This window comes from Achromobacter sp. MUI-25009338, assembly GCF_057359325.1.
The window spans coordinates 2,051,113-2,159,763 of sequence record NZ_CM170627.1 but is presented as its reverse complement, the minus strand read 5'-3'; the positions used below and the strand labels follow the sequence as shown (position 1 = coordinate 2,159,763).

Annotated in this window: 110 protein-coding genes and 2 riboswitches (1 of these 112 only partly in view); of the genes, 44 read left to right on the top strand and 66 right to left on the bottom strand. The window is 68.9% G+C overall.

Annotation, left to right across the window (positions count from 1 at the left end):
• From AC1IQ6_RS10300 to AC1IQ6_RS10245, 12 genes are all read right to left on the bottom strand, one after another.
• Positions 1–203, bottom strand: the 5' portion of a protein-coding gene (locus AC1IQ6_RS10300; protein ID WP_485866273.1) for a 2Fe-2S iron-sulfur cluster-binding protein. 136 nt of this gene lie to the left of the window's left edge; the window shows 203 of its 339 coding nt (coding positions 1–203); the start codon lies at positions 201–203; the stop codon falls past the left edge of the window.
• 12 nt (positions 204–215) lie between these two features.
• Positions 216–800 carry an NUDIX domain-containing protein gene (locus tag AC1IQ6_RS10295; RefSeq protein ID WP_485866272.1) on the bottom strand — a complete coding sequence of 195 codons (585 nt, stop codon included), beginning with the start codon at positions 798–800 and terminating at the stop codon, positions 216–218.
• Between the two features lie 80 nt (positions 801–880).
• Positions 881–2,134, bottom strand: coding sequence for an Hsp70 family protein (locus tag AC1IQ6_RS10290; RefSeq protein ID WP_485866271.1), 1,254 nt, complete (start codon positions 2,132–2,134; stop codon positions 881–883).
• A 50-nt stretch (positions 2,135–2,184) separates the two neighbouring features.
• Positions 2,185–3,390: a RhtX/FptX family siderophore transporter gene (locus AC1IQ6_RS10285; RefSeq protein ID WP_485866270.1), complete on the bottom strand. Its 1,206-nt coding sequence runs from the start codon at positions 3,388–3,390 to the stop codon at positions 2,185–2,187.
• Positions 3,391–3,392: 2 nt separating this feature from the next.
• Positions 3,393–3,812 carry a cupin domain-containing protein gene (locus tag AC1IQ6_RS10280; RefSeq protein WP_485866269.1) on the bottom strand — a complete coding sequence of 140 codons (420 nt, stop codon included), beginning with the start codon at positions 3,810–3,812 and terminating at the stop codon, positions 3,393–3,395.
• 35 nt (positions 3,813–3,847) lie between these two features.
• Entirely contained in the window at positions 3,848–5,995 is a 2,148-nt protein-coding gene (locus tag AC1IQ6_RS10275) for a TonB-dependent siderophore receptor (RefSeq protein WP_485866268.1), read from the bottom strand.
• Between the two features lie 74 nt (positions 5,996–6,069).
• Positions 6,070–6,933, bottom strand: a complete 864-nt coding sequence (locus tag AC1IQ6_RS10270; protein ID WP_258231366.1) for a helix-turn-helix transcriptional regulator — start codon at positions 6,931–6,933, stop codon at positions 6,070–6,072.
• Between the two features lie 107 nt (positions 6,934–7,040).
• Positions 7,041–7,373 carry a hypothetical protein gene (locus tag AC1IQ6_RS10265; protein WP_102772257.1) on the bottom strand — a complete coding sequence of 111 codons (333 nt, stop codon included), beginning with the start codon at positions 7,371–7,373 and terminating at the stop codon, positions 7,041–7,043.
• 139 nt (positions 7,374–7,512) lie between these two features.
• Positions 7,513–7,749: a DUF3820 family protein gene (locus AC1IQ6_RS10260; protein WP_102772258.1), complete on the bottom strand. Its 237-nt coding sequence runs from the start codon at positions 7,747–7,749 to the stop codon at positions 7,513–7,515.
• Between the two features lie 72 nt (positions 7,750–7,821).
• Positions 7,822–8,751 carry a sigma-70 family RNA polymerase sigma factor gene (locus AC1IQ6_RS10255; RefSeq protein ID WP_485866267.1) on the bottom strand — a complete coding sequence of 310 codons (930 nt, stop codon included), beginning with the start codon at positions 8,749–8,751 and terminating at the stop codon, positions 7,822–7,824.
• A 12-nt stretch (positions 8,752–8,763) separates the two neighbouring features.
• Positions 8,764–9,210: a carboxymuconolactone decarboxylase family protein gene (locus AC1IQ6_RS10250; protein WP_102772260.1), complete on the bottom strand. Its 447-nt coding sequence runs from the start codon at positions 9,208–9,210 to the stop codon at positions 8,764–8,766.
• 112 nt (positions 9,211–9,322) lie between these two features.
• Positions 9,323–9,796, bottom strand: a complete 474-nt coding sequence (locus AC1IQ6_RS10245; RefSeq protein WP_111824735.1) for an OsmC family protein — start codon at positions 9,794–9,796, stop codon at positions 9,323–9,325.
• A 165-nt stretch (positions 9,797–9,961) separates the two neighbouring features.
• On the opposite strand from AC1IQ6_RS10245, the gene AC1IQ6_RS10240 reads away from it, so the two are divergent.
• On the top strand, positions 9,962–10,387 hold the full coding sequence (locus AC1IQ6_RS10240) for a copper resistance protein NlpE (protein WP_209165266.1): 426 nt from the start codon (positions 9,962–9,964) through the stop codon (positions 10,385–10,387).
• Between the two features lie 84 nt (positions 10,388–10,471).
• Positions 10,472–11,221, top strand: a complete 750-nt coding sequence (locus AC1IQ6_RS10235) for an ABC transporter substrate-binding protein (RefSeq protein WP_111824733.1) — start codon at positions 10,472–10,474, stop codon at positions 11,219–11,221.
• A gap of 40 nt (positions 11,222–11,261) precedes the next feature.
• Here the strand turns inward: AC1IQ6_RS10235 and AC1IQ6_RS10230 are convergent, their stop codons facing one another.
• Both AC1IQ6_RS10230 and fmdA read right to left on the bottom strand, forming a co-directional pair.
• The gene (locus tag AC1IQ6_RS10230) at positions 11,262–11,591 is read right to left on the bottom strand and encodes a zinc ribbon domain-containing protein (protein ID WP_485866266.1); all 330 of its coding nucleotides are present in this window, start codon (positions 11,589–11,591) and stop codon (positions 11,262–11,264) included.
• Between the two features lie 9 nt (positions 11,592–11,600).
• Positions 11,601–12,830, bottom strand: coding sequence for a formamidase (gene fmdA, locus AC1IQ6_RS10225; protein ID WP_102772265.1), 1,230 nt, complete (start codon positions 12,828–12,830; stop codon positions 11,601–11,603).
• Between the two features lie 215 nt (positions 12,831–13,045).
• On the opposite strand from fmdA, the gene AC1IQ6_RS10220 reads away from it, so the two are divergent.
• The gene (locus AC1IQ6_RS10220) at positions 13,046–13,408 is read left to right on the top strand and encodes a hypothetical protein (protein ID WP_102772266.1); all 363 of its coding nucleotides are present in this window, start codon (positions 13,046–13,048) and stop codon (positions 13,406–13,408) included.
• A gap of 27 nt (positions 13,409–13,435) precedes the next feature.
• On the opposite strand, the gene AC1IQ6_RS10215 is transcribed toward AC1IQ6_RS10220, so the two are convergent.
• On the bottom strand, positions 13,436–14,920 hold the full coding sequence (locus AC1IQ6_RS10215) for an aminotransferase class V-fold PLP-dependent enzyme (RefSeq protein WP_485866265.1): 1,485 nt from the start codon (positions 14,918–14,920) through the stop codon (positions 13,436–13,438).
• 109 nt (positions 14,921–15,029) lie between these two features.
• Here AC1IQ6_RS10215 and AC1IQ6_RS10210 point away from each other — a divergent pair, with 109 nt between their 5' ends.
• The gene (locus AC1IQ6_RS10210) at positions 15,030–15,503 is read left to right on the top strand and encodes an Lrp/AsnC family transcriptional regulator (protein WP_102772268.1); all 474 of its coding nucleotides are present in this window, start codon (positions 15,030–15,032) and stop codon (positions 15,501–15,503) included.
• 9 nt (positions 15,504–15,512) lie between these two features.
• Here AC1IQ6_RS10210 and AC1IQ6_RS10205 read toward each other — a convergent pair whose 3' ends face one another.
• Entirely contained in the window at positions 15,513–16,142 is a 630-nt protein-coding gene (locus AC1IQ6_RS10205) for a class I SAM-dependent methyltransferase (protein WP_111824730.1), read from the bottom strand.
• 234 nt (positions 16,143–16,376) lie between these two features.
• On the opposite strand from AC1IQ6_RS10205, the gene AC1IQ6_RS10200 reads away from it, so the two are divergent.
• From AC1IQ6_RS10200 to AC1IQ6_RS10175, 6 genes are read left to right on the top strand one after another with little or no spacing between them, the layout of a single operon-like run.
• A complete protein-coding gene (locus AC1IQ6_RS10200) occupies positions 16,377–18,227 on the top strand; it encodes an ABC transporter ATP-binding protein (RefSeq protein ID WP_485866264.1) in 1,851 nt (616 codons plus the stop codon).
• 43 nt (positions 18,228–18,270) lie between these two features.
• The gene (locus tag AC1IQ6_RS10195; protein ID WP_485866263.1) at positions 18,271–19,779 is read left to right on the top strand and encodes an ABC transporter substrate-binding protein; all 1,509 of its coding nucleotides are present in this window, start codon (positions 18,271–18,273) and stop codon (positions 19,777–19,779) included.
• A gap of 4 nt (positions 19,780–19,783) precedes the next feature.
• Positions 19,784–20,707 (top strand): ABC transporter permease, encoded by a 924-nt coding sequence (locus AC1IQ6_RS10190; RefSeq protein WP_209165257.1) that lies wholly within the window; start codon positions 19,784–19,786, stop codon positions 20,705–20,707.
• A gap of 19 nt (positions 20,708–20,726) precedes the next feature.
• Positions 20,727–21,584, top strand: coding sequence for an ABC transporter permease (locus AC1IQ6_RS10185; RefSeq protein ID WP_102772272.1), 858 nt, complete (start codon positions 20,727–20,729; stop codon positions 21,582–21,584).
• A gap of 29 nt (positions 21,585–21,613) precedes the next feature.
• Entirely contained in the window at positions 21,614–23,353 is a 1,740-nt protein-coding gene (locus AC1IQ6_RS10180) for a M14 family metallopeptidase (RefSeq protein WP_485866262.1), read from the top strand.
• A gap of 60 nt (positions 23,354–23,413) precedes the next feature.
• Entirely contained in the window at positions 23,414–23,848 is a 435-nt protein-coding gene (locus AC1IQ6_RS10175) for an acetyltransferase (RefSeq protein ID WP_102772274.1), read from the top strand.
• A gap of 95 nt (positions 23,849–23,943) precedes the next feature.
• Here AC1IQ6_RS10175 and AC1IQ6_RS10170 read toward each other — a convergent pair whose 3' ends face one another.
• Positions 23,944–24,129 (bottom strand): oxidoreductase-like domain-containing protein, encoded by a 186-nt coding sequence (locus tag AC1IQ6_RS10170; RefSeq protein WP_485866261.1) that lies wholly within the window; start codon positions 24,127–24,129, stop codon positions 23,944–23,946.
• Between the two features lie 29 nt (positions 24,130–24,158).
• Positions 24,159–25,682 carry a lytic murein transglycosylase gene (locus AC1IQ6_RS10165; protein ID WP_485866260.1) on the bottom strand — a complete coding sequence of 508 codons (1,524 nt, stop codon included), beginning with the start codon at positions 25,680–25,682 and terminating at the stop codon, positions 24,159–24,161.
• Between the two features lie 127 nt (positions 25,683–25,809).
• On the opposite strand from AC1IQ6_RS10165, the gene AC1IQ6_RS10160 reads away from it, so the two are divergent.
• The 6 genes from AC1IQ6_RS10160 to AC1IQ6_RS10135 all read left to right on the top strand — a co-directional run bounded on the left by AC1IQ6_RS10160 (position 25,810) and on the right by AC1IQ6_RS10135 (position 33,210).
• Positions 25,810–26,745 carry a LysR family transcriptional regulator gene (locus AC1IQ6_RS10160; protein ID WP_111824723.1) on the top strand — a complete coding sequence of 312 codons (936 nt, stop codon included), beginning with the start codon at positions 25,810–25,812 and terminating at the stop codon, positions 26,743–26,745.
• A 19-nt stretch (positions 26,746–26,764) separates the two neighbouring features.
• Positions 26,765–27,715 carry an adenosine deaminase gene (locus tag AC1IQ6_RS10155; RefSeq protein WP_111824722.1) on the top strand — a complete coding sequence of 317 codons (951 nt, stop codon included), beginning with the start codon at positions 26,765–26,767 and terminating at the stop codon, positions 27,713–27,715.
• Between the two features lie 132 nt (positions 27,716–27,847).
• Positions 27,848–29,116: a carboxylesterase family protein gene (locus AC1IQ6_RS10150; RefSeq protein ID WP_485866259.1), complete on the top strand. Its 1,269-nt coding sequence runs from the start codon at positions 27,848–27,850 to the stop codon at positions 29,114–29,116.
• A 38-nt stretch (positions 29,117–29,154) separates the two neighbouring features.
• The gene (locus AC1IQ6_RS10145) at positions 29,155–30,105 is read left to right on the top strand and encodes a Bug family tripartite tricarboxylate transporter substrate binding protein (RefSeq protein WP_485866258.1); all 951 of its coding nucleotides are present in this window, start codon (positions 29,155–29,157) and stop codon (positions 30,103–30,105) included.
• 79 nt (positions 30,106–30,184) lie between these two features.
• On the top strand, positions 30,185–31,678 hold the full coding sequence (locus AC1IQ6_RS10140) for an MFS transporter (protein ID WP_102772280.1): 1,494 nt from the start codon (positions 30,185–30,187) through the stop codon (positions 31,676–31,678).
• A gap of 143 nt (positions 31,679–31,821) precedes the next feature.
• A complete protein-coding gene (locus tag AC1IQ6_RS10135; protein ID WP_111824720.1) occupies positions 31,822–33,210 on the top strand; it encodes an amidohydrolase in 1,389 nt (462 codons plus the stop codon).
• A 326-nt stretch (positions 33,211–33,536) separates the two neighbouring features.
• On the opposite strand, the gene AC1IQ6_RS10130 is transcribed toward AC1IQ6_RS10135, so the two are convergent.
• A complete protein-coding gene (locus AC1IQ6_RS10130; RefSeq protein WP_111824719.1) occupies positions 33,537–34,028 on the bottom strand; it encodes a GNAT family N-acetyltransferase in 492 nt (163 codons plus the stop codon).
• Positions 34,029–34,131: 103 nt separating this feature from the next.
• On the opposite strand from AC1IQ6_RS10130, the gene AC1IQ6_RS10125 reads away from it, so the two are divergent.
• Positions 34,132–34,935, top strand: a complete 804-nt coding sequence (locus tag AC1IQ6_RS10125) for an aspartate dehydrogenase (RefSeq protein ID WP_111824718.1) — start codon at positions 34,132–34,134, stop codon at positions 34,933–34,935.
• 10 nt (positions 34,936–34,945) lie between these two features.
• Here the strand turns inward: AC1IQ6_RS10125 and AC1IQ6_RS10120 are convergent, their stop codons facing one another.
• Together AC1IQ6_RS10120 and AC1IQ6_RS10115 are read right to left on the bottom strand one after the other, a co-directional pair.
• On the bottom strand, positions 34,946–36,781 hold the full coding sequence (locus AC1IQ6_RS10120) for an ABC transporter ATP-binding protein/permease (protein ID WP_485866257.1): 1,836 nt from the start codon (positions 36,779–36,781) through the stop codon (positions 34,946–34,948).
• 80 nt (positions 36,782–36,861) lie between these two features.
• On the bottom strand, positions 36,862–37,776 hold the full coding sequence (locus AC1IQ6_RS10115; RefSeq protein ID WP_111824716.1) for a LysR family transcriptional regulator: 915 nt from the start codon (positions 37,774–37,776) through the stop codon (positions 36,862–36,864).
• 71 nt (positions 37,777–37,847) lie between these two features.
• Between AC1IQ6_RS10115 and AC1IQ6_RS10110 the strand changes: the two genes are divergently transcribed.
• From AC1IQ6_RS10110 to AC1IQ6_RS10090, 5 genes are all read left to right on the top strand, one after another.
• Positions 37,848–38,684, top strand: coding sequence for an amidohydrolase family protein (locus AC1IQ6_RS10110; protein WP_485866256.1), 837 nt, complete (start codon positions 37,848–37,850; stop codon positions 38,682–38,684).
• Positions 38,681–39,670: a tripartite tricarboxylate transporter substrate binding protein gene (locus AC1IQ6_RS10105; RefSeq protein ID WP_111824714.1), complete on the top strand. Its 990-nt coding sequence runs from the start codon at positions 38,681–38,683 to the stop codon at positions 39,668–39,670. Before AC1IQ6_RS10110 ends, AC1IQ6_RS10105 begins: the two co-directional genes overlap by 4 nt.
• A 65-nt stretch (positions 39,671–39,735) precedes the next feature.
• Positions 39,736–40,116 carry an RNA-binding S4 domain-containing protein gene (locus tag AC1IQ6_RS10100; RefSeq protein WP_102772289.1) on the top strand — a complete coding sequence of 127 codons (381 nt, stop codon included), beginning with the start codon at positions 39,736–39,738 and terminating at the stop codon, positions 40,114–40,116.
• Between the two features lie 7 nt (positions 40,117–40,123).
• Positions 40,124–40,483: a translation initiation factor Sui1 gene (locus AC1IQ6_RS10095; RefSeq protein WP_102772290.1), complete on the top strand. Its 360-nt coding sequence runs from the start codon at positions 40,124–40,126 to the stop codon at positions 40,481–40,483.
• Positions 40,484–40,493: 10 nt separating this feature from the next.
• Positions 40,494–40,844 (top strand): DOPA 4,5-dioxygenase family protein, encoded by a 351-nt coding sequence (locus AC1IQ6_RS10090; RefSeq protein WP_485866255.1) that lies wholly within the window; start codon positions 40,494–40,496, stop codon positions 40,842–40,844.
• A gap of 18 nt (positions 40,845–40,862) precedes the next feature.
• Here the strand turns inward: AC1IQ6_RS10090 and ppk2 (AC1IQ6_RS10085) are convergent, their stop codons facing one another.
• On the bottom strand, positions 40,863–41,885 hold the full coding sequence (gene ppk2, locus AC1IQ6_RS10085; protein WP_485866561.1) for a polyphosphate kinase 2: 1,023 nt from the start codon (positions 41,883–41,885) through the stop codon (positions 40,863–40,865).
• 149 nt (positions 41,886–42,034) lie between these two features.
• Here ppk2 (AC1IQ6_RS10085) and AC1IQ6_RS10080 point away from each other — a divergent pair, with 149 nt between their 5' ends.
• Positions 42,035–42,502 (top strand): hypothetical protein, encoded by a 468-nt coding sequence (locus AC1IQ6_RS10080; protein WP_102772293.1) that lies wholly within the window; start codon positions 42,035–42,037, stop codon positions 42,500–42,502.
• Here the strand turns inward: AC1IQ6_RS10080 and AC1IQ6_RS10075 are convergent.
• From AC1IQ6_RS10075 to AC1IQ6_RS10050, 6 genes are all read right to left on the bottom strand, one after another.
• The gene (locus tag AC1IQ6_RS10075; RefSeq protein WP_485866254.1) at positions 42,477–43,667 is read right to left on the bottom strand and encodes a trans-sulfuration enzyme family protein; all 1,191 of its coding nucleotides are present in this window, start codon (positions 43,665–43,667) and stop codon (positions 42,477–42,479) included. The genes AC1IQ6_RS10080 and AC1IQ6_RS10075 overlap by 26 nt on opposite strands.
• A 21-nt stretch (positions 43,668–43,688) precedes the next feature.
• Positions 43,689–44,345, bottom strand: a complete 657-nt coding sequence (locus AC1IQ6_RS10070; protein ID WP_111824710.1) for a methionine ABC transporter permease — start codon at positions 44,343–44,345, stop codon at positions 43,689–43,691.
• The gene (locus AC1IQ6_RS10065) at positions 44,323–45,429 is read right to left on the bottom strand and encodes a methionine ABC transporter ATP-binding protein (protein WP_485866253.1); all 1,107 of its coding nucleotides are present in this window, start codon (positions 45,427–45,429) and stop codon (positions 44,323–44,325) included. Before AC1IQ6_RS10065 ends, AC1IQ6_RS10070 begins: the two co-directional genes overlap by 23 nt.
• A gap of 3 nt (positions 45,430–45,432) precedes the next feature.
• On the bottom strand, positions 45,433–46,248 hold the full coding sequence (locus AC1IQ6_RS10060; RefSeq protein WP_102772297.1) for a MetQ/NlpA family ABC transporter substrate-binding protein: 816 nt from the start codon (positions 46,246–46,248) through the stop codon (positions 45,433–45,435).
• 149 nt (positions 46,249–46,397) lie between these two features.
• Positions 46,398–46,823, bottom strand: coding sequence for a CopD family protein (locus tag AC1IQ6_RS10055; protein WP_485866252.1), 426 nt, complete (start codon positions 46,821–46,823; stop codon positions 46,398–46,400).
• 89 nt (positions 46,824–46,912) lie between these two features.
• The gene (locus AC1IQ6_RS10050; protein WP_485866251.1) at positions 46,913–47,662 is read right to left on the bottom strand and encodes a DUF2242 domain-containing protein; all 750 of its coding nucleotides are present in this window, start codon (positions 47,660–47,662) and stop codon (positions 46,913–46,915) included.
• Positions 47,663–47,867: 205 nt separating this feature from the next.
• A riboswitch (glycine riboswitch) is annotated at positions 47,868–47,960 on the top strand.
• A gap of 1 nt (position 47,961) precedes the next feature.
• Positions 47,962–48,053: riboswitch (glycine riboswitch) on the top strand.
• A gap of 46 nt (positions 48,054–48,099) precedes the next feature.
• Between AC1IQ6_RS10050 and AC1IQ6_RS10045 the strand changes: the two genes are divergently transcribed.
• Positions 48,100–49,326: a D-amino acid dehydrogenase gene (locus AC1IQ6_RS10045; RefSeq protein ID WP_102772300.1), complete on the top strand. Its 1,227-nt coding sequence runs from the start codon at positions 48,100–48,102 to the stop codon at positions 49,324–49,326.
• A gap of 12 nt (positions 49,327–49,338) precedes the next feature.
• Here AC1IQ6_RS10045 and AC1IQ6_RS10040 read toward each other — a convergent pair whose 3' ends face one another.
• The 3 genes from AC1IQ6_RS10040 to AC1IQ6_RS10030 all read right to left on the bottom strand — a co-directional run bounded on the left by AC1IQ6_RS10040 (position 49,339) and on the right by AC1IQ6_RS10030 (position 52,379).
• Positions 49,339–50,655, bottom strand: coding sequence for a metal-dependent hydrolase family protein (locus tag AC1IQ6_RS10040; protein ID WP_102772301.1), 1,317 nt, complete (start codon positions 50,653–50,655; stop codon positions 49,339–49,341).
• Between the two features lie 66 nt (positions 50,656–50,721).
• Complete coding sequence (locus AC1IQ6_RS10035) at positions 50,722–51,504, bottom strand: alpha/beta fold hydrolase (RefSeq protein WP_102772302.1); 783 nt, start codon at positions 51,502–51,504, stop codon at positions 50,722–50,724.
• Positions 51,501–52,379, bottom strand: coding sequence for a fumarylacetoacetate hydrolase family protein (locus tag AC1IQ6_RS10030; protein ID WP_111824705.1), 879 nt, complete (start codon positions 52,377–52,379; stop codon positions 51,501–51,503). The genes AC1IQ6_RS10035 and AC1IQ6_RS10030 overlap by 4 nt, the downstream gene beginning before the upstream one ends.
• Positions 52,380–52,640: 261 nt before the next feature.
• On the opposite strand from AC1IQ6_RS10030, the gene AC1IQ6_RS10025 reads away from it, so the two are divergent.
• Entirely contained in the window at positions 52,641–53,495 is an 855-nt protein-coding gene (locus AC1IQ6_RS10025) for a helix-turn-helix domain-containing protein (protein WP_102772304.1), read from the top strand.
• A gap of 8 nt (positions 53,496–53,503) precedes the next feature.
• Here AC1IQ6_RS10025 and dmpG read toward each other — a convergent pair whose 3' ends face one another.
• The 5 genes from dmpG to AC1IQ6_RS10000 all read right to left on the bottom strand — a co-directional run bounded on the left by dmpG (position 53,504) and on the right by AC1IQ6_RS10000 (position 58,411).
• Positions 53,504–54,538: a 4-hydroxy-2-oxovalerate aldolase gene (dmpG, locus tag AC1IQ6_RS10020; protein WP_485866250.1), complete on the bottom strand. Its 1,035-nt coding sequence runs from the start codon at positions 54,536–54,538 to the stop codon at positions 53,504–53,506.
• A gap of 12 nt (positions 54,539–54,550) precedes the next feature.
• Positions 54,551–55,459: an acetaldehyde dehydrogenase (acetylating) gene (locus tag AC1IQ6_RS10015; RefSeq protein WP_102772306.1), complete on the bottom strand. Its 909-nt coding sequence runs from the start codon at positions 55,457–55,459 to the stop codon at positions 54,551–54,553.
• Between the two features lie 43 nt (positions 55,460–55,502).
• Positions 55,503–56,786: a TRAP transporter large permease gene (locus tag AC1IQ6_RS10010; RefSeq protein ID WP_102772307.1), complete on the bottom strand. Its 1,284-nt coding sequence runs from the start codon at positions 56,784–56,786 to the stop codon at positions 55,503–55,505.
• Positions 56,783–57,265, bottom strand: a complete 483-nt coding sequence (locus AC1IQ6_RS10005) for a TRAP transporter small permease (protein ID WP_102772308.1) — start codon at positions 57,263–57,265, stop codon at positions 56,783–56,785. Before AC1IQ6_RS10005 ends, AC1IQ6_RS10010 begins: the two co-directional genes overlap by 4 nt.
• Positions 57,266–57,388: 123 nt before the next feature.
• Positions 57,389–58,411, bottom strand: a complete 1,023-nt coding sequence (locus tag AC1IQ6_RS10000; protein ID WP_102772309.1) for a TRAP transporter substrate-binding protein — start codon at positions 58,409–58,411, stop codon at positions 57,389–57,391.
• Positions 58,412–58,603: 192 nt separating this feature from the next.
• On the opposite strand from AC1IQ6_RS10000, the gene AC1IQ6_RS09995 reads away from it, so the two are divergent.
• Positions 58,604–60,034 (top strand): FAD-binding oxidoreductase, encoded by a 1,431-nt coding sequence (locus AC1IQ6_RS09995; RefSeq protein ID WP_485866249.1) that lies wholly within the window; start codon positions 58,604–58,606, stop codon positions 60,032–60,034.
• 184 nt (positions 60,035–60,218) lie between these two features.
• Here the strand turns inward: AC1IQ6_RS09995 and AC1IQ6_RS09990 are convergent, their stop codons facing one another.
• The 7 genes from AC1IQ6_RS09990 to AC1IQ6_RS09960 all read right to left on the bottom strand — a co-directional run bounded on the left by AC1IQ6_RS09990 (position 60,219) and on the right by AC1IQ6_RS09960 (position 68,097).
• Positions 60,219–61,049, bottom strand: coding sequence for an IclR family transcriptional regulator (locus AC1IQ6_RS09990; RefSeq protein ID WP_246842345.1), 831 nt, complete (start codon positions 61,047–61,049; stop codon positions 60,219–60,221).
• A 95-nt stretch (positions 61,050–61,144) separates the two neighbouring features.
• A complete protein-coding gene (gene nadB / locus AC1IQ6_RS09985; protein ID WP_485866248.1) occupies positions 61,145–62,704 on the bottom strand; it encodes an L-aspartate oxidase in 1,560 nt (519 codons plus the stop codon).
• A 22-nt stretch (positions 62,705–62,726) separates the two neighbouring features.
• Positions 62,727–63,779 carry a quinolinate synthase NadA gene (nadA, locus tag AC1IQ6_RS09980; RefSeq protein ID WP_485866247.1) on the bottom strand — a complete coding sequence of 351 codons (1,053 nt, stop codon included), beginning with the start codon at positions 63,777–63,779 and terminating at the stop codon, positions 62,727–62,729.
• A gap of 115 nt (positions 63,780–63,894) precedes the next feature.
• The gene (locus tag AC1IQ6_RS09975; protein ID WP_485866246.1) at positions 63,895–64,392 is read right to left on the bottom strand and encodes a transporter suffix domain-containing protein; all 498 of its coding nucleotides are present in this window, start codon (positions 64,390–64,392) and stop codon (positions 63,895–63,897) included.
• A 13-nt stretch (positions 64,393–64,405) separates the two neighbouring features.
• Complete coding sequence (locus tag AC1IQ6_RS09970) at positions 64,406–65,473, bottom strand: DUF2955 domain-containing protein (RefSeq protein ID WP_111824698.1); 1,068 nt, start codon at positions 65,471–65,473, stop codon at positions 64,406–64,408.
• Complete coding sequence (locus tag AC1IQ6_RS09965; RefSeq protein ID WP_102772316.1) at positions 65,463–66,569, bottom strand: HlyD family secretion protein; 1,107 nt, start codon at positions 66,567–66,569, stop codon at positions 65,463–65,465. Before AC1IQ6_RS09965 ends, AC1IQ6_RS09970 begins: the two co-directional genes overlap by 11 nt.
• Entirely contained in the window at positions 66,562–68,097 is a 1,536-nt protein-coding gene (locus AC1IQ6_RS09960; RefSeq protein WP_485866245.1) for an efflux transporter outer membrane subunit, read from the bottom strand. Before AC1IQ6_RS09960 ends, AC1IQ6_RS09965 begins: the two co-directional genes overlap by 8 nt.
• Positions 68,098–68,450: 353 nt before the next feature.
• Between AC1IQ6_RS09960 and ppk2 (AC1IQ6_RS09955) the strand changes: the two genes are divergently transcribed.
• The 5 genes from ppk2 (AC1IQ6_RS09955) to AC1IQ6_RS09935 all read left to right on the top strand — a co-directional run bounded on the left by ppk2 (AC1IQ6_RS09955) (position 68,451) and on the right by AC1IQ6_RS09935 (position 71,940).
• Entirely contained in the window at positions 68,451–69,269 is an 819-nt protein-coding gene (gene ppk2, locus AC1IQ6_RS09955) for a polyphosphate kinase 2 (protein ID WP_485866244.1), read from the top strand.
• A 136-nt stretch (positions 69,270–69,405) separates the two neighbouring features.
• The gene (locus AC1IQ6_RS09950) at positions 69,406–70,134 is read left to right on the top strand and encodes a TerC family protein (RefSeq protein WP_102772319.1); all 729 of its coding nucleotides are present in this window, start codon (positions 69,406–69,408) and stop codon (positions 70,132–70,134) included.
• Positions 70,135–70,237: 103 nt separating this feature from the next.
• Positions 70,238–70,690, top strand: a complete 453-nt coding sequence (locus AC1IQ6_RS09945) for an SRPBCC family protein (protein WP_102772320.1) — start codon at positions 70,238–70,240, stop codon at positions 70,688–70,690.
• 57 nt (positions 70,691–70,747) lie between these two features.
• Positions 70,748–71,194, top strand: coding sequence for a DUF1801 domain-containing protein (locus AC1IQ6_RS09940; RefSeq protein ID WP_168202098.1), 447 nt, complete (start codon positions 70,748–70,750; stop codon positions 71,192–71,194).
• 191 nt (positions 71,195–71,385) lie between these two features.
• The gene (locus AC1IQ6_RS09935) at positions 71,386–71,940 is read left to right on the top strand and encodes a hypothetical protein (RefSeq protein ID WP_102772322.1); all 555 of its coding nucleotides are present in this window, start codon (positions 71,386–71,388) and stop codon (positions 71,938–71,940) included.
• Positions 71,941–72,014: 74 nt separating this feature from the next.
• On the opposite strand, the gene AC1IQ6_RS09930 is transcribed toward AC1IQ6_RS09935, so the two are convergent.
• The gene (locus AC1IQ6_RS09930) at positions 72,015–72,995 is read right to left on the bottom strand and encodes a GlxA family transcriptional regulator (protein ID WP_102772323.1); all 981 of its coding nucleotides are present in this window, start codon (positions 72,993–72,995) and stop codon (positions 72,015–72,017) included.
• Between the two features lie 164 nt (positions 72,996–73,159).
• On the opposite strand from AC1IQ6_RS09930, the gene AC1IQ6_RS09925 reads away from it, so the two are divergent.
• Positions 73,160–73,516 (top strand): DUF1428 domain-containing protein, encoded by a 357-nt coding sequence (locus AC1IQ6_RS09925; RefSeq protein ID WP_102772324.1) that lies wholly within the window; start codon positions 73,160–73,162, stop codon positions 73,514–73,516.
• Between the two features lie 20 nt (positions 73,517–73,536).
• Entirely contained in the window at positions 73,537–74,043 is a 507-nt protein-coding gene (locus AC1IQ6_RS09920; protein WP_479731452.1) for a VOC family protein, read from the top strand.
• A 5-nt stretch (positions 74,044–74,048) separates the two neighbouring features.
• Here AC1IQ6_RS09920 and AC1IQ6_RS09915 read toward each other — a convergent pair whose 3' ends face one another.
• Positions 74,049–75,122 carry an extracellular catalytic domain type 1 short-chain-length polyhydroxyalkanoate depolymerase gene (locus tag AC1IQ6_RS09915; protein ID WP_479731451.1) on the bottom strand — a complete coding sequence of 358 codons (1,074 nt, stop codon included), beginning with the start codon at positions 75,120–75,122 and terminating at the stop codon, positions 74,049–74,051.
• A 186-nt stretch (positions 75,123–75,308) separates the two neighbouring features.
• On the opposite strand from AC1IQ6_RS09915, the gene trhA reads away from it, so the two are divergent.
• Together trhA and AC1IQ6_RS09905 are read left to right on the top strand one after the other, a co-directional pair.
• Complete coding sequence (trhA, locus tag AC1IQ6_RS09910) at positions 75,309–75,953, top strand: PAQR family membrane homeostasis protein TrhA (protein ID WP_102772327.1); 645 nt, start codon at positions 75,309–75,311, stop codon at positions 75,951–75,953.
• A 196-nt stretch (positions 75,954–76,149) separates the two neighbouring features.
• Entirely contained in the window at positions 76,150–76,605 is a 456-nt protein-coding gene (locus AC1IQ6_RS09905; RefSeq protein WP_485866243.1) for a DUF4168 domain-containing protein, read from the top strand.
• 111 nt (positions 76,606–76,716) lie between these two features.
• Here AC1IQ6_RS09905 and AC1IQ6_RS09900 read toward each other — a convergent pair whose 3' ends face one another.
• Entirely contained in the window at positions 76,717–77,223 is a 507-nt protein-coding gene (locus AC1IQ6_RS09900; protein WP_485866242.1) for an MFS transporter, read from the bottom strand.
• On the opposite strand from AC1IQ6_RS09900, the gene AC1IQ6_RS09895 reads away from it, so the two are divergent.
• Together AC1IQ6_RS09895 and AC1IQ6_RS09890 are read left to right on the top strand one after the other, a co-directional pair.
• Positions 77,222–77,656 (top strand): LysR substrate-binding domain-containing protein, encoded by a 435-nt coding sequence (locus AC1IQ6_RS09895; protein ID WP_485866241.1) that lies wholly within the window; start codon positions 77,222–77,224, stop codon positions 77,654–77,656. The genes AC1IQ6_RS09900 and AC1IQ6_RS09895 overlap by 2 nt on opposite strands.
• An 88-nt stretch (positions 77,657–77,744) precedes the next feature.
• Positions 77,745–78,443: a glutathione S-transferase family protein gene (locus tag AC1IQ6_RS09890; RefSeq protein ID WP_479731448.1), complete on the top strand. Its 699-nt coding sequence runs from the start codon at positions 77,745–77,747 to the stop codon at positions 78,441–78,443.
• Here AC1IQ6_RS09890 and AC1IQ6_RS09885 read toward each other — a convergent pair whose 3' ends face one another.
• The 6 genes from AC1IQ6_RS09885 to AC1IQ6_RS09860 all read right to left on the bottom strand — a co-directional run bounded on the left by AC1IQ6_RS09885 (position 78,444) and on the right by AC1IQ6_RS09860 (position 84,579).
• Positions 78,444–79,205: an ABC transporter permease gene (locus AC1IQ6_RS09885; protein WP_111824689.1), complete on the bottom strand. Its 762-nt coding sequence runs from the start codon at positions 79,203–79,205 to the stop codon at positions 78,444–78,446. It abuts the gene before it with no gap.
• Positions 79,202–80,125 carry an ABC transporter ATP-binding protein gene (locus AC1IQ6_RS09880; protein WP_102772333.1) on the bottom strand — a complete coding sequence of 308 codons (924 nt, stop codon included), beginning with the start codon at positions 80,123–80,125 and terminating at the stop codon, positions 79,202–79,204. The genes AC1IQ6_RS09885 and AC1IQ6_RS09880 overlap by 4 nt, the downstream gene beginning before the upstream one ends.
• Positions 80,126–80,407: 282 nt before the next feature.
• Positions 80,408–81,337: a dihydrodipicolinate synthase family protein gene (locus tag AC1IQ6_RS09875; RefSeq protein WP_102772334.1), complete on the bottom strand. Its 930-nt coding sequence runs from the start codon at positions 81,335–81,337 to the stop codon at positions 80,408–80,410.
• A gap of 6 nt (positions 81,338–81,343) precedes the next feature.
• Complete coding sequence (locus AC1IQ6_RS09870; protein WP_102772335.1) at positions 81,344–82,516, bottom strand: L-rhamnonate dehydratase; 1,173 nt, start codon at positions 82,514–82,516, stop codon at positions 81,344–81,346.
• A 40-nt stretch (positions 82,517–82,556) separates the two neighbouring features.
• On the bottom strand, positions 82,557–83,594 hold the full coding sequence (locus tag AC1IQ6_RS09865) for a 4-hydroxythreonine-4-phosphate dehydrogenase PdxA (protein WP_102772336.1): 1,038 nt from the start codon (positions 83,592–83,594) through the stop codon (positions 82,557–82,559).
• Positions 83,595–83,604: 10 nt separating this feature from the next.
• Positions 83,605–84,579, bottom strand: coding sequence for a Bug family tripartite tricarboxylate transporter substrate binding protein (locus tag AC1IQ6_RS09860; protein WP_102772337.1), 975 nt, complete (start codon positions 84,577–84,579; stop codon positions 83,605–83,607).
• Between the two features lie 129 nt (positions 84,580–84,708).
• Here AC1IQ6_RS09860 and AC1IQ6_RS09855 point away from each other — a divergent pair, with 129 nt between their 5' ends.
• On the top strand, positions 84,709–85,641 hold the full coding sequence (locus tag AC1IQ6_RS09855) for a LysR family transcriptional regulator (protein ID WP_485866240.1): 933 nt from the start codon (positions 84,709–84,711) through the stop codon (positions 85,639–85,641).
• Between the two features lie 61 nt (positions 85,642–85,702).
• Complete coding sequence (locus AC1IQ6_RS09850) at positions 85,703–86,041, top strand: zinc ribbon domain-containing protein YjdM (RefSeq protein ID WP_102772837.1); 339 nt, start codon at positions 85,703–85,705, stop codon at positions 86,039–86,041.
• 7 nt (positions 86,042–86,048) lie between these two features.
• On the opposite strand, the gene AC1IQ6_RS09845 is transcribed toward AC1IQ6_RS09850, so the two are convergent.
• The 10 genes from AC1IQ6_RS09845 to AC1IQ6_RS09800 all read right to left on the bottom strand — a co-directional run bounded on the left by AC1IQ6_RS09845 (position 86,049) and on the right by AC1IQ6_RS09800 (position 94,077).
• Positions 86,049–86,285 (bottom strand): hypothetical protein, encoded by a 237-nt coding sequence (locus AC1IQ6_RS09845; protein ID WP_102772339.1) that lies wholly within the window; start codon positions 86,283–86,285, stop codon positions 86,049–86,051.
• Positions 86,286–86,300: 15 nt separating this feature from the next.
• Entirely contained in the window at positions 86,301–86,510 is a 210-nt protein-coding gene (locus AC1IQ6_RS09840) for a FixH family protein (RefSeq protein WP_102772340.1), read from the bottom strand.
• 20 nt (positions 86,511–86,530) lie between these two features.
• Positions 86,531–88,024, bottom strand: a complete 1,494-nt coding sequence (gene ccoG, locus AC1IQ6_RS09835; protein WP_102772341.1) for a cytochrome c oxidase accessory protein CcoG — start codon at positions 88,022–88,024, stop codon at positions 86,531–86,533.
• Positions 88,025–88,082: 58 nt separating this feature from the next.
• Positions 88,083–89,030 carry a cytochrome-c oxidase, cbb3-type subunit III gene (gene ccoP, locus AC1IQ6_RS09830; protein ID WP_102772342.1) on the bottom strand — a complete coding sequence of 316 codons (948 nt, stop codon included), beginning with the start codon at positions 89,028–89,030 and terminating at the stop codon, positions 88,083–88,085.
• Positions 89,027–89,203, bottom strand: a complete 177-nt coding sequence (locus AC1IQ6_RS09825) for a cbb3-type cytochrome oxidase subunit 3 (protein WP_102772343.1) — start codon at positions 89,201–89,203, stop codon at positions 89,027–89,029. The genes ccoP and AC1IQ6_RS09825 overlap by 4 nt, the downstream gene beginning before the upstream one ends.
• Before the next feature lie 2 nt (positions 89,204–89,205).
• Complete coding sequence (gene ccoO / locus AC1IQ6_RS09820; RefSeq protein ID WP_102772344.1) at positions 89,206–89,934, bottom strand: cytochrome-c oxidase, cbb3-type subunit II; 729 nt, start codon at positions 89,932–89,934, stop codon at positions 89,206–89,208.
• Between the two features lie 10 nt (positions 89,935–89,944).
• Positions 89,945–91,432 (bottom strand): cytochrome-c oxidase, cbb3-type subunit I, encoded by a 1,488-nt coding sequence (gene ccoN / locus AC1IQ6_RS09815; RefSeq protein WP_102772345.1) that lies wholly within the window; start codon positions 91,430–91,432, stop codon positions 89,945–89,947.
• Positions 91,433–91,586: 154 nt separating this feature from the next.
• Positions 91,587–91,748, bottom strand: a complete 162-nt coding sequence (gene ccoS, locus AC1IQ6_RS09810; protein WP_102772346.1) for a cbb3-type cytochrome oxidase assembly protein CcoS — start codon at positions 91,746–91,748, stop codon at positions 91,587–91,589.
• A complete protein-coding gene (locus AC1IQ6_RS09805; RefSeq protein WP_102772347.1) occupies positions 91,745–92,716 on the bottom strand; it encodes a P-type ATPase actuator domain-containing protein in 972 nt (323 codons plus the stop codon). The genes ccoS and AC1IQ6_RS09805 overlap by 4 nt, the downstream gene beginning before the upstream one ends.
• Before the next feature lie 92 nt (positions 92,717–92,808).
• Positions 92,809–94,077 carry an adenosylmethionine--8-amino-7-oxononanoate transaminase gene (locus AC1IQ6_RS09800; RefSeq protein WP_485866239.1) on the bottom strand — a complete coding sequence of 423 codons (1,269 nt, stop codon included), beginning with the start codon at positions 94,075–94,077 and terminating at the stop codon, positions 92,809–92,811.
• A gap of 81 nt (positions 94,078–94,158) precedes the next feature.
• On the opposite strand from AC1IQ6_RS09800, the gene AC1IQ6_RS09795 reads away from it, so the two are divergent.
• The 3 genes from AC1IQ6_RS09795 to bioD are packed head-to-tail and all read left to right on the top strand — an operon-like array spanning position 94,159 to position 97,423.
• Entirely contained in the window at positions 94,159–95,346 is a 1,188-nt protein-coding gene (locus AC1IQ6_RS09795) for an aminotransferase class I/II-fold pyridoxal phosphate-dependent enzyme (RefSeq protein ID WP_111824684.1), read from the top strand.
• The gene (locus tag AC1IQ6_RS09790; protein WP_209165211.1) at positions 95,343–96,002 is read left to right on the top strand and encodes an alpha/beta hydrolase; all 660 of its coding nucleotides are present in this window, start codon (positions 95,343–95,345) and stop codon (positions 96,000–96,002) included. The genes AC1IQ6_RS09795 and AC1IQ6_RS09790 overlap by 4 nt, the downstream gene beginning before the upstream one ends.
• A complete protein-coding gene (bioD, locus tag AC1IQ6_RS09785) occupies positions 95,999–97,423 on the top strand; it encodes a dethiobiotin synthase (RefSeq protein ID WP_485866238.1) in 1,425 nt (474 codons plus the stop codon). Before AC1IQ6_RS09790 ends, bioD begins: the two co-directional genes overlap by 4 nt.
• Before the next feature lie 6 nt (positions 97,424–97,429).
• Here bioD and AC1IQ6_RS09780 read toward each other — a convergent pair whose 3' ends face one another.
• The gene (locus tag AC1IQ6_RS09780; protein WP_146747986.1) at positions 97,430–97,738 is read right to left on the bottom strand and encodes a hypothetical protein; all 309 of its coding nucleotides are present in this window, start codon (positions 97,736–97,738) and stop codon (positions 97,430–97,432) included.
• Here AC1IQ6_RS09780 and AC1IQ6_RS09775 point away from each other — a divergent pair.
• Together AC1IQ6_RS09775 and AC1IQ6_RS09770 are read left to right on the top strand one after the other, a co-directional pair.
• The gene (locus tag AC1IQ6_RS09775) at positions 97,737–101,852 is read left to right on the top strand and encodes a hypothetical protein (protein ID WP_485866237.1); all 4,116 of its coding nucleotides are present in this window, start codon (positions 97,737–97,739) and stop codon (positions 101,850–101,852) included. The genes AC1IQ6_RS09780 and AC1IQ6_RS09775 overlap by 2 nt on opposite strands.
• A gap of 10 nt (positions 101,853–101,862) precedes the next feature.
• Positions 101,863–106,488 (top strand): hypothetical protein, encoded by a 4,626-nt coding sequence (locus tag AC1IQ6_RS09770; protein WP_485866236.1) that lies wholly within the window; start codon positions 101,863–101,865, stop codon positions 106,486–106,488.
• Between the two features lie 24 nt (positions 106,489–106,512).
• Here the strand turns inward: AC1IQ6_RS09770 and AC1IQ6_RS09765 are convergent, their stop codons facing one another.
• From AC1IQ6_RS09765 to aceA, 3 genes are all read right to left on the bottom strand, one after another.
• Positions 106,513–106,845, bottom strand: a complete 333-nt coding sequence (locus AC1IQ6_RS09765) for a helix-turn-helix domain-containing protein (RefSeq protein ID WP_102772355.1) — start codon at positions 106,843–106,845, stop codon at positions 106,513–106,515.
• On the bottom strand, positions 106,842–107,054 hold the full coding sequence (locus AC1IQ6_RS09760) for a type II toxin-antitoxin system RelE/ParE family toxin (protein WP_102772356.1): 213 nt from the start codon (positions 107,052–107,054) through the stop codon (positions 106,842–106,844). The genes AC1IQ6_RS09765 and AC1IQ6_RS09760 overlap by 4 nt, the downstream gene beginning before the upstream one ends.
• A 248-nt stretch (positions 107,055–107,302) precedes the next feature.
• The gene (aceA, locus tag AC1IQ6_RS09755) at positions 107,303–108,622 is read right to left on the bottom strand and encodes an isocitrate lyase (RefSeq protein ID WP_102772357.1); all 1,320 of its coding nucleotides are present in this window, start codon (positions 108,620–108,622) and stop codon (positions 107,303–107,305) included.
• Positions 108,623–108,651: the final 29 nt, after the last annotated feature.

Below are 108,651 nucleotides of genomic sequence, written 5' to 3'. Positions count from 1 at the left end.
TCGCGCGACAGGCCCGGCCATTCGATGCCGTACGCCACCTCGCCTTCCAGCATCAGGCACATGCACGCGCGGCAGGTGCCGTTGCGGCACGAACTGGGCAGCTTGACGCCCGCCGCCTGCGCCGCCAGCAGCAGCGGCGTGCCGGCGGGCGCATCGAAACGCAGCCCCGCGGGCTGCACCAGAACCGGAAACGAAGCAGGCATGGCGGCCCGGGCTCAGCCGGTGTTGTCCTGCCAGTCCAGCTGCCAGGCGCCGGACAGCACGTTCTGCATCCACAGCACGCAGGTCAGGGTCTTGGCGTCCGTGACCTCGCCCTTGCGGCAGGCTTGCACCAGTTCCTCGGGGCGGGCGCTGACCACGTCCAGGAACTCGTCCTGGTCCAGTTGGCGGTCGCCGGCGCGCAGGCCGCGCGCGAAGAAAATGTGGATGATTTCCGTGGAATACGCGATGGCCAGGTGCAGGGCGCCGGCATGCGCCCACTGGCTGGCCGTGTAACCGGTTTCTTCCAGCAGCTCGCGCTTGCCGCAGACCAGCGGGTCTTCGCCCGGGTCGAGCTTGCCGGCCGGAAACTCGGTCATGACGCGCCCGATGGGATAGCGGTACTGGCGCTCCAGCAGCACGCGGCCGTCGTCGAGCAGCGGAATCACCACCACGGCGCCCGGGTGCACCACGTACTCGCGTATGCCGGTGTTGCCGTTGGGCAGGCTGACGGTGTCGCGGCGGATCTTCAGGAAGCTGCCCTCGTAGGGCGCTTCGCTTGCGACCAGGCTTTCGACGAGATGGGAATCGGGTTTGGTCATGACGGGTTCCTGGGCCGGCTGAGCGTGGGCGGTATCGGAGGAATGCAGCTTACCATCGCCGCCCCGACGCCCCGCTCCGCTCAGCCGAATTTGCGCCGCGCGTCCAGCGCCAGGCCGGCGCCGATACTGCCGAACAGGTCGCCCTCCACGCTGCGCGCCTGCGGCGCCAGCGCCGACACCGCCTCGCGCAGGCGCGGCACGCGGCTGGAGCCGCCGGTGAAGAACACCGTGTCCACGTCCGCCGTCGCCACGCCGGCATCGCGCAGCAGCGCGTCCACGGTGGTCTGGACCTTGCCGATCAGCCGCTCCACGCAGGCGTCGAACGAGGGCCGCGTGACCTCCACGCCCAGTTGCGGCGCGATGCGCGACAGGTCGATGCGCGCGGCCTCGGATTCGGACAGCGCGATCTTGGCCTCTTCCACCTGCACCGCCACCCAGTGGCCGGCGCGCTGCTTCACCAGCTCCAGCAGCAGGTCGATTTTTGCGCGGTCGCCGGCCTCGGCGCGGATGAACGCGAAGTGCTCGGCGGCCTTGCGCGTGTAGGCCTGGTTGATGGTGTGCCAGCACGCCAGGTTGCCGTATTGCGTGGACGGCACGTCCTTGCCGCTGCGCAGCTGGCTGCCCAGCCCCAGCAGCGGCATCACGTGCGCCAGGCTGAGCTGCTTGTCGAAATCGACGCCGCCGATGTGCACGCCGCCATAGGCCAGGATGTCCTCGCGCCGGTCGGCCTTGGCCGCGCGGCCCGGCCCCAGCCGGATCAACGAAAAATCCGAGGTGCCGCCGCCGATGTCGATCACCAGCACCAGCTCTTCGCGCGCGATCTGCGATTCATAGTCGAAGGCCGCGGCCAGCGGCTCGAACTGGAACTCGATCTCGGTAAAGCCCACGCTGCGCGCGATCTCGCCCAGCGTGTCCTCCGCCGTCTGGTCGGCGGCGCGGTTGTCGTCCACGAAGTACACCGGCCGGCCCAGCACCGCACGGGTGAAATCGCGCCCGGCCGCCGCTTCGGCGCGGCGCTTCAACTCGACGATGAAGCGCGTCAACAGCACGCGAAACGGAATCGAGCGGCCCTGGACCTCGGTGGAGCCCTCCATGAGCGAACTGCCCAGCAGGCTTTTCATGGAGCGCATCAGGCGTCCGTCGTAGCCCGCCAGGTAATCGGAGATGGCTGCGCGGCCATAGCTGACCTCGGCGTCCTCGTCGTGGAAGAAAATGGCCGAAGGCAAGGTGGTCTTGCCATCCTCGAGCGCGAGGAGTGCGGGCTGGCCGGCGCGGCTCCAGCCGACGGTGGAATTGGACGTGCCGAAGTCGACGCCGCATGCGGTGGAAATCATGGAAACTCGGGACCGAAAGCAAAACGGCGGGCTAGTGTACCCGCTGCACACTAGCCCGCCGGGCGCGCCAGCGCCCTGGCGGTGAAGACCAGGGTCGCGGCCGCCAGCGCCAGGCCGGCGGCGAAACCCGCGCCATAACCCGCATACGCGGCCAGTCCGGTCATCAGCGACGAAGTCAGGATCTCGCCCAGGTCGCGCGCGCTCTGCACCGCCGTCATGTCGGTGCCGGCCTGCGCGCCGGCGCGCGCGAAGCGCATGGCCAGCGTCATCAGCGCGACCGACGCGGCTCCCGCGCCGAACGAGCCCAGCGCCTGCGAGGCATAGGCCAGGCCCGGATGCGGCGCGGCCCAGCCCTGGGCCTGCGCCAGCCAGCCCACCGCCGCCGCGCCGCAGGCGGCCAGGCCCAGCCCCAGCGCCGCGCGCCCGCCCAGACGGCCGATCAGCCAGGCGCCCCCGCCGCAGCCCAGCAGCACGGTCACCACGCCGCCCGCCATGCCGAGGCGGCCGATCTCCTCCACGCGCCAGCCCGCGTCCACCAGGAACAGCTTGGACAGGCCGTAGCCGGCCGCGGCCGTCATCGCCGACAGGAACGCCGCAGCAGCCAGCGCCCAGGCCCCCGGCCGGCGCACGAAACCGGCAAGCGCGGCCCGCGGCCGCAGCGGCGCGCAATCCGCCTCGCCCTCGCGCCAGGTCGCGGCCAGGATCAGGCTGAACGCCGCCGCGCCCGCCAGCACGGCCAGCGCGCCGGCCTGGCCGATGTGGCCGGCCAGGATCAGGCAACCCGGCCCGCCGAAGAAAAAGCCCATCATCGTGCCGCCCACCTGCGCGGCGTTGGCGCGCGCCAGGGCCTGGCCCTCGAAGCGTTCCGCCGTCAGGCCGTCGGTGGCGATGTCCTGCGTGGCGCTGGCCAGCGAGGCCGCCGCCATCAGCCCCACCACCCACGCGGCGCTGGCCGACGACACGCCCAGCAGCGCCACGCCCGCCAGGCAGGCCAGCACCACCGCCTGCATCGGCACGATCCAGCTGCGCCGCCGCCCCAGCGCGACGCTCCAGCGGTTGTCCACCGCCGGCGCCCACAGGAATTTCAGCACCCACGGCAGGCCCACCAGCGGCAGCCACGCCAGCGCGCCCAGGTCCGCGCCGTCGCGGCGCAGCAGCGTGGGCAAGGCCTCCATCGCCACGCCCAGCGGAATGCCCTGCGAAAAATACAGGGCGGCCACCATCACGAACAGGCGTGCGTTGTTCTCGCGTCTCATCTTCAGATCTTTCCTTGCGCCAGGTCCGCCGCGCGGCGGTGTTCGCTGCCCCGGCCGGGCGTGACGAACAGGATTTTTCCCGGACAGGCGATGTGCAGCCGGTGCCATACGCCGCGCGGCACCACCGTGCAGCGCCGGGTGTCGAGCAGCACGTCGGTTTCGGCGCCGTCTTCCGCGGCCAGCGTCAACACCACGCGGCCTTCCAGCACGCACAGCATTTCATCGCCGCCGGGATGGCGTTCCCACACGTCGCCGTGCACGTCGGCGTCGTCGGCCACGGCCTTGACGCCGACCAGCCAGTCTTCGCCGTCCGCCAGCCGGCGGCGCGCGCCGATCTCGCGCAGCGCGCCGTCGCCGCCCAGCGCCATGAAGTGATCGAGCCAGTCGAAGACCGGCGGTGCGAAATCGGTTTCTGTCTTCATCGTGATGTCTCTCTGCAAAGCGGGCGGGATGGGAATCAATACTGGGCGCGCAGCGTCAGCATGACGTTGCGCGGTTCGCCATAGCGGTTGTTCCAGGCCGTGCCCGACAGGCTCTGGTAGTAGCGGCGGTCGAACAGGTTGTTGACGTTCAGCGCGGCGGTCAGGTGCTTGTCCAGCCGGTACGCCATGCGCAGGTCTACCAGCGTGTAGCCGCCCTGGCGCAGCGTGACCGGGCCGGACACCGTCGAAAAGCCCGACTGCATCTGCACGCCGCCGCCCACGCTCAGCCGGCGTTCCATGACCGGCAGCGCATAGTTGGTCCACAGCCGGAAAATGTGCTTGGGCGTGAAGCTGGCGTACGGCTGTCCGTTGGAGACGGAGTCGGAGACGTACTTGCTGGTGTTGAAGGTGTAGCCCGCGGCCACCGTCCAGTGCGGCGCGACCTGGCCGCTGGCCTCGGCCTCGAAGCCGCGGCTGCGGACCTCCCCGCCCGAGATGTAATAGCAGTTGTTGCCCACGCAGGGCCAGTCGGGGTCCTGCTGCGCGCGGTTCTTCTGCCGGATCTGGAACACGGCCAGCGACACGTTCAGGGCGCCGTCGGCCAGCGCGCCCTTCACGCCGGCTTCGTAGTTGGTGCCGGTGACCGGGTCCAGCGGCTTGCCGTCGCGCGTCAGCTGGCTTTGCGGCTGGAACACCTGCGCATAGCTGCCGTAGAGCGACCATTGCGAGTCCAGGTCGACGATCAGCCCGCCATAGGGCGTGAACTCGGGATCGATCCGCTGGCGCGCGGACGGCGCGCTCTGGTTCCACCAGCTCATGCGCCCGCCCAGCACCAGGGTCAGCGGATCGGCCAGCGAAAACCGGCCCATCGCATAAATGCCCTGCTGCTTCAGGCGCGTTTCGCCGGGCGAGGCGTACGGCCCCACGCCGGGTTCGGGCACGCCGCGCGGGTCCCAGTCGAACACGTCGACCGGCACGTCCAGCGCCGGGATCAGCATGCCCGTGTACTGCTCGGACGTGGTGCGCTGCGCATTGCCGCCCAGCAGCAGTTCGTGGCGCCGCCCGAACCACTGCACCGGCCCGCTCACGTAGGCGTCGATGCTGGCCTGCGTGTTGTCGAATTTGTAGGCGCCGCCCATCAGCCGTGAACCCAGGCCGGTTTCGCGGTCGATCGCGCCATAGGCGCCGGCGTACTTCAGATTGCTGTCGGCCGTCAGGTAGTTGGCGCTGATCTTGGCCGTCCAGCCCTGGCCGAAACCATGCTCCAGGTCGGCGAACACCCGGGTCGTATTCCAGTTGAAGCGGTCCCATGCCGCATCCAGATAGGTCGAACGCGGCAGCCCGATATCGCCGCCGTCCTTGTAGCGCGGCACGCCCGCCATATTGGTGGTGGACCGGATGCGCTGGTGCTGCAGGCCCGCCGACAGCACCGTGCGCGGCCCCAGGTCCACCTCGCCTATGCCGTAGAACAGCGCAGACTGCTGATCGGCGACGTCGTAGAAATAGCCGCGGTCCTCGTACGCGCCCACGATGCGCCCGCGCACGCTGCCGCTGTCGTTCAAGGGGCCGCCCAGGTCGGCTTCGGCGCGGTAGCGGTCCCAGCTGCCCGCGCTGGCCGTGCCGCTGAATTCGAACGCCCGCTGCGGCCGCTTGCGCACCAGGTTCACGGTGGCCGCCGGATTGCCGGCCCCATGCAGCAGGCCGTTGGCTCCGCGCAGGATCTCGACGCGCTCGTACACCGCCATGTCCTGCGGCGCGGCCGCCATATTGCCCATCAGCACCGGCACGCCGTCCTGCTCGAAAGAATCGACCTTGAAGCCGCGCGAGTAATACGCCGTGGTCAGCAGCTGATAAGGCTGCACCGTGATGCCGGTGGCGTGCTGCATGACCTCGTCCAGGCTTTGCAGGTTCTGCTCCTGCATGCGCTCCAGCCCGATCACCGTGACCGATTGCGGGATCTCGCGCAGCGCCAGCGGCAGCTTGCCCAGCCTCGCCGCGTCCGGCGCGACGCCTTCGCCGCTGACCGTCACCGCCGGCAGCGCCTGCGCATCCTGCGCCTGCGCCGGCCCGGCCGCCACCGCCAGCCACAATGGCCACTGCCACACCCGCGCCGTCCTGCCGCCCGCCCCCGCCTTCGATGCCTTGCGCACTGCCGTTCCTTTTGAGTTGCTATTGAGAACCATTCGCAACGAATTCTAGGGAGAACGGCGAGCGCCCGCTGGCGATCGCGGAAGTCTTGCTGGCGATTGCGGAAGTTTCAGCCGCGCGCCGCCACGCTGCTGGGCAGCACGCCGTAGCGGCGCAGGAAGGCCTTGGTGAAATGCGAGTCGGTATAGCCGCAGGCATAGGCGGCCTCCGACACCGAGAGCGCGCCGGCCGCCAGCAGCGCATGCGCCTGCTGCATGCGGCATTCGCGCACATAGGCGTAGACGCTCATGCCGAACAGCTTGCGAAAACCCGTGGTGAGCTTGTTGACGTTGATGCCGGCCTGGCGCGCCAGTTCCGGCAGCGAAGGCGGGTCCTGCAGGTTCGCCGCCGCCAGGTCGCGCGCATGATGCAGGCGCTCGACGTCGCCGCGCGCCAGGCCGTGGCCCGGCGTCTCGTGCAACGCGCCGAACGCCAGCGCCGCCAGCTCCAGCGCCTTGCCCGACAGGTACATGCGCTTAAGGGCCCCCTGCACCGGGCAGGCCAGCATCTGGTTGCCCAGCGCCTGGACCGCCGGCGCCACGCGCAGGTTGGCGTCGGCATAAGGCTGGCCGCCGGGCGCGCGCAGCCGCGCCGCCAGTTCGGCGGGCTCCATCGAAAACGCTTCCTGCAACTGCGAAAGGCCCGTGCGCAAGGACACGAAACGCAGCGCCTTGTGCGCGCCGAATTCGTGCTCCATCCCCATCTCGTCCTGGCACAGGCTCAGGTGCAGCAGCGGCCCGCTCACGCGCGTGGCCGGCGCGCCGCGCACGCTATAGCGCAGCTCGCCGTCGAGCACCAGCACCAGCTTCAGCCCCGGCTCCAGGCGTTCATGCACGCGCGCCTCGCGGCCGAAACGCAGCGTGCCGCCGGCCAGCGACATCGCCGGCATGGCGGCCGTAACGGTCCAATCGGGTTCGGGATGGATAAGGGTCACGGTAAAGGCCCCGCGCCGGGGCCGTCTCAGTTGATGAGATTGAATATTATTACCATCAACCCATATCGGAAAGCCGGACCGCCCTCGGCGGCCCGGCGGGCCTTGCGCTACTGCTGCTGGCGGCGCTGCTCCAGCTCTTTCAGGCATTGCGCCACGCCGGCCTGCATCTGCGAGTTCGACACCGCGGCGCGGTCCGACACCTCGCGGCAGCGCTCGTACTCGGCGCGGCTTGCCGGCGTATCGCTGACCGCCGCCGGCGTCGAGCCGGCTCCGGGCGTGACCGTCACCCGCAGCGTCGAAGGCGGCGAGAGGCTGCCGTCCTTGGAGCGCACGCTGGGGTACTGGTACTCCTGCGTGACCGGCGCGGCGTTCTGCGCCTGCGCCACGCCGGCCGCGCACAGGGCGGCGAGCAGGAACGCGGAAATTCGGAGTTTTTTCATGGCTACCTCTCTACGATGAACTGGCGCGCGGCGCACGGGCATTGCGATCCGCCGCGCCGCACTATCGTATCCTCGCGCGGCGCGCCGGGACGCTACACCGGACGCCGGAGTTGTTTCTTGTCGTTTCGCGCCGGACGGCTCAGGACCTGCCCGCCGGCTTGCCCGCAGACTGGCGCAGCGGCGCCAGCAGCGACGACAGGCCGTTGTGGTCCAGTTCATGCATCAAGGCCAGCAACCGGCCCAGCTCGCCGGGCGGAAAGCCCTTGCGCGCGAACCACGCCAGGTACGGCCCCGGCAGGTCGGCGATCAGCCGGCCCTGGTACTTGCCGAAAGGCATGGTCCGGGTGACCAGCAGGGAGAGGAGTTCGGGGTCCATGGGCAGTCAGCGTGCGGATGCGGTGTCGAAAATAAACATCATGGTTTCGTCGAAGCCAGCTCCTGCGGATCGTCAACGAGGTTCGGCATCATCCCTGGGAGCGCTCGGCGGCGGCGCCAGGGCCGCGACATGGCGCAGCTTATCAGGGTTGCGCACGATGTAGATGGCCGTGATCCTGCCGTCGCGCACCTCCAGCGTGGTGGAGCGCGGCAGGCCGTCGATTTCGGTCGCCAGCACGCCCGGCATGCCGTTCAACCGGGTCACCACCGCGTCCAGGAATTGGCCGCCGCGCTTGGACGACAGGCCGGCGAAGAAACGCGCGATCCGGTCGCTGCCCAGGATGGGCTTGAACACGGCCAGCTTCTTGCCGCCGCCGTCGGCGTGCAGCACCGCGTCCTGCGCCAGCAGCCCGCGCAGCGCGTCCACGTCGCCGGCGCGGCAGGCCTGCCAGAACGCGGCGGCGATGCGCTCGCCGTCCTGTTCGGTCACTGCGTACCGCGGCCGCGCCTCGCGCACGCGGCTGCGCGCACGCGCGGCCAGCTGCCGGCACGCGGCCTCATTGCGGTCCAGCGTGAGCGCGATCTCGGAAAACGGCATGTCGAACACGTCATGCAGCAGGAACGCGGCGCGCTCCGGCGCGGACAGGCGTTCCAGCGCCAGCATCAGCGCCACGGACAGGTCGTGCGCGATCTCGCCCGCCCCCGGCGCCTGGTAGCTGGCGGCATCGGGCAAGGGTTCCGGCAGCCAGGGGCCCACGTATTCCTCGCGCCGCGCGCGCGCCGACTTCAGGTGGTCCAGGCACAGCCGCGTGACGGTGCGCGACAGAAAGGCGCGCGGCGTCGCGACCTGGCTGCGGTCGACGTCGCGCCAGCGCAGCCAGGCGTCCTGCACCATGTCCTCGGCCTCCGCCCACGAGCCCAGCATCCGGTAGGCCAGGCCCTGCAGATAGCGGCGATGGGGCTCGAAGTCGGCGACGGCATCGGCCGCGGCGGAAGTGTCCATGGCGCCCGGACCTCAGCCCTTGGGATGCTGCGAGCGGAATCCGACGGCGATGCGGTTCCAGCTGTTGATCATATTGATGGCCACAGTCAGGTTCACCTGTTCTTCCGCGCTGAAATGCCGGGCCATGGCTTCGTAGTCGGCATCCGGCGCATGGGTTTCGGACAGCCTGGTCAAGGCTTCGGTCCAGGCCAGCGCGGCGCGTTCGCGTTCGCTGTAGAGCGACGATTCGCGCCAGGCGTCCAGCAGGTACAGGCGCATTTCGGTTTCGCCCTGCCTGCGCGCGTCGCTGGCGTGCATGTGCAGGCAATAGGCGCAGCCGTTGATCTGGGAGGCGCGCATCTTCACCAGCTCCAGCAGGCTGTGTTCCAGGCCGCAGCCCTCGACGAAATCGTTCAGGGCGACCATGGCCTTCATGGCCTGGGGTGCGGCGGTATAAGCATTGAGTCGGGCGGTGGCCATGGATAGCTCTCCGGCAGGTTCGCGCCGCGGGATGCGGCGCCGTCATCCACAAGACGAGGCAGCTCGGGGCGACGTGACATCGCCGACGGAAAAAATTGTAAGACCGGCGGACTCAGGCCGCGTGGACGATGCGGGGCTCGCAACGCACCGGGAACTTCACCGAATTGGCGATGAAGCAGAAATGGTGTGCGCGATCGTGCAGTTCCGCGGCCAGCGCCGCGTCGTCGCCGGCGCGGATGGTCACCTCGGGACGCAGCGTGACGCTGGCGAACGCCCCGCCGCGCTCGCGGTCCTCCACCATCACGCCCTCGGCCTCGTCGCGGTAGGCCAGCACGGTCACGCCTTCGACGGCGCAGAAATGCAGATACCAGAGCTTGTGACAGGCCGACAGCGAGGCCACCAGCATGTCCTCGGGATTCCAGCGCGCCGGATCGCCGCGGAACGCCGGATCGGACGAGCCCGGCACGTCGGGCTTGCCTTCGGCCCGGATCAGGTGATCGCGGGAATACGCGGTGTAGCTGGACGTGCCGGCGCCGGTATTGCCGGTCCAGTCCACGGTGACGCGGTAGCGGTGTTCGCCATTCATAGGGGCCGTCCTGTCGGCTGATTCGCGGGTCCGCCGCCGGGCGCGCCGGCGGCAAGGACATCAAGCGTAGCGCATGGGCGCGCGCCCACGCGTCCTTACATCCGGTTTCAGCACCGGCAGGTTACTGTCCTTATCGTGAACGCCTTTTCCACACAGGAGCTCGCCATGATGAAACTCACCCTGACCTGCGCCCTGACGCTTGCCCTGTTGGCCGGTTGCGCGCCTTCCCAGACCCAGTCCGGGCGCGGCGCGCCCCCAGACGGCCATACGGCCCGCAACTCCCTGGACTGGGCCGGCAGTTACGAAGGCACGCTGCCTTGCGCCGACTGCCCCGGCATCCGCACCCGGCTGATCCTGAGCCAGGACAACCGCTACGAAAGACAGACCCAGTACCTGGACCGCCAGCCGCAGCCCGAGGTCGTGACCGGCAGTTTCAGCTGGGAGTCCGACGGCAGCACCATCCGGCTCGACGCCGCCGGCGACAGCCAGCGCTACTTCGTGGGCGAAAACCAGGTGACCATGCTGTACCGCGACGGTACGCGCCCCACCGGCCCGCTGGCCCCGCACTACGTCCTGCGCCGCGCGCAATAAGCCCTCGCGCCGCATGCGCGCTTGCGGCTATGCTTGCCGCAACCCCGCGCCCGCGGCGCGCCCTCCTCTTCGCCCAAGGAAATCATGAAGACCGATCACGAGCTGCTCTCCGCCTTCGCGCCGACCGGCGTGCTGCGCGCCTCCATCAACCTGGGCAACCCCATCCTGGCCCACGCCGATCCGGCCACCGGCGAGCCCGGCGGCGTCTCGGTGGACCTGGCGACCGAGCTGGCCCGGCGCCTGCAGGTCGGGCTGGAGCTGGTGGTGTTCAAGTCCGCCGGCGAATCCGTCAACGCGGTGGCGGCCGACCAGGCGGACGTGGGCTTTTTCGCCATCGACCCGCTGCGCGGCGAGCAGATCGCCTTCACCGCCCCGTACGTGGTCATCGAGGGCGCCTACCTGGTGCGGCAGGACTCCCCCATCGCCGCCATGGACCAGGTCGACCGCAAGGGCCAGCGCGTCGTGGTCGGCAAGGGCAGCGCCTATGACCTCTACCTGACGCGCGAACTCAAGCAGGCGGAGATCTTCCGCGCGCCGACCTCGCCCGCCGTGGTCGACACCTTCCTGAGCGAGAACATGGAAGTCGCCGCCGGCGTCAGGCAACAGCTCCAGGCCGACGCCCAGCGCCTGGGCGGGCTGCGCCTGCTCGACGGCCATTTCATGCTGATCCGCCAGGCCATGGGCGTGCCCAAGCGCCGCGGCGAGCGGGCCAGCGCCTACCTGGGCGCCTTCGTCGAAGCGATGAAGAAATCGGGATTCGTGGCCGAGGCGCTGGCGCGCCACGGCATCCAGGGCGCGGCCGTGGCGCCGCTGGAAGCGGCTTCGGACGCGTAAAAAAAAGCGCGCCGGCAATCGCCGGCGCGCTCTGTGCCCTTCAGTGGCTGATCATCCAGGGCCTGGCGCCCGCGAAGGACTTGGCCCCGTCCGGCGTGGTGCGCGTTTTGCCTGCCTTGCCGCCGCCGCAGCATCCGCAGTTCATGCCGTGGCCGGACCGCGAGCTGCGCGGTTCGTGCGCGCTGCGCTCATTGGCCGCGCGCGCCCGGTTCACCGCCGAGGACAGCGCGGAAATCGCAGACGCCCCGCCCACGATGCGGCCTGAAGGCGTTCCGCATTGCGGGCACGCGGCAGGTTCCCGCCACCGCGCCAGGGGCACGAGCGCGGCGAATTCGCCACAGCGGCCGCAGGCATAGTCGTACATGGGCATGTCGGTCTCCTAGCGGTCGCGCGAAAGCGGCATGTCCACGCCGCCCTGGATATGCTTGACGGGCCCGCTGGCCGAGGGCTGGATGTCGAAATCGAAGATTTCCGTCGGCAGCCAAAGCGTGGCGCAGGAGTTGGGAATGTCGACCACCCCGCTGATATGCCCCTGCACCGGCGCGCAGCCCAGCAGCGAATAGGCCTGGGCGCCGGAATAACCGAACTTCTTCAGGTACTCGATGGCGTTCAGGCAGGCCTGGCGGTAGGCCACGTTCACGTCCAGGTAATGCTGCTTGCCGGACTCGTCCACCGAAATGCCCTCGAAAATCAGGAAGTCCTTGTAGGCCGGCGCGATCGGGCTGGGCTTGAAGATCGGGTTCCTGATCGCGTACTTGTCCATGCCGCCCTTGATCAGCGACACGCGCATATGCACCCAGCCGGCCATCTCGATGGCGCCGCAGAACGTGATCTCGCCGTCGCCCTGCGAGAAATGCAGGTCGCCGACCGACAGCCCGCCGCCCTTGACGTAGACCGGGAAGAACACGCGGGCCCCGCGCGACAGGTCCTTGATGTCGCAGTTGCCGCCGTGCTCGCGCGGCGGCACGGTGCGCGCGCCCTCGGCCGCGGCGCGGTCGCGGTCCGCCCCTTGCAGCGCGCCCATGTGCGCCGTCTTGGGCGCGGGCGGATTGGCCAGCGGCGGCACCCGCTTGGGATTGGTGTCGATCAGCGCCTGCTCGCGCCGGTTCCAGGTATCCAGCAGCTTCTTGTCCGGCAGGCAGCCGATCAGTCCGGGATGGATCAGGCCCGCGAAACTCACGCCGGGGATATGCCGCGACGACGTGAACATGCCGTGGAAATCCCAGATGGACTTCTGCGCGTGCGGGAAATGCTCGGTCAGAAAGCCGCCGCCGTTGTTGCGGCTGAAGAAACCGTTGAACCCCCACATGCTCTCGGGCTTGGCGCCGATGTCCAGCAGGTCCACCACCAGCAGGTCCCCGGGCTCGGCGCCTTCCACCCCGACCGGGCCGGACAGGAAATGCACCGTGGTCAGGTCCACGTCGCGGACGTCGTCGGCGCTGTCGTCGTTCTTGATCGCGCCGCCGGTCCAGTCATAGGTTTCCAGTATGAAATCATCCCCGGGCCTGACCCACACCGCCATCGGAATATCCGGATGCCAGCGATTATGGATCTGCGCGTTTTCGTAGGGGGATTGAGCCAGGTCGACTCTGATGAGGGTATCGGTCATTCTCTTTCATCTCCAGCGTAATGTGTTGATAAAACAGAACTTTCTATAACCAGCCGTCCGGTGACCGCGCGCGGGTCGGCAATCACGGGCCGCTGATATGACGACGAAGGTAGGCGAGTTTCGGACGTGCGTAAACTGGTTTTCCAGCCAGTACATGGACGGCGCGCAACAGTTATGATGCAACCCGTTTCCCTCCCCCCACCAAGGTTTCACGCATGGCCGCACTGCCCCGCCGACTTTTCGCCTTCCTGTTGATCTGCGCCGCCAGCGCCGGCGCGCACGCGGCCGGGGATTGCGTTGCCGAAGTCGAAGCCGAGAGCGCCCGCATCGCGCGCGCCCAGGACGTGCAGCGCACGCACGAGGCGGCCAACGACCTGCAGCTCGACCACAAGCTGTGCCAGGGCCGGCTGGATTTGCTGGACGCCCGCTTCGCGCTGGCCGACCAGTTCGAGGCCTGTCGGCGCGACGGCGTGGCGTTTCCGCAGAAGCTGGCCCGCGACATGGGCGAGGCCGCCGACGAGCTGCCGGACCTGAAGGCGAAGTGGATCAGGACCTGCGGTCCCTACATGAAGCCCTGAGTCGCGGCCCTGAACGGCTCGCGCCGCTCACGCGGCCTGCTGTTCGGCGCTTTGCGGGTAGAAGATGGCTCGGCTGGGATCGAAGCCGTAGCGGTGCTCGAACTCGGTGGCGTCGGCGGCCAGCGCCAGCACCGAGTCCAGGATGAAATCGGCCTTTTCGTCGGACAGCAGCACGCTGAAGTTCAGCCTGACGAAGCCGGGCTTTTCGATTTCCCGGCCGTCGAGGATGGCCTGGCGCATCTGGGCGGATTCGTCCTCGCCGATCTGCAGCAGCCGGTGCACGTAAGGGCCGGCGCAGGCGCAGCCGCCGCGGGCCTGGATGCCGTAGCGGTCGCTCAGCATGCGGGTCACGAGCTGCTGGTGGACGAAGCCGCCGCGGCCGTTGCGCACGCGGAAGGAAAAGATCGGCAGGCGCTGCGCGGTGAGCGAGCCCAGCAGTTCGAGCCGCGGCGCGTCGCCCCAGCGGGCCAGCGCGCGCCGCACGTAGTGGGCGTTGCGCTCGCGCATGAAATCAGCGCCCAGCGCCTCCTTGACCAGCAGCGCCAGCGCCGCGCGGATGTCGCCGACGACGTTGGGCGTGCCGGCCTCTTCGCGCGATTCCAGGCTGCCGCTGTAGTCGTGGCCGGCCGGCGATACGAACTTGACGGTGCCGCCGCCGGGCCAGGTGGGTTTGGTGTCGAGCACCGCGTCGCGGCGCACGACCAGCACGCCCGAGGCGCCCGGGCCGCCGATGAATTTGTGCGGCGAGAACACGATGGCGTCGATGCAGGCGTCGGCCGCGGGCGACATGCGCACCGGCAGATAAGGCGCGCCGCCGGCATAGTCCCACAGCATCCTCGCGCCGGCGCGCTTGACGCGCCGCGTGATGCCTTCCACGTCGGCGACGATGCCCGTCACGTTGGAGGCCGCAGACAGCGCGCAGATCACCAGCGCGTCATCCGCGCCGGCCAGCGCCGCGTCCAGCTGGACCAGGTCGGGGCCGCCCGCGGCGTCCTCGGCCAGCTCGACCAGCTCGGCGCCGCACTCGCGCCAGGGCAGGATGTTGGAATGGTGTTCGTAGGGGCCGATGATGACCCGGACCTTGCGGCCGGCCGCCAGCGCCGCCGGCACGCCGAACAGATGCACCAGCCGGTTGATGCCGGCCGTTGCGCCCGAGCCCGCGAAGATCACCGCGTGTTCGTCGCCCGCGCCGCAGCAGCGGGCGACCGCCGCGCGCGCCTCGCGGCGCAGGCGGGTGATGTAGCCGCCGCAATAAGAGGCTTCGGTGTGCGAGTTGGCGTAATACGGCAGCACCTGTTCCAGCACGAAGCGCTCGACCTGCATCAGCGCCCGGCCCGAGGCGACGTAATCCGCGTAGACCATGGGCTTGGCGCCGTAAGGGCCGTCGACGACCGCGTCCTTGCCGATCAGCCCGTCGGCCAGCGCCGCAACCACGTCGTCCGCGCGGAGACTGGCTTCGAACTGCTGCAAAGGCCGCTGCGCGGCGGAACTGGCTTGGGCGGGGGCGTTCATGGCGATGAGAATTCCGGTACGTTTCGAAATATCATACGATGGATGCAACGGTGAAACATCACCTATTTTTTGCCAAAAATCACCTAAAACGGGTCATTTGATCTAAATAATGGAAAAAATAGACAAACTTGATATCGGCATAATTTCGTGCCTGCTGAAAGACGGTTCGCTGTCGCAGCGCGAGCTTGCCGACCGGGTCGGCCTGTCGCAGAACGCGTGCTGGCGCAGGCTGCAGCGGCTGAACGCCTGCGGCATCATTCGCGGCACGCGGGCCGAGGTGAACCTGGTCGAACTCGGCCTGGACCTGACGGTGTTCGTGATGATCCGCACCAGCCATCACGCCAAGGATTGGGCCGACGGTTTCCGCCGCCACGTTGAACGCCTGCCCGAGGTCACCGAGTTCTACCGCATCGGCGGCGATTGGGACTATCTGATCAAGGTGGCCTGCCGCGGCATGGCCGGCTATGACCGCTTCTACCAGAAACTGATCACGGACTTCGAACTGTCCACCGTGACCGGTTTCTTCAGCATGGAAGCCATCATCGAGAACCGCCCGCCCGACCTGCGCCAACTGGAGGGCTGAAGCCGCGGCCTATGCCGGGACCAGCGGCCAGCGCTTGGTCAGGAACAGGAACACGTGACGGAACGGATCGTCCACGCGGTGCAGCGCGCCGCTGACTTCGGCGATGGGCGGGCGGAACGCGTCGAACAGGCGCAGCGCCGTGGGCAGCACCAGGTACGGCACGCGTTCGGTCAGGTCGTTGTAGCCCAGCACCAGCAGGCCGCCGGGCTTGAGCACCGCCTCGCAGTTTTCCAGCAGCTGTTCGAAATCCCGGATTTCATCTATGCCGAAACCCAGCAGCCCGTTGGCCACCACCACGTCGAACACGTTGCCGCCGTAATGCCCCGCCATGCGCGTGGCGCTGCCCGTCCAATGCCGGCCCGGCCGGCCGTACACCGCCTGGCGCGCCTCGATGTCGAGCGTGTAGAACTCGGTGTCCAGCAGCCGGCGGTAATGCCAGTTGTGCTTGTCCAGACCCACGAACAGCGTCTTCAGCGGACCGCCGGCGTCCACGGCCATCGTGTTGATGTAGCCGAACACCGCCTGTTCCAGGAAGCGCCGGTTTTCGGCCTGCAGCCTGAAATCGATGTTCAGCCGTTCGGCCGCGCGCGGAGACAGCTTGAACACCGCCCTCTTCAGCAAATAGCGCAGTTTGCGCATTCCGATTTCCTTTCCATGCCATTTCCAGGATAGAAAAGTTAGCGACGCGCACGGGCAGGGAATATGGGACCGGGCTGATTATTAAACCGGCCCGAATATATTCGCAGCCTTCCCCATCGCCGCACCGGCCGCGCCCGGAATCGTTTAAGACGGATTACGACTTTTGCCGGCTGTCGGAAGCCCGGAATAATCTCGGCAAAATGCAGCGCCCGATAAGCGCGAAGGAGGTGCGCCTTGGATAGCCATGCCGCAGCTTGCGCCGCGCTGCTGTCGGTGCGCGGCCTGTCGGTCGATTTCAATACCGCGGACGGCGTCGTGCATGCCGTCGAGAACCTGGACTTCGAACTGCATGGCGGCCGCACGCTGGCCATCGTGGGCGAGTCGGGCTCGGGCAAGTCGGTCACCTCGCTGGCCATCATGCGCCTCGTAGGCTACGCCGGCGGGCGCATCGCCGCCGGCCGCATCCTGTTCCGCGACGGCGCGGGCCACGAACTCGACCTCGCCGCCGCCAGCGACGAGACCATGCGCGCCATCCGCGGCAACGACATCGCCATGATCTTCCAGGAGCCGATGACCTCCTTGAATCCGGTCTTCACCATCGGCGACCAGATCGCCGAGGCCATCGTGCTGCACCAGCGGCTGCCGCGCGCGGCGGCGCGCCAGGCCGCCCGCGGCCTGCTGGAAAAAGTGCGCCTGCCCGATCCGGCGCAGATGCTGGACCGCTATCCCCACCAGCTTTCCGGCGGCATGCGCCAGCGCGCCATGATCGCGATGGCGCTGTCGTGCCAGCCGCGGCTGCTGATCGCCGACGAACCGACCACGGCGCTGGACGTCACCATCCAGGCGCAGATCCTGAATCTGATCCGCGCGTTGCAGCGCGACCTGGACACGGCCGTCATCTTCATCACGCACGACATGGGCGTGGTGGCCGAAATGGCCGACGACGTGGTGGTGATGCTGAGCGGGCGCAAGGTCGAGCAAGGCGCGGTGCGGGAAATCTTCCACGCGCCCAGGCACCCGTACACGCGGTCCCTGCTGGCGGCCGTGCCGCGCCTGGGTAGCCTGCGCGGCCGCGACCTGCCGCTGCGCAAAGCCCATGCGCATTTCGAAGGCGGCGTGCTGCGCCAGCATGGCCAGACGCGCGAGCAGGACACCGCCCGCTATGGCGAGCCGCTGCTGCAAGTGGAGCGGCTGACCACGCGCTTTGACGCAAGCCGCAATGTCTTCGGCCGGGTCACGCGGCGCGTGCATGCCGTGGAACAGGTCAGTTTCGACCTCTATCCCGGCGAGACGCTGGCGCTAGTCGGAGAATCGGGCAGCGGCAAGTCCACCATCGGCAAAACGCTGCAACAGCTGGTGGCGCCGACCTCGGGCGCCGTGCGCTATGGCGGCCGGAACATTTTCTCCCTGGCAGGCGCCGAACGCCGGCGCCTGCGCCAGGAAATCCAGTACATCTTCCAGGACCCCTACGCCTCGCTCGACCCGCGCAAGACGGTGGCCTTCAGCATCGCCGAACCCATCCGTACGCACCGGCTGCTCGCGGGCGAAGACGCCATCGCCCGCCGCGTGGCCGCGCTGCTGGAGCAGGTCGGGCTGGAGTCTCGCCACGCCGGGCGCTATCCGCACGAATTCTCGGGCGGCCAGCGCCAGCGGGTGTGCATCGCGCGCGCCCTGGCCAGCAATCCCCGGCTCATCATCGCCGACGAATCGGTGTCGGCGCTGGACGTGTCGATCCAGGCGCAGATCCTGAACCTGCTGATGGACCTGCAGCAAGACCGCGGCCTGTCCTATCTGTTCATCACGCACGACATGGCGGTGGTGGAACAGGTGAGCCACCGGGTGGCGGTGCTGTACCTGGGCCAGATCGTGGAACTCGGCACGCGCCGCCAGATCTTCGAGTCGCCGCAGCATGCCTACACCCGCAGGCTGCTGGCCGCGGTGCCGGTCGCCGAGCCGGGCCGGCGCCGCGACACCGCGTTGATCGAGGGCGAAATCCCCAGCCCGCTGCGCCGCGTCGGCGACGAGCCCGCCATCGTCCGCCTGGCCGAATTCGCGCCGGGCCATCTCGTCGCCGAGGCCGCCTGAGCAGGCCCCGGCGCCCATGAATTTCGCACCCCTGGAGGCAACCATGCGATTCCTACGCAAACCCTGCTTCGCCGCCGCGCTGGCCCTGGCGCTGGGCGGCGCGCAGGCCGCCGGCACGCTGAACGTCGCGATCAGCCTGGACCCGGGCAGCTGGGACCCCATCGACACCTTCCTGACGGCCTGGGGCTCGGTGGGCGGCAATCTGTATGACGGCCTGACGATGCGCGGCGCCGACCTGACGCTGCAGCCGGGCCTGGCCACCAGCTGGGAATTCCTGGACGACAACCAGCGCCTGCGCTTCAAGCTGCGCACCGGCGTCAAGTTCCATAACGGCGAACCCTTCGACGCCAAGGCCGTGAAGTTCAGCTTCGAACGCCTGCTGGGCGCCGAGGGCCTGAAAGGCCCGCAGAAATCCAACTACGACTCGATCGGCGAAGTCCGGGTCGTTGACGAGCACACCGTCGACTTCGTGCTGAAGCGGCCGGACCCCATCCTGCTGACCAAGCTGGCCGGCTATGGCGCCATGATCGTGCCGCCGCGCTACATCAAGGAAAAAGGCGAAGAGCACTTCAACGCCAACCCGGTGGGCACCGGCCCGTTCAAGTTCGCCGGCTACCGGCCCAAGGTCAGCATCACGCTCGCGCGCAACGATGACTACTGGGGCGGCAAGCCCAGGCTGGACCAGGTGATCTACCGGTTCATCGGCGAACCCGGCACCCAGGTGGCCGAACTGCAGGCCGGGCGCATCGACATCGCCACGCTCATTCCGCTGGGCCTGATCGACACCGTCAAGGGATCGAGCAAGGCTGACGTCATCTCCACGCCCGGCCCGGTGGTGCACGCGCTGCGCTTCAACACCAGAAACGGCATCACCCGCGACCGCGACGTGCGCCGCGCGCTGACCATGGCCGTGGACCGCGACGCCATCGTCAAGCTGCTGTTGCTGGGCCAGGCCCGGACCATCGCCAGTTTCCAGGGGCCCTTGTCGTTCGGCTACAACCCCGAGCAAAAGCCCCTGCCCTTCGATCCCGAGGGCGCCAGGAAGCTGCTGGCCGCGGCGGGCGTGAAGCCGGGCGCCGCCGTGCGGATCGACGTGCGCGGCAACACCTCGAACTTCCGCGAAGTGGCGCAGGCCGTCGCCGGCTACCTGCAGGCGGTGGGCGTGCGCGCCACGATCAAGCCGCACGAAGCCAGCGCGCTGCTCAACGACATCATTCCCAACGGCAAGGCCGGCGAAATGTGGCAAAGCCAGTGGGGCGGCTGGACCTACGACTACGACAACACCGCCTATCTGATGTATCACTCGGGCCAGAAATGGAACCCGTTCGACGACGATCCCAAGCTCAACGCCATGCTGGAGGCGCAACGCACCGTCTATGATCGCAAGCGCCGCGAAGCCATGCTGCAGGAGATCGCCGGCTACGTCGCCGACCAGGCGCTGGACCTGCCGCTGTACAGCCTGAACACCATCGTGGGCGTGAACAAGCGGGTCAGGAACCTGGAGCTGCCCGGCGACATCCGCTTCCGCTTCCTGGAAACCGCCGTGGACTGATCCCATGACCGGATTCATTGTCCAGCGGGTGTTGCAGGCGGTGTTCGTCATCATCGCGGTGACGCTGCTGGTCTCGTACGCGGTGCGCATGACTGGCGATCCAGCGCTGATGCTGAGCGAAGGCGCGGGCGGCGTCACCGAAGAGGACCTGGCCAACATCCGCCAGGCGCTGGGCCTGAACCGCCCGTTCCACGAGCAATACCTGTCCTACATGCAGGGGCTGCTGCGCGGCGACTTCGGGCGCAGCTTCCTGGGCGGTACGCCGGTGGCCAGGCTGATCGGCGAGGCGCTGCCGGCCACGCTGATGCTGGCCTGCGCCTCGCTCGCCGCATCCATCCTGATCTCGCTGCCGCTGGGCATCCAGGCCGCGGTCAGGCGCGGGCGGGCCGCCGACCAGGCCATCCGCATCCTGTCGCTGGTGGGCTTGTCCTTTCCCAATTTCTGGCTGGCGCTGATGCTGGTGCTGCTGCTTTCCATCACGTTTCCGCTGTTGCCGCCGTCCGGCTGGAGCGGCCCGGCCAGCCTGGTGATGCCCGCCCTGACCATGGCCATCATCCTCAGCGCTACCAATATCCGGCTGGTGCGCACCACCATGCTGGACACGCTGTCGGCCCAATACATCATGGTGGCGCGCAGCAAGGGGCTGAAGGAACGCGTGGTGCTGTACAAGCACGCGCTGCGCAACTGCGCGATTCCGCTCATCACCTATCTGGGCCTGCAGTTCGGCGGGCTGATCGGCGGCATCGTGGTCATCGAAATGGTCTTCAACTGGCCCGGCATGGGCACCCTGGCCTTCGACGCCGTGGCCGGCCGCGACTATCCGGTGCTGCAGGGCGCGGTCACGGTGCTGGCCGCCCTCATCGTGCTGGTCAACCTGGTCGTCGACATTGCCTACGGCCTGGTCGACCCTCGCATCCGCGCGCGCTGATCCCGCGCGTCCATCCCGCATGCAGACCCTGTCCACCCCCGCCGCCGCCGAGGGCGCCAGGCCGCGCCTGCGCCTTTCGCTGGAGCTGGCGCTGGGCGTGCTGCTGACCGGCGGGATGGCGGCGCTGGTGCTGGCCTCGGGCTGGCTGTTCCCGGACGGCGGCGCGGCCATGGACCTGACGGCCCGCCTGACCGCGCCGGCCGTCACCGCCGCGCATCCGCTGGGCACCGACCCGCTGGGCCGCGACGTGCTGGCGCGCGTCATCGTCGGCGGTAGAATCTCGCTGCTGGTGGGGTTCGCATCGGTGCTCGGCGGCGCGCTGCTGGGCAGCGTCATGGGCCTGGTCGCGGGCTTCTACCGCGGATTCTGGGACGTGATCGTGATGCGTTGCGCCGACGTGCAGCTGGCGCTGCCGTTCATCCTGGTGGCCATCACGTTCATCGCGATCCTGGGCGGCGGCCTGTCCAACGTCATCGTCTTCATGATCGCGTCGCAATGGGTGCAGTACGCGCGCGTGGTGCGGGCGCAGGTGCTGACGCTGCGGGAGCGGGAGTTCGTGCAGGCCGCGCGCGCCTTCGGCGTGCGCGACCCGGCCATGATGCGGCATCACATCGTGCCCAACGTGCTGGGCCCGCTGGTCATCCTGATGACGCTGAACGTGGCCAACAATATCCTGCTCGAAAGCAGCCTGACGTTTCTCGGGCTGGGGGTGGACCCCATGATTCCCAGCTGGGGCGGTATGCTTGCCGACGGCCGGACCTACATGCAGACGGCCTGGTGGGTCAGCGTGTTTCCCGGACTGGCCATCATGCTGACGGTGCTGGGCCTGAATCTGCTGGGCGACTGGCTGCGCGACCGCCTCGACCCGAAAGGGTGAACCGTCACAGGTTTTAAGGATTTTGAAAGATGCCTTTGCTGGAAAAAACATTCGACCGCACGCTGGACGCCTGGACCCACGCCTACATGGCGCCGGCCTGGCGCGGCGCGACGGTGGAAGGCTGGCTGTTCGAGGGGCCGCAGGCGCGGCTCGCGGCCCAGGCCCGCCTGGCGCAGGCCGGGGTCGCCGCCCGTTTTCGCAGCGCCTACAAACCGCTGCTGCATTTTTTCCTGGAAGAGGTCGAACGCGCCGGGCTGGTTTCGGCCCGCGTGTGCTATCCCGTGCACGAACACGCGCACGCCAGGCGCTTCGCGCTGGAGGCCTATCCGCTGGTCGGCCTGCTCGACGGGGTGCGCGTCACGCTGGAAGCGGGCGCGGATGACCTGCACTACGACGTGGCGCTGGGCTATGCCGACGGCAGCGTGATCGAACAGCGCGTCTACGCGCCGAACCAGCTCGGGCACGCCCCCGACGGCACGCCCGAACTGTCGCCCACGGGCTGGCTGCGGGTGCGCGACGCCGAAGGCGCGCTGCATACCGACGCCGCGCATCTCACCGAATACCAGCAGGTGTTCCGCAGCATCGTGGATACGGTCCGCGCCCGTTCCTGGGGCGCGCACGAACCCTTTTTCGAACGCCTGGAGATCCGCGTGGACCTGCCCGGCATCGAGTACGCGCTGCCGGTGGACGAAGAAATCGTCAGCACTTTCGAGGCGCTGCACGAAGACTTGTATTTTTCGCTGCTGGAATTCTTCCAGCGGCACTCCGGGCGCCCGGCCGGCGACCGCGGCCTGCAGCCCGGCCAGATCGTTCCCGACATCCGCCGCAACGACGGCGCGGCGCGCGTGCGCATGACGCTGGAACCTTTCGCCGCGCTCGCGCCGCTGGTTCCCGCCGCCCCCGCCATGCCGCTGGCGCAGATGCGCGAGCCGCTGTCGGCCGCGCAGATCGCCGGCTGCATGGCCGACCTGGGCGGCGACGCCTTCCAGGCCGTCTCGCGCGAAGGCCGCCCGGTGCTGGGAACCTATCTGCGCGGCCCGGGGCCGGCCGTCTTCATTTCGGGCGCGCAGCACGCCAACGAGACCTCGGGCGTCGTCGGCGCCCTGCGCGCCGCGCAGGCGCTGGCGGCCGCCGGCGACCCGCATTTCGCGCTGATCGCCGCCGAAAATCCCGATGGCTATGCGCTTTTCAACCGCCTGCGCGAACGGCATCCGCGCCACATGCTGCACGCCTCGCGCTACAGCGCGCTGGGCGACGACATCGCGCACCGCGAGAACGCCCCGTTCTTCGAGCGCGAGGGCCGGCACCTGGCGCTGGCCATCAGCGGCGCGCAGCTGCACATCAACCTGCACGGCTATCCGGCCCACGAATGGACCCGTCCGCTATCGGGCTACCTGCCGCGCCATTTCGAGCGCTGGACCATCCCCAAGGGATTTTTCCTGGTCATGCGCCACCATCCGGGCTGGGGCGACCGCGCCCGCCGCCTGGTCGCGGGCGTGACGGCGCGGCTCGCCCGCGACGTAGCCGGCCTGGTCGAGTTCAATGCCCGGCAGCTTGAACGTTTTCAGGCGCACGCGGTCGAAACCGGTTTCGACCTGCATCACGGCATCCCCGTGCAGATCGAGGAAAGCGACCGCGAAGCGGTCCCGCTGACCTTGATTTCGGAGTTTCCGGATGAAACCGTCTATGGCGAGCGCTATGTTTTCGCGCATACTGTACAAATGGAAACCGTCCTGGCGGCCACCGGCCTTTACCGCGCAGGACTTTAGCGGCTACGCGCCGCTCGCGGCCAAGGACCGCAACGGCACCCGACTCTCAATCAATAAGAAATGAATATCCGAGAACGCAATCACGGCGACGATCTGGCCCTGGTGGACATCTGGCTTCGTTCGGTGCGCGCCACGCATACGTTCCTGACGGAAAAAGAGATCCAGGCCATGTACCCGCAGGTGCTCAACACCTACCTGCCGTCCGTGCGGGTATGGGTTTGCGAGGACGACACCGGCGAGGTTGCCGGCTTCATGGGCCTGAACGGCAACAAGGTCGAAATGCTGTTCGTCGACGCCAACAAGCGTGGCAAGGGCGCCGGCCGCCGGCTGCTGAATTTCGCGCGTTCGCTGCACGGCACCCTGCTGGTGGACGTGAACGAACAGAACCCGCAGGCTCACGGCTTCTACAAGCACTACGGTTTCGAAGACGTCGGCCGTTCAGACCATGACGATTCGGGCCGGCCGTTTCCCATCATCCATATGAAACTGGCGTAGGATGGGTGCAGCGCGAGATTCCTTGAACCAGCACTCAATCATCGAACGCGCGAAACCCATCAGGCGGCGAAAGCCGCCGCATCCACCCTCCCCCCTCACCTCGCCGATTTTTCCTCATGCCTGGCGCGCCAGGCCTTGAGCGCTTCGCGGTAGTTGTCCATGGCTTCGTTGTAGACGTCATAGACACAGGGTATGCAGCCGCTGTTGCAGCATTCTTCGGGCGCGGGCGGCTCGGGCGGCACGGGCGGCGGATCGTCGTCGAAAACAGGTTTGGTGCTCATACAGAGATGTTAACGCCGCCGCCCGGACCTTACTGAGGACGCGTGCGGATCGCGACGGGCGGCCAGGTTTCCTTGATCGCGTCGTAAATGCGCTTGCCGACCCGGCCGTCCTGCGGCAGGTTGCGCCGGGCCTGTTCCTCGCGCACGGCGTCGCGCGTCTTGGCGCCCGGAATACCGTCGGCCACGCCCACTTCGTAGCCCAGGCCGTACAGCATTTCCTGCAGCTCCTTGATCTGCGCGCGCGACAGGCCCGGATCGTCGGTCGGCCAGGCCGCGGCCAGGGCCGGGCCGCCTTGCAGGCGGTTGAGCAGCAGCGACACCGCCAGGCCGTAGCGGCGCGACTGGTTGTAGTGCAGGATGGCGTCGAAATTCACGGTGGCCAGGAACACCGGGCCACGGGCGCCGGTGGGCGCGAACAAATAGGCCTGCTGGTCGTTGCCGGCGGCCAGCTTGAGCGCCGAGCCGTCGCTCTGCTTCACGCCGGCCTGCGCCCACTGCGCGATGCTGCGGCGGTCCTGCGACCCCACGTACTCGGCGTCGGGCTCGGGCGCAATGGCGGCCGCGACCTCGGCGGGCACGCGCACCTCGACCACGGCCGGCAGGCCGTGCGTCCATTTGGCGCGGCGCTTGCGCAAATGGTTGGCGGTGGAGGCCAGCGCGTCGGGCAGCGAGTTGTACAGATCGATCTTGCCGTCGCCGTCGCCGTCGGCGGCCAGTTCGTAGAACGAGGTCGGGATGAACTGCGTCATGCCGAAAGCGCCGCTCCAGGAGCCGACGAAGCTGTCGGGCTGCACGGTGCCGTCGCGCAGCAGCCGCACCGAGGCGTAGGCGTTCTTCTCCCACAGCGATTTGTTCTCGGTGCAGGCGCGCGTCAGCCAGGCGTTGAGCACGTCGGTCTTGCCGACCTGGCGGCCGTAGTTGGTCTCGATGCCGAAGATGGCGACCAGCGTGGCCGGGTCCACCTGGTACTGCTGGCCGATGGCGGCGAGCTGCGCGCCGTACTTGGACAGCACCGCCTGGCCGTCCTTGACGCGCTCGTCGTCCACCGTCTTGGCGATGTAGTCCCACCAGGCTTCGCGGCCTTCGGGCTGGCCCTTGGCCGAGGCCACGGTGGTGGGCAGCAGCTTGGCGTTGGCGGTGTACTTGTCCCAGTCCGCCACGGTCAGCCCGTTGGCGGCGGCCCCCTTGCGCAGTTTGGCGATGCAGGCCTTGGTGTCCAGTTCGGTCGGAACGATGACCTGCGGCGCGGCGGGCGCGGCGGCGGCGGGGTTCGCCACGGCGGTGGCGGGCGCGGCGGCGGCCGGCGTGGTTGCGGCCGGCGTGGTTGCGGCCGGCGCGGCTGCGGGCGCGGCCGGCGCGGGCGCGTCGTCGAAGCTGCGCTTGGGCGTCAGCGCGGGCAGCGGCTGGGCCGGCGCCGCCGGCTGCGCGCGCGAGCCGGTGGCCGAGGACGGCGACTGGGCGTGCGCGGCGCCGGCGGCCGCGGCCGCGAACGCCGCGGCGCTCAGCACACGGGCAAAGGTATCGATCCGAAAGCGAATGGAACGCTGGCGCATGGCAATCCTGAAAATTCGAAGTCAGCCCGGATCGTACCGCGATCCGGGCCTGTCCATCGAACGCCGGGCGCGTTGCCAAGCCTGCGGCGACGGAGAATAATCGCCCCATCGCCACCCTGTCCGCGCCATGACACCCTTCCGAGGCAAGCTACGCATCCGGCACCTGGAAATCGTGCTGACCGTCGCCGAATTGGGCAACCTGTCCAAGGCGGCCGCGCAATTGCACAGCACGCAATCGGCCCTGTCGCGCGCCATCGCCGAGATCGAGGAACTGGTGGGCGCGCGGCTGTTCGAGCGCACCGCCAAGGGCACCACCTGCACCGCGCTGGGCGTGGCCATGTGCCGCCACGCCCGCCAGCTGCTCACCGGCCTGCGCAAGGCCGAGACCGACCTCGCCGCCGTGTCGCGCGGCGACGAGGGCAGCCTGACCGTCGGCTGCTTTTCGATGTTCGCCAGCTGGCCCATGGCCGAGGCGGCGCGGGCGTTTCGCGTGGCCTGTCCGCGCATCACGCTCAGCATAGAAATCGGCACGCACGAGCGGCTGATCGAAGACCTGGACGCCGGCGCCATCGACGTGCTGATCAGCCGTTTCTCGTCGGCGGTCAATCCGCAGATCTACCGCTCCATCAACCTGCTCAACGACCCCATCGTGCTGGCCTGCGCCGCCGACCATCCGCTGGCCGGCGCGCCCGAGGCCACGCTGGCCGACTGCGTGGCCTATCCCTGGATCGCCGCCCTGCCCGGCAGCCGCATCCGCGGCGAACTGGAACTGTCGCTGCGCCAGGCTGGGCTGCCGATACCGGATATGATCGGCGTCCTGTCGCTGGAATTCGGCCGCGAGATGCTGCTGGAAGGCCAATATCTGTGGATGCTGCCCGGCAGCGTGGCGGCCGTGCGCCAGGCGCGCGGCGAACTGGTGGTGCTGCCGGCCCGCCCGGCGCTGCGCAAGTCGCCGCTGGCCGCCATCTGGCGCCGCGACCGGCCCAGCACGCGGCAGGCGCGCGCGTTCGCCGCGCAGCTCGAACTCGCCATCGCCGCCGACGGCATCGCGCTGGCGGCCTGAACCTCTGGACCCGGACATCATGCACGAATGGCTCAACGCACTGCCCAAGGCGGAACTGCACCTGCACCTGGAAGGCTCGCTCGAACCCGAGCTGCTGTTCCTTCTGGCCGCGCGCAACGGCGTGGCCCTGCCCTGGCCCGACGTCGAATCCCTGCGCGGCGCATACGACTACGGCAATCTCCAGGAATTCCTGGACCTCTATTACCTGGGCGCGGACGTGCTGCGCACCGCGCAGGACTTCTATGACCTGACCTGGGCCTATCTGCTGAAGTGCCGCGAGCAGAACGTGGTCCACACCGAACCTTTCTTCGATCCCCAGACCCACACCGACCGCGGCGTGCCGCTGGAAGCGGTGCTGGAAGGTATCGGGCAGGCGCTCGAAGACGGCCGCAGGCAGCTCGGCGTCAGCAGCGGGCTGATCCTGAGCTTTCTGCGCCACCTGCCCGAAGCGCAGGCCATGCAGACGCTGGAAGCCGCGCTGCCCTACCGCGACGCCTTCATCGCCGTGGGCCTGGACAGCAGCGAAAAAGGATTCCCGCCGCGCCTGTTCCAGCGCGTGTTCGACCGCGCGCGCGCCGAAGGCCTGCCCGCCGTGGCCCATGCCGGCGAGGAAGGCCCGCCCGAATACATCTGGGAGGCGCTGGACCTGCTCAAGGTGCGGCGCATCGACCACGGCGTGCGCGCCGCCGAAGACCCCAGGCTGATCGCCCGCCTGATCGACGAGCAGATCCCGCTGACCGTCTGCCCGCTGTCGAACATCCGCCTGCGCGTGTTCGAGCACATGCGCCATCACAACATCCTGTCGCTGCTGGACGCGGGCGTGAAGGTGACGGTGAATTCCGACGATCCCGCCTACTTCGGCGGCTACGTGAACGAGAACTTCCACGCCCTGTACGAACACCTGGGCATGACCCGCGGGCAGGCCCAGGCGCTGGCCGACAACAGCCTGGACGCGCGCATCGCCGGGTAGGCGCAGCCGGCCATTCCCGTTTCGCATGGCTTCTTTCAAAACCGGAATGTCCGGTCCGGCCCTTTCCTCCCTACCATAGTCCGGCGGCCCCGGCATCCGCCGCGGCCGATCGACGGACCAAGGAGGCAGGATATGAGTCAAACCGTTCAGGCGGCCCTGCGGGCGGGCACGCTGACCGGCGTACGCGCGGGCGGCGTTTGCCGCTATGGCGCCATTCCTTATGCGCACGCCCCGGTGGGTCCGCTGCGCTTCGCGCCGCCGCAGCCGCCGGCGTGGCGCGGCGATCTGGACGCCACCGGACGCGGCGCGGTCGCGCCGCAGCTGCCCTCGCGCCTGCGCGAGGCCATGGGCGACTTCGACGCCCCCCAATCGGAAGACTGCCTGCACCTCACCGTGTGGACCCCCGCGGCCGACGGCAAGCGGCGTCCCGTGGTGGTGTGGCTGCACGGCGGCGCCTGGCAAAGCGGCGGCGGCGCGCTCGACTGGTACGACGGGTCGCTGCTGGCGCAGCGCGGCGACGTGGTCGTGGTGGCGGTCAATTACCGGCTGGCCGCGCTGGGTTGGCTGTACGTGCCGGGCCAGACCGCCAACGTGGGCCTGCTGGACCAGGAAGCCGCCATTGACTGGGTGCTGGAGAATATCGAGGCCCTGGGCGGCGACCCGCAGCGGCTCACGCTCATGGGGCAGTCGGCCGGCGCTTCCTCGATCTGCGCCATGCTGACGCGCAAGCCTCGCTTCTCGCGCGCCATCCTGCAAAGCGCCGCGCTGGGCCGCGGTTTTCGCAGCGCGCAGCAGGCCGAGGTCCTGGGCCAGGCGTTTCTGCGCGCCGCCGGCGCCGACTCCCTGGAAGCGGCGCGCGCGCTGCCGGTGGCCGCGCTGCTGGCCGCGCAGCAGGCGCCCGAAGTGATGGCGGCCCTGCGCGCCGAAGACAGCAGCCGCAGCCTGTTCGGCCCGGTGGTCGACGGCGATACGCTGCCGCTGGAGATCGCGCCGGCGCTGCGGCGCGCCGCCGCCCGCGCCGACGTGCTGGTCAGCTACACGCGCGACGAAATGGCCGCCTTCCCCGGACACGCAACGGATGCGGCCGGCAAGAAACTGGGCGACGCGCTGTTCGGCGCGCCCTCGCGCCTATGGGCGCAGGACGCCGTCGCCCAGGGCCGCCAGGCCTGGCTGGCCCGCTTCGACGTGGCGCCCACGGCGCGCTTCGGCGCCTGCCACTGCATCGAACTGCCTTTCGTGTTCGACACCCGGCAGGCTTTCGCCGCCGCGCCCATGCTGGCCGGCCTGCCGCCGGCGCAGGCCGAGTCGCTGGCGCGCCGCACGCAGGCGGCCTGGATCGCCTTCATCCGCGGCGAAGCGCCCGACTGGCCGGCGGCCCCGCATCTGCAGGCGCTGGCCTGAGCCGCACGCAATCCACATCAATCAAACAAGGGGAATCCATGTTCAAGCAAACCATGCTGGCGCTGGCGCTCGCGCTGCCCGTGGCCGCCTCGGCCGCCTATCCGGACAAGCCGGTGAAGATCTTCGTGTCCAACCCGCCGGGCGGGCCGGTGGACGTCATGCTGCGCGTGCTGGCCGGCAAGCTGGGCGCCGCCTGGGGACAGCCCGTGGTGGTGGAAAACCGGCCGGGCGCCTCCGGCATCATCAGCACCAATGCGCTGGCCAAGTCCGCGCCCGACGGCTATACGCTGGGCATGGTGGTGGCCTCGTCGGTCACCATCGTGCCGTTCGCGGTCGACAGCCTGCCTTTCGATCCGCAGAAAGACCTGCAGCCGATCTCGCTGGTGGCGCGCACGCCGTTCATCTTCGTCGTGCCCACGGACAGCCCGCTCAAGACCTGGGAGGATTTCGTGCGCGCCAGCAAGGCCCGCAGCCTGAGCCTGGGCTCGTCTTCCATCGGCACGGCGTTCCACCTGGTCTGGGAGCAGACCGCGCGCCGCGCCGGCATCAAGGCCCTGTACGTGCCCTCTTCCTCGTTCGGCAAGACCCAGAACGACCTGATCGGCGGCCAGCTCGACGTGGCCCTGGACGCGCCTTCCAGCGCCAAGGGCCTGATCGACGGCGGCCGCCTGCGCGCGCTGGCCATCACCAGTCCGCAGCGCTTCGCCGGCCTGCCTGGCACGCCGACGCTGGAAGAGTCGGGCATGAAGGGCTACGCGCCGCAGCCGTGGATCGGCCTGATGGCGCCGGCCGGCACGCCCGCCGACCGCGTGGCGCTGATCCAGCGGGCGGTGTCCGGCGTCCTGCAGGAACCCGAGATGAAGGAGCAGATGGAAACGCTGGGCATGATCCCCATCGGCAGCACGCCGCAGGCGCTGGCCGCCACCATAGATTCGGACCGGGCCGAGATGGAGCCGCTCATCAAGGAGCTGGGCATCAAGCTGCAATAACCCGCGGCCGGGCGCGGGCATCACGGAGCGGGACGCGGGTGAAATATAGAATGGCCCGACTCCCACTCCCGCTTCCTCCATGCATCCCGCACGCCGCCGCGCGCTCGTCCTGGCCGTCAACCTGGGCAGCTTCATCACCATCCTCGACATCAGCATCGTCAACGTGGCGCTGCCCACCATGCAGGCCGCGCTGCGCATCGACATGGCCGGCCTGCAATGGGTGGTGGACGCCTACGCCCTGTTCCTGTCCGCCTTCATGCTGTCGGCCGGGCCGCTGGGCGACCGCTACGGCCGCAAGCGTTCGTGGCTGGCGGGCGTGCTGCTGTTCACGGCCGGCTCGGCGCTTTGCGGCATGGCGCAGAACCTCACGGCGCTGCTGATCGGCCGCGCCGTGCAGGGCGTGGCCGGGGCGCTTCTGATCCCGGGCGCGCTGTCGCTGCTGACGCAGGCGTTCCCCGACCCCAGGGAACGCGCGCAGGCCATCGGCGTCTGGGCCTCGTGCAACGCGGTGTCGCTCATCGTCGGCCCCATGCTGGGCGGCGTGCTGGTGGCGCACTTCGACTGGCAAAGCATCTTCCTCATCAATCTGCCGGTGGGCGCGCTGGCCGTCGCGCTGGGCGCCTGGAGCATCGCCGAAAGCGCCCATCCCGAACATGCCGCCTTCGATCCCGCCGGCCAGGCGCTGAGCGTGCTGTGGCTGGGCGCGCTGACCTACGGCCTGATCGCCGCCGGCGAACACGGCTGGGCCGCGCCGCAGGCCGCGGGCGCGCTGGCGCTGGCCGCAGCCGGGCTGCTGGCCTTTCTGTGGGTCGAGCACCGCGTCGCCCGGCCCATCCTGCCGCTGGGGCTGTTTCGCGACCCCGCCTTCGCCATCACCAATGTCGCGTCCTTCGTGCTGGGTTTCTCGGCCTACAGCAGCCTGTTCTTCTTCTCGCTGTATCTGCAGCACGTGCAGGGCCTGTCGCCGCTGGCGGCCGGCTGGCAGCTGGCGCCGCAGTTCGCCGCGGCGGGGCTGGTCTCCATCGTGTTCGGCCGGCTCAACCAGCGCTTCGGCCTGCCGCGGCTGATGGTCGCCGGCTACGTGTTCATCGGCGCGGCCATGCTGGGCATGACGCTGCTGCAGGCGGGCACGCCCTACGCCGTCACCGGGTCGCTGCTGGTGCTGCTGGGGCTGGGCACGGGGCTGGCCGTGCCCTCGACCAGCATGGCGGTGATGGCCAGCGTGCCGCGCGAACGTTCCGGCATGGCCTCGGCCACCATGAACGCGCTGCGCCAGACCGGCATGACCATAGGCATCGCGCTGCTGGGCGCGCTCATGAGCGCGCGCGCGATCGACGCGCTGGCGGCCGCGCTGGCGCGCCGTGGGGTGCCCGGGGCAGAGATCGCCGCGCACGCCGCCGTCACGCGCCACGTCATGCCGGCGCAGCCCGCGGATGCGGCCGCCCTGTTCGGCGACGCGCTGACCGGCGGCTTCCACGCCGCCATGTCCGCCGCCGGCGGCGCCGCGCTGCTGGCGGCGCTGTTGCTCGCGCTTCTGGCGCGCGGTTCGCGCCGCCTGCTGCGCGCCGCCTGAAGCGGGATTCCGGCGCCCGAAATTCCACTCGCCGGAATCAAAACGGCCTGTTTTTAAGCATCCGTAACCAGACGCGACGACGCTGCGGCGCTCCGGTAAGATCCTCGACCAATAACAGGTTAACAACCACGAGGAGAACAGACATGGCGTATTCCAAAGCCGTGTTCCGCCTGGCGCCGCTGGCGCTGGCCGCACAACTGCTCATGGCCGGCCCGGCAGCCGCGCAGAGCGCGCCCGGCACCCAGGGCCCGCCGGTCCCGGCGCCCGCGCCGGCGCTGGCCGCGCAGATCGACCAGCGCGCCAAGGCCATCGAAGACAAGCTCATCGCGTGGCGGCGCGACATCCACCAGCACCCCGAACTGGGCAACCAGGAACAGCGCACTTCCAAGCTGGTCGCCGACCATCTGCGCGCGCTCGGCATGGAAGTGAAGACGGGCGTCGCGGGCACCGGCGTGGTCGCCCTGCTCAAGGGCGGCAAGCCCGGCCCGGTGGTGGCGCTGCGCGCCGACATGGACGCGCTGCCGGTGAAGGAACAGGTGGATCTGCCGTTCGCATCCAAGGCCAAGGGCACGTTCCTGGGCAAGGAAGTGGACGTCATGCACGCCTGCGGCCACGACGCCCATACCGCCATCCTGATGGCCACCGCCGAAGTGCTGGCCGGCATGAAGGACGAGCTGCCCGGCAGCGTCAAGTTCATCTTCCAGCCGGCCGAGGAAAGCCCGGCCGAATTCGAGCCCGACGGCAAGAAGGTCTGGGGCGCCAAGATGATGGTGCAGGAAGGCGTGCTGGAAAATCCCAAGGTCGACGCCATCTTCGGGCTGCACGTGTCCAGCGCCTATCCGTCGGGCAAACTGTCGTGGCGCAGCGGCCCGGCCATGGCGGCGGCCGACCAGTTCTGGATCGACGTCACCGGCAAGCAGACGCACGGCGCGCGGCCGTGGTCGGGCATCGACCCCATCGTGGTCGGCTCGCAGATCATCCTGGGCCTGCAGACCATTCCCAGCCGCCAGATCAACAGCATGCTGGAGCCGGCCGTCATCACCGTGGGCGCGATCCACGGCGGCAACCGCATGAACATCGTGCCCGAAAGCCTCGCCATGACCGGCACCATCCGCACCTACGACGAGGGCATGAAGAAGGACATCCACCAGCGCATCGCGCGCACCGCCGACATGATCGCGCAAAGCGCGGGCGCCAAGGCGGACGTGCGCGTGGTCGAGCTGTACAACGCCACCGTGAACAATCCGGCGCTGACCGAGAAGATGGGCCCGACCCTGCGCCGCGTCGCGGGCGAAGGCAACTACGGCCTGCAACCCAAATCCACGGCGTCGGAGGACTTTTCGTTCTATCAGGAAAAGGTGCCGGGCATGTTCTTCTATCTGGGCGTGACGCCCAAGGGCACGGACGTGGACAAGGCCGCGCCCAACCACTCGCCGCGCTTCTACGTCGACGAGTCGGGCCTGCTCAACGGCGTGCGGGCGCTGTCGAACCTGGCGGTGGACTACATGGCCGAGGCGCAGAAAGGCGGCTGAATGTGGAACGCCGGGCGGCTTTCGCCGCCTGATGGGTTTCGCGCGTTCGATGATTGGGTCCTTGCTCAAGGAATCTCGCGCTGCACCCATCCTACGATGCGGTCACGAACGTAGGATGGGTGCAGCGCGGCACGTTCCGGGCAAGAACACGAACGCGTAACGCGCGAAACCCATCGGCCGGCGCGAGCCGGCTGCGCTTGCGACGAAAGGCGGCGGCTTTCGCCGCCTGATGGGTTTCGCGCGTTCGATGATTGCGTTCTTGCGCAAGGAATCTCGCGCTGCACCCATCCTACGCCCGGTAAACGGGCCATCTACGGGATACGGCGCTAGACGTAGAACGCCGCGTGGTAGGCGACTTCGCCTTGCGCGGGACGCGTGAAGGCCAGCGCCATGAAGTACTCGGGCGGCACGCCCGGATACGTCAGCCCCGGCGTCGCGACGAAGCCGAAGCGGCCGTAGTAGTCCGGCTCGCCCAGCACCACGCAGCCGGCCGCGCCCTGCGCCCGCAGCCTGGCCAGGCCTTCCTGCAGCAGCGCCGCGCCCACGCCGCGGCGCTGCCGGTCCGGCCGCACGGCCAGCGGCCCCAGGCCGTACCAGTCGCGCGAACCGTCGCTCACCGCCACCGGCGAGAACGCGACGTGGCCCACCATCTCGTCGCCGTCCCACGCCGCCAGCGACAGCGTCAGCGCGCCGGCCTCGCGCAGCGCGTCGATGATGCGGCCTTCGGTGTGCTGGCTGTGGGGATGGTCTTTGAACGCGTCCTGCGTCAGGGCGTAGATGGCCTCGCGGTCGCGGGGCGTCTCGGGAAGTATGCGCATGGCGATGCTCCTGCGGTTGTGGCGCCCAGTGTAGCCGCGGCCGCATTGACGCAGGCGCGGCCCGTCGATACAGTGGCCTCACCTCTTACCCTGCGACCATCCCATGAACCCTTACCGCGTCGGCATCGCCGGCTTCGGCGCCATCGGCCAGGCCGTGGCGCAATCCCTGGACGCCGGGCTGCCCGGCCTGGCCCTGGCCGCCGTCGCCGTGCGCGACCCGCAGGCCCCGCCGGCATACGCCTGGAGCGGCGGCGCTCCCGTCTTCACCACCATCGGCGCGCTGCACGAGCATTGCGACGTAGTGGTGGAATGCGCGCCCGCCGCCGTGTTCCGCGACATCGCCGAGCCGGTGCTGCGCGCCGGCAAGAAGCTGGTCGTGCTCAGCTCCGGCGCCCTGCTGCGCAACGACGATCTGATCGAACTGGCCCGCGCCCATCACGGCCAGATCGTGGTGCCGTCGGGCGCCATCCTGGGCCTGGACGCCATCACCGCCGCGGCCGAAGGCGTCATCCATTCCGTCACCATGATCACGCGCAAGCCGGTCCGCGGCCTGCTGGGCGCGCCTTACCTGACGGACAACAACATCGACATCGCGGACATCGCCGAACCGCGCCTGATTTTCCGCGGATCGCCGCGCGAAGCGGCTGTGGGCTTTCCCGCCAACCTGAACGTGGCGGTCAGCGTGTCGCTGGCCGGCATCGGTCCCGACAAGACCACCCTGGAAATCTGGGCCGATCCCTCGCTGGACCGCAACGTCCACCGCGTCGAGGTCGTATCCGACTCGGCCTCGTTCTCGATGGAAATCCAGAACATTCCCTCGGCCAATCCCAAGACCGGCCGCATCACCGCGCAAAGCGTGGTGGCCGCGCTGCGCAAGCTGACCGGTCCTCTGCGCGTGGGCACCTGACGCCCGCCGCTCAGGCCGCGGCGCGGTCCGGCTCCGGCTGCCGCGCCCGCGCCTCGATGCGTTCCATGCGCCAGCCGCCCGCGCCGTCCAGCGCCAGCCTGTGCGTATGGAAGGCGTCCAGCGTGCTGCGATGGCCCACGCTGACCAGCATGCAGTCCGGCAGCGCGCCGCGCAGAAGGCCGTACAGCGCGTGCTCCAGGCCTTCGTCGGTGGCCGACGTGGCCTCGTCCAGGAACACGATGGCGGGCTGGTTGAACAGCACGCGCGCGAACGCCACGCGCTGCTGCTCGCCGATGGACAGCGTGCGCGCCCAGTCCGCCACTTCGTCGAGCCGTCCGGCCAGATGCCCCAGGTTCACCTGGCGCAGCGCATCGGCCAGGCGCGCATCGTCCTCCGGCTGCGCCAGGCCGGGATAGGCCACCGCGCCGCGCAGGTCGCCCAGCGGCAGGTAAGGCCGCTGCGACAGGAACAGCGCGTTCGCGCCCTGCGGCCGTCTTACCGTGCCTTCGGCGTATGGCCACAGGCCCGCCAGCGCGCGCAGCAAGGTGGTCTTGCCGCTGCCCGACGGCCCCTTGATCAGCAGGGCCTGGCCCGGCCGCAGCCGCAGGTCCAGGTCGCGCAGCAGCGCGACCCCGTCGGGCCGGCGCAGCTGCAGGCGCTCGATATCCAGCCCGTCGGGCAGCGTCTCGGTCCGCACGGCGGGCAGCGCGCGGGCGGCCTGGTTGGCGTCCAGGAAGCCATTGAGGCGGTCCAGCGTGGCGCGGTATTGCGCGAAGGTGTCGTAGGAGGTGCGGAAGAACGACAGCGCATCCTGCACCTGCCCGAAGGCCTGCGAGGTCTGGATCACGTCGCCCAGCTTGATGGCGCCGCTGAAAAAACGCGGCGCCTGCAGAATGAAGGGAAACACCACGGCCACCTGGCTGACCGACAGGTTGAAGCCGTCGAACTTCAGGCCCCGGTACACCCGCGCCCACAGGTTGGCGACGTAGGCCGTGAACCGCGTCCAGAGCGTGGCGCGCTCCACTTCCTCGCCCTGGTAGAACGCGACGTTCTCGGCGTTCTCGCGCAGGCGCACCAGCGCATAGCGGAAATTCGCGGTGAGGCGTTCGGACAGGAAGTTCAGCCGGATCAGCGGCCGCCCGATCCTGAAGGCGAACAGCGTGGCCACGATCACGTAGAGATACACCATGAACACCATGGCGCGCGGGATCTCCACGCCGGCCACCGTGAGTGCGCCCGACAGGTTCCACAGGATGGCGGTGAACGCCACCAGCGACACCACCGCGCTCAGCGCGCCGATCGCCAGCGTGCGCGAGCCGGTGACGAACATGGCGATGTCCTGTTCGATGCGCTGGTCGGGGTTGTCCACCGGCGCATCCAGGAAATGGCCGCGGTAATACGCGCCGGCGCCCAGCCAGTCGCGCGTCAGGCGCTCGTTGAGCCAGACGCGCCAGCGGATGTCGAAGGCCTGGCCGGCGTAGCTGTCGACCAGCGTGCGCGCCACGTGCACGCAGGCCAGCACCGAGAATATGCCCAGAAAGCGCCAGAACGCCGACTGGTCCAGCGCCTGCAGCGCGCTGTAGAAGCCGTTGTACCAGAACGAAAACAGCACGGTCATGCGCACCGCGAACATGGCCAGCAACAGCAGCAGCGCCACGGTCAGCAAGGGCCGCAGGCTGCGGCGCGGATCGAGGTAAGGCCAGGCCAACCGCCAGAACTTGCGGCCCCAGTCCGTGGTGCGCGCCAGCGCCATCGCGGCCAGCGCCAGGGCGACGGCGCTGATGCCGAACGCCTGCGCGAGCCACAGCGCGCTTTCGGCAAGTTGCTGTTGCCAGTTCAGATCCATGGGCAAAGTCCTCCAACCGTTTCTGGTTAGACGGGAGCTTGCCGCCAGGTTCCGGGGATGGCGGCCGCTTTAAGCCTGGCTTAAGCGTTGCGGCCGGCGCGGCCTTCGATGCGGCCGCCCAGGTCCAGGCTGGCGAACAGATCGGCCAGCGTGGGCACGGAGCGGGCGGGCCAGATCGCGCTCAGGTCGAAGGCGGGCAGGCGCTGGCCGTCGCGCACCTCGCAAAAGCGCACCCCGGCGAAGTTCATCGAGCGTATCCAGCTGGGCAGCAGCGCCACGCCGCAGCCGCCGGCCACGCAGGCCAGCACGGTCAGCGTGCGGTTGGCCTCCTGCGCCACCTGCGCGTCGTGGCCGCCCTTGCGCATGGCGTCGAGAATGCCCGCGTAAAAGGCCGGCAATTGCGCCTGCGGGTACATGACCAGGCCGGCCCTGGCGATCTGCGCCATCGAGACCTTGCCGTCTTCGGCCACCTCCAGCTCGTCCGGCACCGCCGCCACCAGACGGTCGCGCAGCAGCAGCCGCTCGCGCATGCGCCCGCCCACGGCGACCGGCGTGTGCATCAGGCCCAGGTCGATTTCGCCGGTCTGCAAGGCTTCGGCCTGCTCGGCGTTGCTCATTTCGCGCAGGATCACGCGCACGCCCGGCGCCTGTCGGCGCAATTCGCGCAGCGCGCGCGGCAAGGTGTCGAACAGGGCCGAGGACACCAGGCCGATGGTCAGCTGCCCCGCGCTGCCGCGGCCGATCTCGCGCGCCCGTTGCGCCGCCGCGTCGATGCGCGCCACGCTGGTCCGCACGTCCTCCAGTATGGCCAGCGCCGCCGGCGTGGGCGCGGCGCCGCGGCGCGAGCGCTCGAACAGGCGCACGCCCAGGTCCTGCTCCATGCGGCCCAGCGCCTGGCTCAAGGCCGGCTGCGCGATGCCCAGCCACTCCGACGCGCGGCTGACGCTGCCGTGGTCCACCACGGCCAGGAAGTAACGCAAGTGCCTGGTTTCCATATCGATTCGATATATATAAAACCGTTTTACCAAATAGAAAACTATACAGCGCGTTCTTAGAATCCCGGCTTATGGACACACGCACCGAGCCGAAATCCGTCGACACCCACGCCCACGTATTCCACCGCGGGCTGGCGCTGGCCGCCACGCGCCGCCACAGCCCCGACCACGACGCCACGCCGGCCGACTACCTCGCCCTGCTGGACGCGCACGGGCTCGGCCACGGCGTGCTGGTGCAGCCCAGTTTCCTGGGGGCCGACAACAGCCACCTGGTCGAGGCCCTGCGCGCCGCGCCCGCGCGCCTGCGCGGCGTCGCGGTGGTGGCGCCCGGCGTCCCCGCCGAACATCTGCTGGCGCTGGCCGAGGCGGGCGTGGTCGGCATCCGGCTGAACCTGATCGGGCTGCCCGTGCCGGACCTGCGCCTGCCCGGCTGGCGCACGCTGCTGGCGCGCGTCAATGCGCTGGGCTGGCACGTCGAAGTGCATCTGCCGGCCGCGCGCCTGCCGGACATCCTGCCGGCGCTGCTGGCCGCGCAATGCCGCGTGGTGGTGGACCATTTCGGCCGCCCCGATCCCGCGCTGGGCGTCGCCGATCCCGGCTTCCAGTACTTGCTGCGCCAGGCCGACAGCGGCCGCGTCTGGGTCAAGCTGTCGGCCCCCTACCGCAACTGGCCGGAGTCCGCCTGTACGACGTCCGGGCGGATCGCCGCGCGGCAGCTGCTCGACGCCTACACGGCCGCCCGCCTCATGTGGGGCAGCGACTGGCCTCACACCGAACATCGCCATCTGGCGTCCTATTCCGCCGCAGTCCGGTGGCTGGACGCCTGGATCGACGATCCCGTGCAGCGGCGCATGGTGCTTGCCGACACGCCGCTGCGGCTGTTCAGATTCCAAGGAGACAAACCATGACCCACCTGTTCCAACGCCTGGCGCGCCGCGGCGCCCTGTACGCGGCCGCGGGCCTGCTCGCCGGCGCCGCCGGCGCCGCGAGCGCCGCCTATCCCGAACGCGCCGTCACGCTGGTCGTCACCTATCCGCCCGGCGGCACGGTGGACGTGGTCGCGCGCCTGATCGGCCCCAGGCTGGCCGCGGAACTGGGCCAGCCGGTCGTCATCGAAAACCGCGGCGGCGCCGGCGGCATGATAGGCGGCGCGGTCGTGGCCAAGGCCAAGCCGGACGGCTATACGCTGATGCTGGACGCCTCCAACCACGCGCAGAATCCCGCCCTGCATTCGAAGATGCAGTTCGACACGCTGACGGCGTTCGCGCCGGTGTCCCTGCTGCTGCGCGTGCCCAACGTGCTGGTGGTCACGCCCTCGTATGAAGTGCGCAGCGTGGCCGACCTGATCAGGCTGGGCCGTCCGGGCGCCAAGGAGCACGTGTACTACGCCTCGGCCGGCCCCGGCTCAGCGCAGCATCTGGCCGGCGAACTGTTCAACCTGCTGGCCAAGACCGAGCTGCAGCACGTGGCCTACAAGGGCGGCGGCCCGGCCATGATAGACGTCATGTCGGGCCAGGTCCCCGTGATGTTCGCCAGCATGGGCTCGTCCTGGCAGCACGTGAAGAACGGCAAGCTGCGCGCGATCGCCGTCGGCGGCCTGGAGCGCTCCAAGACCGCGCCCGAGCTGCCCACCATCGCCGAATCCGGCGTGCCCGGCTACGAGACCTACGAATGGAACGCCGTGTTCGCGCCGGCCGGCACGCCGCCCGCCATCGTCGACCAGGTGTCGCAGGCGCTGGCCAAGGTGCTGAAAGACCCCGCCATCGCCGAGCAGCTCGCCGGCATCGGCGCCGAACCCATCGGCTCCACGCCGGCCGAACTGGACAGCTTCCGCCGCGCCGAGATCGCCAAATGGCAGCGCGTGGTCAAGGAGGCCGGCCTCAGCCTGGATTGATTGGTGCCGGGCCGGCCGGCCCGGCTATCATCGTCCCTGACACAGCTTTACCGCAGGGACAGGAGATGGACAAGATCCGGCTCGACAAATGGCTTTGGGCGGCGCGTTTCTACAAGACGCGCAGCCTGGCCGTACAGGAAATCGGCAAGGGCCGCGTACAGGTGAACGACCAGCCGGCCAAGCCGGCGCGCGAGGTCGCGCCCGGCGACCTCGTCACCATCCGCAAGGAAGACCCCGCGCTGCGCGTGCGGGTCGTGGGCGTGAGCGGCGTGCGCGGCCCGGCGCCGGTGGCGCGCCAGCTCTACGAGGAAACGCCCGACAGCATCGCGGCGCGCGAGCGCGCGGCGGAAATGCGCCGGCTCGCGCCCGAACCGGCGCTGGGCATCGAGGCCGGACGGCCGACCAAGCGCGACCGGCGCCTGATCGACCAGATGCGCGGGAAGTGAGGCCGCCATGAAGAAAAATCCGATGGGCGGCCTGGTCTACTCCACCGATGGCGGACGCATGTGCCCGCAGTGCCGCCAGCCCGTGGCGCAATGCCGCTGCGACGCGGCGCGCGCCGCGCCGGCCGGCGACGGCGTGGCGCGCGTATCGCGCGAAACCAAGGGGCGCGGCGGCAAGAGCGTCACCGTGGTCAAGGGCCTGGCGCTGGACCCGGTTGCGCTGGGCGCGCTGGGCAAGCAGTTGCGCGCGGCCTGCGGCTCGGGCGGCACCGTGAAAGACGGCGTGATCGAGGTACAGGGCGACCATTGCGAGCGCGTCATGGAGGCCTTGCAGAAACAGGGCTACCGCGCCAAGCGCGCCGGCGGCTAGGAGAAAGCACATGAACGATTCATCGCTGGCCGACGTGGCCAGCTGGCATGCCCACGTGTATTTCGACGCGGCCAGCCGGGATACCGCGCAGGCGCTGCGCGAACGGATCGCCTCGCGCTTCGGCGGCCGGATGGAGCTGGGGCGCTTCCATGAGCGCCCCGTCGGCCCGCATCCGTGCTGGAGCTACCAGATCGCCTTCGCGCCCGGGGACTTCGCCGAGATCGCGACCTGGCTCACGCTGCACCACGGCGGGCTGGACGTGTTCCTGCACCCGAACACCGGCGACTCGCTGCGCGACCACCGCGACTGCGCCGTCTGGATCGGGCGCAGCCATGTGCTCGATCTGCAGGCGCTGGGCTGAACCTGCCGGCCCGTAGCGTCAGAGCGCGCGGCCCACGATCAGCGAATCCAGCGCCAGCGTGGCGTCGTCGCTCCTGCCCTCGTAGGGCAGGCGGTTGAGCACGTAGCGCATGGCGTTGAGCCGCGCGCGCTTCTTGCAGTCGGACTTGACCACCACCCACGGCGCGTCGGCGGTGTCGGTGTGCGCGAACATCGCTTCCTTGGCGCGGGTGTAGTCATCCCATTTGTCCAGCGAGGCCAGGTCCACCGGGCTCAGCTTCCACTGCTTGAGCGGATGGACCTTGCGCTGCTCGAAGCGGCGCAGCTGTTCCTCGCGGCTGACCGAGAACCAGAACTTGATCAGGTGGATGCCGCTGCTGACCAGGTGGCGCTCGAAGTCGGGCACCTGGCGCAGGAAGTCCAGGTACTCCCCATGCGTGCAAAAGCCCATCACGCGCTCCACGCCGGCGCGGTTGTACCAGGAGCGGTCGAACATCACGATTTCGCCGGCCGTGGGCAGGTGCTGCACATAGCGCTGGAAATACCATTGGCCGCGCTCGGTGTCGGACGGCTTTTCCAGCGCGACCACGCGCGCGCCGCGCGGGTTCAGGTGCTCCATCATGCGCTTGATGGTGCCGCCCTTGCCCGCCGCGTCGCGGCCTTCGAACAGGATCACGACACGCTGGCCGGTAGCCTTGACCCAGGCCTGCAGCTTGAGCAGTTCGACCTGCAAACGGTACTTCTGCTTTTCGTAATTGCGCCGCAGCATGCGGTGGCGGTACGGATAAATGCCTTCGCGCCAGTGCGCGACCAGTTCGTCGTCGGGATTGCGCGGCGCCGCCTCGGCCTGCTCGCCGGCTTCCAGCAGCGCGCGGAGCACGGCCTGCGCATCGTCGGGCGACAGCGCCTCGATGAGCGAGCGCAAGGCCTCGTGCGCCTGTTCGGGCGCGCCGGCGGGACGGCGGCGCGCGATGTCGGCCAGCAGCGCCACGGCCTCCTGGCGCGCGGCGTGCACACGGGCGCCGGCCCGCCTGCGGATCTGCTCCGCGGGCGCGGGCGCCATGTCCTGGTCGATGGCGTCTGGCATCTTGTCCGTCATGGGTGCTCTCCTTGTTATGTGCGTCGTCCGCCTCGCGACGCGGCGGATTGACGTGAATGAAAGGTTGTAGCATCTTTGCGGACTCCGGCTCCGCGCCGTCCGTTATCCGCGCCATGTGGTCATTCATCAAGCGCCTGCTCGCCGGCCCCGCGCCGGCCGAAGATCCGCTGCGCGAAACCCTGAGTTTCGACGACGCCGGTCTGACGCGCGCCAGCGAACTGCTGCGCGCGCTGCGCCAGCGCGAGTTCTGGCCCTGGGACGAGATCCACGAATTCGGCTTTCGCTACACGCAGGCGCTCTACCCCGATCCCTGGGCCGGCGACTACATGGAAGGCCTGTGGATCTTCCGCGTCTGCGGCGACGAGGGCGGACGGATGACGCTGGAATTCGACCAGGACATGCTGGACGCGGAACGCCTGCCCGACGCGCTGCTGCGCCACCTGCCCGGGCTGGACATGGGCGCACTGCGCGCCGGCCTGGCCGCCGCCGGCCGCGGCCCGCACAATTTCGAGGCCGAGGGCGACTGGATAGCCTGGCGGCGCGCCGACGCCGCGCCTACACCCGGTCCAGGCCCTGCCTGAGATCGGCCACGATATCCTCGGGCGTCTCCAGTCCCACCGACAGCCGCAGCAGCCCCTCGGACAGGCCGTAGCGCTCGCGGTCCTCGGCGGTGTAGCTGGCGTGCGTCATGGACGCGGGATGCTGGATCAGCGTCTCGGGGTCTCCCAGGCTGACCGCGATGCGGGCCAGTTTCAGGCTGTCGAGCAGCCGGCGCCCGCCCGCCAGCCCGGTCTTCAGTTCGAACGCCACCAGCCCGCCGCCGGCCGACTGCTGGCGCCGGGCGATCTCGGCGCCGGCCGTGTCCGCCAGGCCCGGATAGAACACCTCGGCCACCGCGGGATGGCCGCGCAGCAGCTCGGCCACCTTCCTGGCCGATTCGCTGTGGCGCTGCACGCGCAGTTCCAGCGTCTTCAGGCCGCGCAACACCAGGAAGGCCGTGAACGGCGACAGCGTCGCGCCGGTGAAGTAGCGCAGGCCCTGCAGCCGGATCGGGTCGATGTGCTGCTTGCGCCCCAGCACCGCGCCGGCCAGCAGATCGCCGTGGCCGCCCAGGTACTTGGTGGCCGAATGCAGCACGAGGTCGGCGCCGTGCTCCAGCGGACGCTGCAGCACCGGCGTGGCGAAGGTGTTGTCGACGATGGTCAGCAGGCCGCGGGCGCGGGCGATGGCCGACACGGCGGCGATGTCCACCAGGCGCAGGTTGGGATTGGCCGGCGTCTCGAAATACACCGCGCGCGTTTTGGGGCCGATGGCGTCGGCCACGGCCTGCGGGCGGGTGAAGTCGGCGAACACCGCGCGCACGCCGAAGCGGGCCAGGCCCTGCGTGAACAGCGTGAAGGCGGTGCCGTAGACGATCTGGTCCACCACGATCTCGTCGCCGCTTTGCAGCAGCGTGAACAGCGTGGCGGAGATCGCGGCCATGCCGGAGGCGGTCGCCACACCGGCCTCGGCGCCCTCCAGCGAGGCCAGGCGTTCTTCCAGCAGCGCCTGCGTGGGATTGCGGGTGCGGCCGTAGACGTAGCCCTGGGCCTCGCCCAGCCTGATCCGGTCGAAGGCTTCCAGGCTTTCCTGGGTGTAGGTGGAAGTCAGGTAGAGCGGCGGCGACAGCGCGCCCTGTTCGTCCAGCGGCTCGTAGCCGAGATGGATGGCGCGTGTGGCGAAGCCCTGTTGCGGAAAATCGGACATCTGGGATTCCTTGTTCGGATATCAGCGTTTGTGGTCGGCGCGGCGCGCCAGCCATTCGCCGGTGAATTGCACGATGGACACCAGCGCGATCAGGATCACGATCACCTCGAACATCACGCGGGTCTCGTAGCGTTCGTAGCCGTAGCGGATCGCCAGGTCGCCCAGGCCGCCGGCGCCCACCGCGCCGGCCATGGCCGAGGCATTGATCATGGCGATGACGCTTACCGTCATGCCGCCGACGATGCCGGGCAGCGCTTCGGGCAGCAGCACGTGGCGCACGATGTGCCAGCGCCGGCAGCCCATGGCGCGCGCGGCTTCCACCAGGCCGTGGTCCACCTCGTTGAGGCTGACCTGCGCGATGCGCGCGAAGAACGGCACCAGGTTGGCCGACAGCGGCACGATGGCGGCCCAGGTTCCCAGGGTGGTGCCCACCAGCATGCGCGTGAACGGCAGCATGGCCACCAGCAGGATGATGAAGGGAATGGCCCTGAAGGTATTCACCACGATGGACAGCGCCTTGTTCAGGCGCGGCAGCGGATAGAGATTGCCCGGCGCGGTGACCGTCAGGACCAGCGCCAGCGCCAGCCCGCAGACGATGGCGATGGCCGCCGCCACGCCCACCATGGTCAGGGTCTGCAGAAACGCCTGCAGGTATTTATCGAACATCGGCAGCGACATAGCCCAGCACCTTTATCTGATCGGCCACCAGCGCGGCGCGCGCGGCCTCTTCCCGTAGTGCGCCCGCCGGCACCGACACCAGCAGGCTGCCTTGCGCGTGACCGCGCAGGCGGTCCAGCCCGCCATGCAGCAGCGTCGCGCCCGGCCCCAGGGCGGCCAGCGCCTGCAGCGAAACGCCGCCCGGCCGCCCCTGCCCCGTGAAGCGCAGGCTCAGCACCGCCACGCCGTCGCGGCCCTGCAGGTCGGGCACCAGCCTGGCCTCCAGGTCGGCCGGCAATCCATGTTGCAGGGGCCGCAGCAAGGCGCGCGTGGCCTCGGCCTGGGGATTGCCGAAGACACGCCAGACCTCGCCGTGCTCGACCTTGCGCCCGCCGTCGAGCACCAGCACCTTGTGGCAGATCTCGCGGATCACCGCCATGTCGTGCGTGATCAGCACCACCGTCAGGCCCAGCTTGCGGTTGATGTCGCGCAGCAGGGTCAGGATGGACTGCGTGGTCTCGGGGTCCAGCGCCGAGGTGGCCTCGTCGCACAGCAGGATCTCGGGCTCGTGCACCAGCGCCCGGGCGATGCCGACGCGCTGCTTCTGGCCGCCGGACAGCCTGGCCGGATAGACGTCGGCCTTGTCGCCCAGCCCCACCAGCTCCAGCAGCGCGGCGACGCGGGCCCGCGCGGCCGCCGGCTTCACGCCGGCCACGCGCAGCGGCAGGGCCACGTTCTCGGCCACCGTCTTGGCCGACAGCAGATTGAAGTGCTGGAAAATCATGCCGATGCGCCGGCGCAGCGTCACCAGGGCATTCTCGTCCAGCCCGCCCGCGTCCACGCCATCGATCAGCACGCGTCCGGCGCTGGGCCGCTCCAGCATATTGATGGAGCGCAGCAGCGTGGACTTGCCGGCGCCGCTGCGCCCGATGATGCCGAACACCGTGCCGCGGGCAATCGAGAACGACACGTCGGACAGCGCCGCAACCGCGCCGCGCGCGCCCTCGTAGCGCTTTTGCAGCCCTTCGAACACGATGTGCTCGTCGCCCGCCGGCAGCGGCGGCGCGGCCGCCGGCTGGGCAATGGAAAACTCATGTTGCATCATGGCTCAGAACACCGGAATCACGGAGCCTTCGAACTTGCTGAGGATGAACTGGCGCACCTCTTCCGAGTGGTAGGCCTTGACCAGCTCGGGCACCCACGGCGCGTTCCTGTCCTGTTCGCGGACCGCGATGATGTTCACATAGGGATTGTTTTCCTTCTTCTCGACCGCGATGCCGTCGCGCGTGGCGATCAGGCCGGCCTGGTAGGCGAAGCTGTTGACGATGGCGGCGGCGTCCACGTCGGGCAGCGAGCGCGCCAGCACCACCGAGGCGCTCTCCACGAACTGGAGCTTCCTGGGGTTGGCGGTCACGTCGGCCAGGGTGGCCGTGCCGGTGGCCGGGTCGAAGCCGTTCCTGAGCGTGATCAGGCCCTGGTCGCGCAGCACCACCAGCGCGCGCGTCTGGTTGCTGGGATCGTTGGGTATGCCCACGCGCGCGCCTTCCGGCAGGTCCTTCAGCGACTTGTACTTGCGGGAATAGAACGCGATGGGCGAAATCAGCGTGTTGGCCACCGGCACCAGCTTGTAGCCGCGCTGGCGGATCTGGTCGTTCAGAAAGGGAATGTGCTGGAAGGCGTTGGCCTCCAGGTCGCCGTTGTTCAGGGCCTCGTTGGGGCTGGCGGTGCCGGTGATGACCACCGGCTCCACGGCCAGACCGTTCTTCCTGGCGACCTGGGCCACCACTTCCCAGATCTGTTCGTCGACGCCGCCGCGCACGCCGACCTTCAGGGGTTTGGCGTCGGCCGAAAAGGCCGGGCCGTGGAACATCGCCGCCGAGGCCAGCACCACGCCAAGCAGCTTCTTGAAAATACGGGGAGTCATTTTGGAATCGCCTCTCAGGCTAAACGGTTATGAGAGAAACGATTCTAGGGACGGGCACGCCCGGCGCGAACGAAGACTTCGTTCGGTGCTTATGGCCGGGGCGTTTGGTTATGGCCGCGCGGCATATGCGCGCGGCGCGCCGACGGCGTTCAGAACGGCTTGACGATCACCAGCGCGACGATCGCGGAAGCCGCGACCACGGTGAACGGCGCGTACCAATCGATCAGCGGCGGACGCTGCGCGCCGCCGCCGGCCATGCGGCGCAAGGCCTTGCTCTGGACGCCCAGCAGCGCCGACAGCGCCAGCGCGATGGCGATCTTCACCCAGATCCAGTTCATGACGAACCAGCCGAAGGTCACGGCCAGGTGCAGGCCGACCAGCCAGGCCAGCACCATGGCCGGCGTGGTCACGTACAGGGTCCAGCGGCGCAGCGCGCCGAGCATCCTGCTTTCTTTCGGGGCTTGGCCGCCTTCCTGGGGCTGCGAGGACAGCAGGAACAGCGACACGAACAGCGAGCCGCCCAGCCAGGCGACCACGGCCGCCACGTGGAGCATTTTCAGGAGTTGGTATGTCATGGCCGGCATTATCGCCGCAGGCGCGCGCCGCGGCGAACCGGCTTGCAACGGCAATTTGCGCTACGGCAAAGCGGCGGCCCGGCGCGGCCTTACTTGGCGGCGTCGGCGCCTGCCGGCGGCGGGCTGCCCGCCGGCGCCGCCTTGCTGTCCGCGGGCGCGGCCTTGCCATTGGCGGCCGGCGTATCGCTGGCGGCCGCCGGGTTCAAGGTGTCGGCCGGCGCGTCCGGCGACACCGCGGGGTCGGCCGGCGCCGGCTTGGGCGGCGTCTTGCCGCGTCCGGCCGGCGCCGGTTGCGGCGCCGAAGCGGCCTGCGCGTCCGGCAGAAAGCGCTGCAACAGCTGGAAAAATCCGTCGTAGAACTTGGGCCGCGCCACCGTCTGGCTGGCGGTCTTGACCAGCGAATCGTCGCTGGCGCCGAACGGCATGGACACCTGGCCCAGTACGCTCACGCCCACGCTGGCCGAATTGGCGGTGCGCTTGATCGAATAGCGGTCCTGCACCGCGGTGGCGAACACCGTCGAGCGCTCGTTCGACGCGCCATCGGCGGCGCATTCGATATTGAAGCTGATCTGCGTATGCTGGCCGTCCTCGGCCTGGAAATTCTTGTGCCCGGTCACGCGCGCCGACTCGAAGCGGTCGATCAGGTAGCCCTGGCTCAGCAAGGCGCGCCGGCCCGCGTCGCAGGCGGCCGCGCTGCTGGCCGCGACGCTGCGCGAGTAGGTGTCGTTCTGGGTGAAGTCCTCCTTCTCATACGCGGGCTTGGGGGAGGAGCATCCGGCCACGGCGCCCGTCAGGGCGGCGAGCAGGATCAGGGACGAACGGCGGGTGATACGAGGCATGTATGGGCGTCCGCGAGCCGGCGGCTTGCGGCAGTGTGATGCGTGAACGTCGGTTATAGCGCATCCCCCCGCCTCAAGCCTTTACCAGGAATGAACAGTTCAACAGAGAGGTAACAGGCGATATAACAGGGACAAAACGAACGGCTACTGGGACTAACCCCTGGTCCCACGCCGCCGGATTTTGGCTATTCTGCCCGCGTCGATCCAAAACCCCGCAGAAGAGACCTGCCCGCCGCGGCAGGCGCCGACGGAGCAACCGCCCCGGAAACTCTCAGGCAACCAGGACTGCGCGGTCTAGACAATCTGGAGAGCGGCGCCGCGCGCGCCCACCGAAGGGGAACCCGCCGCCATCCGCGCGGCGCGTGAAACTCTCAGGTACCAAGACAGATGGGGTGCTGCGGCCGGGTGGCCGCGGCCACCCTACCCTTGGAGCGACCATGCCCCGCATCGCCATCATCGGCGCCGGCATCACCGGCGTCACGTCCGCCCATGCCCTGAACAAGCTGGGATTCGACGTCACCGTCTACGACCGCCAGCGCTACCCCGCCATGGAGACTTCCTACGCCAACGGCGGCCAGCTGTCGGCCAGCAACGCCGAGGTCTGGAACAGCGTGTCCACCATCATGAAAGGCCTGCGCTGGCTGGGCCGCCACGACGCCCCGCTGCTGCTCAATCCGCGTCCGGGCTGGCACAAGTATTCCTGGCTGGCCCAGTTCATCGGGCAGATCCGCAACTATCGCCAGAACACCATCGAGACCACCCGCCTGGCCATCGAGGCGCGCCAGCACCTTTACGCCATGGCCGAAGAAGAAGGCATCGATTTCGACCTGGAGCGCCGCGGCATCCTGCATATCTACCACGACGCGGCCAGCTTCGACACCGCGCGCCGCGCCAACGCGCTGCTGCGGCAAGGCGGGCTGGAGCGCTACGAGGTGACCGCGGAAGAAGCGCGCCGCATCGAGCCGGCCCTGCAGACCGCCTGCCACGCCGGCTTCTACACGCCGTCGGACGCCACCGGCGACATCCACAAGTTCACCAGCGGCCTGGCCCGCGCCTGCCAGCGCCGCGGCGTGCGGTTCGTGCAGGACGCCGACATCACCGCCATCGCGCACGAGGGCGGCGCCTACCGTCTGGACCTGGCGGCAGGCGCGCTGCCGGCCCGGCAGGAATCGGCCGACGCCGTGGTGATCTGCGCCGGCGCGGCCAGCCGCCAGTTCGCGCGGCAGCTCGGAGACTCGCTCAACATCTATCCGGTCAAGGGCTATTCGATCAGCGTGCACCTGGACGACGAGGCCAGCCGCGCCGCCGCGCCCTGCGTGAGCCTGCTGGACGAGGCCGCCAAGATCGTCACCAGCCGCCTGGGCGACCGCTTCCGCGTGGCCGGCACGGCGGAATTCAACGGTTTCAACCTGGACATCCGCGCCGAACGCGTGCAGCCGCTGGTGGACTGGACCCGCCGCCACTTCCCCGGCGTGCGCACCGCGCGCGTGGTGCCGTGGTGCGGGCTGCGCCCGATGACGCCGAACATGATGCCCAGGGTCGGCCCCGGCAAGCGGCCGGGGGTGTTCTACAACACCGGCCACGGCCACCTGGGATGGACGCTGTCGGCCGCGACCGCCCAGATGCTGGCGGCCAGCGTCCAGGCGGGCATGGGCCGGGCCTGAGCCCTGCGGCGCTCAATGCGCCGCGACCGCTTCCCTGCTGTCCTGCTCGACGGCGCGCGGCGGCGCGCCTTCCGCGCCCGGCGGGCAGGCGTTCTTGCAGATCCGCCCGTCCTTCATCACCAGGCTGATGCGGTCCGGGTCGATCAGCAGCGACAGGTCCTCCAGCGGATTGCCGTCGACCATGACCACGTCCGCCAGATAGCCGGGACGCAGCATGCCCAGCTCGTGCGGCCGCTGCATGATCTCCCCGCCCAGCCGGGTGGCCGACACCAGCGCCTCGGTGGGCGTCATGCCGACATAATCCACGAAATACTGGAGATCGGAGGCGTTGGTTCCGTGCGGCATCCAGGCGAAGCCGTAGTCTCCGCCAGGCAGGATGCGTATGCCGCGCCGGTGCATCTTGCGCAGCGATTCGGCGGCGATCTCCAGTTCGCGCTTGTAGCCCATCTGCTCGGCGGCGGCGGGCGTGATGCCGTAGTCGGAAGCATGGAAGGCGGTGCGAACCAGCCAGCCGATGCCCGGCGCCACGAAGTGCCTGTCCTTGTTGGCTTCCAGCATGTCGAGCGCCTCTTCGTCGGCGAAGCTGGCGTGATAGATCATCTCGATGCCGTGCCGCACGCATTGCTTGACCGATTCGCTCGAACGCGCGTGCGCCGCCACGCGCTTGCCGAAACGCTTGGCCTCGGCCGCCAGCATGGCGATCTCCTCTTCCGAGAATGGCGACATTTCGGCCGGCAGCCCGGCGATGTACTCGCCCGACAGATTGATCTTCAGGTGGTCGACGCCGTACTTGATGAAGGTGCGCGCCGACCGCCGGATCTCTTCGGGGCCGCTGCAGACGCTGCCGAAGCTGAGTTCATCGAAAGGCATGTGCGGCAGCGTGTTGTCGCCCAGCGCGCCGATCGTGGTGATCTCCTGGCTGCCCGCCAGGTAGCGGGGGCCGGGGCATTCCCCCGCGTCGATCGCGTTGCGCAACACCACGTCCAGGCGCGGCTTGGCGGCCGCCGCGCCGACGGCCGAGGTCCAGCCCATCTCCAGATAGCGCTTGGCCACGCGCACGCACCAGAGTATGTGTTCCTCCGGCGGCATGAACTGGATGGCGGCGAGCGAGGGCTGGTCGTTCCACGAGAAATGCGTGTGCGCCTCGGTCATCCCGGGCATCAGGAAGCGGCCGCGGCCGTCGATGACGCGCGCGCCATCGCGGCTCACCTGCCGCGGCGCGCGCGCGACCTCGGCGATGCGCGCGCCGTCGATCAGCACCTCGCCCTTGAACACGGCTTCGCCGGTGCCATCGAAGATGGCGACATTGGTAATGGCAATTCTGGACATGACAAGTCTCCTCCGGCCCGCGCCGCGGGCCGGCTTTCTTATGTTGAAACGCCAGGAAAAGAGCGGCTAACGCTGCGCCGCGTAGAACTCCCGCAGGGCCTGCACGCAGGCCTGGGGCTGTTCATAGGTCGTCCAGTGTCCGCAATCGCCGAACACCACGTAACGGCTTGCCGCGATGCGGCCGGCCAGCGCCTCGACGTTGGCCGGCGGCGCCACGCCGTCCTGGTCGCCGGTCACCAGCAGCGCCGGCACGTCCAGCGATTCCACGGCGGCGGGCTGCGCGCCGGCCAGCGCCTCGCAGCTTTGCGCATAGCCTTCCGGCGGCTGGCGCATCACGCTTTCGCGCACCAGCGCCAGCACCGCGGGCTGATCCTGCCTGGTCCGGGCGCTGGTCGCGCCCTTGACGATGGCGTCCGCGATCTCCTGCATGGCCGCGTCGCCGCCGCGCGCCAGCTCGGCGCGCGCGCGGATGCCGGCGCGTCCGGCGTCGGGCGGCGCGGCCAGCGGCCCGAACAGGGCCAGCGACCTGACCCGGCCGGGGTGCGCCACGGCGAAATGCTGGGCCACGATGGTGCCCAGGGAATGCGCGGCGATGTGCAGCGTATCGATCTTCAGTTCCGCCAGCATGCCGGCCAGCGCGTCCACGTAGGTCTGGATGGACAAGGGCTGCGAACCCAGCGGCGAGCGCGCGCTGCCCGGCAGGTCCGGACGGATGACGCGCAAGCCCTCGAACGCGCCCATCACCGGCGTCCAGGTGTTGGAAGAGCCGCCCAGGCCGTGTATGCACAACAGCGCCGGCCCCTCGCCGTCGATTTCCACCGCCAGACCGTTGACGTAGTTCGTGCTCATGCTTGCTCCTCGACAAACGTGTTCTCGATGACGCCCAGACCCTCGACCTCCACGCGCACCACGTCGCCGGCGGCCAGATAGCGCGGCGGCTGCATGCCCATGCCCACGCCCGCGGGCGTGCCCGTCGCGATCACGTCGCCGGGATACAGCGTGATGCCGCGCGAAATCGTTTCGATCAGGAACGGAATGTCGAAGATCATGTTCTCCGTGGGTCCGTCCTGGCGCAGCTCGCCGTTGACCCAGCAGCGCACGCGCGTGCGCGTGCCGTCGAACTCGTCGGCGGTGGCGATCCACGGCCCCATGGGACAGAACGTGTCGAACGATTTCCCCATGTCCCACTGCTGGTGGCGCATCTGCACGTCGCGGGCGGTGACGTCGTTGACGACCGTATAGCCGAACACGTGCTCCAGCGCCCGGGCGCGCGGGATGTTCTTGCCGCCCTTGCCGATCACGACCGCCAGCTCGGCCTCGTAGTCGATCTGCGACGAGACGCCGGCCGGCAGCAGCACGTCGTCGCGCGGCCCCACCACGCACTCGGGCACCTTGGTGAAGACGATGGGCCAGGACTCGGGATTCGCGTCGTTGTCCTTGAAGACCGAGGCCGACAGCTCCTTGGCGTGGGCGTGGTAGTTGCGTCCCACGCACCACAGGTTGCGGCGCGGCCTGGGCAGCGGGGCCAGCAGCCTCGCCTCGGCCAGCGGCAGCGCCGCCCCCGTTGCGGGCAGTTCGCGGCCCGCGGCCAGCAGGTCGATCACGGCCTGGGCGCCCAGGCGCTTGCGTTCCGCGTCGAACGCCAGGGGCGCCACCGTCGCGCCATCGGCGGACACCAGTCCCACTTCCTGGCTGCCGTTCAATATAAAGCTAGCAATGCGCACTACCGTCTCCTTCTTCTACCTGAACAGTCCCGCGGCGGGCCCGTGGCGCGCCGGCAGGTTCGGAGGACTTTATAGGCGCCGGCCGCGGCGCGCTTATCGCCGGGTGCGCGGACTTATCGCAGAGTCAGATCTTGTGCTAGGTGAATACACCTACGCCGGATTCGCGCGCAAACGCCCATAAAATTCCCGCAGGCGCCGCCGCCGCGCAACGGACTCGCCCAGCTGGCTCGCAAGGCGAGGACGAAAAGACAGGAGACGGAGATGCAGGAGACTTATGCCTTGCACGAAGGCGCGTTCGGCCGCGCCGTCGTGCTGGAACTGCGCGATGACCTGATCGCGCACGCGCACGCCGAAGTGCAGCTCGCCCTGTGGCTGGGCGGCTCGCGGGCGCAAGGCCGCGTCGGCCAGACCGTGGTGCCCTACAGCGAAAACCTGGCGCTGGGCGCCAACCCCTACGAGTCGCACGACGCGCGGCTGCTCGAACGTTCGGGCCCGGCGATTTTCCTGGTCCTCTACATCGCCAAGCCCTGGCTGGACGAACGGCGCGCCGCCACCGGCCGCCCGTTCCATTTCGACGCGCCCGGCGTGCCCATCGACGCCGCCGTGCGGCAGAGCTGCTGGCGCCTGCTGGACAAGATCGTCGCGCCGCACCAGCACCCGGGCGCCGATATCGACGCCGAGGTCGAAGCCCTGCTGCTGGCCGCGATCGAATCGTCGGCCGGGCCGGACCGGGCGCCGCGTCCGGTCTCGCCGGCGCCCGCGCTGGACCGCCGGCTGCGCGCGGCCATCGCCTATATGCGCCAGCACGTCCACGAGCCGATGGCCGTGGAGGACGTCGCCAGCCGCGTCGGACTGTCGCGCGGGCACTTCTTCGCGCTGTTCCGCGACCAGCTCAACACCACGCCCCAGGTGTTCTGGAGCGCGGTGCGCGTGGAGGAAGCCGTGCGCCTGCTGGCGCACCAGAAGCAGCCCCTGACCTCGGTGGCGTTGGATCTGGGTTTCTCGACGCCCGGCAATTTTTCGCGCTTTTTCCGCGAGCACATGGGCGTGTCGCCGTCGCGCTTCCGGCGCGCGGCGACCGGGCCGGCGCAGCATCTGCTGACCGGCGTCGACTGAAGCCGCGCTCAGGCGGCCGCGGCCTGCCTCTGGCGCAGCAGCGACAGCGCCGTGTCCTCGATCATGTCCTCCTGGCCGCCGATCATGCCGCGCCGGCCCATTTCGACCAGGATCTCGCGCGCGGGCACGCCGTACTTCTGCTCGGCGCGCTTGGCGAACAGCAGGAACGAGCCGTACACGCCGGCATAGCCCAGCGTGAGCGCGTCGCGGTCGATGCGGATCGGGAAGTCCATGATGGGCACCACGCGGTCTTCGGCCACGTCCTGGATCTTGAACACGTCCACGCCGGTCTCCACGCCCATGAGGTCCAGCACCGACACCAGCACTTCCAGCGGCGTGTTGCCGGCGCCCGCGCCCAGGCCCGCGGCGGCCGCGTCGATGCGTACCGCGCCGGCCTCGATCGCGGCGATGCTGTTGGCCACGCCCATCGCAAGATTGTGGTGGCCGTGAAAGCCCAGCTCCGTCTCGGGGTGCAGCGCGGCGCGCACCGCCTCGATCCTGGCCTTGACGGTATGGGGCAGCAGATGGCCGGCCGAGTCGGTGATGTAGATGCAGTTGGCGCCGTAGCCTTCCATCAGCCTGGCCTGCCGCACCAGTCCCTCGGGGCTGTTCATGTGGCTCATCATCAGGAAGCCCACCGTGTCCATGCCCAGCTTGCGCGCCTCGCCGATGTGCTGCTCCGAGGTATCGGCCTCGGTGCAGTGCGTGGCCACGCGCAGCGTGTGCACGCCCAGCGCGTGGGCGCGGCGCAGGTCGTCGACCGTGCCGATGCCCGGCAGCAGCAGCGCCGACACCTTGGCCTGCTTCATCTGCGGCACCACCGCCGCGAGGTATTCCTCGTCGGTGTGCAGCGGGAAGCCGTAGTTGACCGACGCGCCGCCCAGGCCGTCGCCGTGCGTGACCTCCAGCATCGGCACGCCGGCCTCGTCCAGGCCGCGGGCGATGGACACCATCTGCTCCAGCGTGATCTGGTGGCGCTTGGGATGCATGCCGTCGCGCAGCGTCATGTCATGCAGTACGACTTTCTTGCCTTTCAGTTCCATGTTCCTGATCTCCTAGTTTGCGGCCGGGACGGCGGCGTCGGCCAGCATCTGTTCGGCGAACATTTCGGCGCTGCGCACCGCCGCCGCGGTCATGATGTCCAGGTTGCCCGAGTACTTGGGCAGGTAGTCGCCCAGGCCCTCGACCTCCAGGTAGACCGACACGCGCCTGCCGTCGAACACCGGCCCGTTGACCAGCCGGTAGCCCGGCACGTACTTCTGCACCTCGGCGATCATGGCGTGTACCGACTCGCGAATTCTGTCCTGGTCGGGCTCGGTCTCGGTCAGGCAATGGACCGTGTCGCGCATGATGAGCGGCGGCTCGGCCGGATTGAGGATGATGATGGCCTTGCCCTTTTTGGCGCCGCCGATGCGTTCCACGGCGCCGGCCGTGGTGCGGGTGAATTCGTCGATGTTCTTGCGGGTGCCGGGGCCGGCCGAGCGCGACGACACGGTGGCCACGATCTCGCCGTATTCCACCGGCTGCACGCGCGAGACGGCGTAGACCATGGGAATGGTGGCCTGGCCGCCGCAGGTGACCATGTTGACGTTGTTGTGCCCGCCGCCCAGCAGGTCCTTGAGGTTGACCGGCGGCACGCAGTACGGGCCGATGGCGGCCGGCGTCAGGTCGATGACCTTGACGCCGCGCGCGGTGAGCTTGTCCGAGTTCTCTTTGTGCACATAGGCGCTGGTGGCGTCGAAAGCGAAGTCGATGCCGTTCTCTTCCAGGTGCGGCAGCAGGCCGTCGACCCCGTCCGAGGTGACGCGCAGGCCCATTTCCCGCGCGCGCTTGAGCCCGTCGGATTGCGGGTCTATGCCCACCATCCAGACCGGCTCCAGCACCGGGCTGCGCTGGAGCTTGGCCAGCAGGTCGGTGCCGATGTTGCCCGAGCCGATGATGGCGGCCCGCAGTTTGCGTGACATGGTTTACTCCTTGATGATTGAACGAAAGAACCGCCGCGCCGCCTCAATTGCCCATCAGGCCGAGCGGCGCCAGGGACAGCCCGGGCACGTAGGTGATCGCCAGCAGGGTAGCGATCATGGCCACGATGAAGGCAATGGAGCCGGCCGCCGCCTTCTCCAGCGCAACGCCGCCGATGCGCGCGCCGACGAACAGGTTCACGCCCACCGGCGGGGTGACCATGCCGATCGCCAGGTTGACGATGATCACGATGCCGAAGTGCACCGGGTCCACGCCCACCGCCGTGACCACCGGCAGCAGAATCGGCGTCAGGATGATGATGGCGGCGATGGTCTCCATGAACATGCCCACGAACAGCAGCAGCGCGTTGATCAGCAACAGGATGACGATGGGGTTGTCGGTCAGGTGCACGATGTAGTCGGCGATCACGAACGGGATGCGCTCGATCGCCAGCACCCGGCCGAAGATGGTCGCGGTGCCGACGATGACGATCACGGTGGCCGAGGTCAGCGCCGATCCGGCGATCACCTGGTACAGCCCCTTGAAGCTCAATTCCTTGTGCACGAAGGCGCCCACCACGAAGCCGTACAGCACGCCCACGGCGGCGGCCTCGGTCGGCGTGAACACGCCGCCGTAGATGCCGCCCAGGATGATCACCGGCGCCAGCAGCGCCCACTTGGCGTCCCATACCGCGGCCGCGATCTCGGCGCCGCTGTAGCGCCGCTCCGAACCGCGGTAGCCGTGCTTGCGCGCGCTGAGGTAGGCCACCACGATCAGCGCCACGCCGATCAGCAGGCCGGGAATGATGCCGGCCAGGAACATCTTGGTGATCGACACGTTGGCCGACACCGCATAGATGATCATCGGGATGCTGGGCGGGATGATGATGCCGATGCTGCCGGCCGCGGCGATCAGGCCGACCGAATAGCCCTTGTCGTAGCCCTGCTGGGCCATGGCCGGCAGCATGATGCCGCCGATCGCGGCCACCGTGGCCGGCCCCGAGCCGGAGATCGCGGCGAAGAACATGCAGGTGACGATGGCGATGATGGCCAGCCCGCCCGTATAGCGCCCGAACAGCACGTTGCCCACGTTGAGCAGGCGGCGCGACAGCCCGCCCTGCCCCATCAGGTCGCCGGCCAGGATGAAGAACGGCACCGCCATGAGCGGGAAGGAATCGATGGAGGTCACCAGCCCCTGGGCGATGTAGCTGCTGCTGACCTTGCCGCTGTAGATCAGCGCGACGGCCGAGGCCAGGCCCAGCGAGATGGCGATGGGGACGCTCAGTATCAGGAGCGCCAGGAAGCTGCCGAACAGCAATAGCGAAATCATGCGCGGCCTCCGTGGCGCAGCGCGCCCAGTTCAACGAAGATGCTTTGCACCAGCCGGAAGATCACCAGCGCGAAGCCGACGGTGGGCGCCAGGTAGATGACGCCCATCGGCAGGCCCAGCGAGGACGAGGTCTGGCCGAACTTGAAGATCTTGAGCGTCAGCGCGTAGCCTTCCTTGACCACCATCGCCGCGAACACGATGAAGAGCGCGTGCGACAGGATCACGAAGCCCGCCTTCAGCCTGCCGGGCAGGCGCGACACCGCCGCCTCCACGCAGATGTGCGCATTGCGCTTGACGGCGTAGCTCACGCCCAGATAGGTGGCCCAGATGAAGCAATAGCGCGCCAGTTCCTCCGACCACGCCAGGGAGCTGTCCATGACGTAGCGCATGAACACCTGGGCGCAGATCAGCAGCGACATGGCCGCCAGGAGGAACACCGTGAGCACTTCTTCCAGGTGCTTGTCTAGAAATTTCCACATGATTGCGTCGTTCCGAAGACGGCCGGCGCGCGGCCGGCCGCGCCGCCGCGATGCGCGGCGGCGGCTTGGAGGCGCGCTTTGCGCGCGCGTTGGAAGGGTTCCGGCGCCCGGCGCCGGCCGGGCTCAGCCGCCGGTCTTGCCGGTTTCGGCCACGATGCGGTCGACGATGTCGCCGCCGACCTTCTTCTTCACCATCTCCTGGATGGGACCCATGCGGCTGGAGAACGCCGCCAGCTCTTCGGGCGTGAGGCTGGTGAAGGTGACCGTGGGCATGGCGGCCTCGGCCTTCTCATCGGCCTTTTGCGCCAGTTCGCGCTGGTAGGCGGTGGTGTCCTTGACGGCTTGCAGGAACGCCTTCTTGTCGGCGTCGCTGAAGCGCTCGTAGACCTCGGGATTGATCAACAGCGGCCATGGCGAATACACGTGGTTGGTCTTGGTGATGTACTTCTGCACTTCGTTGAACTTCATGTCGTAGAAGAGGTTGATCGGCCCCTCCTGCGCGTCGAACGTGCCCTGCTGCAGCGCCGTGAACAGTTCGCCGAAGGCCAGCGGCGCGGGGTTGGCGCCCTCGGCCTTCCAGGCCGCGATGTGCACCTCGTTCTCCATGGTGCGCATCTTCATGCCTTCCAGGTCGGCCGGCGACTTGATCACCTTCTTGCTGTTGGTCAGCTGGCGAAAGCCGTTTTCCCAGTAGGCCACGCCCTTGATGCCGACCTTGTCCAGGCTGGCCAGCAGGCCCTGCCCGATATCGCCGTCCAGCACCCGATAGACGCTGGCCCGGTCCTTGAACAGGAACGGGATATCCAGCGCGAAGAATTCCTTGTTGAAGTTGCCCAGCACCGCCGAGGACACGAAGGTCATGTCCACGTTGCCCAGCTGGATGCTTTCCACCAGTTCGCGTTCGCTGCCGAGCTGCGAATTGGGAAAGATCTCCATCGTGATGCGCCCGTCGGTCTTGGCCGCGAGTTCCTTGGCCAGGTGTTCCAGGGCCTGGTGGCCGGTGTTGCTGGTGGAGGCGGCGTGGCCCGCCTTGAGCACGATTTTTTCGGCCGCCTGCGCCCGGCCCGCAAGGCCGGCCGCGCACAGGGTCGTCGCCGCGGCGATGGCCGCAAGCCGGAACAGCTTCGTGGTGATGAGATTCGTCATTGGTTTGTCTCCAACGCTGCGCCGCTCCCGTGGGAGGCGGCATGTTCTTGTTCGGGTGAATCGGGCTGGGAATGCCGTAGGCGCATTCTAGATTGATGCTAGAATTTTTTCAAATAATGATAGATGCTCTCAACATATGAGAATAAAGGCCGGACACTCCGGCCATTCCACAACCGAAAGAGGAGTCCCTGCATGAACATTGCGGCATCGGAAACAGCGTCCGCACCCTGGAACCCTGAAAGCATGCTGGCCGCGCTGCGCGCCGACGCCGGCATCGGCGAAGTGCTGGCGGGCGCCGACATCGAGGCCCGGTTCCTGAACGACTGGAGCGGCGAGGAAGGCGGCAGGCCGCTGGCCCTGGTGCGTCCGCGCGACACCGCCGAGGTTGCGCGCGTGCTGGCGCTGTGCCACGCGGGACGCTGCCCGGTGGTGCCGCAAGGCGGGCTGACCGGCCTGGCCGGCGGCGCCACGCCGATCGAAGGCTGCGTGCTCGTCTCGCTGGAACGCATGTCCGGCGTGGTCGAACTGGACCCCGCCTCCGCCACCATGACCGTGCTGGCCGGCACGCCGCTGCAGGCCGTGCAGGAAGCCGCGCAGGCCGCCGGCTTTCTGTTCGCGCTGGACCTGGGCGCGCGGGGCTCCTGCCAGATCGGCGGCAACATCGCCACCAATGCCGGCGGCAACCGGGTGATCCGCTACGGCATGGCGCGCGACCTGGTGCTGGGGCTGGAAGCCGTGCTGCCCGACGGCACCGTGCTGTCCATGATGAACAAGATGGTCAAGAACAATGCCGGCCCCGACCTGAAGCATCTGTTCATCGGCACCGAGGGCACGCTGGGCATCGTCACCCAGGCCGTGCTGCGCCTGCATCCGGGCGTCTCGGGCGCCAATACCGCGCTGGTGGCCGCGCCCGATTTCGGCTCGGCCATCAAGCTGCTGCGCCATGCGCAGCACCGCCTGGGCGGCCGGGTCAGCGCGTTCGAGGTGATGTGGCAGGACTACTATGCCGCGGCCACCACCGCCGGCGGCATCGCCGCGCCGCTGCCGGCCACGTATCCGCTGTACGTGCTGCTGGATCTGCAGGCGGCCGCGCCCGAAGAGGACGCGGCGCGCTTCGAGGCGGTGCTGGAGCACGCGCTGGCCGAAGGCTGGATCGCCGACGCCGCCATCGCCCAGTCCCACGCGCAGGCCCAGGCCTTCTGGGAGCTGCGCGACGCCATCTCCGAGATGCTGCGCACTTTCGCGCCCACCATCAACTTCGACGTATCCGTGCCCATCTCGCGCATCGAGGAATGCGTGGCCCGGATGCGCCAGGCGCTGGCGCGCGATTTCCCCGACGTGCGCGCGATCTACTTCGGCCACGTGGGCGACGGCAATGTGCATATCGTGGTGGGGCCGCTGCCGGCCGACGGCCGCAAGACCGAAGCGCGCATCGAGGCCGCGTTTTACGACATCGTGCGCAGCCTGTCGGGATCGGTCTCGGCCGAGCACGGCATCGGGCTGCACAAGCGGCCGTGGCTGCACTACAGCCGCAATCCGGCGGAGCTGTCGTTGATCGCGGCGATGAAGCGGGCGCTGGACCCGCACGGGATCATGAATCCGGGGAAGATTCTGGCGGTTTGATAATGGGGCGGTTGGCGGCGGCTGATGGGTTTCGCGCGTTCGGCATTCGGGTTTTTCTTCAAAGAATCTCGCGCTACACCCATCCTACGGCCTGGGCATCGTAGGATGGGTGTAGCGCGAGATTCCGTAAGCAAGAACTCAAATGCCGAACGCGCGAAACCCATCACCCCGCAAAACCCACCGCCTACCCCTGGCTGCTGCCCAGCTCCGCGCTGATCCTGCGGGCCGTCTCGCATACCACCGGCGCCAGCGCCTTCATGCGCTTTTCATCCATGTATTCGAGCGTGCTGGACACGCTGATCGCGGCGACGGTCTTGCGGCTGCCGTCGCGGATCGGCGCGGCCACGCAACGGATGGACGGCTCGTCCTCGCCGGTGTCGTAGGCGTAGCCGGCCTGCGCGTAGCCGCGCATCAGCTTGATCCACGCGGACTTGGACACAGGCAGGCGCAGCAGATGGCGCTGCTGTTCGTAGATGGCTTCCCACTCTTGCTCGCCCGCGTCCAGCAGCAGCGCCTTGCCCACGCCGGTGGAGATCAGCGGCTTGCTGCCGCCGATGCGCGAACTGATCTCGATGGCGCGGCGGCTGGATATCTTGTCCAGGTAGATCACCAGGCCGTGGTCCACGGTGGCCAGGTGCACGGTGTCGGAGGTCTTGTCGGCCAGGGCCTGCAGCATGGGGCGCGCGATGCGCGTCAGCTCCACTTCGGAATACGCGTGAAAGCCGAGCTCCAGCAGCTTGCGGCCCAGCCGGTAGCCGCGCTGCGGGTCGCGCTTGAGGTAGTTGCGCCGCGCCAGCGCCAGCACGATGCGATGCACCGTGCTGTAGGTCATGCCGGTGTGCTGCGCGATTTCCCCCAGGTCGCCGATGCCGGCGGCGACCGATTCGATGATGTCCAGGCCGCGGATCAGCGTCTGGCTGGAACCCGGTTCCGGGCGCGCGGCCTGGTCGTCCGACTTGGCCGCGGACTTGGCCGCTGACTTGGCCGTGCTGGAGGAGGTCTTTGCTTGCTTCACCTGTTTCACCCTGACGCGGCATGCCATGCCCGCCGCGCATCCCGTTCGGCCAAGACGCCCTTGCTCGACGATGAGCGGGCTTGGCCGCCGGTATTCTACGGTATTGCAAGCGCCGCGGCGCAGTGCGCGTCGGCGGTTTCGGCCGGCGGGCGATCGCGGTTGAAGTGCGCGCCCCGGCTCTCGGCGCGGGCGCGCGCCGCGGCCACGATGAGGTCGGCCACCAGCGCCAGATTGCGCAGCTCCAGCATTTCCAGGCTGGCGCCCTCGCGCTCGAAGCGCGCCTGCATTTCGGCGCGCAGCGCGCCGGTGGTTGCGGCTGCGCGCCGCAGGCCCGCATCGCTGCGCACCACGCCCACGTCGCGGCTCATCACTGCGCGCAGCTCGTGCCGCAGCCGCGCCAGGTCCGCGGCCGGCGGCGCGACTGCCGCCGCGTCGCCGGCCAGTTCCAGTCCGCCCGCCGGGCCGGACGCCGCGCCATGCCGCAGGATGTCCCGCGCCGCCGCCCTGCCCGTCACCACGCACTCCAGCAAGGAATTGCTGGCCAGCCGGTTGGCCCCGTGCAGCCCGGTGCAGGCGGCCTCGCCGACCGCGTACAGCCCCGGCAGATCGCTGCGGCCGGACACGTCGGCGACCACGCCGCCGCAGGTGTAGTGCGCGGCCGGCGCGACGGGAATCGGCACGGCGGCCATGTCGATGCCCAGCGCCAGGCAGCGCGCGTGGATGGTGGGAAAGTGCGCGCGCAGGAATTCCGCGGGCTGGTGGCTGATGTCCAGCTGCACGCAGTCCAGCCCGCGGCCGGACATCTCCGCCTGGATGGCGCGCGCCACGATGTCGCGCGGCGCCAGTTCGGCGCGCGGGTCGTGCGCCGGCATGAAGCGCTCGCCGCCGGGCAGGCGCAGCAGGCCGCCCTCGCCGCGCACCGCCTCGGAAATCAGGAAACCGTCGGCCTGCGGATGATGCAGGCCGGTGGGATGGAACTGCGTGAACTCCAGATTGGCGACGCGGCAGCCGGCGCGCCACGCCATGGCGATGCCGTCGCCGGTGGCGGCCGGCGGCGCCGTGGTCGTCCGATAGACCTGGCCCGCGCCGCCGCTGGCCAGCACCACGTGCGCGGCGGCGGCGTCGAACACCCGCGCGCCGCGCAGATCCAGCAGGCGCACGCCGCGGCACGCCGCCGGCGCGCCCGACAGCAGCAGGTCCACGGCGCAATGCCGCTCCAGCAGCGTGATGCCCGGCCTCGCGCGCGCCCGCGCGCCCAGCGCGGCCACGATGGCGCGGCCGGTGGCGTCGGCCGCGTGCGCGATGCGGCGCTGGCCGTGCCCGCCTTCGCGCGTCAGGTGCAGGCCGCCGGAATCGGCGCTGAACGCCACGCCTTGTTCGCGCAGCCAGTCGATGGCGCCGCAGGCCTGCCCGATGATGGCGCGGGCCGCGGACGCATCGCACAGCCCCGCGCCCGCCACGAGCGTGTCGCGCACGTGCGCCTGCACGCTGTCGCCGGCGGCCAGCGGCGCGGCGATGCCGCCCTGCGCGCGGTTGCTGGCGCTGTCGGCCAGCCCGCCCTTGGACACCAGCGCGACCCGCCGGCGCGGGGCCAGCTCCAACGCCGCGGCCAGGCCGGCCAACCCGCTGCCGATGATGATGACGTCGAATTCCATGCGCCTGTTCTCCGGTTAGAAATCAGGCCGGACCGACGCGCGCGTACAGCGCGCCGTCGCGGGCCAGGTCGCCGCTGGCCTGCACGCGGCGCTTGCGCCGTTCGGCGAAATCCAGCATGCGGTCGATGGGCCGCTTGGCGCGCAGGCCCAGCGCCGGGTCCAGCAGGATTTCATTGCGTCCGTGTTCCAGCGCGTCGGCCAGGCTGGACAGCGCGTTCATGGCCATCCAGGGACAGTGCGCGCAGCTCTTGCAGGTGGCGCTGTCGCCCGCGGTCGGCGCGGCCAGGAAAGTCTTGCCCGGCGCCTGCGCGCGCATCTTGTGCAGGATGCCCTGGTCGGTCGCCACGATCAGGGTGTCCGTATCCAGCCGGCGGGCGGCGTCGATCAGCTGCGTGGTGGAGCCGACCACGTCGGCCTGCGCCAGCACCGGCTCGGGCGACTCGGGGTGGGCCAGCACCCGGGCCTGCGGATGTTCGGCCCGCATCAGTTCCAGCTCCACGCCCTTGAACTCGTCGTGCACCACGCAGGCGCCCTGCCACAACAGCATGTCGGCGCCGGTCTGGCGCTGGACGTAGGCGCCCAGGTGGCGGTCGGGCGCCCACAGGATCTTCTCGCCGCGCGCGTGCAGCGCGGCGATCAGGTCCAGCGCGATGGACGAGGTCACGACCCAGTCCGCCCTCGCCTTCACCGCGGCGCTGGTGTTGGCGTAGACCACCACGGTCCGGTCGGGATGGGCGTCGCACCACGCGGCGAAGTCCGCGGCCGGGCAGCCCAGGTCCAGCGAGCAGGTGGCTTCCAGGTCCGGCATCAGGACGCGCTTGTCCGGGCTCAGGATCTTGGCGGTCTCGCCCATGAAGCGCACGCCCGCCACCGCCAGCGTGCGCGCCGGATGGTCGCGCCCGAAGCGCGCCATTTCCAGCGAATCGCCGACGCAGCCGCCGGTCTGTTCGGCCAGTTCCTGCAGGGCCGCGTCCACGTAGTAATGGGCCACCAGCACCGCGCCTTCGCGCGCCAGCAGCGTGCGCACGCGGTCGGCGGCGGCGGGCAGGTCGAATTCGTTGGACCGGGCATTCATGGGCGTCTCCGTCACAATATACTCATTTTGAGTATTTATGGATCAAAAAAAGGGCACGATTTATGCTAGTGTTGAGCATAAATCGTGTCAACCCGTTTTTGCCCGGATGCGGGGGCTACGCCGTCCTCACGAACAGCGCCCGCAGCTTGCTCCAGAAGTCCCCGCCCAGCACGAAAAAGCTGGCGATCAGCATCACGTCGCCCAGCACCTGCAGCTGCCACATATTGGGCCTGAGGCCGGGCCACAGCTGATCCACGTAGGGCTCCAGCATCGAGGTCAGGATGGGAATCAGGAACATCGCCAGGCCGATAGCATGGCGCACCGGACCCACCTTCTGCACCGGCGCGAGCCGTTTGGCATGCCCGAAGACGATGGCCTTGAGCTGCTGGAATCCCTCCTTGCCCATCACGGCCACGCAGGTCAGCAGCAGCACCTTGTTGGCGATGAAGATGGTGCCGGTCAACGCGGCGATGCGCGAGCCCGGCACGTCGAGGGCGGCGGCGATCGGGATGAGGAACCAGAGCGCGAAGGCCAGGATGAAAAGCGCGATTCCGCACTTGAAGCGCCACCCCGCCCTGGGAGCGGCTTGAGACGTGTTTTCCAGCGATGACATGGCTGACTCCTCTTCAGGTGTCTGAATAAGCCGGGACTGACGGCCCCGGCGGACGTGGCGCGCGGCGGCGCGGTTCGAACAGCCGCAGCATCAGGCAGGCGTACAGCGTGACGGCGATGAACAGGCCCATGCGCACGGCGAAGGCGGTGTAGACGTCCTTGCCCGCGACGCTGTCCTGCACCGACTGGCCGAGCAGGATGACCAGCGTCACCAGCGTGTTGAGCCAGAAGCTCGGCGGATGCCGCGTGGGACTGAGCCGGTACAGCTTGCGCGCGGCCAGCAGGCCGAACAGCAGCATCCACAGAAAGAACATCCAGAGGCTGACGCACAGGCTCAGCGCGCACCAGAACAGCACGGCCAGCAGCCCGCCCAGCAGCGTGGAGCCGAGCAGTTCGCGCGCCGCGCCGTGCGCCGCCGTGACGCAGGCCTGCCGCCCCAGGCTGACCGACTTCAGGATGATGGGCATGTAGCCCAGCGGATCGGTCAGCGCCAGCAGGAAGGCGGGCATCACGACCAGCGTGGCGCGCAAGGCCATCCGGGCGGCCTGGTCCGGCGGCAGGACCGGCGCGGCCGGCGGCTTGGGCGCCAGCGCCGGCTCGCGGAACAGCCAGTGACAACAGCCCAGCACGGCGACGGCCGCGAGCAGGCCCTTGGCCAGCGCTTCGACCGCCAGCGCCGCCAGCCGGAAATCGATGGTGCCGGCCGCGGCGATGATGGTCAGCCCGATGATCAGGAACATCGTGAGCACGCCGTTGGCCCCGCGCATGCCGGCGCGAAACGCCAGGAACAGACAGAGGCCGATGAGCAGCACGCCGGCCAGCGGGTAATAGCGCAGCAGCGGGCTGAGCAGCAGCCCGGTGGCCGTGGCCAGCCCGACCGCCGCCACCAGCCCCAGCCCGGCCCGGGCCGACAAGGGCTGGTTCATGCCGGCCAGCAGGAACACGCCCAGCACCGGCGCGACCATCGGTATGGGCAGGTCCAGGCCGAAGCCGATCGCCACGCACAGCGCGACGCCCACGCCCAGGCGCAGGGCGCGCACGCCGCGCGGATCGCGGCCGTCGGCAATGGCGTCAGTAGGCATAGGAAAGCCAGCTCATCAGGCGCAGATAGGCGCGGCCCAGCAGGTTGAGCGGATTGCCGGAGCTGGGAAACGCCATCACTTCGGCCTGTCCGCCCACGCGCACGTCGCGCAGTTCGGGCAGGTCGTCCCGGTCGAACTCGACGATGACCGGAAAGCGCTGCGCCGGGCGCAGCCAGTCGCGGCTGTTCTGCACCGTCGGCAGGCCGCCCGGCGGCGTGCCCGGGCCGACGTTGACGCCATAGCCCACGCTGCGCACCCGGCCGTCGAAGATGCGGCCGGGACGCGCGTCCAGCACGATGCCCACCGGCGTGCCCGGCTCGATATGGCCGAGGTTGTTCTCGGTCATCTCCGCGCTGATCCAGACGTCATGGATCGGGATCAGCGTCATGACCGCCTTGCCGGCGGCGGCGAACTGGCCGACGTCGGTGCGCAGGTCGGTGATCAATCCGGGCGAACTGGCGCGCACCCGCGTGTTGGCCAGGTCCAGCTCGGCCTTCTGCACGGCGGCCGCGGCGCTGCGCAGCCTGGCGTTGTCCTCGTCGCTGCCGCCCTCCTGCTCGCGCGCCCGCTGCACTTCGGCGCGCGCCGCCGCGACCTGGCTGACGGCCTGCTCCAGGCTGGCGCGGGCGATCTCCAGCCGGCGCAGCGAGACCGTGCCGCGGTCCTCGCGGTACAGGCGTTCGAGCCGGCCGCTGTCCTGGCGCGCCTTCAGTTCGTTGGCCTGCGCGGCCCGCAGCGAGGCCTGGGCCGAATCGATGCCGGCGGTGCTGGCGCCGATCTGCCTGCGCATGGATTCCAGGTCCGCGCGGGCGCGCTCCAGCGCGATGCGGTACTGCTCCGGGTCCACGTCGAACAGCGCGGCCCCGGCCTGCACGTCCTGGTTGTTGCGCACGTAAACCTTGGTCACGCGTCCCGACACTTCCGGCGCCACCGCGATGACGAAGGCCTCCACCCTCGCCTGCTGCGTATACGGGGTATAGCGGTCGGCCAGCAGATACCAGGCCAGGCTCAGCACGATGAGCAGCGCGACCCAGCCCACGCCCTTGCGGGCAGGGTCGGACGGCGCAGGCGCGGCGGCGGGCTGCGGTTCATTCATCGGCTTTCCCCTTCTTCGCGAGCGGCGCGGCCTGCGGTTCGGCCAGCAGGTCGCCCCAGTCGGTGCGCCGCTCCATCTGTTGCCGGGTGGCCGCGTCCAGCACCGGCTCACCGGTGTGCCAGCCGCCGCCCAGGGCCTTGTACAAGGCGATCAGGTCGCCCACCGCGCCGCCGCGGTTGACCACGTAGGCGTCCTGCTGCGAGGCCACGGCGCGCTGCGCGTCCAGCACGCGCTGGAAGTCGGTATAGCCCTCGCGATAGAGCGCGTTGGCCAGCGCCAGCGAACGCTCGGCGGCCTGCGCCGACTGCTGCAGGATGCGGTCGCGCTCCACGGCCTTGATCAGGCCGCTGGCGGCGTCGTCGGCCTCGCGCGCGGCCTCGCGCACCTCGTCCTGGTAGGCGACGATCAGCTGCTGCAGGCGCGCGTCCTGGACGCGCACGTTGTTCTGCAGCCGGCCGTGGTCGAACACGTTCCAGCTCAGGCTGGGTCCGGCCAGCAGGGCCGCGCCGCCGCCGGTTCCGGCCAGCGAAGTGGCGGTCCAGGCGATGCTGCCCAGCAGGGTCAGCGAGGGATAGAGGTCCGCCTCGGCCACGCCGATCTGGGCCGACTGCGCGGCGATGCGCAATTCCGCGGCGCGCACGTCGGGCCGGCGCAGCAGCAGGTTGGCGGGCACGTCCTGCAGCACCGCGCGGTCGACCAGCGGGACGACCGCCTCTTTCTCGGCCAGTTGCGGGATGGGGCCGGGCGGGCGGCCGATGAGGACGGCCAGCGCGTTGCGCGCGCGCATGATCTGGCTTTCGAACTGGGGAATGGTGCCCAGCGTGCTCAGGTACTGGGTCTTGGCCTGCTGCAGGTCCAGCTCGTCGGTCTCGCCGCTGGCGTACAGGCGCTGCGTGATCTCGTAGCTGCGCTTCTGGATGGCGGCGTTGCCGCGGGCGATGCGCAGCCGCGCCTCGGCGGTGCGCAGCGTGTAGTAGCTGTCGGCCACCTGGGCATGCAGCAGCACCAGCACGTCCTCGCGGTTGGCCTGGGCCTCGAAATACGCCGCGTCGGCCGACTCGATGGCGCGACTGAAACGCCCCCAGAAATCCAGCTCCCAGCCGATATCGAATCCCGCGCTGTACTGCCAGAAGCTGCTGGGCTGCGGCGTGCCCAGGGCCGAGCGCGAGGCGCGATGCGTGTACAGGGCGTCCGCGCCCACCACCTGGACCTGGGGATAGAGCCCGCTGCGGGCGATGCCGAGCTGGGCGCGGGCCTCCATGATGCGCAGGCCGGCAATGCGCAGCCCGCCGTTGCCGGCGTCGGCCTGGCCGATCAGGTATTCGAGGACGGGATCGTCGAAGATGCGCCACCACTGGCGCGCGTCGGGCTCGACCCCGGCGCGGGTGGCCTGCTGCAGCGCCGGCGTGTCCCAGCCGTCGGCCCAGGACGCGTGCTGGGGCTGGAAGTCCGGCCCGAGTTTCATGCAGCCGCCCAGGCAGAACACGCCCATCAGCAGCAGCCGATTCGTACAAGTCCGCAGCGACATCGATGGATATCGGATCGATCAGAACCTAGCCGCAACGGCGCGCGCGGCGCCCGTGGACCCGGCTCGGGGCCCTGGCATTTTCAGCCGGGCGCCCGGGCCGGGCGGTCAAAATCCAAAGAAGACGGGTCTCCTGGTCTGGATGCCGCGATTGCATGACGGAATGTCAACTTGCGCATCGATTCTAGGAGCCTTTTTTGCTTCCCGCCAGAGGGGTGTGGACAGGAAGAGACGAGGGGTCGGGATGACCCCGTTGCGCCGATGTACAAAACCCGCCGTCCGGCGCTAAATTCGATTGCGCGCCGCGACGCGCGACGCGCACGCAGGTTTCCAGCCATGCACTCCGGAGTGCCGCCATGAACGCTCGAAAGAAGGCAGAAAAGGATAAAAAGCCGGCGCCGGCCAGGCTTTCGGCCAAGGAGTACGACCGCGAGCTCGAACGCCTGCACGTCGAATTGGTCAAGCTCCAGGAATGGGTCGTGCGCACCGGCGCCAAGGTCTGCATCCTGTTCGAAGGGCGCGACGGCGCCGGCAAGGGCGGCACCATCAAGGCCATCACCGAACGCGTGAGCCCGCGGGTGTTCCGCGTGGTGGCCCTGGCCGCGCCGTCCGACCGCGAGAAAACGCAGATGTACATACAGCGCTATCTGCCGCATCTGCCGGCCGCGGGCGAGGTCGTGATCTTCGACCGCAGCTGGTACAACCGCGCGGGCGTCGAGCGCGTGATGGGCTTCTGCTCCGAAGAAGACGTCGACAATTTCCTGAAGGCCGTGCCGCTGGTCGAGCGCGCCATCATCGGCTCCGGCGTGCTGCTGCTCAAGTACTGGCTGGAGGTCAGCCAGGAAGAACAGACGCGCCGGCTGCAGGCCCGCATCAACGACGAACGCAAGATCTGGAAGCTGTCGCGGCTGGACCTGGACTCGTACAGCCGCTGGTACGACTATTCGCGCGCCCGCGACGATATGTTCGAGGCGTCCGACACCGACGTTTCGCCGTGGCACGTCGCCCAATCGGACGACAAGAAGCGGGTGCGCCTGAACATCATCCGCCACCTGCTGGCCAGCATTCCGTACGAGTCCGTGCCGCGGCCCAAGGTCAAGCTGCCCAAGCGCCAGAAGCCGGGCGACTACCGCGAGCCGGACCGTCCGGTAAGGCAGGTGCCCGAGCTGTACTGAGGGCCGCGCATAACCATGAACGCAGCGCCAGTACTGGCCGCCCGGGCCGCGCGCTTGCCTAGAATGGTTGAAAAATCCGCAGCGGCGGCAACGCGTCGCCTACTGCGCCCCATCGTTTCTTCGCGGCGGGAGACTTATGCTCGAGGCCATCGAGACGTTCCATTGGGGCGCCATATTCCAGATCGTTCTCATCGACATCCTGCTCGGCGGCGACAACGCCGTCGTGATCGCGCTGGCCTGCCGCAATCTGCCGCCGCGCCAACGAATGCGGGGCATACTCTGGGGTACGGCGGGGGCCGTGCTGTTGCGGGTGCTATTGATCGCCTTCGCGCTGGTGCTGCTGGACATCCCCTTCCTGAAGGCCCTGGGCTGCCTGCTGCTGGTATGGATAGGCATCAAGCTGCTCGCCCCCGAGGAAGACGCGCACGGCAACATCGCCGCGGGCACCAGCGTGCTGTCGGCCATCAAGACCATCATCCTGGCCGATTTCGCGATGAGCCTCGACAACGTCATCGCCATCGCCGGCGCGGCGCAGAACGCCCAGGCCGACCACCAGCTGTATTACGTCATCTTCGGGCTGTGCGTGAGCGTGCCCATCATCGTGTGGGGCAGCACCCTGGTGCTCAAGCTGATCGACCGCTTCCCCATCGCGGTGACCTTCGGCGCCGGGCTGCTGGGCTGGATCGCCGGCGGCATGCTGATCACCGACATCTTCATCGTCGAGCGCTGGGGCGAGCCGGCCGCGCCGCTCAAGCTGGGCGTGGAGCTGGCGGGCGCGCTGCTGGTCATCGTGGCCGGCAAGTGGCTGGCCGCGCGCCGGCGGCGCAAGCGACCGGCCCGCGGCGAATCGGCCTCGACTTCGTAACGGTTTGTGGATTTCCAGGGTTTTCCCCTAGGCCTGCCGTGTCGATTTCCGCTTCACTGGTACGTCGTGTCAGTACGCAAACTCTTCGAAAGGCGGACTCACCATGGCTACCGGTACTGTCAATCTCCATCGCGTCATGCGCACCACGCCCGATCGCCTCTATCGGGCCTTCCTGGAACCCGACGCCGTCGCGCGCTGGCTTCCCCCCTACGGCTACACCTGCCTGGTGCATCAGCTCGACGCCCGCGTCGGCGGCGTGCACAAGATGGCGTTTCGCAATTTCGGCACGGGCCACAGCCACGATTTCGGCGGCGAATACCTGGAACTGATCCCCAACCAGAAAATCCGCTATTCGGACCGGTTCGACGATCCCAGCCTGCCGGGCGACATGCAGACCAGCGTCACGCTGCGCCAGGTATCCTGCGGCACGGAAATCACCATCCGCCAGGAAGGCATTCCCGAGGCCATCCCCACGGAGATGTGCTACCTGGGCTGGCAGGATTCGCTGGACCAGCTCAGGCGCCTGGTCGAGGCCGAGATGCCCGACGATGCCTAGCCGCAACGCGGGATTAATGCTCCAGGTCTAATCCATGCATGCGCCAGGATGCCGAACATGACCGATAAGCGAGCCGCCAAAAGCGCCTCCGTTGCCCCCGGACAGCCCGTGCTGCTGTCCGGCGGCAATCCCCAGATCCCCAAGGGCGAAGGCGACGCGCCGGTGCAGGCCTATATCGCGGCCATGCCCGGCTGGAAGAGCGCGCTGGGCCGGCGCCTGGACGCGCTGATCGTGCGCGCCGTGCCCGGCGTGCACAAGGCGGTCAAATGGAATTCGCCCTTTTACGGGGTCGAGGGCCAGGGCTGGTTTCTCAGCTTCCATTGCTTCACCCGCTACGTGAAGGTGGCCTTCTTCCGCGGCGCTTCGCTGAGTCCAATTCCGCCGGGCGCGTCCAAACACCCCGCGACGCGCTATCTGGACATCCACGAAAACGATGCGCTGGACGAGGCGCAGTTCCTGGACTGGGTCAGGCAGGCCAGCGAACTGCCCGGCGAACGCATGTAGGACGCCGGCGATTGCTACGCATGGCGGATTTCATCCTTGGGTATGCGTCCCGGCGGCCGATGGACGAGCGGCCCGACATGCTTCATCCTGGACGACAGACAGAAATAGACACCGTTCGCGTCTTGATACTCACTGTGGCGCGGCAAACGCGCAATGAGCGTGCTCAAAAGCTCAAGGGTTGGGGAATCAAGATGAACATCCTGCTGGCGTTCGCGCCCTTCATCGTGTTTGTCATCATCGAAAGGGCTGTCGGGGTGCTGGAAGGATTGGCCGCTGGCGCGATCGTATCGGCCGGGCTGGTGCTGCGCGACTGGATCAGTCCGGAGCGCCGCGTCAAGCTGATGGAGACCGGCACCTTCGTGCTGTTCGCCGGGCTGACGCTGTACGCGCCCATGGTCGACGGCGAATCCTGGACCATCTCCGAGGCGCGCCTGAGGGTGGACACGGGGCTGCTGTTCATCATCCTGCTGACCCTGGCGCTGCGCCGGCCGTTCACGCTGGCCTACGCGCGCGAAAAAGAACCCGAATACGTCTGGAAGGCCCGCAGCTTCGCGCGCATGAAATACGCGATCGCCGCCGCCTGGGCGCTGGCCTTCGCCGTGATGGCGGCGACCGACGCGCTGCTGGTCTACCGCCCGCAGCTGCCGCAGGGCATCGCGATCGCGGTGACGCTGGCCGCGCTTGCGGGGGCGATGAAGTTCACGGCGTGGTACAGAGACCGGATGTGGGCGACCACGTCCAGATAGCTTGGTGCGGACCGACGGGTTACGCGCGCTGGACGTTTGCGTTCTTGCATAAAGGCTCTCGCGCTCTACCCATCCTACTGGAAGTGATACCGCTCGCGGTAACCCACCGGCGACATGCCGCAGTACTTGCTGAAGATGTCGCGAAAGGCCTTGGTGTCGTTGTAGCCGACCTCGTACATGACCTCGGCCACGCTTTTGCGCGAGGTCTCCAGCCGTTTCTTGGCCGCTTCCACCCTCACCCGCTGCAGGTATTCCACGATGCTGTTGCCGGTGGCCTGGCGGAAGCGCCGTTCCAGGGTGCGCCGGCCCATCGCGTGGCGGCCGGCCAGTTCCTCGACCGTGATCTTCTCTGTGTAGCGGCCCTCGATGTAGTCCTGCACCGCGCGCACCACCTCGTCGGCGTGCGCCTTCTGGCCCATGAACACCGAGAAAGGCAGCTGGCTCTGGCGGCTCCAGTCCAGCTGGAAGTACTTGGCGCACCAGATGGCGGTTTCGCGGTCGGTGTATTTCTCGATCAGGTGCAGCACCAGGTGCGCGGCCGAGAACGCGCCGCCGCTGGTGTAGATGCCATTGTCGGCCATGACCACGCGGTCGCTGACCCAGCGCACGTTGGGAAACATGCTGGCGTACAGGTTCTGCGCGACCCAGTGCACCACCGCCTGCTGGCCGTCGAGCAGGCCGCCGGCCGCCAGCAGCGCGGCGCCCATGCACAGGCTGGCGGCCTCGCCGCCGGCGCGGTGGTGGCGCGCCAGCCATTCGATCAGCTCGCGGTTCGACAGCACCGCGTCCGACACCGAACCCAGCAGCGGCGGCGCGATGCAGATGTCGATGTCCGCCGCCTCGTCCAGCACCATGTCGGCCTGCACGGTGATGCGGCCGTCGTCCAGGCTGACCTCGCGCGTCAGGGCCAGCGTGCATACCTTGAACCGGGGCTCGCGCCCGTGCGCGGCCAGGTATTCGTTGGCGACCAGGAAGCCGTGCCGGGCGGTTTCCAGGGACGCGATGTTGGCCCCGCGGGGCAGCAGGAAAGCGATGTTTTTCATCCTGCAAAGCATACGCCTGGCGGCTGTCGCAATCCACCCTCAAGAATGTCGCAATTACCTATCTGAAAGCGCGCCGGATCCCGATACAGTGACATACACCGGAACCCGCTCCGGCATGTGCCCAGAGGCGGCTCGCGGGGCCGCCGGGCGCATCAGAACAACACCAGGAGTTCATCATGGAAAAGTACATAGACGGCTTTCTACTGAGCGTGCCCACGGCCAACCTGGACGCCTACCAGAAGATGTCTAGCCTGGCCCGGACCATCTGGCTCGAGCACGGCGCGCTGGACTACCGCGAAGGCGCGGCCGACGACATCGACGGCGAAGGCTTCGGCTCGTTCACCGCCGCGGCCGGCGCGCGCGAAGGCGAGACCGTCGTATTCGCCTGGATTCTGTACGCCAGCCGGGCCGAGCGGGACCGCATCAACGCCAAGGTCATGGCCGATCCGCGCCTGAAGGACATGTGCTGCGAAGGCGTGTTCGACACCAAGCGGATGTGCTGGGGGGGATTCCGCACGCTGGTCGGCGACTGAACCCAATATCGGAGATCCACATGAACACCCCTGCAAGCAAGCCCATCCCCGAAGGCATGCACACGCTGACCCCGCACATCGTGTGCGAAGGCGCGGCGCAAGCCATCGACTTTTTCAAGAAAGCGTTCAACGCCCAGGAAATCACGCGGCTGGCCGGACCCAACGGCAAAGTCATGCACGCGGCCGTGCGCATCGGCGACTCGGTGCTGATGCTGATGGACGACTTCCCCGAATGGGGCTCGCTGGGCCCCAAGGCCCTCAAGGGCACGCCGGTCACGCTGCACCTGTACGTGGAAGACGTGGACGCGGCCATCAAGCAGGCCGTGTCCGCCGGCGCCCAGGTGACCATGCCGGCGGCCGACATGTTCTGGGGCGACCGCTATGGCCAGGTGGTGGACCCTTACGGCCACCGCTGGTCCATCGCCACGCACAAGTTCGACCTGACGCCGGACGAAATCCGCGAGAACATGGCCAAGATGGGAGACATGCAGGGCTGCGGCGATCCCGCCAAGAAGCCCCAGCCCTGAGCCCTTCAGCTGGCTACGCGGCGCTGGGTGCGGAAAAAGCGCCAGATCAGCGCCGAGGCATCGGGGCCGTTGGCCGAGTGGTAGCGCACGGACCCGTCTCCGCCGCTCCAGGCGTGCTCCAGCCGGATGATCTCGCACAGGCGCAGCACGGTGCTGCGCCCGCGCTGCAGGTCCAGCCGGCGATAGGCCCGCTCGGTGCCCAGCCCCAGCACGCGCTCGACCGGCGCGGCGTCGGCCGGCACGCCGTTGAGCGCGCGGAACTGCTCGAACAACTGGCGCGCATTGCGCGGCGCCACCGCCGGGTCCAGATGGCCATGCAGGATCAGCGCGGGCATGCCCAGCCGGAAAACGGCCGGGTCCGCGATGTTTTCCAGTAGCGGCGCGAGCGGCTTGACGCTGCCGCGCCGCATGGCGGCCAGGCCGCCGGCCGCGCTATGGGCGTCGCCGGCCACCGGCCCCGAATGCATGGCCACCGCGGCGATCAGGCGCGGATGCCGCAGCGCCACCAGCGCGGCCATGCCCGCGCCCGCCGACAGGCCGGCGATGTAGATGCGCTCCGGGTCCACCCCGAAGCGGGCCGCTTCCGAGCGGATCAGGCCAGCGATCAGGTCGGCCTCGGCCCCGCCGTGCGCGTCGTCCGGCTGGAACCAGCGCCAGCAGCGCTGCACCTGGCGCGCCAGCGACTGCTGCGGATACAGCACCATGAAACCGCCGGCATCGGCCCATTGGTTCATGCGCGAGCCGCGCGCGAACGCCAGGCTGGTCTGGCGGCAGCCATGCAGCATCACCACCAGCGGCATGCCGGTACGCGGCGCGGAAACCGGCGTATAGCGCGCGAAGGCGAGGCGCCGGCCGGAACCGTCGGTGTACTGGCGGGAGGCCTCCCAGCGCCCGGCTCCCAGGCCGGCGGACGCCGCCGCCGCGGCCTTGGCGGCGGGTTTGGCGGCCGGTTTCGCCGGCTTGCGGCGCACGGCCGCCCGCCTGGCGGCCTTGGGCGCGGCCGCCAGCAACGCGGCGCGCTGCAGCCGGCCGAGCCGCTTGGCGGTCTTGAATATCAGACTGGTGAAACTGCGCGCCATCCGAACCTCGGTCAGTCAGCCCCTGGAGAATGTATCGTATGGTAACTGCGCCAGCGCGGTCTCCCGGACCCCGCGGCAAGCGCCGGCTTGCACCAGATCAAATCTGCGCCGCATCCGCCTTGCGGCGGTCTTGAGACGGCGTCGCAAAGCGCCTATGGTGGAGGCTTGCCCAACCGAGACGCATTCATGTTTCCCGACGACAGACCCCAGACCCTAGGCGAAGAAATCGCCAACGCCATCAGCCACGGCGTCGGCGCGGCCGGCGCGGTGGCCTCGGCGCCCATCCTGATCGTCGCGGCCGTGCGCCAGGGCGACGCCGCCTTCATCGTGGGGGCCGCGGTATTCGCCGCGTCGATGTGCCTGCTGTACCTGGCCTCCACCATATACCATGCGCTGCCGCGCTGCCGCGCCAAGGAGTTCTTCAACCTGCTGGACCATTCGGCCATCTACCTGCTGATCGCCGGCACGTACACGCCATTCGCCCTGGGCGCGCTGCGCGGCCCGTGGGGCTGGACGCTGTTCGGCCTGGTGTGGGGCATGGCCCTGCTGGGCGTGGGCCTGAAGGCCAGCAAGCGGCTCAACCGCCCCGCCCTGTCCACCGGACTGTACCTGGCGATGGGCTGGCTGGTGCTCATCGCCGTCAATCCGCTCATCGAGAAAGTGCCCACCGGCGGCCTGTGGTGGCTGGTGGCCGGCGGCCTGGCCTATACCGGCGGCGTGGCCTTCTTCGTGCTCGACAACCGCTGGCGCTACAGCCATTTCGTCTGGCACCTGTTCGTGCTGGCCGGCACCGTCTGCCATTTCTTCGCCGTGCTCTGGTACGCGGCCTGATTGCGCCCGGAAACATCGCGGCCAGCAGCGACTACGAAAACGCGCAAAACGTTTCCGCCCCGCCCCCGGGGCCGCCCTGCCGCGCGCCGCGCGCCCGCGGTGGCCTGCCGACACAGGAAAACACATCGCGAAACTTGCCCCTGGGCCGGGCCGGTTGCCATCATGGTCGGACATTCAACCGGAACATGGAGGTTTCATGCAGCGTTCCACTAATGCATTCCATATTGCCGCGGGGCAGCAAGCGCGCAAGGCGCGCGCGGCGTGGGGAGTCCTGCCCGCCGTGCTGCTGGCGGCGGCGCTGTCCGGTGCCCCCGCCTTTGCCCAGCAGGCCGCCCAGCCCCAAGCCCAGGCCCAGCAGCAGATGGCGCCCCCGCCCGCGATCCAGCCGACCGAGCAGCAATTGCAGCGCTACGCGTCGGCCTCGCAGAAAATCTCCGGCGTCGTGGACGAATACCGTCCCAAGGTCGACGCCGCCAAGACCGACGAAGCCAAGCAGAAGGTCGTCCAGGAAGCGGACGCCAAGATGGTGCAGCTGGTCCGCGCCGACGGCCTGAGCGTCGAGGAATTCAACGGCATCGGCCAGGCCGTGCAGCAGGACCCGCAGCTCAAGCAGCGCGTCATGAACATGACCAAGGGCGCGCCCGCCCGCTGACGCCGCCGCTGCCCCCGCCGCGGCAAACGCCACCCGCCTTCGGGCGCGTGGCGTTTTTTTTGTCGTAGGCCCCCCCAGGAAGCAACGCACATGCGGGAACGCCATCGCGTCTTATCCTCGCGCCGCTGGAAAACCGTGCTGCCTGGCGGCGCGCACCACGACCAGGGTGGCGGCCAGCAGCACCAGCAACGCGGGTGAGAAGGCCACGACACCCAGCCGGTCCAGCAGCACGCCACCGACGATGCCGCCGCCCGCGATCGCCATGTTCCAGGCCGTGACCAGCATCGACTGCGCCACGTCGGCCGCGTCTCCTGCGGTCTTGGCGATGGCCCGGCCCTTCTGGTGCTCGGGCACCATGCGCGCGGCATAGCCCGCCAGCAGCGCCCACAACAGGCCGGCCGACACACCCGCGAGGAAGCGCGCCACCATCGTCAGGACATAACTGCTGGATAGCGTGGTGACGGTATTGGCGATGAAGAAACCGGCAATGGCGGCAAGCAGCAGCGGGCGACGGCGCGCGTCTTGCGTGGCGGCGGTTAGCGGAATCGCCGCTACCAGCGTCGAGGAAAGTTTCGACGTGGTGATGCGTACCGGCGAACCGACCGACTCGCGCCTCATGTCCCGGCCCCTGGGCAATTACCGACTGCAGCTGGTCGCCTCGCCGGACTACCTGGCGAGGCGCGGGACGCCCGAGGTTCCCGCCGACCTGATCCACCACGCCTGCCTGCAACACAAATTCCCCAGTACGGGAAAGCTCGAATCCTGGCCGCTCAAGCGCGCGAAAGGCGCCGCGGAAGCGAGGCTGCCGGTCTCGATGGTCTGCAACACGTCGGCGGCGCTGATGGAAGTGGCGCTCGCCGGCCTCGGCATCGCTTGCTTGCCGGACTACATGCTGCGCCCAGCCATCGAGCGGGGCGAACTGGTCACCGTGCTGGATGCGCACATCGAGCACCAGGGCGCCTTCCGGCTGCTGTGGCCGTCGAGCAAGAATCTGGCTCCGAAGCTGCGTGTATTCATCGACTTCATGGTCGAAGAACTGTTCAAGCGCTGACCTGTCCGGAGCAACAGGGCAAGCCCGCTTTTCCCGTTTTGGCCTTATCCTCTAATTCCCCAGACCCGTCTTAGCGGAGCGCGACATCTTGACCCCGGACCTCACTCTCTATGACCTGGCGGGCGCCGACCCGTCGCTGCGGTTCAGCCCGCATTGCTGGAAGACGCGCATGGCGCTGGCCCACAAGGGCCTGTCGGCCCAGACCGTGCCGTGGCGCTTCACCGAGAAGGAAGCCATCGATTTTTCCGGCCAGAAGCTGGTGCCGGTGCTGGTGGACGGCGGCCACGTGGTCAGCGACTCCTGGCAGATCGCCTGTTATCTCGAAGACGCCTATGCCGACCGCCCATCGCTGTTCGGCGGCCCGGCCGGCCGGGCCTTGAGCCTGTTCGCCAATTCCTGGGCCGACAGCACGCTGGTGCCGACGCTGGCGCGCCTGCTCCTGCCCAGCATCCACGGGCTGATCCACGAGAAGGACAAGGACTACTTCCGCGCCACGCGCGAAAAGCGCTTCGGCAGGCTGGAAGACCTGCCGGCCGGCTACGAAGCGCAGATCGCCGCGCTGCGCGCCGCCCTGCTGCCCCTGCGCCAGACGCTGGCCCGGCAGCCCTATCTGGCCGGCGAACGGCCCGCCTATGCCGACTACGCCGTGTTCGGCATGTTCATGTGGGCGCGCTGCACCAGCGCGCTGGACCTGCTGGCCGCGGACGATCCGGTCCATGCCTGGCGCGAACGTCTGCTCGACGCCTTCGACGGCATGGCGCGCGCCGCGCCCACCGCGGCGGCCTGATCAGGTCTTGAGCCGGTAGCCGGTCTTGAAGATCCAGCGCACGCCCAGCAGACAGGCCAGCAGGAACACCAGCGTCATGCCCACGCTGACGCCGACGCTCACGTCGGCCGCGCCGTAGAACGCCCAGCGGAACGCGCTGACCAGGTAGACCACGGGGTTGAACAGCGTGACGGCCTGCCAGAACGGCGGCAGCATCTTGATGGAATAGAAGGTGCCGCCCAAAAAGGTCAGCGGCGTGATGATCATGAGCGGGATGATCTGCAGCTTCTCGAAGCCGTCGGCCCAGATCCCGATGATGAAGCCGAACAGGCTGAAGGTGACGGACGTGAGCACCAGGAAGGCCAGCATCCAGAACGGGTGGACCACGTCGAAGTCGACGAACAGCCGCGCCGTGGCCAGCATGATGAGCCCCAGGATGATGGACTTGCTGGCCGCCGCCCCGACGTAGCCCATGACGATTTCCACGTACGAGATGGGCGCCGAGTGGATCTCGTAGATGGTGCCCGAAAAGCGCGGCATGTAGATGCCGAATGACGCGTTGGCGATGCTTTGCGTCAGCAGCGACAGCATGATCATGCCGGGCACGATGAAGGCCCCGTAGCTCACGCCGTCGATCTCGACCATGTGCGAGCCGATGGCCGAGCCGAACACCACGAAGTACAGCGAGGTGGAGATCACGGGCGACAGCACGCTTTGCATCAGCGTGCGCCACGCGCGTGCCATTTCGAACAGGTAGATAGCGCGGATGGCGTAGAAGTTCATGATTGACCGTGCACCAGGCTGACAAAGATATCCTCGAGCGAGCTTTCCGATGAATTCAGGTCGGTGAATTCGATCTCCAGCCTGCCCAGCTCGTGCAGCAGCCGCGAAATCTCGCCGCCGCCCTGGTTATCGTAGGTATAGACCAGCGTGTGGCCGTCGGCCGACAGGTCCAGCTGGAAGCCGTCGAGCGCCGTGGGGATGCCGGGCAGCGCCGCCTTCAGCGTCAGGGCCAGCTGGCGCTTGCCCAGCTTCTTCATCAGGGCGTGCTTTTCCTCGACCAGGATGATCTCGCCCTTGCGGATCACGCCGATCCGGTCGGCCATTTCCTGGGCTTCCTCGATGTAGTGCGTGGTCAGGATGATGGTGACGCCGCTTTCGCGCAGGCGCCGCACCATTTCCCACATGCCGCGGCGCAGCTCGACGTCGACCCCGGCGGTGGGTTCGTCCAGGAACAGGATGGCGGGCTCGTGCGACAGCGCCTTGGCGATCATGACGCGGCGCTTCATCCCGCCCGACAGCGCCATGATGCGGCTGTCTTTCTTGTCCCACAGCGACAGGTCGCGCAGCACTTTCTCGACGTAGGCGTGGTCGGTCGGCTTGCCGAACAGGCCCCGGCTGAAGTTGACGGTGTTCCAGACGCTCTCGAACGCGTCGGTGGAGATTTCCTGCGGCACCAGCCCGATCTTGGCGCGCGCCGCGCGGAAATCGCGCACGATGTCGTGGCCATCGGCCAGCACGGTGCCGGAAGTGGGATTGACGATGCCGCAGATGATGCTGATCAGCGTCGTCTTGCCCGCGCCGTTCGGCCCCAGCAAGGCGAAGATTTCGCCGCGCTGGATATCCAGGTTCACGTTCTTGAGCGCCTGGAATCCCGATGCGTACCGCTTGGTTAGGTCCTGGACTGAAATGACCGGCTGCACACGCGCCCCCCGACTTGATAGACAGCCAGGGATTTTACTCGCCACGCCGGCGCGGCTTGTTCGAGGTGGCGGAACAGTCTGTTTTGGAAATGGGGGAGGTGGCGGCTGGGCCGCCTGATGGGTTTCGCGCGTTCGATATTTGATTTTTTATCCCGGATGTCTCGCGCTGCACCCATCCTACGATGGGGGGACCGTAGGATGGGTGCAGCGCGAGAATCCCTGCGCAAGAACTCAGCCATGCAGCGCGCGAAACCCATCAGGCAGCCCCAGCCGCCCTTCCTCTTACCTCCCCCAGCGCAACACCAGCGGATCCAGACGCCGGGCGGTCTCCAGCAGCCCCTGCCTGACTTCCGGCCGCATCGCGGGGAACGGGTGGCGTGGCGCGTCGCAATCGATCACGCCGCCGGCCTTCATCAGCGCCTTGGCGGTCAGGATGCCGCCCTGGCGGTTTTCGTAGTTGATCAGCGGCAGCCAGCGCTCGTACAGGCGGTAGGCCTCGTCGCGGCGTCCGGCCCGGTGCGCCTCGATGATGGGCCGCAGGCCGTCGGCGAAGGCGCCGCCGGTCATGGAGCCGGTGGCGCCGGCGTCCAGGTCGGGCAGCAGGGTGATGGCTTCCTCGCCGTCCCAGGGGCCTTCGATCGCCGCGCCGCCCAGTTCGATCAGGTCGCGCAGCTTGGTGGCGGCGCCCGCCGTCTCGATCTTGAAGTACGACACCTGCTCGATCTCGCGCGCCATGCGCGCCAGCGTCGCGGCCGGAAGCGGCGTGCCCGCGACCGGCGCGTCCTGGATCATGATGGGAATGTCCACCGCGTCGGACACGCGCTGGAAGAAGCCGTGCACCTGCTCTTCGGACACCCGGATCGTGGCGCCGTGGTACGGCGGCATGATCATCAGCATCGCCGCGCCCTGCTCCTGCGCGCGCCGGCTGCGCGCGGCGCAGACCTGGGTGCTGAAGTGGGTCGTGGTCACGATGACCGGGACGCGGCCGGCGACGTGCTCCAGGATCGTGCGGGTCAGAATCTCGCGCTCCTCGTCGGACAGCACGAACTGTTCGGAGAAGTTGGCCAGGATGCAAAGACCGTCCACGCCCGAATCGATGATGAAGTCCACCGCCCGCTTCTGGCTGGGCAGGTCGAGCTCGCCGGACTCGGTGAAAGGCGTGGGGACGACGGGGAATATGCCGCGGTAGCGCGGCGTCTTGGAGAGGGTCATGGCGCCTTATTCGATGATGTTGAAACTGTCGAGGTATTCGGTCTTCAGGGACAGGCCCAGGCCGGGCCGGTCGTCGTCCAGGTCGATGAAGCCCCGTTCGGCCACCGGCTCGCCGTCGAAGATGTAGTAGAACAGTTCGTTGCCGACTTCCACGTCGAACATGGGGAAGTACTCGCTCATGGGCGAGGCCAGCGTGCTCATGGTCAGATGATAGTTGTGCATCTGGCCGGCGTGGGGAATGACCGGCACGCTGTAGGCCTCGCACAGCGCGTTGATCTTGTGCGCCGCCGTGATGCCGCCCACCCGGTTGGTGTCGTACTGCACCACCGACACCGCCTTGCGGTCCAGCAGCTGCTTGAACCCGTACAGCGAAAACTCGTGCTCGCCGCCGGAGATCGGGATCGAGCTCAGCTGGTTCAGCTCGGCATAGCCGTCGATGTCGTCGGCGATGACCGGCTCTTCCAGCCAACGCGGCTCGAAGCGTTCGAGCTTGGGAAGCATGCGCTTGGCGTATTCCAGGTTCCAGCCCATATAGCATTCCAGCATCAGGTCGGTGTCGTAGCCGATCACTTCGCGCACCGCCTCCACCGATTTCAGGTTCTCGACCACGCCCTTCTGCAGATGCGCCGGGCCGTAGCCGAAGCGCATCTTGAAGGCGGTGAAGCCCTGGTCCAGGTAGGTCTGGGCTTCCTGCTGCATGGCGTCCAGGTCGGTGCGGTAGAGCTTGGAGTAGTAGACCGGGATCTTTTCCTTGGTGCGCCCGCCCAGCAGCTTGAAGACCGGCTTGCCCACCGACTTGCCCAGGATGTCCCAAATGGCCAGGTCCACGCCCGAGATGGCGGCCATGGTCACGCCCTTGCGGCCCCAGGCGTGGGTGGCGCGGTACATGCGCTGCCACAGGTATTCGTAGTCCCAGGGGTCCTGGCCGATCACCAGCGGCGCCAGGTACTGGTCGATGATGGCCTTGGCCACGCGCGGGGCCAGCGCCACGTTGCCCAGGCCGACGATGCCGTCGTCGGTCTCGACTTCGACCACGGTCCAGCCGTGGAAACGGAAGGTGCTCATGGTTTCCTGCGGCGAATACAGCAGGTCCATGGCGTTGGAGCAGAAGTTGCCCTGGGGCGGAACGGTCTTGCCGGTCCATTCGTAGACGCGAGCGCGGACGGATTTGATTTTCATGGGAGCTTACCTGCGTGCAGAAGATGGGAAGAAGCGGGCCTCAGGCCGCCGCCAGGCGCGAGGCGCGGTGCGACGCGCCCATGCGGCATGCGATCAGAAAGGCCTGCCAGGTGGCGTCCAGGTCGGCGCGGCCCTGGCCCGCGATGTCGTAGGCGGTGCCGTGGGCGGGCGTGGTGATGGGAATGGGCAGGCCGCCCTGCACCGTCACCCCGCGCGAGAACCCCAGCAGCTTGAGCGCAATCTGGCCCTGGTCGTGGTACATGGTGACGATGGCGTCGAACTCGCCCGCCTGGGCTTTCAGGAAGATGGTGTCGGCCGGGAACGGGCCGCGCACCGGCAGGCCTTCGTCGTTCAGCTGGCGCACGGCCGGCGCGATGATGTCGATTTCCTCGCGTCCGCAGGTGCCGCCGTCGCCGCCATGCGGGTTGAACGCCGCCACCGCCACCCGCGGCTGCGCCACGCCGTTGGCCTGCAGCGAGCGGTGGATCAGCCGCGCCGCGTCCTTGATGCCGTCGACGCTGAGCGCGGCGGCCGCGTCCTTGAGCGGAATGTGCGAGGACACGCGCGAGGTCCAGAGATCGCCCAGGGTGTTGAACTCGCAGAAGTAGCCGGTCACGCCCAGGTATTTCGCGAAATGGTGCAGCTCGTCGTTGTGGGCCATGCCGCCCAGCTTCATCGCGTACTTGTTCAGCGGCGCGAAGCAGATGGCGTCGATGTGGCCGTCCTGCGCGGCGTCCATACAGGCGTCGAGCACGCACAGCACGGAGGCGCCGCCAGCCGGCTGGGCCAGGCCGACGCGCACTTCGTCCTGTCGCACCGTATCCATCTCCAGCCAGGCCGGAACCGTGCTGTCGGGGCGGTCGCGCAGCGCCTCGAAGCCCGGCACCGGCTGGGTGCGCACCTGCACCCCGGCCACGCGCTGGCCTTCGCGCCACAGCCAGGCGTCGCCCGCCAGCACGATGTTGGCGTGCTGGCAGGCTTCGGGCCTGGCCAGCAGGCGGGCGATCAGTTCGGGGCCGATGCCGGCGGGGTCGCCCAGGGTCAGGGCGATGACGGGTTTGTGCTGCGTAGTCGTCATGGTTCGGGACTCATTCCACGGAAATATTGTTTTTCTTGATGATGGCGGCGTAGCGCTGGTTCTCGGCCTTGTGAAACTGCGCGAACTGCTCCTGGCTCATCGGGTTGAGGTCGGCGCCGATCGCCTGCAGGCGTTTCTGGGTGGCCGGCAGCGCCAGGACCTGGTTGACCAGGTCGTGCACCTGCGTCTGGACGGCGGAGGGCGTGACGCTGGGCATGTAGATGCCGTACCACGCGCTCATTTCCACCCCCGGCAGGCCGGCCTGCTCCATCGTGGGCACGTCGGGAATCTGCGGGTTGCGCTGCTTGCTGAGCACGGCCAGCGGACGCACCTTGCCGGTCTTGATGTGCGGGATGACGGACGACGCCGTTTCGAAGGCCACCTGCACCTGCCCGCCGATCAGGTCCACCAGCGCGGGGCCGCTGCCGCGGTAGGGGATGTGCACCATCTTCACGCCGGCGGCGTCCTGGAACAGTTCGGCCGCGATGTGCTGGGTGCTGCCCGCGCCGCTGCTGGCGAAGTTGTAGGCGCCCGGCTTGCCCTTGAGCAGCGCGATCAGCTCCGACACCGACTTGGCCGGCAGGTCGTTGTTGACCACCAGGATATTGGGCACGGCGCCCACGAACACCACCGGCACGAGGTCGCGGTCGTTGTCGTAGCCGAGCTTGAGCAGGTGCGGCGCGATGGCGTGCGCGGTGGAGACGCCCATCACCATGGTGTGCGGATCGCCGGACTTGGCGACCTGGTCGGCCGCCAGCGTGTTGGACGCGCCCGGCTTGTTTTCAACCACCACCGTCTGCTTGAGCAGCGGGCCGAGCTCGTCGCCCACGGCCCGCGCCATCGCGTCGGTGCCGCCGCCCGGCGCCGAGCCCACCAGCAGCCGCAGGGGCTTGCTGGGCCAGTCGCCGGCAAGCGCCTGCAGGGGGGCCAGGGCCGACAGGCACAAGGCCCCTGCCGCCATGGCTGCGTATAGCCGAGTCTTCATGGTTGTCTCCTTGGGTAGCTGGTTTGCCGCCTAGCGGTCATTACTGTTTTTGTGGCTCCATCTTAGAAACAAGCTTAGTTTCCGTAAAATGAAACTTTTGCACCAACCGTTCACCAGAGGCGATCAATCATGGAACGTACGATTTCCGTCCCTGCGCTGCTGTCGCGGCTGCGCATGCGCCAGATCGTCCTGCTGCTGGCGATCGAGGAGCGCGGCACGCTGCGCGCGGCCGCCGCCCAGCTCAACATGACGCAGTCGGCGGCCAGCAAGATGCTGCACGAACTGGAGCTGGCCATCGGCCAGCCGCTGTTCGGGCGGGTCGGCCGCGGGCTGGCGCTGACCGCCGCCGGCGAGTGCGTCATGGAGTACTTCCGCGGCATGCGCGGCACGGTGGCGTCGCTGGCGCGCGAGCTGGAAGAGGTACGGCTGGGCAGCACCGGCAAGCTCTTCATCGGCAGCATCATGGCGGCCTCGCCGGGGCCGCTGACCGATGCGCTGCTGCGCCTGAAGCAGACCTATCCGCTGCTGGCGGTGGAGATCTCCACCGGCACCAGCGACCTGCTGATCGGCCGCATGACCGAGGGCAAGCTGGACGTGGTGATCGGCCGCATGCTGACGCTGCCGGAACGCCATTACGTTTTCCGCCCGATCGGCGACGAGGCCTTGTCGGTGATCGCCGCGGTGGACCACCCGCTGGCCGCGCGCAAGCGCGTGGACTTCGCGGCCATGATGGAATATCCGTGGGTGCTGCAGCCGCACGGCAGCCCGATGCGCGACGTGATGGAGCAGGAATTCCGCGCGCACGACGCCGCGCCGCCGCGGGACCTGATCGAATCGGCGTCGATCCTGACCACCACCAACCTGGCGATGAAGTCTTCGATGCTGGGCGTGATTCCGGAATCGGTGGCCGGCCGCTATGCCGCACACGGGCTGCTCGCCATCCTGCCCTACCGCATCCGCCACCGCCTGACGGCCTTCGGCAGCATCGTGCCGCGCGACCGGCCGCTGAGCGCGGCGGCCCGGCATTTCGTCGGCCTGCTGCACGGCGACCCGGACCTTTGAGGCCGCCGCGCCGTATACTTGCGGGTTGCGCGATAGCGCCTTTTACCAGAGAGATTTGCCCGTGAGCACCCTGCCCGCCTGTCCGCAATGCCGGTCCGAATTCACCTATGAAGACGGCGGCCTTTACATCTGCCCGGAATGCGCGCACGAATGGTCGGCGCAGGCGGGCGACGCCGCCGAGCAGGCCCGCGTCTACCGCGACTCGGCCGGCAACGTGCTGCAGGACGGCGACACCGTCACGGTCATCAAGGACCTGAAGCTGAAAGGCTCGGGCGGCGTGATCAAGATGGGCACCAAGGTCAAGGGCATCCGCCTGGTCGACGGCGACCACGACATCGATTGCAAGATCGACGGCTTCGGCCCCATGAGCCTGAAGTCGGAATTCGTCAGGAAGGCCTAGGCCCTCGCTAGAGGTCCTCGTCTTCCTCGGGCTTGGGCATGAGATAGGCCGTCAGCGTGCTGGACAGCCCGGCCATCACCCACAATACGAAGAACGAGATGGTGTAGAAGCCCACGCGCCCGGTCGGGACGTGGCCGAAAATCGCCACGTCCAGCGGGTCGATCAACGCGAAGACCAGCACGCTACAGGCGGCGGCGGCCAGGAACGACGGCCACAGTATCCACATCAACGATCTCAAGCCCATCAGTGCACTCCCGTTCTACGGATTGGCGTTCGGCGCGGTCTGTTCGACGACCAGGCCGCGCTTGACCACGCCTTCCTGGATCGGCTGGTTGCTGAAATTCGTGTAGGCCAGATAGATGGTGATGAAACACCCGATCATGGCCAGGAACGGCCCGGCCATCAGTATCCAGGGCCAGGGTTCACGGTACCAGGGTTTGGCGGGCTGCGCGGGCTGGGCTGCGTTCATGGACATATCCTGTTCTGTGCTTACTCGGGAACGTAGAAGCTGGCGGCTTCGTCGGTTTCGATGGCGCGCTGCTCGCCGTCCTGGCCGCGCGCGCGCAGTGTGATGGGGTGGGCGCCGGGCTCGGCGCCGGCGGGCGCGCGGATCACCATCGGCACCAGCTTGTTGGCCGCGGCTTCGACGTCGACGGTATCGGCGCCCTGCTGGCCGGCCATCACGGTCAGGCCGGGCATGCCCTCGGCGCTCAGGCGCAAGCGCATGGGCTGGTCGGAGGTGTTGATGATCTGCAGGCGGTAGACGTTCTCGATCTGGCCGCCCGCCACTTCGCGCCCCAGCGCGCCGCGGTCGCGAATGATGTCGACGCGCAGCGGATTGCGCATGGCCAGCGAGGCCACGAAGGCGATGGCGAGCGCCAGGATCAGCGCGCCGTAGATCAGCACGCGCGGGCGCAGCAGATGCGAACGCGCGCTCTTGGTGGACAGGCCGTCGAGCATGGCGCGCTCGGAGGTGTAGCGGATCAGGCCCGGCTCGTACTGCATCTTGTCCATGACCTGTTCGCAGGCGTCGATACAGGCCCCACAGCCGATGCACATGTACTGCAGGCCGTCGCGGATATCGATGCCGGTGGGGCAGACCTGCACGCACAGGCTGCAATCGACGCAATCGCCCATGCCGGCCGCCTTGTGGTCGATCTTGCGCGAGCGTCCGCCGCGCGGCTCGCCGCGGACCTTGTCGTAGGTGACCACGAAGGTGTCGGGGTCCACCATCACGCTCTGGAAGCGCGCGTAGGGGCACATGTATTTGCACACCGATTCGCGCATGAAGCCGGCGTTGCCCCAGGTGGCGAAGCCGTAGAACAGCATCCAGAACCACTGCCAGGGCCCCAGCTGCAGCGTGAACAGCTCGTGGCCCAGTTCGCGGATGGGCGCGAAATAGCCGATGAAGGTGGAGCCGGTCCACCAGGCCACGGCGATCCACAGGAAATGCTTGGTCAGTTTCAGGCGGGCCTTGCGCCAGCTCCAGGGCGATTCGTCCAGGCGGATGCGCGCGACGCGGTCGCCTTCGACCTTGCGTTCGATCCACATGAAGATTTCGGTATAGACGGTCTGCGGGCAGGCGTAGCCGCAGAAGAGCCGCCCGGCCACGGCCGTGAACAGGAACAGCGCCAGCGCCGAAATGACCAGCAGCACTGCCAGGTAGACCACGTCCTGCGGCCACAGCACCAGGCCGAACAGGTAGAACTTGCGCGCGCCCAGGTCGAACAGCACCGCCTGGCGCCCGTTCCACTGCAGCCAGGGCAGGCCGTAGAAAATGATCTGCGTGAGAAACACGAAGGCGATCCGCCAGCGCGCGAAAATGCCGCTGACCGACCGCGGGTAGATCTTGCTGCGCACGTCCGCCAGCGTCTGTTCCAGGGTTTCCTGGCCGGGACGCGGCGGCCTCGTGTGGGGCCGCCAGGGTGGCGGGTCACCGCCAGGCGAATTGCCGCCGACGCTTGCGGTTGACCCATCTTCCATATGCTGCTCCGTGCTTTAAGTCAGTGATAGGGGGGCGGGGATCGCCCGCCCCCTGCCCTTATTTCGCCGCCTCGTTGGACGCCACGGACTCGGCGCCGGGCTTGTTGGACAAGCCCCAGACCCATGCCGTCAGGATCTTGATCTGCTCCGGCGAGAGGATCTCTTCGTGGGCCGGCATGCGGTTGTCGCGGCCGTCCAGGATGGTCTTGACGATGGTGGCCTCGGAACCGCCGTAGAGCCAGACGTCGTCCGTCAGGTTGGGCGCGCCCAGCGCCTGGTTGCCCTTGCCGTCCACGCCGTGGCAGGCGACACAGAAGTTGGCGAACTCGCGCTTGCCGCGGAACACCCGCACCGGATCGGCGGTCAGGCCCGACAGCGAACGCACGTACTGGGCGATGTCGCCGGCGGTCTTGGGGTCGATGGTGCCCTTCCAGGGCGGCATGATGCCGACGCGGCCCTTGGTGATGGTCTGCATGATGGCTTCCGGCGAGCCGCCGTGCAGCCAGTCGCCGTCGGCCAGGTTGGGGAAGCTGGGCCCGCCCTTGGCGTCGGAGCCGTGGCATTGCGCGCAGGTGTTCAGGAACAGGCGCTGGCCGATTTCGCGCGCGCCCGCATCCTGCGAGATCTGCGGAATGTCCATGGTCTCGAAGCGCGCGTAGATCGGGCGCACGGCTTCGGCCATCCTGGCCTGCTGCTGCGCGACCTCGCCGGTGCTGCTGTAGCCCAGCTGGCCCTTGTACTCGCCCAGGCCGGGCATGAAGAACAGGTAGCCCAGCGCGAACAGGCACATCAGCAGGTACATCCAGGTCCACCAGCGGGGCACCGGATTGTTCAGTTCGGTCAGGTCGCCATCCCAGACGTGGCCCGTGTCTTCGACCTGGCCGGCGACCGGCTTGGTGCCGAGCCAGCGGCGCTGGGTGTAGAGCAGCCAGATGCACCAGATCACGCCGCCCAGGGCGATGATCGAGATGAAATACCCCCAAAAGCCATTAACGAAATCGCTCATGACCGATTCGCTCCATCATGTTGTCCCGGCCCGAATTCATCGGGCAGTGCGAACGGCAGCATGGCCGATTCGCGGTTGGCGCCCTGGCGGCCGCGCGAGCAGGCCCACCAGACGATGCCAAAAAAGGTTGCCATCGAGATGGCGGTGACGATTGCGCTCAGGTAGCCCAGCATGGTCATTCTCCCGTTGCGGCCGGCGCGGCGGGTTGGACGGGCTGAGCGGCGGGCTGGGGCGGCTGGGCCGCCCGCTTGGCCGCCTCGGCGGCTTCGGCCTGCCTGGCCTTGCGCACGCCGACGCCCAGGCCCTGCAGGTAGGCGACCAGCGCGTCTTCCTCGGTCTTGCCTTCGATGGCCTTGGGCGCCGCGGCGATTTCCTCGTCCGTGTAGGGCACGCCCAGCTTGCGCAGGGCGCGCATGCGCTGGTCCACGTCGGCGCCGGTGATGACGGTTTTCTCCAGCCACGGATAGGCCGGCATGTTGGATTCCGGCACCACCTTGCGCGGATCGCGCAGGTGGATGCGGTGCCAGTCGTCCGAGTAGCGTTCGCCCACGCGCGCCAGGTCGGGACCGGTGCGCTTGGAGCCCCACAGGAACGGACGGTCGAAGACCGATTCGGCCGCGATGGAGTACGAGCCGTAGCGCTGCACCTCGGCGGCCAGCACCCGCACCTGCTGCGAGTGACAGCCCACGCAGCCTTCGCGGATGTAGATGTCGCGGCCCATCAGCCGCAGCGGGCTGTAGGGCTCGACGCCGGCGACCGCCTGGGTCGTGCTGTGCTGGAAGAACAGCGGGATGATCTGTACGAGGCCCGCGAAGGACACCACCAGGATGCTGGCGATGATCATCCAGCCGATGTTCTTCTCGAGCGTCTCGTGGGAAAAGAAGCCGCGTTGCTTGTTGGCCATGATGTCCTCGTCAAACGGTGGCCGGCACGGCGGTCGGGGCGACCGACGGACGCGCGCCATGGGGATCGTCCAGCGGAATGGCGGGGTTGACCGGGCGCGCGCCGCGCACCGTCATCCACACGTTCCAGGCCATGACGAACACACCCGACAGGAACAGCGTGCCACCCAGCAGGCGGATCAGGTAATACGGAACCCGCGTCTTCAGCTCTTCGACGAAGCTGTACACCAGGGTGCCGTCGGCGGCGGTATCGCGCCACATCAGGCCCTGCTGCACGCCGGCGATCCACATGGAGGCGATGTACAGCACCACGCCGATGGTCGCGATCCAGAAGTGCAGTTCGATGGCCTTGACGCTGTACATCTTCTCGCGGCCGTACAGGCGCGGAACCAGGTAGTACAGCGAGCCGAAGCTGATCATGGCGACCCAGCCCAGCGCGCCGGAGTGCACGTGGCCGATGGTCCAGTCCGTGTAGTGCGACAGCGCGTTGACGGTGCGGATCGACATCATCGAGCCTTCGAAGGTCGACATGCCGTAGAACGACAGCGCCGTGACCATGAACTTCAGGATCGGATCGGTGCGCAGCTTGTACCAGGCGCCCTGCAGGGTCATGATGCCGTTGATCATGCCGCCCCAGGACGGCGCCAGCAGGATCAGCGAGAAGGTCATGCCCAGCGACTGGGTCCAGTCGGGCAGCGAGGTGTACAGCAGGTGGTGCGGGCCCGCCCACATGTACGTGAAGGCCAGCGCCCAGAAGTGGACGATGGACAGGCGGTAGGAATAGATGGGACGCCCGGCCTGCTTGGGCACGAAGTAGTACATCATGCCCAGGAAGCTGGTGGTCAGGAAGAAGCCCACCGCGTTGTGGCCGTACCACCACTGCACCATCGCGTCCTGCACCCCGGCGTAGGCCGAGTAGGACTTCCACATCGAAACCGGCATCTCGATGTTATTGAAGATGTGCAGGATGGCGATCGTCAGGATGTACGAGCCGAAGAACCAGTTGGCCACGTAGATGTGCTTGGAGCGGCGCTTGACGATGGTGCCGAAGAACACGATGGCGTAGGCCACCCACACCAGCGTGATCAGGATGTCGATCGGCCATTCCAGTTCGGCGTATTCCTTGCTGCTGGTGAAGCCCATGGGCAAGGTGATGGCGGCGGCGACGATGACGATCTGCCAGCCCCAGAACGTGAACGCGGCCAGCGGGCCACAGAACAGGCGGGCCTGGCAGGTGCGCTGCACGACGTAATACGACGTTGCGAACAGCGCGCTGCCGCCGAATGCGAAGATGACCGCGTTGGTGTGCAGCGGGCGCAGGCGGCCGTAGGACAGCCACGCCGTGTCGAAATTCAGCTGCGGCCAGATGAGCTGCGCGGCGATAAATACGCCCACGGCCATGCCGACGATGCCCCAGACCACCGTCATGAGCGCGAACTGCCTCACGATCCGGTAGTTGAAGGTATCGGCCTTGTTTGCGATTGCGGCGCAATCGTTCATCACCTTCCCCTAAAGAGAAACAATTAGATCCAAGTTGCCATGATGGCGGTTGGCGGCCAAACGGACGTTGATATGAATCAAACCCTGTCGGCAGTACGGGGGAACAAGCAGGTTGCGCAACAGATCTATGGCTGGCGCGGCGGGCATGGGGGCTTCAGCCCCGTCCGGCGGGCCCGCTGTCGTCGTCGCGCAGAATGGCGCTGCCGGCTTCGTCGGTGTCGTCGTACTGGCCGTTGAACACGGCCCACCAGAGCGACACGCCGATGGCCAGCACGAACAGCAGCGACAGCGGCAGCAGCAGATAGAGGATGGTCACGGCGCGGCCTCGAGCGCGGCCGACGGCGGCGCGCCGGACCAGTCGCGGCGGCACAGGCGCCAGGAGTTGTAGGCCACCGCCAGCGACGACACCAGCATGGTGATGGCGGCCAGCCAGGGCGTGACCCAGCCGACCACGGCCAGCGGCGTCATCAGCAGGTGCCAGACCACCGAGCCATGCAGGTTCTGGCGGGCCTTCTTGCGCGCCTCGGCCAGCAGCGCGTCCAGCGCGGCGTCGGGCATGGCGGGGTCGGCGGCCAGCGCCGAATGGGCCGAGGCCATGGCGGTGGGCACCGCCATCGACATGGCGCAGGGGCAGCTCATCACCAGCAGCGCCACCATCACGGGGATGCTGTGGGCGGCGTCGATATAGGCCCAGACGGCGGCCGCGGCCAGCGCCAGCGCCACCTGGACCATGACGAAGCGCGAGGCCAGCCGGTCGGCGCGCGCGCCCAGCGCCAGCCGCTCGGCCTCGATGCGCTCGTGGCGCGCCCCGCCTGCGGCGCCGCCGAAGGACTGGCGGGCGCACAGTTCGAGATAGCGCGCGGTCAGCAGGAAGGCCACGAACATCGTGACCGAATCGAAATACACCTCGCCGCGCCCGGTGTAGGTGGCGTGGACGCTGGGAATGAAGGCGGCGACGATGCCCAGCGCCACCGGCACGTCCATGCCGGCGCGGCCGCGCCGCAGGTTCTCGCCGGCCAGGCGCCAGATGGGCCAGGCCGAATACAGCACCACCGGCACGGTCAGCGCCAGGCTGGCCCAGTTCATCAGCACGATGGCCCAGTCCAGCGTCTCGAGCGCGTCGGCCGGGATGCCGTCGTGGCGCAGGTAGCCGGGCCAGGCGAACATCATGACCTGCATCATCGCCAGCCACGCCAGCGACAGGCGCACCAGCGCATGGCGGCGCAACTGGCGGTCGGCCTGGGGCAGGCCCGCCGGGACGGCAAAGATCGATTTGGCTCGCATGCGCCGATCGTACCCAGCGCCGGGCGGCCCTGCCTTGATCTGAATCAAGGCGCCCCTGGCGGTTTGTTGCGCCCGGCTTAGGGGTGCCCGGCTCAGGGACGCTGGCGCCCCAGCACTTCGTTCACGGCCCGCATCAGGCCGGCAAGGTCGTCCTCTTCTATGGTCAGCGCCGGAGTCAGGTAGACCACGTTGCCGAAAGGCCGCACCCAGACGCCGGCCTCGACCAGCCGCCGCTTGAGCGCCTCGCGGTCGCCGATGCCGTCCAGCTCCACCACCCCGATGGCGCCCAGCACCCGCACGTCGCGCACCCAGGGCAGGTCGCGGCACGGCGCCAGTCCCGCCGCCAGGGCCTCGGAGATGGCGCGGGCCTGTTCCAGGCGCGGCTCGCGCTCGAACAGGTCCAGCGAGGCGTTGGCCGCCGCGCAGGCCAGCGCATTGCCCATGAAGGTGGGGCCGTGCATCAGCGCGTGCGAAGGATCGTCGGACCAGAAGGCGTCGAACACCCGGCTGCTGGCGACGGTGGCCGCCAGCGGCAGGGTGCCGCCGGTCAGGGCCTTGGACAAGGTCAGGATGTCCGGCCGGATGCCGGCCTGCTCGAACGCGAACATGCAGCCGGTGCGCCCGAAGCCGGTGAAGATCTCGTCGAAGATCAGCAGCAGGCCGTGGCGGTCGGCCAGGCGGCGCAGCCGCCGCAGGACTTCCGGGTCGTGCAGCAGCATGCCGCCGGCGCCCTGCACCAGCGGCTCGACCAGGATGCCGGCCAGCCGCGGCGCGTGGCGCTCCAGGTGGTCCTCGAGCGCGGCCAGCTCGGCCTCGCCTTGCGGCAGATCGACGATATCGTGCTCGGCCAGCATGCCGCGGTACAGGCTGTGCATGCCCTCTTCCGGATCGCACACCGCCATGGTGCCGAAGGTGTCGCCGTGGTAGCCGCCGCGAAACGCCAGGAAGCGGGTGCGTCCGCGCTCGCCCTGGTTGAGCCAGAACTGCAGCGCCATCTTCATGGCCACTTCCACCGCCACCGAGCCGGAGTCCGTATAGAAGACGCGGTCCAGGCCCGGCCCCAGCAGCGCGGCCAGGCGGCGCGCCAGCGTCAGGGCCGGTTCGTGCGTCAGTCCGCCGAACATCACGTGCGGCATCGCGTCCAGCTGCGCCCGCACCGCCTGGGCGATGTGCGGATGGTTATAGCCATGGCAGGCGGTCCACCAGGACGCCACGCCGTCGATCAGGCTGCGGCCGTCGGCCAGTTCGAGCCGGCTGCCGTGGCTGCGCACCACCGGCAGCGGCGGCGTGGCCGTCTTCATCTGGGCATAGGGCAGCCAGATGTGGGGATGGCCCCGGGCCATCCAGTCGGGCGTGTGCATGAATCACCTCCACTACAATGGCCCGCATTCTACGGCCTGGCGCCGACCTCACGGTCCGCCCGGCCGCCGCAGGACGGGTCGATGTCGAAACTGGATACGCTGTTTTTCTCCGAGCTGGCGCGCGCCGAAACGCGCCAGGTCAGGCGCCGCCTGCGCACGGCCGGCGCCGCCGCCCCCGGGCATCTGCTGCTGGGCGGCGCGCCCATGCTTAACTTCTCCAGCAATGACTACCTGGGGCTGGCGCGCCACCCGCTGCTGGTCGAGCGCGCCCGCGAATGGGCGGCCCGCCACGGCGCCGGCGCCCAGGCCTCGCGCCTGGTCTGCGGCAATCTGGACCTGCACGAACAAGTCGAAGCCAAGCTCGCCCGCCTCAAAGGCACCGAGGCCGCGCTGCTGCTGGCTTCGGGCTGGCAGGCCAACGCCGCCGTGCTGCCCGCCCTGCTGCGCGCGGCCACCGGCCGGGGCGAGGTCGAGCTCTACGCCGACAAGCTCAACCACGCCAGCCTGCACCACGGCTGCCAGGCCGCCGGCGTGCGCCAGATCCGCTTCCGCCACAACGACCTGGCGCACCTGGAAAGCCTGCTGGCCGCGCGCGCCGCAAACCCGGCGGACAAGCCCGTGACCCGCTTCATCGTCACCGAAAGCGTATTCAGCATGGACGGCGACCGGACCGACGTGGCGCGCCTGGCCGACCTGGCCGACCGCTACGACGCCTTCGTCTACCTGGACGAAGCCCACGCCACCGGCGTGCTGGGCCCCAACGGCATGGGGCTGGCCGGGCTGGCGCCGGGCCGGATCGATCTGGCCATGGGCACCTTCAGCAAGGCGCTAGGCGGATTCGGCGCCTATGTGGCCGGTTCGCGCGCGCTGTGCGACTACCTCGTCAACGCCTGCTCCGGCTTCATCTACACGACGGCGCTGCCGCCCGCGGTGCTGGGCGCCATGGACGCGGCGCTGGACCTGGTGCCCACGCTGGACGCCGAACGCGCCCGGCTGGCGGCCGCCGGCGACCATCTGCGCGCGTCTTTGCAGGCGCTGGGGCTGGACACCGGCGACTCGTCCACCCAGATCGTGCCGGCCATCGTCGGCGACGCGGCCCGCGCGCTGCGGATGGCGTCGGCCCTGGAACAGCGCGGCCTGCTGGCGGTGGCGATCCGCCCGCCCACCGTGCCGGCCGGCACCAGCCGGCTGCGCGTGACCCTGAGCGCCGCGCACCGCGACGCCGACGTGGCGCGCCTGATCGACGGCTTCGCCGCGGTGCTGGCGTGACGCGCCGCCCCACCCTGCTGTTCGTCCACGGCTGGGCCTTCGACGCCTCGGTCTGGACGCCGCTGCGCGCCGAGCTTGGCGACTGGCCGCAGGCGGCCTTCGACGCCGGCTATTTCGGCGCGCCCGAAGACCCCGCCGTCGACGGCCCGGTCATCGCCATCGGCCACTCGCTGGGCGCGCTGCGCCTGCTGCGCCGCCTGCCGCCCGGCTGCCTGGGGCTGGCGGCCATCAACGGCTTTGCGCGCTTCGCCGCCGGACCCGGCTTCGAGGCCGGCGTGCCGCCCCGCATGCTGGACCGCATGCAGAAGCGCCTGGCCGCGGACCCCGAGGCCGTGCTGCGCGACTTCCGCCAGCGCTGCGGCGCGGACGCGCCGTTCGGTCCGCCCCGGCTGGAGCCGCTCGAACGCGATCTGCAGGCCCTGCGCGACGAGGACCGGCGCGCCGCCCTGGCCGCGCTGCCGGCGCCGCTGCTGGTCCTGGCCGGCGCGCAGGACCCCATCGTGCCGGCCGCCATGACGCAGGCGGCCTTCGCCGGCGCGCCCGGCTGCGAGCTGCGCTGGCGCGAAGGCGGCGGGCATCTGCTGCCGGTCTCGGACGCGCGCTGGTGCGCCGACGCGCTGCGCGCCTTCATCGCCCGCGCGGCGGGCGCGCCATGACGGCCGTCCCCGTCGCGGCGCGCTTCGGCGCGGCCGCCCGCCGTTACGAAGACCATGCGCCGGTGCAGCGCATCACGGCCGAACGCCTGGCCGACGACATCGCGCTGCTGCCGCTGCCGCGCCATCCGCGCATCCTGGAGATCGGCTGCGGCACCGGCCTGCTGACCCGGGCGCTGGCGCGCCGCATCGGGCCGGCCGACTGGACCGTGACGGACATCTCGCCCGGCATGCTGGCGGCCGCGCAAAGCCGTCCGCCCCCGCCCGGCACGGTCCGCTACCGGTTGCTCGACGGCGAGCGCCCCGAAGGGCTGCCCGGGGGCTACGACCTGATCTGCTCCAGCCTGGCGGTGCAATGGTTCTCCGACCTGAACGCCGGCCTGGGCCGGCTGGCCGCGCTGCTGGCTCCGGGCGGCCGCCTGGCGGTGGCGACCCTGGCTGCGGGCACGTTCCAGGAATGGCGCGCGGCCCATCGCGAGGCCGGGCTCAGCGCGGCCACGCCGGCCTATCCGCCGCTGGACGCCATCCGTCCGGGCATGGGCAATCTGACGGGTGGCGTGCGCGGCGAACGGCTGCTACATAATCATCCTGACGGCCTGCATTTCCTGAAGGGCCTGAAGGGCATCGGCGCCACCAGCCCGGCGCCCGGCAGCAAGCCGCTCAGCCCCGCCGGATTGCGGCGGGTGCTGGCGGCATTCGATCGAAGAGGAGCCACGGTGACCTATCACCTGGCCTATGGCATGTGGAAAAAAACTGATCAACGCCCCGCCGGGGTATTCGTGACCGGCACCGACACCGGCATCGGCAAGACCCTGGTGTCGGCCATCCTGGCGCGCGCCTGGAACGCCGACTACTGGAAGCCGGTGCAGACCGGTGTCTCCGAGGAACCCGGCGATACCGAAACCGTGGCCCAGCTGGCCGGGCTGCCGCCCGAGCGGCTGCATCTGCCCGCCTACGTGCTGCAGGCGCCCCTGTCGCCGTGGGCGGCGGCCACGCTGGAAGACGCCGTGGTCGACGCCACCAGCATCGTCCCGCCCGCCACCCAGGCCCCGCTCATCGTGGAAGGCGCGGGCGGGCTTTACGTGCCGATCGACGACACCCACATGATGATCGACCTGATCGCGCGTCTGGACCTGCCCGTGGTGCTGGCCGCGCGCAGCGGGCTGGGCACCATCAACCATACCCTGCTCAGCCTGGAGGCGCTCAGGCGGCGCGGCATCGCCGTGCTCGGCGTGATCATGAGCGGGCCGCTGTCGGCCGGCAACAAGGAAGCCATCGAGCGCTTCGGCAACGTGCGCGTGCTGGCCGAGATCCCGCCGCTGTCCAAGGTCGACGCCGCCACCGTCGAGGCCCTGGCTTGCGCCATCCCGTCGCTGGAAGACTGCCTGATCGAACTGGGCGGCGCGCCGGCCGTGGCGGGCTAGCCGCCGTTACGAATACGTACAAAATAAATCCGGCGCGCGCGGCCGCGATCCGCGCGCCGCGCCCGTGCGCGCCATCCTGCGTTCTCCGTGCCGGATGGCTGCCGCCGGCTGGGTTTCGATATGGATTCCGGCTTGCGCGCCCCCGCTTTCTACATCCAAAAGCCACATCCCGCCTTGCGCGGCGGCGTCCTCGCGCACGGACGCGCCGTTGTTGACCGCTAACGCAACACAACGATAGATTTCGGCGAATTGCAGTTCTATACGCTGGCAGTTGGTCGTGTTCCCAGGTTTTCTTCTTTGCAGGAGAGCTGGCATGGTCACCAGAAGGCTGCACATTCCCGTCCTCGCCCCCAATCCCAACCGCAACTTCTTCGACGGCACCCGTCCGGGCCAGCCCGTGCTGCGTCCGGCCGACCTGCTGGCCCTGCGCATCGAGCTGCACAACCTGACGGTCTCGCCCGGCCAGCCGCCGCGGCTGCGCAAGACCGGCAGCGGCGCGGCCACGCTGATCGTGCACTTTCCGCCGCAGTCGATCGCGGAACAGACCTTCCTGGAAAACGCGGCCAGCCAGGACGAGGACTCGCTTGCTCCTCCGCCCGTGCGGGCGCGCATCGCGGGCGAATCCCGGCTGGCCTTTGCGGTCCCGGATGATTTCGACGCGCCCTACACGCTGGAAGGCGTGCTGGCCGCCATCGAATCGCTGCCGCCGGCCGTGGCCGCCAACGCCCGGCCCCCGGCCGCGCCCGCCCCGCGCCTGGTCCTGCGCGATCTGTTCGACAAGCGCCTGGACAAGCTCAGCCCGGCGCAACGCGCGGCGCTGTCGAGCTTCGCCTTGCGCAATGCGCGCCTGGCCATGCGCCAGGACGCGCCCGGCGCGCTGCAGCGGCGCCTGGCCGGCGGCGGCGTCGGCCTGCGCCCGCCGCGGCCCGGCCCGGTCGCCGCGGTCCGCACGACGCAGCGCGCCGGCGCCATCATCGACATCCTCAAGCGCGGCCCCCGGCCCGCGGCCCCAGGCGCGCAGCAGACCGCCATCGAACTACCGTGGCGCCTGATCCTCAGCCCGCACGCGCAGACGAGTTGGCGGCACGCCAAGTCTCCCGCCACCTCGGCCGCCACCCTGCACACCGAGCTGTGGCACACGCGGCTACTGGCGACGCAGGACGGCGACGCGGTCGAACCGCCCGCGCCGGATGCGCGGCGCACGCTGCGCGCGATCTGGGCGCTGAGCGGCGAGGGCTCGTCCATGCCCATGCAGTCGGCCTATCCGGTGCCGGCCGACCAGCGCCTGCCCGCGCCCGACGCCTTGCCGTTCCTCATGCCGATGAACGATTACGATCGCTACCAGATCGCGCACCTGTCGTCGAACTTCTCGGCCGCCAGCTACACGCCGCAGCCTATCGCCACCCGCCTGCTGATGCTGTCCTCGCTGGGCGCCTGGCTGGATTCGCGCGGCAACTGGGACGGGCCCGGGCTGTCGCTGGAGGAATGGACGCACCGCGGCGCGATGGGCCGCGACCACTACGTGCGCATCGTCTACAAGGGCTTCCTGTTTCCGTTCGGCCACCGCGCGGCGCTGATCAAGGTCAGCGAACGCAAGTTCCACCCGGGCCGGCCCGGCAATGTCGCCTATCTGCGCCAGCGCCAGTTCATCATCGTGCGCCAGCGCGAGCGCGTGTACGACCTCGAACTGCCGGCGCGCGACGGCGGCGTCGGCGACCCGATGCTGCTGAACCTGCAGATGCCGTTCTCCAGCGTGCGCATCCTCACCACGGTCACGCCCAACCTGGACCCGGCCGGCAGCCCCGCCAGCAATATCGACAACCAGGACATCAAGCTGTTCTGGCCCTGCGTGGCGGGCGCGCCGTTCAAATTCGCCTGTTCGGCCACCGACACCGATGGGCGCAGCGTGCAGTTCGGCCTGCCCATGATCTTCATGATTGGCGACAAGGCCAGTCCGCGCGGCCAGAGCGGGCAGTCGCTGGTGCCGCTGTGGCCGCAGGCCGAGGCCTTCGCCCAGCAGGCGCAGACGGCCTGGCGGCGGCCCGACCGCAGCGGCCGGCGGGTCGCGCAGCTCAACCGCCAGCGCGTCACGCTGGCGCCCAGCCAGAAGGCCGGCGACACCGCGGCCGAGGTGGAATCCATCGAGTTCGACGCCGTGGTCGATCCCGGCAACGCCGGACTGCGCGCCTACAGCGACGGGCTCAACGACGCGCTGTTCTATCCGGGCGTCAAGCGCGCCTCCATCCGCATCGCGGCCTTGTCCGGGCTGGCCGGCGGCGACGGCCACAGCGTCCTCAGCTGGAATGCGCACTATCTCCGCTTCGGCTTCGACGCCGCCAACATCGGCCAGGTCTTCGGCGACATCGACGCCGACCCCATGCACCGCGGCAACGCGGCGCTGGACTTTTCCCGGCAGGGCGACCGCGCGGGCGGTTTCGTGCAGCCCAACCTGCGCCCCACGGCGCTGTCGCGGCTGGCCGGACCGGTCAGCGGCTCGGTGCAGGAGTTCGTCGCCGGCCGCATGAAAGGCGACGACGTCTTTCCCAAGACGCTGTCGGACTTGCCCCTGCCGCTGTTGTTCGGCTGTATCCCGCTGGGCGAGGTGATCGAGGCCGTGGCCAACGCGGCCAACACGCCCGAGCGGGTGCCGCGCTTCGTGGCCGAAGGCTGCAGCCAGCTGGAAAGCCTGACCAACGACATGGGACGGCTCTACGCCCTGGTGGCGGACCTGGCGCAGCAGCCCCGCCGCATCGCCCAGGGCGCCCTGAAAGCGCTGCAGGCCAGGTTCCAGGACCTGCAGGCCCAGGCCCTGGCCTACGCGCCGGCCCTGGTGGCCGGCGCCCGGACCCGCGTCGACGCGCTGAGCGCGGCGATGCAGGACGTGGTGGCGCAGATCGAACTGCTTGCCGGACAGTCCTTCGACGCCGCGCCCGCCCTGCCGGGGCTGCCCGCCGCGCTGGACGCCGCGCGCGCCGCCGCCACGGCCGTGCGCACCGCGGCCGACGCCCAGGTCGGCGGCGTGGGCCTGCCGGACGGCTATCGCCAGTCGCTCCGGCAGGCCGCCGGCGCCGCGCAGGAACTGCTGGACAGCCTGGGCGCGATTCCCGCGCTGCTGGTCCAGGGTAAGGCGCTGTACGACGCGCTCGACGCCGTCGTCGGCCAGCCGGGCCAGCTGGATCAACTTTTTTCGGACGCCGCGACGCTCAAGCTGCGCCTGCAGGCCATCGGCGATGCCGCCCAGCCCCTGTCGCAGACCATCGGCACCGCGCGCCTGCTCGAAGGCGCGCCCCGTCAGGTCGCGCAGGGCGCGCTGCGCGCGGTGCAGCTGGCGGTCGACGCCGTGCTGGCCAGCGCCCAGCTGCTGGACCTGCTGTGCGGCGACGAGCTGACCCTGCGCTTCGACTGGAACCCGGTGATCCGCAACTGGCCGGCCGAAGCCGGCAAATCGATATTCGTCGCCAACGACCCGCAAGGGCTGCGCATCGCGGTCGAGGCGCGCGTGCGCAAGAACGGACAGAGCGCGCCCAAGCTCTCTGTCGCCTGCTCGCTCAAGCACTTCGACCTGGTGCTGATCGCGCCGGCCAGCTTCCTCGAACTGAACTTCGAGAAGATCGAGTTCCGCATCGACACGGCCGCCAAGATGGACGTGGACGTGCTGCTTTCCGACATCAAGTTCGTCGGTCCCCTGTCCTTCGTGGAAACGCTGCGCGACCTGATCCCGCTGGACGGTTTCTCCGATCCGCCCTATCTGGACATCTCGGCCAAGGGCGTGGACGCGGGCTTCGACGTGGCGCTGCCGGCCATCGCCATCGGCGTGTTCAACCTGTCCAACCTCAGCCTGGGCGCCGGCTTCACCGTGCCCTTCATCGGCCAGCCGCTGGCCGTGCGCTTCAATTTCTGCACGCGCGAGCAGCCTTTCAACCTGTCGGTCTGCATGTTCGGCGGCGGCGGCTTTTTCGGCGTCACGCTGGACCCGTCCGGCATCCAGCTGCTGGAGGCCGCGTTCGAATTCGGCGCCAGCGTCTCGGTCAACCTGGGCGTGGCTTCCGGCGGCGTGCACGTGATGGCGGGCATTTACTTCCGCATGGAAAAAGACGCCTGCTCGCTGGCCGGCTATTTCCGCATGGGCGGCTGCGTCAGCGTGCTGGGCATCGTCAGCATCTCGATCGAGATCTACCTGGAACTGCGCTACGAATTCGAGAGCGGTAAATGCGCCGGACGCGCGACCATCACCGTCGAGATCGAAGTCTTCATGTTCTCGACCAGCGTATCGCTGTCGTGCGAGCGCAAGTTCGCCGGCTCCAACGGCGACCCCGGCCTGCGCGACCTGATGGGCCCCAGGCCCGACCTGCCGCTGGCGCAGGAGCTGGCGCAGATCGACGACGACATGCAATACGCCTGGCGCGAGTACGCCGAAGCCTTTGCCTGAGGAGCGTTCCATGGCCAAGCAAACCATCGTCTGGACCGTGATCCCCCACGGCCGCGTGCCTGACGGCGCCGACGCCGGCCGGCTGCGCGTCTCCATCGTGGCCTCGCCCCGGCTGACGCCGGAATCCGAGGACGAACAGCGGCTGGGCGCCTACGCCGACTGGCGCAACTGGCCGCGCACGCTCGAGCGCCTGCGCTTCGGGCTCAATACCGGCGCCGAGGAAATCGAGCTGGAGCCGCAGCTGCAGGCCGACCCGGCGCTGTGGGACCGGCTGCTGCCCGCAGCCACGCCGGTCGCCGGCTTCGTGTTCCGCGACATGAGCACGGTGAATCTGTTTTCTTATTCGGTGGCCGCGCTGCTGGGGCTGGCGCGCAAGCACTACGGCCGGATGGCGGTGCTGGCCACCGGCACCCACCCCACTTTGCTGCCCTGGCGCGAGGCGCATCCCGTGCTGAAGGACATGCTGAGCGACTGCGGCACGCGCACCGCCATCCTGCCCATCGGCGACCGCCGCATCGAAGTGGCGCTACCCGGCTTCGGCCGCTTCTTCGACGATGGCGCCGAAGGCACGGAACGCGCGCTGCGCGCCCAGGTCTACGGCCCCGGCAGCATCTACCATGGCCGCGCCGCCGCCCCCGGCGCGGACCACGACGGCAACCCGCTGCCCGCCTCCGGCTTCGCGCTGCGTGCGCTGCCGACCCGCTGGAACGACGCGGCGCTCAACAACACCGACCAGCACCTGATGAAGCAATGGAATTCGCAGGCCGAGTACTCCCTGTATCAGGCCAACCGCTTTTACCGCCGCGAACCGCCCAGCATCGAACAGCAGAAAATACTCAGGCCCGACGGTTCCCCCACGCCGCCCGCCCCCGCGGCCCCGGACATGGATTTCCACGCCATCGTGGCCTCCTACGCCGACTATCCGGCGCTGCTGCGCCGGCTGGGCCTGGTCATCGACTGCCTGCTGCCGGCGGACTCGCCGCTTGAGCGGCAACTGGCCGCGGCCGGCGCGGCGCAGGGCCGCTTCTTCCTGGTCCTGCGCTGGCAGGACGCGCACGATCCCGCCGACGACGCCTGTCCCGCCACCGCCTGGGCCGCGGACCCCGAGCGCTTCGTCACGCGGCCGCGCAATCCCGACCACGAACGCGGCATGCTCAAGCTGCGCCGCGCCGACGACAGCTGGGACCTGTACGAGCCGCGCAGCCCGTTCGACGTCTACCAGGTCGACCCCGACGGCGCCGCCCTGAAAACCGTGGACTTCGTCCTGACCGCGCAGAACCTGATCGCCCGCAGCCTGGCGCTGGGCGCCGACGGCGCCGTGACCTACACCACCGGCGACAAGCAGGGGCTGGCCGCGCTGCGCTCCGGCGGCCTGGGCGTGGCGCGGCGCGGGCGCGCCTGGGAGGTGGCGCAGAACGCCGCGGCCGCGGCCCTGAAGAACGCCGCGCTCGGCGGCGCGCCGGGCAGCATCGTGCTCTACGCCGAAGACCTGCTGCGCGGCTACCGCGTCGACGTGCAGGCGCAGGGGCCGGGCGATCCCGAACCGTGGCGCTCGCTGTGCCTGCGCACCGGGGTCTACCGCTGCGCCGACGGCGGCCCGCCGCTGGAGCTGCCCGACGACGAAGGCTATGTGAAGGGCGCGTCCACCACCAGCGGCGGCGCGCAGCCCGACGACCACTACCTGCACGAATCGCTGTTCCGCTGGACCGGCTGGAGCCTGGTCGCGCCGCGCCCCGGGCGCACGCTGCGCGCGCGCGAAGATGCCGCCAGCGGCGTGCAGGGCGAGACGCCCGAAGACGTGCAGGACGCCGCGCCCGCCGGCGCGGGCAACGGCCTGGCGATCAGCTTCGCCGCGCGCAAGGGCAGCCTGCCGCGCCTGCGCTTCGGCATGTCTTACCGCCTGCGCGCGCGGCTGGTCGACCTGGCCGGCAACAGCCTGGCGCACGACGACCCCACGCTGGAGCGCGACGACAACGCCACCCGGCCGGTCGGCTACTGGCGTTTCGAACCGGTGGACCCGCCGGCGCTGCTGCACCGCGCCCGCGTCAGCGAAGGCGAATCGCTGGAGCGCATGGTGATCCGCAGCAACGCCGGCATGGACCCCGAAGCCTGGCTCGCCAGCCCCGACTTCAAGGCCGCGCGCCAGCAGTCCGGCCCCACCGATTTCGACGACACGCCCGCCAACGAACGCCACGTCGTGCCGCCCAAGGCCTCGCAGCTGCAATGCGAAACGCACGGCCTGTTCGACGCCATGATGGACAGCCCCGCCGGCATCAAGCAGGCCTATGCCATCGCCGCGCGCGACGCGGCCACGCTGTACGACGCCGGCCCCGGCACGCAGATCGAACTGGTCACGCCGCAGGCGCTGGCCGACGTCGCCACCACCGACGCCGTGCCGCCGCAGCTGCCCTCGCCCGAACATCCCGCCGGCGAACGCCTGGCCGCGGGCCAGTACGTCATCCACCGCGAGGCGCAGGTCAACACCCCCTATCTGCCCGACCCGGCGGCCGGCGGCTTCGCGCTGCGCGCGCAGCCCGGCCATACCCTGCCCGGCGTGACCGGCCCCAAGGCGCTGGGCCCCAGCGCCGCCATCGCGCAGACCCCGTCCCAGGAACTGGTGCTGCTGGTGCGCCACGCCGGCGCCTGGCCCGACACCCAGGGTTTCCGCATCGTGCTGCAGGAACGCAAGGCCACGCTGGACGACCCGCCTTGCGCGGAACGCTACGCCGACGACGGCGCGCCCACCTGGGACGAGGCCGCGCGCGTCCTCACCCTGTACCTGCCCAAGGGCCGCATCGCCCGGCTGCGCTACGCCAGCTTCGTCAATCCCGGCCTGATCGACGCCTTCGGCATCCCGGCCTGGGCCGGCGCCGAAGGCGAAAGCGCCGGACTGCGCCTGGCCGCCATGCTGGGCAGCTGCTGGATGGTCACGCCCTACCGCCCGCTGGTGCTGGTGCACGCCACCCAGCAGCCGATCTGCGATCCCGTGCTGCTGCTGCCCGGAGAACTGGCGCGCGATCCCGGTGCGCCCCACGTCGACCTGCAGGCCCGCGTCCGGCTGCATGGTCCCACCACCGGCAAGATCGAAATCGAAGCCGACTGGCACGAATGGGTCGACGACCTGGACAAGCCGCGCCCCGAACGCGTGGCCGGCCATGGCGTGCTGGCCGAGATCGCGCTGTCCGAGAACTATCCCAACCTCTTCAGCCTCAGCAACGCCGTGGCCGAACAACAGGCCGAAGGCGGCAAGCAGCGCGCGGCCGGCAACCGCCACGAATTCGGCGACACCCGCTACCGGCTGATCCGCTACCGCCTGCGCGCCGCCACCCGCTTTCGCGAATACCTGCCGCCGACGCTGTACGCCCAGCCCGACAAAGTCACGCGCCTGGGCCCCGTGGCCGACGGCCCCGTGGTCGAGACCGGCGCCGACGACGATCCCGGCGCGCCGCAGCAGGTGCGCGCCGGCACGGCGCAGAACACCGTCGTGCCCGCCAGCGCGCCGCCCGACGTCCCGCGCCTCATGTACGTGCTGCCCACCTTCCGTTGGGAAGAAACCCCGGGTCCGGGCACCCTGGACGTGACCCGCCTGGGCAACGGCCTGCGCGTCTGGCTCGAACGCCCCTGGTTCTCGTCCGGCGACGGCGAACTGCTGGGCGTCGTGATCGGCGGAGACGGCAGGAACTTCACCGACATCCCCGACAACCTGGTGCCGCTGGTCACGCAATGGGGCATGGACCCCTTGTGGGACACGGCCCAGCCCAAGCACCGCGCGCGCGCCTCGGACTTCCCCGCTCGCGTGGCCGACGAAGCCGTCCGGCTCCAGGAACTTCCCGCCAACGTCCACGTCGTCGGCCACCGCGTGCACTGGGACGAGGCCCGGGCCCGCTGGTACTGCGACATCGAACTCGACCCCGGGCGCACCTACATGCCCTTCGTGCGCCTGGCGCTGGCGCGCTACCAGCCCAACGCCATCGCCAGCGCCAAGCTCTCGCGCGTCGTGCTGGCCGAATTCTCCCAGCTGCTGCCGCGCCGCCGCGCCGTGTTCGAGCACAAGCGCGGCAAACTCGAATTCGAACTGCGCGGCGTGGTGCCGGCGCATGGACCGATGAAATTCCCGGTGGACTCGGAATACCTGGACATTTCATACATCCCCGGCATCGGCCAGACGCCCGAAAGCGGCCGCAACCGCATCGAACTGGTATTGCAGACCCGCGACCCGGCGCTGGAAAGCGACCTGGCCTGGACCGACGCCAAGGTGCTGGCCTCCGGCCTGCTCGATCCGTCCGGTCCCGCGCGTACGCCGGACAGGCCCGTCATCCCCGACCGCTGGCGCGACCTGCCGCTGCGGGAAGTCGCGACGCCGGCCGCCTTCAGCGAAGTCTTGCGATCCGGCGGCGGCGCCCTGCGCTTTCCGCCGGTGCTGGAAGGCCCGCTGCTGGGCGACCTGCTCGATCCCGTCATCTGGTCCACCAGCGTCGCGGTCCCGGACGCCGGCGGCAAGCCGACGCGTATCGCCGTGCGGGAGTATGAGCGGTATTACACGGACGCAAGCATCACGCAGCGGCGCGGCAATGCGCAGCACCAGCGGCGGATCGTGGAAGAGCGGCTGGTGTATGTGGCGTTTTTTGGGGTTTAGTCGCCTTTACCTGTCAAGCCCGCCTCAGCCTATCGCCAGCCGGACGGGCTTGCCGACGCGGCTCAGCATCTCGACCAGCGTGTCGATGGTGAACTTCGCCGTCTTCTTGTTCACCACGTCCGATACGCGCGGGCGCGACACCATCAGTATCCGCGCGGCCTCGGCCTGCTTCAGATGGTGCTGCTCGATCCAGTCGGCCAAGGCCGACATCAGTTGTTCCTTGAGCAGCTGCGTGTCATTGATCTGCTGTTTCGCCGCGGCCTGCAGGCGCGCGGCTTCCTCGGCCGGAAACCCCAGTTCCAGGAACAGGTTCGCGTCTGCTTTGGTGACGTGGCGGATTTTCGTGTCGACGTTCATATCCTGCCTCTTCTAGCATTCACCATGTCGCGGATTCGGATTTCCCGCGCTCCGGCGCCTATCGCATCGAAAGACTTCCAGGCGTCCGGCTCCAGCCCCGCCTGGACCAGGCTCAACTGGAAACCGGCATCTCGCCGCGGTTCGTCGGGGAATGCCACCAGATCTTCATAGGCGGACCCGACCCAACGAATTTCCTTCATGCATTGCATACGCGATCGCCGTATAAAATTTTATACATATTTTCTGGAGATCTCAAGGCCTGCCGCATTCCAGGAACGCAGGCCTGGTCAACTACGATGTGAAAATAGCGTATGGACGCCGCGCAATCCTGCGGTGCGTGAGCTTTTTACCCACCCTGATGTGCCGCCTGCCCCGCAGACAAAAAAAGGGTGCCCGCAGGCACCCAAATCCACCCTACAACAGCACTACAACCACATAACTTTCCAATAACGCTCCCTTACGCAGCCTTCTGAGCCTTGCCGTGCTCGAACTGGGCTTCCTCGGTCGAGCCCGTCAGCGCGGTGGTCGACGACTGTCCGCCCTCGATGGTCTGAGTGACGGCGTCGAAGTAGCCGGTGCCCACTTCGCGCTGGTGCTTGACGGCGGTGAAGCCCATTTCGGCCGCGGCGAATTCCTTTTGCTGCAGTTCGACGAAGGCGCTCATCTGGCGGCGGGCGTAGCCGTGGGCCAGTTCGAACATGCCGTAGTTCAGGGCGTGGAAGCCGGCCAGGGTGATGAACTGGAACTTGTAGCCCATGGCGCCCAGTTCGCGCTGGAACTTGGCGATGGTGCCGTCGTCCAGGTTCTTCTTCCAGTTGAACGAGGGCGAGCAGTTGTAGGCCAGCAGCTTGCCGGGGAACTGGCGGTGGATGGCCTCGGCGAACTTGCGGGCGTATTCCAGGTTGGGCGTCGAGGTTTCGCACCAGATCAGGTCCGCGTAGGGCGCATAGGCCAGGCCGCGCGAGATGGCCTGGTCGATGCCGGCGCGGGTGCGGAAGAAGCCTTCGACGGTGCGCTCGCCGGTGATGAAGGGACGGTCGTTCTCGTCCACGTCGCTGGTCACCAGGTCGGCGGCGTCGGCGTCGGTGCGGGCCAGCAGCACGGTGGGCGTGCCCATGGTGTCGGCGGCCAGGCGGGCCGAGACCAGCTTGGAGACGGCTTCGCGGGTGGGCACCAGGACCTTGCCGCCCATGTGGCCGCACTTCTTCACGGAGGCGAGCTGGTCTTCGAAGTGCACCCCGGCGGCGCCGGCCTCGATCATGGCCTTCATCAGCTCGAAGGCGTTGAGCACGCCGCCGAAGCCGGCTTCGGCGTCGGCCACGATGGGCGCGAAGAAGTCGATGTAGCCCTCGTCGCCCGGGTTCTTGCCTTCCATCCACTGGATCTGGTCGCAGCGGGTGAGCGAGTTATTGATGCGGCGCACGACCTGCGGCACCGAATTCGCGGGGTACAGGGACTGGTCGGGGTACATTTCGCCGGCCAGGTTGGCGTCGCCGGCGACCTGCCAGCCGGACAGGTAGATGGCCTTCAGGCCGGCCTTGACCTGTTGCATGGCCTGGTTGCCGGTCAGGGCGCCCAGCGAATTGACGAAGGGCTCGCTGTGCAGGAGTTCCCACAGGCGGGTCGAACCGCGGCGGGCCAGCGTGTGCTCCACGGCGACGGAGCCGCGCAGGCGGATCACGTCTTCGGCGCTGTAGTCGCGCTTGATGCCTTGCCAGCGGGAATTCTCGGCCCAATCCTTCTGCAGATTGCGGATTTCGGTTTCGCGGTTGCTCATGGTGATGCTCCTGGTCAGTGATGGGAAAG

Coding starts and splice junctions, on each gene's coding strand:
- AC1IQ6_RS10295 (WP_485866272.1), bottom strand. CDS start 800: ATGACCAAACCCGATTCCCATCTCGTCGAAAGCCTGGTCGCAAGCGAA.
- AC1IQ6_RS10290 (WP_485866271.1), bottom strand. CDS start 2,134: ATGATTTCCACCGCATGCGGCGTCGACTTCGGCACGTCCAATTCCACC.
- AC1IQ6_RS10285 (WP_485866270.1), bottom strand. CDS start 3,390: ATGAGACGCGAGAACAACGCACGCCTGTTCGTGATGGTGGCCGCCCTG.
- AC1IQ6_RS10280 (WP_485866269.1), bottom strand. CDS start 3,812: ATGAAGACAGAAACCGATTTCGCACCGCCGGTCTTCGACTGGCTCGAT.
- AC1IQ6_RS10275 (WP_485866268.1), bottom strand. CDS start 5,995: ATGGTTCTCAATAGCAACTCAAAAGGAACGGCAGTGCGCAAGGCATCG.
- AC1IQ6_RS10265 (WP_102772257.1), bottom strand. CDS start 7,373: ATGAAAAAACTCCGAATTTCCGCGTTCCTGCTCGCCGCCCTGTGCGCG.
- AC1IQ6_RS10260 (WP_102772258.1), bottom strand. CDS start 7,749: ATGGACCCCGAACTCCTCTCCCTGCTGGTCACCCGGACCATGCCTTTC.
- AC1IQ6_RS10255 (WP_485866267.1), bottom strand. CDS start 8,751: ATGGACACTTCCGCCGCGGCCGATGCCGTCGCCGACTTCGAGCCCCAT.
- AC1IQ6_RS10250 (WP_102772260.1), bottom strand. CDS start 9,210: ATGGCCACCGCCCGACTCAATGCTTATACCGCCGCACCCCAGGCCATG.
- AC1IQ6_RS10245 (WP_111824735.1), bottom strand. CDS start 9,796: ATGAATGGCGAACACCGCTACCGCGTCACCGTGGACTGGACCGGCAAT.
- AC1IQ6_RS10240 (WP_209165266.1), top strand. CDS start 9,962: ATGATGAAACTCACCCTGACCTGCGCCCTGACGCTTGCCCTGTTGGCC.
- AC1IQ6_RS10235 (WP_111824733.1), top strand. CDS start 10,472: ATGAAGACCGATCACGAGCTGCTCTCCGCCTTCGCGCCGACCGGCGTG.
- AC1IQ6_RS10230 (WP_485866266.1), bottom strand. CDS start 11,591: ATGCCCATGTACGACTATGCCTGCGGCCGCTGTGGCGAATTCGCCGCG.
- fmdA (WP_102772265.1), bottom strand. CDS start 12,830: ATGACCGATACCCTCATCAGAGTCGACCTGGCTCAATCCCCCTACGAA.
- AC1IQ6_RS10220 (WP_102772266.1), top strand. CDS start 13,046: ATGGCCGCACTGCCCCGCCGACTTTTCGCCTTCCTGTTGATCTGCGCC.
- AC1IQ6_RS10215 (WP_485866265.1), bottom strand. CDS start 14,920: ATGAACGCCCCCGCCCAAGCCAGTTCCGCCGCGCAGCGGCCTTTGCAG.
- AC1IQ6_RS10210 (WP_102772268.1), top strand. CDS start 15,030: ATGGAAAAAATAGACAAACTTGATATCGGCATAATTTCGTGCCTGCTG.
- AC1IQ6_RS10205 (WP_111824730.1), bottom strand. CDS start 16,142: ATGCGCAAACTGCGCTATTTGCTGAAGAGGGCGGTGTTCAAGCTGTCT.
- AC1IQ6_RS10195 (WP_485866263.1), top strand. CDS start 18,271: ATGCGATTCCTACGCAAACCCTGCTTCGCCGCCGCGCTGGCCCTGGCG.
- AC1IQ6_RS10190 (WP_209165257.1), top strand. CDS start 19,784: ATGACCGGATTCATTGTCCAGCGGGTGTTGCAGGCGGTGTTCGTCATC.
- AC1IQ6_RS10185 (WP_102772272.1), top strand. CDS start 20,727: ATGCAGACCCTGTCCACCCCCGCCGCCGCCGAGGGCGCCAGGCCGCGC.
- AC1IQ6_RS10180 (WP_485866262.1), top strand. CDS start 21,614: ATGCCTTTGCTGGAAAAAACATTCGACCGCACGCTGGACGCCTGGACC.
- AC1IQ6_RS10175 (WP_102772274.1), top strand. CDS start 23,414: ATGAATATCCGAGAACGCAATCACGGCGACGATCTGGCCCTGGTGGAC.
- AC1IQ6_RS10170 (WP_485866261.1), bottom strand. CDS start 24,129: ATGAGCACCAAACCTGTTTTCGACGACGATCCGCCGCCCGTGCCGCCC.
- AC1IQ6_RS10165 (WP_485866260.1), bottom strand. CDS start 25,682: ATGCGCCAGCGTTCCATTCGCTTTCGGATCGATACCTTTGCCCGTGTG.
- AC1IQ6_RS10160 (WP_111824723.1), top strand. CDS start 25,810: ATGACACCCTTCCGAGGCAAGCTACGCATCCGGCACCTGGAAATCGTG.
- AC1IQ6_RS10155 (WP_111824722.1), top strand. CDS start 26,765: ATGCACGAATGGCTCAACGCACTGCCCAAGGCGGAACTGCACCTGCAC.
- AC1IQ6_RS10150 (WP_485866259.1), top strand. CDS start 27,848: ATGAGTCAAACCGTTCAGGCGGCCCTGCGGGCGGGCACGCTGACCGGC.
- AC1IQ6_RS10145 (WP_485866258.1), top strand. CDS start 29,155: ATGTTCAAGCAAACCATGCTGGCGCTGGCGCTCGCGCTGCCCGTGGCC.
- AC1IQ6_RS10140 (WP_102772280.1), top strand. CDS start 30,185: ATGCATCCCGCACGCCGCCGCGCGCTCGTCCTGGCCGTCAACCTGGGC.
- AC1IQ6_RS10135 (WP_111824720.1), top strand. CDS start 31,822: ATGGCGTATTCCAAAGCCGTGTTCCGCCTGGCGCCGCTGGCGCTGGCC.
- AC1IQ6_RS10130 (WP_111824719.1), bottom strand. CDS start 34,028: ATGCGCATACTTCCCGAGACGCCCCGCGACCGCGAGGCCATCTACGCC.
- AC1IQ6_RS10125 (WP_111824718.1), top strand. CDS start 34,132: ATGAACCCTTACCGCGTCGGCATCGCCGGCTTCGGCGCCATCGGCCAG.
- AC1IQ6_RS10120 (WP_485866257.1), bottom strand. CDS start 36,781: ATGGATCTGAACTGGCAACAGCAACTTGCCGAAAGCGCGCTGTGGCTC.
- AC1IQ6_RS10115 (WP_111824716.1), bottom strand. CDS start 37,776: ATGGAAACCAGGCACTTGCGTTACTTCCTGGCCGTGGTGGACCACGGC.
- AC1IQ6_RS10110 (WP_485866256.1), top strand. CDS start 37,848: ATGGACACACGCACCGAGCCGAAATCCGTCGACACCCACGCCCACGTA.
- AC1IQ6_RS10105 (WP_111824714.1), top strand. CDS start 38,681: ATGACCCACCTGTTCCAACGCCTGGCGCGCCGCGGCGCCCTGTACGCG.
- AC1IQ6_RS10100 (WP_102772289.1), top strand. CDS start 39,736: ATGGACAAGATCCGGCTCGACAAATGGCTTTGGGCGGCGCGTTTCTAC.
- AC1IQ6_RS10095 (WP_102772290.1), top strand. CDS start 40,124: ATGAAGAAAAATCCGATGGGCGGCCTGGTCTACTCCACCGATGGCGGA.
- AC1IQ6_RS10090 (WP_485866255.1), top strand. CDS start 40,494: ATGAACGATTCATCGCTGGCCGACGTGGCCAGCTGGCATGCCCACGTG.
- ppk2 (WP_485866561.1), bottom strand. CDS start 41,885: ATGGCGCCCGCGCCCGCGGAGCAGATCCGCAGGCGGGCCGGCGCCCGT.
- AC1IQ6_RS10080 (WP_102772293.1), top strand. CDS start 42,035: ATGTGGTCATTCATCAAGCGCCTGCTCGCCGGCCCCGCGCCGGCCGAA.
- AC1IQ6_RS10075 (WP_485866254.1), bottom strand. CDS start 43,667: ATGTCCGATTTTCCGCAACAGGGCTTCGCCACACGCGCCATCCATCTC.
- AC1IQ6_RS10070 (WP_111824710.1), bottom strand. CDS start 44,345: ATGTCGCTGCCGATGTTCGATAAATACCTGCAGGCGTTTCTGCAGACC.
- AC1IQ6_RS10065 (WP_485866253.1), bottom strand. CDS start 45,429: ATGATGCAACATGAGTTTTCCATTGCCCAGCCGGCGGCCGCGCCGCCG.
- AC1IQ6_RS10060 (WP_102772297.1), bottom strand. CDS start 46,248: ATGACTCCCCGTATTTTCAAGAAGCTGCTTGGCGTGGTGCTGGCCTCG.
- AC1IQ6_RS10055 (WP_485866252.1), bottom strand. CDS start 46,823: ATGACATACCAACTCCTGAAAATGCTCCACGTGGCGGCCGTGGTCGCC.
- AC1IQ6_RS10050 (WP_485866251.1), bottom strand. CDS start 47,662: ATGCCTCGTATCACCCGCCGTTCGTCCCTGATCCTGCTCGCCGCCCTG.
- AC1IQ6_RS10045 (WP_102772300.1), top strand. CDS start 48,100: ATGCCCCGCATCGCCATCATCGGCGCCGGCATCACCGGCGTCACGTCC.
- AC1IQ6_RS10040 (WP_102772301.1), bottom strand. CDS start 50,655: ATGTCCAGAATTGCCATTACCAATGTCGCCATCTTCGATGGCACCGGC.
- AC1IQ6_RS10035 (WP_102772302.1), bottom strand. CDS start 51,504: ATGAGCACGAACTACGTCAACGGTCTGGCGGTGGAAATCGACGGCGAG.
- AC1IQ6_RS10025 (WP_102772304.1), top strand. CDS start 52,641: ATGCAGGAGACTTATGCCTTGCACGAAGGCGCGTTCGGCCGCGCCGTC.
- dmpG (WP_485866250.1), bottom strand. CDS start 54,538: ATGGAACTGAAAGGCAAGAAAGTCGTACTGCATGACATGACGCTGCGC.
- AC1IQ6_RS10015 (WP_102772306.1), bottom strand. CDS start 55,459: ATGTCACGCAAACTGCGGGCCGCCATCATCGGCTCGGGCAACATCGGC.
- AC1IQ6_RS10010 (WP_102772307.1), bottom strand. CDS start 56,786: ATGATTTCGCTATTGCTGTTCGGCAGCTTCCTGGCGCTCCTGATACTG.
- AC1IQ6_RS10005 (WP_102772308.1), bottom strand. CDS start 57,265: ATGTGGAAATTTCTAGACAAGCACCTGGAAGAAGTGCTCACGGTGTTC.
- AC1IQ6_RS10000 (WP_102772309.1), bottom strand. CDS start 58,411: ATGACGAATCTCATCACCACGAAGCTGTTCCGGCTTGCGGCCATCGCC.
- AC1IQ6_RS09995 (WP_485866249.1), top strand. CDS start 58,604: ATGAACATTGCGGCATCGGAAACAGCGTCCGCACCCTGGAACCCTGAA.
- nadB (WP_485866248.1), bottom strand. CDS start 62,704: ATGGAATTCGACGTCATCATCATCGGCAGCGGGTTGGCCGGCCTGGCC.
- nadA (WP_485866247.1), bottom strand. CDS start 63,779: ATGAATGCCCGGTCCAACGAATTCGACCTGCCCGCCGCCGCCGACCGC.
- AC1IQ6_RS09975 (WP_485866246.1), bottom strand. CDS start 64,392: ATGTCATCGCTGGAAAACACGTCTCAAGCCGCTCCCAGGGCGGGGTGG.
- AC1IQ6_RS09970 (WP_111824698.1), bottom strand. CDS start 65,473: ATGCCTACTGACGCCATTGCCGACGGCCGCGATCCGCGCGGCGTGCGC.
- AC1IQ6_RS09965 (WP_102772316.1), bottom strand. CDS start 66,569: ATGAATGAACCGCAGCCCGCCGCCGCGCCTGCGCCGTCCGACCCTGCC.
- AC1IQ6_RS09960 (WP_485866245.1), bottom strand. CDS start 68,097: ATGTCGCTGCGGACTTGTACGAATCGGCTGCTGCTGATGGGCGTGTTC.
- ppk2 (WP_485866244.1), top strand. CDS start 68,451: ATGAACGCTCGAAAGAAGGCAGAAAAGGATAAAAAGCCGGCGCCGGCC.
- AC1IQ6_RS09950 (WP_102772319.1), top strand. CDS start 69,406: ATGCTCGAGGCCATCGAGACGTTCCATTGGGGCGCCATATTCCAGATC.
- AC1IQ6_RS09945 (WP_102772320.1), top strand. CDS start 70,238: ATGGCTACCGGTACTGTCAATCTCCATCGCGTCATGCGCACCACGCCC.
- AC1IQ6_RS09940 (WP_168202098.1), top strand. CDS start 70,748: ATGACCGATAAGCGAGCCGCCAAAAGCGCCTCCGTTGCCCCCGGACAG.
- AC1IQ6_RS09935 (WP_102772322.1), top strand. CDS start 71,386: ATGAACATCCTGCTGGCGTTCGCGCCCTTCATCGTGTTTGTCATCATC.
- AC1IQ6_RS09930 (WP_102772323.1), bottom strand. CDS start 72,995: ATGCTTTGCAGGATGAAAAACATCGCTTTCCTGCTGCCCCGCGGGGCC.
- AC1IQ6_RS09925 (WP_102772324.1), top strand. CDS start 73,160: ATGGAAAAGTACATAGACGGCTTTCTACTGAGCGTGCCCACGGCCAAC.
- AC1IQ6_RS09920 (WP_479731452.1), top strand. CDS start 73,537: ATGAACACCCCTGCAAGCAAGCCCATCCCCGAAGGCATGCACACGCTG.
- AC1IQ6_RS09915 (WP_479731451.1), bottom strand. CDS start 75,122: ATGGCGCGCAGTTTCACCAGTCTGATATTCAAGACCGCCAAGCGGCTC.
- trhA (WP_102772327.1), top strand. CDS start 75,309: ATGTTTCCCGACGACAGACCCCAGACCCTAGGCGAAGAAATCGCCAAC.
- AC1IQ6_RS09905 (WP_485866243.1), top strand. CDS start 76,150: ATGCAGCGTTCCACTAATGCATTCCATATTGCCGCGGGGCAGCAAGCG.
- AC1IQ6_RS09895 (WP_485866241.1), top strand. CDS start 77,222: ATGTCCCGGCCCCTGGGCAATTACCGACTGCAGCTGGTCGCCTCGCCG.
- AC1IQ6_RS09900 (WP_485866242.1), bottom strand. CDS start 77,223: ATGAGGCGCGAGTCGGTCGGTTCGCCGGTACGCATCACCACGTCGAAA.
- AC1IQ6_RS09885 (WP_111824689.1), bottom strand. CDS start 79,205: ATGAACTTCTACGCCATCCGCGCTATCTACCTGTTCGAAATGGCACGC.
- AC1IQ6_RS09875 (WP_102772334.1), bottom strand. CDS start 81,337: ATGACCCTCTCCAAGACGCCGCGCTACCGCGGCATATTCCCCGTCGTC.
- AC1IQ6_RS09870 (WP_102772335.1), bottom strand. CDS start 82,516: ATGAAAATCAAATCCGTCCGCGCTCGCGTCTACGAATGGACCGGCAAG.
- AC1IQ6_RS09865 (WP_102772336.1), bottom strand. CDS start 83,594: ATGACGACTACGCAGCACAAACCCGTCATCGCCCTGACCCTGGGCGAC.
- AC1IQ6_RS09860 (WP_102772337.1), bottom strand. CDS start 84,579: ATGAAGACTCGGCTATACGCAGCCATGGCGGCAGGGGCCTTGTGCCTG.
- AC1IQ6_RS09855 (WP_485866240.1), top strand. CDS start 84,709: ATGGAACGTACGATTTCCGTCCCTGCGCTGCTGTCGCGGCTGCGCATG.
- AC1IQ6_RS09845 (WP_102772339.1), bottom strand. CDS start 86,285: ATGGGCTTGAGATCGTTGATGTGGATACTGTGGCCGTCGTTCCTGGCC.
- AC1IQ6_RS09840 (WP_102772340.1), bottom strand. CDS start 86,510: ATGAACGCAGCCCAGCCCGCGCAGCCCGCCAAACCCTGGTACCGTGAA.
- ccoG (WP_102772341.1), bottom strand. CDS start 88,024: ATGGAAGATGGGTCAACCGCAAGCGTCGGCGGCAATTCGCCTGGCGGT.
- ccoP (WP_102772342.1), bottom strand. CDS start 89,030: ATGAGCGATTTCGTTAATGGCTTTTGGGGGTATTTCATCTCGATCATC.
- AC1IQ6_RS09825 (WP_102772343.1), bottom strand. CDS start 89,203: ATGCTGGGCTACCTGAGCGCAATCGTCACCGCCATCTCGATGGCAACC.
- ccoO (WP_102772344.1), bottom strand. CDS start 89,934: ATGGCCAACAAGCAACGCGGCTTCTTTTCCCACGAGACGCTCGAGAAG.
- ccoN (WP_102772345.1), bottom strand. CDS start 91,432: ATGAACGATTGCGCCGCAATCGCAAACAAGGCCGATACCTTCAACTAC.
- AC1IQ6_RS09805 (WP_102772347.1), bottom strand. CDS start 92,716: ATGCGAGCCAAATCGATCTTTGCCGTCCCGGCGGGCCTGCCCCAGGCC.
- AC1IQ6_RS09800 (WP_485866239.1), bottom strand. CDS start 94,077: ATGCACACGCCCGACTGGATGGCCCGGGGCCATCCCCACATCTGGCTG.
- AC1IQ6_RS09795 (WP_111824684.1), top strand. CDS start 94,159: ATGTCGAAACTGGATACGCTGTTTTTCTCCGAGCTGGCGCGCGCCGAA.
- bioD (WP_485866238.1), top strand. CDS start 95,999: ATGACGGCCGTCCCCGTCGCGGCGCGCTTCGGCGCGGCCGCCCGCCGT.
- AC1IQ6_RS09775 (WP_485866237.1), top strand. CDS start 97,737: ATGGTCACCAGAAGGCTGCACATTCCCGTCCTCGCCCCCAATCCCAAC.
- AC1IQ6_RS09780 (WP_146747986.1), bottom strand. CDS start 97,738: ATGCCAGCTCTCCTGCAAAGAAGAAAACCTGGGAACACGACCAACTGC.
- AC1IQ6_RS09770 (WP_485866236.1), top strand. CDS start 101,863: ATGGCCAAGCAAACCATCGTCTGGACCGTGATCCCCCACGGCCGCGTG.
- AC1IQ6_RS09765 (WP_102772355.1), bottom strand. CDS start 106,845: ATGAACGTCGACACGAAAATCCGCCACGTCACCAAAGCAGACGCGAAC.
- AC1IQ6_RS09760 (WP_102772356.1), bottom strand. CDS start 107,054: ATGCAATGCATGAAGGAAATTCGTTGGGTCGGGTCCGCCTATGAAGAT.
- aceA (WP_102772357.1), bottom strand. CDS start 108,622: ATGAGCAACCGCGAAACCGAAATCCGCAATCTGCAGAAGGATTGGGCC.